The sequence below is a fragment of the Brevibacillus sp. TJ4 genome, from assembly GCF_044627595.2.
Taxonomy (GTDB): domain Bacteria; phylum Bacillota; class Bacilli; order Brevibacillales; family Brevibacillaceae; genus Brevibacillus.
The window spans coordinates 3103393-3218735 of the sequence record NZ_CP185865.1; the positions used below are offsets into that span (position 1 = coordinate 3103393).

The 115343-nt window shown below is 54.2% G+C and carries 109 protein-coding genes, 1 tRNA gene, 3 pseudogenes and 1 other annotated feature (2 of these 114 only partly in view); of the genes and pseudogenes, 43 read left to right on the plus strand and 70 right to left on the minus strand.

All coding sequences use genetic code 11. The features are described from left to right. Together ACAF76_RS15265 and ACAF76_RS15270 are read right to left on the minus strand one after the other, a co-directional pair. Window positions 1-50 carry the 5' portion of a DUF350 domain-containing protein gene (locus tag ACAF76_RS15265; protein WP_400164259.1) on the minus strand. 361 nt of this gene lie to the left of the window's left edge, so the window shows 50 of its 411 coding nt (coding positions 1-50); it begins with the start codon at window positions 48-50; the stop codon falls past the left edge of the window. Window positions 51-65: 15 nt separating this feature from the next. Further along, complete coding sequence (locus ACAF76_RS15270; protein ID WP_400164260.1) at window positions 66-2423, minus strand: endonuclease MutS2; 2358 nt, start codon at window positions 2421-2423, stop codon at window positions 66-68. 200 nt (window positions 2424-2623) lie between these two features. Here ACAF76_RS15270 and ACAF76_RS15275 point away from each other — a divergent pair, with 200 nt between their 5' ends. Continuing rightward, window positions 2624-2992: a phage holin family protein gene (locus ACAF76_RS15275; RefSeq protein ID WP_400164261.1), complete on the plus strand. Its 369-nt coding sequence runs from the start codon at window positions 2624-2626 to the stop codon at window positions 2990-2992. A gap of 138 nt (window positions 2993-3130) precedes the next feature. After that, entirely contained in the window at window positions 3131-3658 is a 528-nt protein-coding gene (locus ACAF76_RS15280; RefSeq protein ID WP_400164262.1) for a DinB family protein, read from the plus strand. Window positions 3659-3718: 60 nt separating this feature from the next. On the opposite strand, the gene zapA is transcribed toward ACAF76_RS15280, so the two are convergent. From zapA to pheS, 3 genes are all read right to left on the minus strand, one after another. Next, on the minus strand, window positions 3719-3988 hold the full coding sequence (zapA, locus tag ACAF76_RS15285; protein ID WP_400164263.1) for a cell division protein ZapA: 270 nt from the start codon (window positions 3986-3988) through the stop codon (window positions 3719-3721). Window positions 3989-4083: 95 nt separating this feature from the next. After that, window positions 4084-6507, minus strand: coding sequence for a phenylalanine--tRNA ligase subunit beta (gene pheT / locus ACAF76_RS15290; protein ID WP_400164264.1), 2424 nt, complete (start codon window positions 6505-6507; stop codon window positions 4084-4086). Window positions 6508-6522: 15 nt separating this feature from the next. Beyond that, the gene (gene pheS / locus ACAF76_RS15295) at window positions 6523-7557 is read right to left on the minus strand and encodes a phenylalanine--tRNA ligase subunit alpha (RefSeq protein WP_400164265.1); all 1035 of its coding nucleotides are present in this window, start codon (window positions 7555-7557) and stop codon (window positions 6523-6525) included. 57 nt (window positions 7558-7614) lie between these two features. Then, window positions 7615-7861, minus strand: a binding site (T-box leader). A gap of 112 nt (window positions 7862-7973) precedes the next feature. On the opposite strand from pheS, the gene ACAF76_RS15300 reads away from it, so the two are divergent. Beyond that, entirely contained in the window at window positions 7974-8699 is a 726-nt protein-coding gene (locus tag ACAF76_RS15300) for a DUF2225 domain-containing protein (RefSeq protein ID WP_400164266.1), read from the plus strand. Here the strand turns inward: ACAF76_RS15300 and ACAF76_RS15305 are convergent. Further along, entirely contained in the window at window positions 8696-9523 is an 828-nt protein-coding gene (locus ACAF76_RS15305; RefSeq protein WP_400164267.1) for a TrmH family RNA methyltransferase, read from the minus strand. The genes ACAF76_RS15300 and ACAF76_RS15305 overlap by 4 nt on opposite strands. 3 nt (window positions 9524-9526) lie before the next feature. Continuing rightward, window positions 9527-10180 (minus strand): potassium channel family protein, encoded by a 654-nt coding sequence (locus ACAF76_RS15310; RefSeq protein ID WP_400164268.1) that lies wholly within the window; start codon window positions 10178-10180, stop codon window positions 9527-9529. A 172-nt stretch (window positions 10181-10352) separates the two neighbouring features. Here ACAF76_RS15310 and sspI point away from each other — a divergent pair, with 172 nt between their 5' ends. After that, window positions 10353-10589 carry a small acid-soluble spore protein SspI gene (gene sspI, locus ACAF76_RS15315; protein ID WP_400164269.1) on the plus strand — a complete coding sequence of 79 codons (237 nt, stop codon included), beginning with the start codon at window positions 10353-10355 and terminating at the stop codon, window positions 10587-10589. Between the two features lie 54 nt (window positions 10590-10643). Here sspI and ACAF76_RS15320 read toward each other — a convergent pair whose 3' ends face one another. The 7 genes from ACAF76_RS15320 to ACAF76_RS15350 form a co-directional block, all read right to left on the minus strand. Next, window positions 10644-11804 (minus strand): Ger(x)C family spore germination protein, encoded by a 1161-nt coding sequence (locus ACAF76_RS15320; protein ID WP_400164270.1) that lies wholly within the window; start codon window positions 11802-11804, stop codon window positions 10644-10646. Continuing rightward, complete coding sequence (locus tag ACAF76_RS15325) at window positions 11797-12957, minus strand: endospore germination permease (protein WP_400164271.1); 1161 nt, start codon at window positions 12955-12957, stop codon at window positions 11797-11799. The genes ACAF76_RS15320 and ACAF76_RS15325 overlap by 8 nt, the downstream gene beginning before the upstream one ends. 3 nt (window positions 12958-12960) lie before the next feature. Next, window positions 12961-14493, minus strand: coding sequence for a spore germination protein (locus ACAF76_RS15330; RefSeq protein ID WP_400164272.1), 1533 nt, complete (start codon window positions 14491-14493; stop codon window positions 12961-12963). Window positions 14494-14643: 150 nt separating this feature from the next. Continuing rightward, a complete protein-coding gene (locus tag ACAF76_RS15335) occupies window positions 14644-15003 on the minus strand; it encodes a DUF1294 domain-containing protein (protein ID WP_400164273.1) in 360 nt (119 codons plus the stop codon). Between the two features lie 6 nt (window positions 15004-15009). Next, the gene (locus ACAF76_RS15340; RefSeq protein ID WP_400164274.1) at window positions 15010-15621 is read right to left on the minus strand and encodes a DedA family protein; all 612 of its coding nucleotides are present in this window, start codon (window positions 15619-15621) and stop codon (window positions 15010-15012) included. 52 nt (window positions 15622-15673) lie between these two features. Then, the gene (locus tag ACAF76_RS15345) at window positions 15674-17452 is read right to left on the minus strand and encodes a B12-binding domain-containing radical SAM protein (protein ID WP_400164275.1); all 1779 of its coding nucleotides are present in this window, start codon (window positions 17450-17452) and stop codon (window positions 15674-15676) included. Between the two features lie 148 nt (window positions 17453-17600). Next, a complete protein-coding gene (locus ACAF76_RS15350) occupies window positions 17601-18113 on the minus strand; it encodes a molybdenum cofactor biosynthesis protein B (RefSeq protein ID WP_400164276.1) in 513 nt (170 codons plus the stop codon). Window positions 18114-18290: 177 nt separating this feature from the next. On the opposite strand from ACAF76_RS15350, the gene ACAF76_RS15355 reads away from it, so the two are divergent. Next, window positions 18291-19733 carry a PLP-dependent aminotransferase family protein gene (locus tag ACAF76_RS15355; protein WP_400164277.1) on the plus strand — a complete coding sequence of 481 codons (1443 nt, stop codon included), beginning with the start codon at window positions 18291-18293 and terminating at the stop codon, window positions 19731-19733. A 208-nt stretch (window positions 19734-19941) separates the two neighbouring features. On the opposite strand, the gene leuB is transcribed toward ACAF76_RS15355, so the two are convergent. The 13 genes from leuB to glp form a co-directional block, all read right to left on the minus strand. Next, the gene (gene leuB / locus ACAF76_RS15360; protein ID WP_400164278.1) at window positions 19942-21033 is read right to left on the minus strand and encodes a 3-isopropylmalate dehydrogenase; all 1092 of its coding nucleotides are present in this window, start codon (window positions 21031-21033) and stop codon (window positions 19942-19944) included. 53 nt (window positions 21034-21086) lie between these two features. Then, window positions 21087-22619, minus strand: a complete 1533-nt coding sequence (locus ACAF76_RS15365; RefSeq protein ID WP_400164279.1) for a 2-isopropylmalate synthase — start codon at window positions 22617-22619, stop codon at window positions 21087-21089. A 63-nt stretch (window positions 22620-22682) separates the two neighbouring features. Then, a complete protein-coding gene (gene ilvC / locus ACAF76_RS15370) occupies window positions 22683-23705 on the minus strand; it encodes a ketol-acid reductoisomerase (protein ID WP_400164280.1) in 1023 nt (340 codons plus the stop codon). Between the two features lie 56 nt (window positions 23706-23761). Beyond that, the gene (gene ilvN / locus ACAF76_RS15375) at window positions 23762-24268 is read right to left on the minus strand and encodes an acetolactate synthase small subunit (protein WP_400164281.1); all 507 of its coding nucleotides are present in this window, start codon (window positions 24266-24268) and stop codon (window positions 23762-23764) included. Next, window positions 24269-26005: a biosynthetic-type acetolactate synthase large subunit gene (gene ilvB / locus ACAF76_RS15380; RefSeq protein ID WP_400164283.1), complete on the minus strand. Its 1737-nt coding sequence runs from the start codon at window positions 26003-26005 to the stop codon at window positions 24269-24271. A 585-nt stretch (window positions 26006-26590) separates the two neighbouring features. Continuing rightward, window positions 26591-27763: a sulfate adenylyltransferase gene (gene sat / locus ACAF76_RS15385; RefSeq protein WP_400164284.1), complete on the minus strand. Its 1173-nt coding sequence runs from the start codon at window positions 27761-27763 to the stop codon at window positions 26591-26593. A 16-nt stretch (window positions 27764-27779) separates the two neighbouring features. Continuing rightward, window positions 27780-28475 (minus strand): phosphoadenylyl-sulfate reductase, encoded by a 696-nt coding sequence (locus ACAF76_RS15390; RefSeq protein ID WP_400164286.1) that lies wholly within the window; start codon window positions 28473-28475, stop codon window positions 27780-27782. 172 nt (window positions 28476-28647) lie between these two features. After that, on the minus strand, window positions 28648-29007 hold the full coding sequence (rplT, locus tag ACAF76_RS15395) for a 50S ribosomal protein L20 (RefSeq protein WP_400164287.1): 360 nt from the start codon (window positions 29005-29007) through the stop codon (window positions 28648-28650). Between the two features lie 91 nt (window positions 29008-29098). Next, window positions 29099-29296 (minus strand): 50S ribosomal protein L35, encoded by a 198-nt coding sequence (gene rpmI / locus ACAF76_RS15400; protein ID WP_400164288.1) that lies wholly within the window; start codon window positions 29294-29296, stop codon window positions 29099-29101. 30 nt (window positions 29297-29326) lie between these two features. Further along, complete coding sequence (infC, locus tag ACAF76_RS15405; RefSeq protein WP_400164289.1) at window positions 29327-29830, minus strand: translation initiation factor IF-3; 504 nt, start codon at window positions 29828-29830, stop codon at window positions 29327-29329. A gap of 333 nt (window positions 29831-30163) precedes the next feature. Continuing rightward, entirely contained in the window at window positions 30164-31183 is a 1020-nt protein-coding gene (gene moaA, locus ACAF76_RS15410; RefSeq protein ID WP_400164290.1) for a GTP 3',8-cyclase MoaA, read from the minus strand. 27 nt (window positions 31184-31210) lie between these two features. Further along, window positions 31211-33139 (minus strand): molybdopterin biosynthesis protein, encoded by a 1929-nt coding sequence (locus ACAF76_RS15415; RefSeq protein ID WP_400164291.1) that lies wholly within the window; start codon window positions 33137-33139, stop codon window positions 31211-31213. 40 nt (window positions 33140-33179) lie between these two features. After that, window positions 33180-34412 carry a gephyrin-like molybdotransferase Glp gene (gene glp / locus ACAF76_RS15420; protein WP_400164292.1) on the minus strand — a complete coding sequence of 411 codons (1233 nt, stop codon included), beginning with the start codon at window positions 34410-34412 and terminating at the stop codon, window positions 33180-33182. 80 nt (window positions 34413-34492) lie between these two features. Here glp and ACAF76_RS15425 point away from each other — a divergent pair, with 80 nt between their 5' ends. After that, on the plus strand, window positions 34493-34768 hold the full coding sequence (locus tag ACAF76_RS15425; protein ID WP_400164293.1) for a ubiquitin-like small modifier protein 1: 276 nt from the start codon (window positions 34493-34495) through the stop codon (window positions 34766-34768). 4 nt (window positions 34769-34772) lie between these two features. After that, window positions 34773-35069 (plus strand): hypothetical protein, encoded by a 297-nt coding sequence (locus ACAF76_RS15430; protein ID WP_400164294.1) that lies wholly within the window; start codon window positions 34773-34775, stop codon window positions 35067-35069. 48 nt (window positions 35070-35117) lie between these two features. On the opposite strand, the gene ACAF76_RS15435 is transcribed toward ACAF76_RS15430, so the two are convergent. Next, the gene (locus tag ACAF76_RS15435) at window positions 35118-36926 is read right to left on the minus strand and encodes an aldehyde ferredoxin oxidoreductase family protein (protein ID WP_400164295.1); all 1809 of its coding nucleotides are present in this window, start codon (window positions 36924-36926) and stop codon (window positions 35118-35120) included. A 254-nt stretch (window positions 36927-37180) separates the two neighbouring features. Here ACAF76_RS15435 and ACAF76_RS15440 point away from each other — a divergent pair, with 254 nt between their 5' ends. From ACAF76_RS15440 to ACAF76_RS15460, 5 genes are read left to right on the plus strand one after another with little or no spacing between them, the layout of a single operon-like run. Next, a complete protein-coding gene (locus ACAF76_RS15440; RefSeq protein ID WP_400164296.1) occupies window positions 37181-38125 on the plus strand; it encodes a substrate-binding domain-containing protein in 945 nt (314 codons plus the stop codon). Window positions 38126-38182: 57 nt separating this feature from the next. Next, window positions 38183-39007: a substrate-binding domain-containing protein gene (locus ACAF76_RS15445; protein ID WP_400164297.1), complete on the plus strand. Its 825-nt coding sequence runs from the start codon at window positions 38183-38185 to the stop codon at window positions 39005-39007. Between the two features lie 12 nt (window positions 39008-39019). After that, window positions 39020-39691 (plus strand): ABC transporter permease, encoded by a 672-nt coding sequence (locus ACAF76_RS15450; protein ID WP_400164298.1) that lies wholly within the window; start codon window positions 39020-39022, stop codon window positions 39689-39691. Further along, a complete protein-coding gene (locus tag ACAF76_RS15455) occupies window positions 39688-40428 on the plus strand; it encodes a phosphate ABC transporter ATP-binding protein (RefSeq protein WP_400164299.1) in 741 nt (246 codons plus the stop codon). The genes ACAF76_RS15450 and ACAF76_RS15455 overlap by 4 nt, the downstream gene beginning before the upstream one ends. Before the next feature lie 13 nt (window positions 40429-40441). Next, window positions 40442-41473, plus strand: a complete 1032-nt coding sequence (locus tag ACAF76_RS15460; RefSeq protein WP_400164300.1) for a ThiF family adenylyltransferase — start codon at window positions 40442-40444, stop codon at window positions 41471-41473. 49 nt (window positions 41474-41522) lie between these two features. On the opposite strand, the gene thrS is transcribed toward ACAF76_RS15460, so the two are convergent. The 5 genes from thrS to ACAF76_RS15485 all read right to left on the minus strand — a co-directional run bounded on the left by thrS (window position 41523) and on the right by ACAF76_RS15485 (window position 47375). Then, the gene (thrS, locus tag ACAF76_RS15465; RefSeq protein WP_400164301.1) at window positions 41523-43436 is read right to left on the minus strand and encodes a threonine--tRNA ligase; all 1914 of its coding nucleotides are present in this window, start codon (window positions 43434-43436) and stop codon (window positions 41523-41525) included. 334 nt (window positions 43437-43770) lie between these two features. After that, window positions 43771-44700 (minus strand): sporulation protein YtxC, encoded by a 930-nt coding sequence (gene ytxC / locus ACAF76_RS15470; protein WP_400164302.1) that lies wholly within the window; start codon window positions 44698-44700, stop codon window positions 43771-43773. A gap of 221 nt (window positions 44701-44921) precedes the next feature. Further along, entirely contained in the window at window positions 44922-46028 is a 1107-nt protein-coding gene (mqnC, locus tag ACAF76_RS15475) for a cyclic dehypoxanthinyl futalosine synthase (RefSeq protein ID WP_400164303.1), read from the minus strand. A gap of 166 nt (window positions 46029-46194) precedes the next feature. After that, on the minus strand, window positions 46195-46413 hold the full coding sequence (locus tag ACAF76_RS15480) for a hypothetical protein (protein WP_400164304.1): 219 nt from the start codon (window positions 46411-46413) through the stop codon (window positions 46195-46197). A gap of 101 nt (window positions 46414-46514) precedes the next feature. Continuing rightward, window positions 46515-47375 (minus strand): spore coat protein, encoded by an 861-nt coding sequence (locus tag ACAF76_RS15485; protein ID WP_400164344.1) that lies wholly within the window; start codon window positions 47373-47375, stop codon window positions 46515-46517. 232 nt (window positions 47376-47607) lie between these two features. Between ACAF76_RS15485 and ACAF76_RS15490 the strand changes: the two genes are divergently transcribed. From ACAF76_RS15490 to gerQ, 3 genes are all read left to right on the plus strand, one after another. Further along, complete coding sequence (locus ACAF76_RS15490; RefSeq protein ID WP_400164305.1) at window positions 47608-48174, plus strand: YqaA family protein; 567 nt, start codon at window positions 47608-47610, stop codon at window positions 48172-48174. 86 nt (window positions 48175-48260) lie between these two features. Continuing rightward, window positions 48261-48683, plus strand: a complete 423-nt coding sequence (locus ACAF76_RS15495) for a cell wall hydrolase (RefSeq protein WP_400164306.1) — start codon at window positions 48261-48263, stop codon at window positions 48681-48683. A gap of 29 nt (window positions 48684-48712) precedes the next feature. After that, a complete protein-coding gene (gene gerQ / locus ACAF76_RS15500; RefSeq protein WP_400164307.1) occupies window positions 48713-49141 on the plus strand; it encodes a spore coat protein GerQ in 429 nt (142 codons plus the stop codon). A 123-nt stretch (window positions 49142-49264) separates the two neighbouring features. On the opposite strand, the gene ACAF76_RS15505 is transcribed toward gerQ, so the two are convergent. The 6 genes from ACAF76_RS15505 to ACAF76_RS15530 all read right to left on the minus strand — a co-directional run bounded on the left by ACAF76_RS15505 (window position 49265) and on the right by ACAF76_RS15530 (window position 54656). After that, entirely contained in the window at window positions 49265-49717 is a 453-nt protein-coding gene (locus ACAF76_RS15505; protein WP_400164308.1) for a PilZ domain-containing protein, read from the minus strand. Between the two features lie 27 nt (window positions 49718-49744). Then, complete coding sequence (locus ACAF76_RS15510) at window positions 49745-49921, minus strand: hypothetical protein (RefSeq protein WP_400164309.1); 177 nt, start codon at window positions 49919-49921, stop codon at window positions 49745-49747. 97 nt (window positions 49922-50018) lie between these two features. After that, window positions 50019-51272 carry an enhanced intracellular survival protein Eis gene (locus tag ACAF76_RS15515; RefSeq protein WP_400164310.1) on the minus strand — a complete coding sequence of 418 codons (1254 nt, stop codon included), beginning with the start codon at window positions 51270-51272 and terminating at the stop codon, window positions 50019-50021. Window positions 51273-51412: 140 nt separating this feature from the next. After that, the gene (locus ACAF76_RS15520; protein WP_400164311.1) at window positions 51413-52486 is read right to left on the minus strand and encodes a branched-chain amino acid aminotransferase; all 1074 of its coding nucleotides are present in this window, start codon (window positions 52484-52486) and stop codon (window positions 51413-51415) included. A gap of 106 nt (window positions 52487-52592) precedes the next feature. Continuing rightward, the gene (locus ACAF76_RS15525; RefSeq protein ID WP_400164312.1) at window positions 52593-53687 is read right to left on the minus strand and encodes a P1 family peptidase; all 1095 of its coding nucleotides are present in this window, start codon (window positions 53685-53687) and stop codon (window positions 52593-52595) included. 42 nt (window positions 53688-53729) lie between these two features. Then, the gene (locus ACAF76_RS15530; protein ID WP_400164313.1) at window positions 53730-54656 is read right to left on the minus strand and encodes a dipeptidase; all 927 of its coding nucleotides are present in this window, start codon (window positions 54654-54656) and stop codon (window positions 53730-53732) included. A gap of 141 nt (window positions 54657-54797) precedes the next feature. On the opposite strand from ACAF76_RS15530, the gene ACAF76_RS15535 reads away from it, so the two are divergent. After that, complete coding sequence (locus tag ACAF76_RS15535; protein WP_400164314.1) at window positions 54798-55697, plus strand: LysR family transcriptional regulator; 900 nt, start codon at window positions 54798-54800, stop codon at window positions 55695-55697. A gap of 111 nt (window positions 55698-55808) precedes the next feature. Here the strand turns inward: ACAF76_RS15535 and ACAF76_RS15540 are convergent, their stop codons facing one another. Both ACAF76_RS15540 and ACAF76_RS15545 read right to left on the minus strand, forming a co-directional pair. Next, window positions 55809-56810, minus strand: a complete 1002-nt coding sequence (locus tag ACAF76_RS15540) for a Gfo/Idh/MocA family protein (protein ID WP_400164315.1) — start codon at window positions 56808-56810, stop codon at window positions 55809-55811. Window positions 56811-56982: 172 nt separating this feature from the next. Next, window positions 56983-58251: a cation:dicarboxylate symporter family transporter gene (locus ACAF76_RS15545; protein ID WP_400164316.1), complete on the minus strand. Its 1269-nt coding sequence runs from the start codon at window positions 58249-58251 to the stop codon at window positions 56983-56985. A 242-nt stretch (window positions 58252-58493) separates the two neighbouring features. Between ACAF76_RS15545 and ACAF76_RS15550 the strand changes: the two are divergent. After that, window positions 58494-59728 (plus strand): annotated as a pseudogene (locus ACAF76_RS15550) (pyridoxal-phosphate-dependent aminotransferase family protein). 285 nt (window positions 59729-60013) lie between these two features. Here ACAF76_RS15550 and ACAF76_RS15555 read toward each other — a convergent pair. From ACAF76_RS15555 to mscL, 11 genes are all read right to left on the minus strand, one after another. Further along, window positions 60014-61330, minus strand: coding sequence for a (Fe-S)-binding protein (locus ACAF76_RS15555; protein WP_400164317.1), 1317 nt, complete (start codon window positions 61328-61330; stop codon window positions 60014-60016). Continuing rightward, window positions 61323-62738: an FAD-binding oxidoreductase gene (locus ACAF76_RS15560; protein WP_400164318.1), complete on the minus strand. Its 1416-nt coding sequence runs from the start codon at window positions 62736-62738 to the stop codon at window positions 61323-61325. The genes ACAF76_RS15555 and ACAF76_RS15560 overlap by 8 nt, the downstream gene beginning before the upstream one ends. A 56-nt stretch (window positions 62739-62794) precedes the next feature. Then, entirely contained in the window at window positions 62795-63703 is a 909-nt protein-coding gene (gene murQ / locus ACAF76_RS15565; RefSeq protein ID WP_400164319.1) for an N-acetylmuramic acid 6-phosphate etherase, read from the minus strand. 40 nt (window positions 63704-63743) lie between these two features. Continuing rightward, window positions 63744-64706: an ABC transporter ATP-binding protein gene (locus tag ACAF76_RS15570; RefSeq protein ID WP_400164320.1), complete on the minus strand. Its 963-nt coding sequence runs from the start codon at window positions 64704-64706 to the stop codon at window positions 63744-63746. After that, complete coding sequence (locus ACAF76_RS15575) at window positions 64707-65678, minus strand: ABC transporter ATP-binding protein (RefSeq protein ID WP_400164321.1); 972 nt, start codon at window positions 65676-65678, stop codon at window positions 64707-64709. Between the two features lie 18 nt (window positions 65679-65696). Further along, window positions 65697-66917, minus strand: a complete 1221-nt coding sequence (locus ACAF76_RS15580; protein ID WP_400164322.1) for a serine hydrolase domain-containing protein — start codon at window positions 66915-66917, stop codon at window positions 65697-65699. Window positions 66918-66931: 14 nt separating this feature from the next. Beyond that, window positions 66932-67765 (minus strand): ABC transporter permease, encoded by an 834-nt coding sequence (locus ACAF76_RS15585; RefSeq protein WP_400164323.1) that lies wholly within the window; start codon window positions 67763-67765, stop codon window positions 66932-66934. A 15-nt stretch (window positions 67766-67780) separates the two neighbouring features. Continuing rightward, on the minus strand, window positions 67781-68722 hold the full coding sequence (locus ACAF76_RS15590; RefSeq protein WP_400164324.1) for an ABC transporter permease: 942 nt from the start codon (window positions 68720-68722) through the stop codon (window positions 67781-67783). Between the two features lie 96 nt (window positions 68723-68818). Next, a complete protein-coding gene (locus ACAF76_RS15595; protein WP_400164325.1) occupies window positions 68819-70372 on the minus strand; it encodes an ABC transporter substrate-binding protein in 1554 nt (517 codons plus the stop codon). A 29-nt stretch (window positions 70373-70401) separates the two neighbouring features. Next, window positions 70402-71622: an anhydro-N-acetylmuramic acid kinase gene (locus tag ACAF76_RS15600; protein WP_400164326.1), complete on the minus strand. Its 1221-nt coding sequence runs from the start codon at window positions 71620-71622 to the stop codon at window positions 70402-70404. Window positions 71623-71816: 194 nt separating this feature from the next. Beyond that, window positions 71817-72269 carry a large-conductance mechanosensitive channel protein MscL gene (gene mscL, locus ACAF76_RS15605; RefSeq protein WP_400164327.1) on the minus strand — a complete coding sequence of 151 codons (453 nt, stop codon included), beginning with the start codon at window positions 72267-72269 and terminating at the stop codon, window positions 71817-71819. 194 nt (window positions 72270-72463) lie between these two features. Between mscL and ACAF76_RS15610 the strand changes: the two genes are divergently transcribed. Then, a complete protein-coding gene (locus tag ACAF76_RS15610; RefSeq protein ID WP_400164328.1) occupies window positions 72464-72790 on the plus strand; it encodes a hypothetical protein in 327 nt (108 codons plus the stop codon). Window positions 72791-73171: 381 nt separating this feature from the next. On the opposite strand, the gene ACAF76_RS15615 is transcribed toward ACAF76_RS15610, so the two are convergent. From ACAF76_RS15615 to ACAF76_RS15640, 6 genes are all read right to left on the minus strand, one after another. After that, a complete protein-coding gene (locus ACAF76_RS15615; protein ID WP_400164329.1) occupies window positions 73172-73366 on the minus strand; it encodes a hypothetical protein in 195 nt (64 codons plus the stop codon). A 164-nt stretch (window positions 73367-73530) separates the two neighbouring features. Continuing rightward, entirely contained in the window at window positions 73531-74742 is a 1212-nt protein-coding gene (locus tag ACAF76_RS15620) for an ABC transporter permease (RefSeq protein WP_400164330.1), read from the minus strand. Further along, window positions 74739-75461, minus strand: a complete 723-nt coding sequence (locus tag ACAF76_RS15625) for an ABC transporter ATP-binding protein (protein ID WP_400164331.1) — start codon at window positions 75459-75461, stop codon at window positions 74739-74741. The genes ACAF76_RS15620 and ACAF76_RS15625 overlap by 4 nt, the downstream gene beginning before the upstream one ends. Then, complete coding sequence (locus ACAF76_RS15630; RefSeq protein ID WP_400164332.1) at window positions 75458-77134, minus strand: efflux RND transporter periplasmic adaptor subunit; 1677 nt, start codon at window positions 77132-77134, stop codon at window positions 75458-75460. The genes ACAF76_RS15625 and ACAF76_RS15630 overlap by 4 nt, the downstream gene beginning before the upstream one ends. Before the next feature lie 197 nt (window positions 77135-77331). Beyond that, window positions 77332-78750 carry a sensor histidine kinase gene (locus ACAF76_RS15635; protein ID WP_400164333.1) on the minus strand — a complete coding sequence of 473 codons (1419 nt, stop codon included), beginning with the start codon at window positions 78748-78750 and terminating at the stop codon, window positions 77332-77334. Continuing rightward, window positions 78743-79426, minus strand: coding sequence for a response regulator transcription factor (locus tag ACAF76_RS15640; RefSeq protein ID WP_400164334.1), 684 nt, complete (start codon window positions 79424-79426; stop codon window positions 78743-78745). Before ACAF76_RS15640 ends, ACAF76_RS15635 begins: the two co-directional genes overlap by 8 nt. 332 nt (window positions 79427-79758) lie before the next feature. Here ACAF76_RS15640 and ACAF76_RS15645 point away from each other — a divergent pair, with 332 nt between their 5' ends. Further along, window positions 79759-80580 carry an MBL fold metallo-hydrolase gene (locus ACAF76_RS15645; RefSeq protein WP_400164335.1) on the plus strand — a complete coding sequence of 274 codons (822 nt, stop codon included), beginning with the start codon at window positions 79759-79761 and terminating at the stop codon, window positions 80578-80580. A 64-nt stretch (window positions 80581-80644) separates the two neighbouring features. Here the strand turns inward: ACAF76_RS15645 and ACAF76_RS15650 are convergent, their stop codons facing one another. Together ACAF76_RS15650 and ACAF76_RS15655 are read right to left on the minus strand one after the other, a co-directional pair. Then, window positions 80645-82483, minus strand: a complete 1839-nt coding sequence (locus ACAF76_RS15650; protein ID WP_400164336.1) for an ABC transporter ATP-binding protein — start codon at window positions 82481-82483, stop codon at window positions 80645-80647. Window position 82484: 1 nt separating this feature from the next. Then, the gene (locus tag ACAF76_RS15655; RefSeq protein ID WP_400164337.1) at window positions 82485-84215 is read right to left on the minus strand and encodes an ABC transporter ATP-binding protein; all 1731 of its coding nucleotides are present in this window, start codon (window positions 84213-84215) and stop codon (window positions 82485-82487) included. A gap of 299 nt (window positions 84216-84514) precedes the next feature. Between ACAF76_RS15655 and ACAF76_RS15660 the strand changes: the two genes are divergently transcribed. From ACAF76_RS15660 to ACAF76_RS15700, 9 genes and pseudogenes are all read left to right on the plus strand, one after another. Continuing rightward, a tRNA-Ala gene (locus tag ACAF76_RS15660) sits at window positions 84515-84590 on the plus strand. A gap of 224 nt (window positions 84591-84814) precedes the next feature. Then, window positions 84815-85069 (plus strand): TetR/AcrR family transcriptional regulator, encoded by a 255-nt coding sequence (locus ACAF76_RS15665; protein WP_400164338.1) that lies wholly within the window; start codon window positions 84815-84817, stop codon window positions 85067-85069. 279 nt (window positions 85070-85348) lie between these two features. Next, the gene (locus ACAF76_RS15670) at window positions 85349-85909 is read left to right on the plus strand and encodes a M57 family metalloprotease (RefSeq protein WP_400164339.1); all 561 of its coding nucleotides are present in this window, start codon (window positions 85349-85351) and stop codon (window positions 85907-85909) included. A 16-nt stretch (window positions 85910-85925) separates the two neighbouring features. Further along, window positions 85926-86534, plus strand: coding sequence for a hypothetical protein (locus ACAF76_RS15675; protein WP_400164340.1), 609 nt, complete (start codon window positions 85926-85928; stop codon window positions 86532-86534). 79 nt (window positions 86535-86613) lie between these two features. Next, window positions 86614-87030, plus strand: coding sequence for a hypothetical protein (locus ACAF76_RS15680; protein ID WP_400164341.1), 417 nt, complete (start codon window positions 86614-86616; stop codon window positions 87028-87030). Window positions 87031-87295: 265 nt separating this feature from the next. Continuing rightward, the gene (istA, locus tag ACAF76_RS15685) at window positions 87296-88804 is read left to right on the plus strand and encodes an IS21 family transposase (RefSeq protein WP_024985261.1); all 1509 of its coding nucleotides are present in this window, start codon (window positions 87296-87298) and stop codon (window positions 88802-88804) included. After that, window positions 88801-89544, plus strand: coding sequence for an IS21-like element helper ATPase IstB (gene istB, locus ACAF76_RS15690; protein WP_227278642.1), 744 nt, complete (start codon window positions 88801-88803; stop codon window positions 89542-89544). The genes istA and istB overlap by 4 nt, the downstream gene beginning before the upstream one ends. 172 nt (window positions 89545-89716) lie before the next feature. Beyond that, window positions 89717-89884 (plus strand): annotated as a pseudogene (locus ACAF76_RS15695) (helix-turn-helix domain-containing protein); the annotation flags it as partial. A 50-nt stretch (window positions 89885-89934) separates the two neighbouring features. After that, window positions 89935-90693, plus strand: a pseudogene (locus tag ACAF76_RS15700) (IS256 family transposase); the annotation flags it as partial. 227 nt (window positions 90694-90920) lie between these two features. On the opposite strand, the gene ACAF76_RS15705 reads toward ACAF76_RS15700, so the two are convergent. From ACAF76_RS15705 to ACAF76_RS15715, 3 genes are all read right to left on the minus strand, one after another. Then, entirely contained in the window at window positions 90921-91445 is a 525-nt protein-coding gene (locus tag ACAF76_RS15705) for an ECF transporter S component (RefSeq protein WP_421616918.1), read from the minus strand. 100 nt (window positions 91446-91545) lie between these two features. After that, window positions 91546-92430: an alpha/beta fold hydrolase gene (locus tag ACAF76_RS15710; RefSeq protein WP_421616919.1), complete on the minus strand. Its 885-nt coding sequence runs from the start codon at window positions 92428-92430 to the stop codon at window positions 91546-91548. 357 nt (window positions 92431-92787) lie between these two features. After that, window positions 92788-92895: a putative holin-like toxin gene (locus ACAF76_RS15715; RefSeq protein ID WP_421616920.1), complete on the minus strand. Its 108-nt coding sequence runs from the start codon at window positions 92893-92895 to the stop codon at window positions 92788-92790. Window positions 92896-93543: 648 nt separating this feature from the next. Here ACAF76_RS15715 and ACAF76_RS15720 point away from each other — a divergent pair. From ACAF76_RS15720 to ACAF76_RS15730, 3 genes are read left to right on the plus strand one after another with little or no spacing between them, the layout of a single operon-like run. Continuing rightward, the gene (locus tag ACAF76_RS15720; protein WP_421616921.1) at window positions 93544-93924 is read left to right on the plus strand and encodes a GntR family transcriptional regulator; all 381 of its coding nucleotides are present in this window, start codon (window positions 93544-93546) and stop codon (window positions 93922-93924) included. Next, entirely contained in the window at window positions 93921-94769 is an 849-nt protein-coding gene (locus ACAF76_RS15725) for an ABC transporter ATP-binding protein (protein WP_421616922.1), read from the plus strand. Before ACAF76_RS15720 ends, ACAF76_RS15725 begins: the two co-directional genes overlap by 4 nt. 5 nt (window positions 94770-94774) lie before the next feature. Beyond that, complete coding sequence (locus tag ACAF76_RS15730) at window positions 94775-95422, plus strand: ABC-2 transporter permease (RefSeq protein WP_421616923.1); 648 nt, start codon at window positions 94775-94777, stop codon at window positions 95420-95422. Between the two features lie 117 nt (window positions 95423-95539). On the opposite strand, the gene ACAF76_RS15735 is transcribed toward ACAF76_RS15730, so the two are convergent. Continuing rightward, a complete protein-coding gene (locus ACAF76_RS15735; RefSeq protein WP_421616924.1) occupies window positions 95540-96478 on the minus strand; it encodes a DUF4367 domain-containing protein in 939 nt (312 codons plus the stop codon). Next, the gene (locus ACAF76_RS15740) at window positions 96435-97037 is read right to left on the minus strand and encodes an RNA polymerase sigma factor (protein WP_421616925.1); all 603 of its coding nucleotides are present in this window, start codon (window positions 97035-97037) and stop codon (window positions 96435-96437) included. Before ACAF76_RS15740 ends, ACAF76_RS15735 begins: the two co-directional genes overlap by 44 nt. Before the next feature lie 351 nt (window positions 97038-97388). Between ACAF76_RS15740 and ACAF76_RS15745 the strand changes: the two genes are divergently transcribed. From ACAF76_RS15745 to ACAF76_RS15785, 9 genes are all read left to right on the plus strand, one after another. Continuing rightward, a complete protein-coding gene (locus ACAF76_RS15745) occupies window positions 97389-98564 on the plus strand; it encodes a CdaR family transcriptional regulator (protein ID WP_421616926.1) in 1176 nt (391 codons plus the stop codon). Between the two features lie 97 nt (window positions 98565-98661). Next, window positions 98662-99531 carry a sugar diacid recognition domain-containing protein gene (locus ACAF76_RS15750; protein WP_421616927.1) on the plus strand — a complete coding sequence of 290 codons (870 nt, stop codon included), beginning with the start codon at window positions 98662-98664 and terminating at the stop codon, window positions 99529-99531. After that, complete coding sequence (locus ACAF76_RS15755; RefSeq protein ID WP_421616928.1) at window positions 99528-100670, plus strand: glycerate kinase; 1143 nt, start codon at window positions 99528-99530, stop codon at window positions 100668-100670. The genes ACAF76_RS15750 and ACAF76_RS15755 overlap by 4 nt, the downstream gene beginning before the upstream one ends. Before the next feature lie 26 nt (window positions 100671-100696). Beyond that, window positions 100697-102124, plus strand: a complete 1428-nt coding sequence (locus ACAF76_RS15760) for a GntP family permease (RefSeq protein WP_421617922.1) — start codon at window positions 100697-100699, stop codon at window positions 102122-102124. 188 nt (window positions 102125-102312) lie between these two features. Further along, on the plus strand, window positions 102313-103089 hold the full coding sequence (locus ACAF76_RS15765) for an IclR family transcriptional regulator (protein ID WP_421616929.1): 777 nt from the start codon (window positions 102313-102315) through the stop codon (window positions 103087-103089). Continuing rightward, window positions 103089-103832, plus strand: coding sequence for a 5-oxoprolinase subunit PxpB (gene pxpB, locus ACAF76_RS15770; protein WP_421616930.1), 744 nt, complete (start codon window positions 103089-103091; stop codon window positions 103830-103832). The genes ACAF76_RS15765 and pxpB overlap by 1 nt, the downstream gene beginning before the upstream one ends. Continuing rightward, window positions 103829-104839, plus strand: a complete 1011-nt coding sequence (locus ACAF76_RS15775) for a biotin-dependent carboxyltransferase family protein (protein ID WP_421616931.1) — start codon at window positions 103829-103831, stop codon at window positions 104837-104839. Before pxpB ends, ACAF76_RS15775 begins: the two co-directional genes overlap by 4 nt. 4 nt (window positions 104840-104843) lie before the next feature. Continuing rightward, window positions 104844-105608, plus strand: a complete 765-nt coding sequence (locus tag ACAF76_RS15780; RefSeq protein ID WP_421616932.1) for a 5-oxoprolinase subunit PxpA — start codon at window positions 104844-104846, stop codon at window positions 105606-105608. A gap of 27 nt (window positions 105609-105635) precedes the next feature. Continuing rightward, complete coding sequence (locus tag ACAF76_RS15785) at window positions 105636-106823, plus strand: NRAMP family divalent metal transporter (RefSeq protein WP_421616933.1); 1188 nt, start codon at window positions 105636-105638, stop codon at window positions 106821-106823. A 7-nt stretch (window positions 106824-106830) separates the two neighbouring features. Here the strand turns inward: ACAF76_RS15785 and ACAF76_RS15790 are convergent, their stop codons facing one another. Continuing rightward, window positions 106831-107406 (minus strand): NAD(P)H-dependent oxidoreductase, encoded by a 576-nt coding sequence (locus tag ACAF76_RS15790; protein WP_421616934.1) that lies wholly within the window; start codon window positions 107404-107406, stop codon window positions 106831-106833. Between the two features lie 119 nt (window positions 107407-107525). Between ACAF76_RS15790 and ACAF76_RS15795 the strand changes: the two genes are divergently transcribed. Further along, window positions 107526-108548 (plus strand): AraC family transcriptional regulator, encoded by a 1023-nt coding sequence (locus ACAF76_RS15795; protein WP_421616935.1) that lies wholly within the window; start codon window positions 107526-107528, stop codon window positions 108546-108548. A gap of 106 nt (window positions 108549-108654) precedes the next feature. On the opposite strand, the gene ACAF76_RS15800 is transcribed toward ACAF76_RS15795, so the two are convergent. Further along, a complete protein-coding gene (locus ACAF76_RS15800; protein WP_421616936.1) occupies window positions 108655-109392 on the minus strand; it encodes a cyclase family protein in 738 nt (245 codons plus the stop codon). Between the two features lie 250 nt (window positions 109393-109642). Between ACAF76_RS15800 and ACAF76_RS15805 the strand changes: the two genes are divergently transcribed. Both ACAF76_RS15805 and ACAF76_RS15810 read left to right on the plus strand, forming a co-directional pair. Next, complete coding sequence (locus tag ACAF76_RS15805; RefSeq protein ID WP_421616937.1) at window positions 109643-111328, plus strand: methyl-accepting chemotaxis protein; 1686 nt, start codon at window positions 109643-109645, stop codon at window positions 111326-111328. Between the two features lie 131 nt (window positions 111329-111459). Continuing rightward, a complete protein-coding gene (locus ACAF76_RS15810; RefSeq protein ID WP_421616938.1) occupies window positions 111460-112629 on the plus strand; it encodes a PstS family phosphate ABC transporter substrate-binding protein in 1170 nt (389 codons plus the stop codon). Window positions 112630-112691: 62 nt separating this feature from the next. Here ACAF76_RS15810 and ACAF76_RS15815 read toward each other — a convergent pair whose 3' ends face one another. The 3 genes in view from ACAF76_RS15815 to ACAF76_RS15825 are tightly spaced (at most 3 nt apart) and all read right to left on the minus strand, a layout consistent with a single transcriptional unit that may run on beyond the window. Then, window positions 112692-113657: an ABC transporter permease gene (locus tag ACAF76_RS15815; protein WP_421616939.1), complete on the minus strand. Its 966-nt coding sequence runs from the start codon at window positions 113655-113657 to the stop codon at window positions 112692-112694. Next, complete coding sequence (locus ACAF76_RS15820; RefSeq protein ID WP_421616940.1) at window positions 113654-114598, minus strand: ABC transporter ATP-binding protein; 945 nt, start codon at window positions 114596-114598, stop codon at window positions 113654-113656. The genes ACAF76_RS15815 and ACAF76_RS15820 overlap by 4 nt, the downstream gene beginning before the upstream one ends. Window positions 114599-114601: 3 nt before the next feature. After that, window positions 114602-115343, minus strand: partial view of an NEW3 domain-containing protein gene (locus ACAF76_RS15825; protein ID WP_421616941.1) — the 3' portion only. Its footprint extends 413 nt past the window's final position; the window shows 742 of its 1155 coding nt (coding positions 414-1155); its start codon lies off the right edge, out of view; it ends in the stop codon at window positions 114602-114604.

Genomic DNA, 115343 nt, shown 5'->3' on the forward strand with positions numbered 1-115343 from the left:
GCAAAAAAGGCTGCCGTCGCAAAGTACGGATTGTGTAGAAGCCCCTCCATGTTTTTTCCCCCTGCTTATTTCAATTCTGCAATCGTCGCGCCGACGCCGCCTTCTCCCTGGCCGCCGAGACGGAACGACTTGACGTTGCGGTGCTGGCGCAAGTATTCATGCACGCCTTTGCGCAACATTCCCGTTCCATGCCCGTGGATGATCGAGACGGAATTCAGTCCGGCCAGCAAGGCGTCGTCGAGGAACTGCTCGATCTCCCGGATTCCGTCCTCCACGTTGTAGCCCCGCAAATCGAGGCTCATTTTGATGTCCTGGCTTCTCCGCTTGACAGAGGTGTACGCTGCCGCCTGCTGCTGTGCCGGAGGGGATTTGAGGACATTCATGTCGTCCCGCTTGACTTTCATTTTCATAATGCCGATCTGCACCAGGAACTCTTCGCTGTTTACTTTCTCCAGCACCGTTCCTTTTTGGCCAAAGCTCGTCACCATCACTTCGTCTCCGACCTTGATCTGCGTCGCCCGGACTGCTTTTGCCGGCTTTTTCACCTTTTCCTTGTCCAGCTCCAGCACGGCATTGCCCAGCCGCTTTTTCGCTTCGATCAGGCGGTGCTCCTTGATGTCTACGCCTTCGTCGCGCATCTGGCGCAATTCCCGGATGATCGCTTCGGCCTCTTCCTTGGCCAGTTGGACGGCGATGCGGGCCTCGTCTTCGGCCTGTTCCATCCGCTTGTTTTTCTCTTCGGCAAAGCGGTTGCGCTCCTCTTCCAACTGGCGGCGCAGCTCTTCTGCTTCCCGGCGAAGCGCCTCTGCTGCCTGCCGCTCCGCTTCTGCGCTCTTCTTGTTGCGCTCCAGCGAGGCGATCATGCTCTCGACCTGGTTATCCTCTTCACTGATCGAGCCGCGGGCGACATCGATGATTTCCTGGGGAAGTCCCAGCCTGCCTGCGATGGCAAACGCGTTGGAGCGGCCTGGCACGCCGATCAGCAAGCGATAGGTAGGACGCAGCGTCTCGACGTCAAATTCCACGCTGGCGTTGACCACTTCCGGACGGTCGTAGGCATACGCTTTCAGCTCGCTGTAGTGCGTGGTGGCAACCAATCTGGCACCGGACGAAAGGACGTGGTCGATGATCGCCATCGCCAACGCTGCCCCTTCTGTCGGGTCTGTTCCGGCTCCCAGCTCGTCAAACAGCACCAGACTGTTTCGGTCCATTTTTTCCAAAATATGGATAATATTTGTCATATGGCTGGAAAACGTAGACAGGCTCTGCTCAATCGACTGCTCATCGCCAATGTCGGCAAAGACAGAGGAAAAGACGGTCACTTCGCTTTCTTCCTCAGCGGGAATGTGCAAGCCTGACATCGCCATCAGCGAGAGCAGACCAATCGTTTTCAGCGAGACCGTTTTTCCGCCCGTATTCGGACCGGTAATGACAATCGCCTGATACTCCCCGCCTAGTTCTACGTCCAAAGGTACGACTACGTCACGCGAAATGAGCGGATGACGCGCTTTTTTCAGCCGGACGTACCCCTGATCGTTGAGCTTCGGGCATACTGCCTTCATGCTCCAGGCCAATTGCGCCTTGGCAAACATGAAATCGAGCTCGGTCAGAGCCGCCACGTTCTCCATCAGCGCTTCTACGGCGAAGGAGACCTGTTCGGTCAAAAGAAAGAGGATTCGCTCTACTTCCCGCTCCTCGCGCAAGCGTGCTTCGCGCAGCTTGTTGTTCATGCTGACGATCACTTCCGGCTCGATAAACAGCGTCGCTCCAGACGCAGACTGGTCGTGGACGATTCCGCCGAACACATGCCGATATTCCTGCTTGACCGGAATGACGAAGCGATCGCCACGGATCGTGACGATATTTTCCATCAGCATCTTCTGGTAGGAGGACGAGCGGGTCATCTGATCGAGCCGTTCGCGAATCCGCGCTTCTGATTGCCGGATTTCCTGCCGAACCTGGCGCAGCTCCTGGCTGGCGCTGTCCATCACGTCACCGTTCTCATCAATGCAGCGGCGAATTTCGCTTTCCAGCTCGCGCAAGCCTTCGATCCGCTCGGCCTGTTCACGCAACAGCGGCAGCTCCACGTCCTCTGCCATGTCCAGCAAAAAGTTTTTCAGTCTGCGGCCAGACGCGATCGTACTTGCTATGTCAAGCAGTTCGCTCGGCGCGAGCATCGCGTTGAGCCTCGCACGCTGTACAGCCCCGCGGATGTCGCGTATTCCGCCAAGCGGCACGCTTCCTTTCAAGCGCAGGACATTGGCTGCTTCCGCCGTCCCCCGCTGGGCAGCCGAGACTTTCTCCAGCGCCGTAAACGGCTGCAGCTCTGCCGCTCTTTCCTTTCCATATGTGCACGTCGCCCGTTCGACCAAAAGAGCGACGATTTTGTCGTATTCCAACGTTTTTAACACCCGTTGTTCCACTCTGATCCTCCTTACTGATTCCCGCTGGCGACGCGGATCACCGGTCGCTCCCGCAGAGAGTGGCCGATTCGCAAGCCAGCCATTCCTGCCCATTATATCACGTCCGCCAAGCCAAGGATATTTTTACACTCCAGTTGTGGAATAAACAGCGTGCAAGTAAGAAAAAATGTAAACGAACACTTCGCAAAGGAGGAGTAAACTTGACGTTTCTTCGCCACGTTGTCCGATTTATTGTTGCAGCCATCGTGCTGATGTTCGTCGGATTTCTCGTACCCGGCTTTACTGTAAATAGCTTTTGGACTGCGATTATGGCTGCGATCGTAATCGCCATCATCGGCTGGATCGTGGAAGCCATGTTCGGTGATCGAATTTCCCCGTACAATCGCGGAATTGTCGGCTTTCTCGTGAGTGCGGTCGTCATTTACGTTACCCAGTTTTTCGTAACAGGCTTTCGCGTCACGATTTTAGGTGCCTTGCTTGCCTCCTTGGTGATCGGCATTATTGACCTGTTTATCCCGATCAAAAGTTCGTTTAGCGACGGAGACAAACAAAACAAGCAACAGACCTAGACACTCCAAACCGTATAGACAAAATGGGTAGAGCCAACGCTCTATCCATTTTTTTGTTTCGGGCACACAGCAGGGGAATACATGCGGGCAGGTCGAATACAGTACCTGTAAACCAATGTATGGGACGGAGGGATTGGCATGCATTTTCGCCTGGAGGAAGCGATCGAGATTTTGGAGCGTACACCGCGCACACTGGCGGCGGCGTTGTCCGGTTTATCAGAGGAGTGGCTGCGGTGCAATGAAGGGGATGGCACCTGGAATGCCAGCGAAGTCGTCGACCACCTGATCGAGGCCGAGAAAACCAACTGGCTGCCCCGGCTGGAAACGATCTTGCGGGAAGGAGAGAGCCGGCCGTTTCCCCCGTTCGACCGTTATGCCCATTTACAGGAAAAGGCTGCAACAACGATCGAAGAGAAGCTGCAGGCCTTTGCCGCAATCCGCACGGAAAACCTGCACAAGCTGCGCAGCCTAGTCGACCCGGCACGGCACCTCGAGCAGACCGGTATCCATCCCGAATTCGGCGTCGTCAAGCTGCGGGAGTTGATCTCTACGTGGGTCGTCCATGATCTTACGCACATCGCGCAAATCGTCCGCGTGATGGCTGTCCGCTACAAGGCGGATGTCGGGCCGTGGGAGGCGTATCTGGGAATTCTGAAGAAGCGCTGAAACACGAAAAGAGCAATACAACGGGGAGCTCCCATTGCATTGCTCTTTTTTCACTTGGGTTTATAAACCTTCGTTTGCATCTTCCTGTAGGATCTTGAGCAGTTCTTCGTACTCTTGGCGCAGGCGGAAGTATTCGTCCGCAATATTGACAGCAGTAAGCACGGCAATTTTTGCTGTGTCCAGCCGCTGATTGCCATTTGCAATTTCGTTCATTTTATCGTCCACGAAACCGGCTACCATACGGATATGATTGACACTCGCCTTGCCACTCAGTCTATATTGTTGGCCAAAGATGTCCACCGTCAAACGATTTTTCCCATCACCTTGCACGAAGGGTTCCTCCCAACTGCGACCTTTGCTCTACTGTATCCTTTTTAGGTTACTGAAAATGTCATATTTCGTCAAGCCGTGTTGTTTGTTGGCAGCTACATCCGCAGCTCGGCACCTGTTTTTTCTTTCAGCGCCTCGACCACCGCATTTGTCAATTGCTGGATCTCCTCATCCTGCAAGGTGCGCTCCGGATCGCGGAACACGAGCGAGAACGCCATGCTCTTCTTGTCTTGTGCGATGCGCTCGCCTGTGTAGACGTCAAACAGCGTGAGCGATTCCAGCAATGCTCCTGCCGCCTCGCGGATCGTCGACTGCAGCGCTTCTGCTGTGACGTCGCGGTTGACGACAAGCGCCAGGTCGCGTGTGATCGCCGGGAATTTCGGCAGCGGATTGTAGTAGCCGATGTCGCTCGCCACTTTCTCGAGAGTGGCAACATCCAGTTGGAACACGTACGTTTCCGTCAGATCGTACGCTTTTTCCGTAGCCGGATGAATCTGGCCGAGGTAGCCCAGCCGCTCATCGCCTGCCCATACTTCTGCTGTTCTGCCCGGATGCATGCCAGCCAGTTCGGAAGTCGCCTTGTAGACCGCATCCCGGATGCCGATACGCGCCAGCAGCGATTCGACGATGCCTTTGAGCTGGTAAAAATCGACCGGCTGCTTGGTGCCCATCCAGTTTTGCGGATACCATTGGCCCGACAGTGCTCCTGCCACGTACGTACGCTCTTCCGGCAGCTCCGTCAACTCTTCTTTCGTATGCAGAAATACGCGGCCCAGTTCAAACAGGGCGACGTCGTGGTTTTGCCGCTTTTTGTTGTAGGAGACCGTCTCCAGCAAGCTGGGGATCAGACTCGTGCGCAAGGTGCTGTGCTCTTCGCTCATCGGCATGAGCAGCGAGACCGGATTCGTCTTCTCCCGGTGCAAACCGGCGACTTCCTCCACCCGCTCCGGATGGACGAGCGCATAGGAGATCGCTTCATTCAATCCTGCTCCGATCAGGTGGTGGCGAATGTCGCGGCGCAGTTGCTGATCCGGTGTCAGACCGCCCTGGGTCGTCTCCCCGACCGGCAGGCTGGTCGGAATGTTGTCGTATCCGTACAGACGGGCGACTTCCTCGACCAAATCCTCGGGCAGCGTGATGTCTCCGCGTCTCGTCGGCACGGTCACGCTCCACGCTTCGCCGTTTTGCTCGTACGGAAACTGCAGGCGCTCAAAGATCGGCGACACATCGGCAACCGTCAGGGCGGTTCCGAGATGCTGATTGATTTTTTCCAGGGTAACGGTTACGACGACCGGCTCGGCATGTTTGACCACTACGGACGTCACGCCCTTGGAAACTTTTGCCCCGGAAAGCTGCTGGATCAGGGCAGCCGCACGCTCTCCCGCTTCCTTGACGCGAAGCTGGTCGACTCCCTTTTCCCAGCGTACGCAGCCTTCTGTACGCATGCCCAGCTTGCGCGCTGTACGGCGAACAGTCTGCGGCGTAAACCAGGCTGCCTCGAGGACAATCTCCTGTGTCTCGTCTGTAATCTCCGAGTTGGCACCACCCATTACGCCCGCGATCGCCAGTGCTTTTTCCGGGTCTGCAATCAACAGCGTCTGGTCGTCCAATGTCCGCTGTTGCTCATCCAGCGTGACGATTTCTTCGCCTTCCTTCGCGAGGCGGACGACGATGGAGCGATTGGCGACCTTTCCGCCGTCAAAGGCGTGCAGCGGCTGACCGTACTCCAGAAGCACGTAGTTGGTCACGTCGACGACGTTGTTAATCGGGCGCATACCGGCGGCCATCAGTCTGTTTTTCATCCACTGGGGCGAGCTTGTGATCCGCGCTCCGGTAAAATGGCGGCCGTGGTACTGGTAGCACTCCTGCTGTGCCTCGATCGTCACCTGTACCGGGTTGGCATCGCCTTCTTCCGCCAGGTCGACAGACGGCAGCTTCACCTCTCTGCCCAAAATCGCTGCTACTTCATAGGCGACGCCGAGCATGCTCAGACAGTCGGAACGGTTCGGGGTAAGTCCCAGCTCCAGTACAGTGTCGTCCATTCCCAGATAAGTGACGGCATCGGTGCCGACTGCAGCGTCTTCCGGCAGGACCATGATGCCCTCCTGCTGATCTTTGGCCAGCAGCTTGTCGTTCAAGCCCAATTCCTTGGCGGAGCAGATCATCCCCTGGGATTCCACGCCGCGCAGCTTGGAACGCTTGATTTTCAAACCGCCAGGCAGATGGGCGCCAGGCAGCGCGACGACCACTTTTTGCCCTTGGGCCACATTCGCCGCTCCACAGACGATTTGCAAATCCTCTTCCTGCCCGACATCGACGATGCAGACATTCAAGCGGTCCGCGTCCGGGTGTTTGCTGCGTTCTTTTACATAACCGATCACCGCACCGGATACTCCGGCGTTGCGCGACTCCACCGCGTCTACCTCGACGCCGCTTGCAGTCAGCTTTTCCGCCAGCTCCTGGGGCGTGACGTCATGCAGATCGACATATTCTGATAACCATTGGTACGATACTTTCATCTTCGCTCTCCTCTCTTACGCTCGGTTGAACTGACGCAGGAAACGAACGTCATTGGTATAAAAATGGCGGATGTCCTCCACCCCGTATTTCAGCATGGCAATCCGTTCTACACCCATGCCAAAGGCAAAACCGCTGACTTCCTGCGGATCGTAGCCAGCCATTTCCAGCACGCGCGGATGGACCATTCCGGAGCCGAGAATTTCGATCCAGCCCGTCTGCTTGCAGACGCGGCATCCTTCACCGCCGCACTTGAAGCACTGCAGGTCAACCTCGGCGCTCGGTTCGGTGAACGGGAAGAAGCTGGGGCGCAGCCTTACTTGCTGGTTGGGTCCGAACATTTTCCGGGCGAAGGTGAGCAAGGTGCCTTTCAGGTCGCTCATGCCGATTCCTTTTGCGACGACCAGCCCTTCAATCTGGGTAAATTGGTGGGAGTGTGTAGCGTCGTCGTCATCGCGGCGGTATACTTTCCCCGGGCAGATGATTTTCACAGGCGTCTTGCCTTCCTTTTTCAGCATGGTGCGCGCCTGTACAGGAGACGTGTGGGTGCGCAGCAAAATTTCATCCGTGATGTAAAAGGAGTCTTGCATGTCGCGTGCCGGATGATCCTTCGGCAGATTGAGCATTTCAAAGTTGAAGTGATCGAGTTCCACCTCAGGCCCTTCGGCAATCTCAAAGCCCATCCCGATGAAGATGTCTTCGATCTCCTCGATGATGCGCGAGAGCGGATGCATCGTCCCGGCCGGCACCGGTCTGCCTGGCAGGGTGACATCGATCGTCTGCGACGCCAGCTTGGCGTTCAAGACAGCTTGTTCGAGGTCTTGTTGTTTACTGGCAAACGCTTTTTCCAGCGCTTCCCGCACCTCGTTTACGAGTTGTCCGACAAGTGGACGCTCTTCCGGCGAGAGGCTGCCCATTCCCCGCAAAAGCTCGGTCAACTCCCCTTTTTTGCCCAGGTACTTGACGCGCAAGTCCTGGAGTTGTGCCGAATCCGTCACCTGGTCCATTTGGCCGAGTGCCGCATTCTTCATTTCTTGCAACCTTGTTTGCACGCTGAATCGCTCCTTTTTGGTGATTGTCTTGCCTTAAAAAAAAGAAAAACCCGCCCCAGAAGGGACGAGTTACTTTTTCTCGCGGTACCACCCTTGTTAGGCAAAAAAACGGATTTCTTGCCTCACTTCAGACATTGGTAACGGGAATGACCCGGCTGCTCCTACTGCGTCCAAACAGAACGGTTCAGAGTGCTGCTCAGGAGTGAATTCGGCAGCTACTGTGCTTGAAGATGCTTTCAGTCTGTGGCATCTTCTCCCTGAAAAGCCGTAGTTCCTGCTTACTAGTCTCCGTCATCGCTTTACGTTATAATTAGAACCGATTATAGCGCAACCAGAATCAACTTTCAATTCTTCTCCCGCAAATATGTGTCCCATCGCAGTACATCGAACCGACATCCAGAAAGGGGATTTTTCGAATGATTGAAAAAGCATCCGCGCTGTACGATAAAACCGTCACATGCCCCCATTGCGAAACGCCTTTTACGACCAAGCGAATCCGCAGCGGCAGTTTGACAGTGGCACACCGCGACAGCGACTTCTGTACCCATTTCAAGGAACAGGCACTCAATCCGATTCTCTACTCTGTCAGTGTATGTCCCCAATGCGGCTTTGCCTTTAACGACCAGTTTCAGAAAACATTGACTCTTTCACAGGCGCAGGAAGTCCAGCAGAAAATAACAGCCAAGTGGACGCCCAAAGAATTCGGATCAGTCCGCCAACGGATCGAGGCGATCGTCAGCTACAAGCTGGCCATCTTCGCCGCGGAGTTGACGAATCAGCCTCATTCCGTCAAAGCAGGGCTGTACCTGCGACTCGCCTGGCTCTACCGCTTCGAAGCGAACGAAGCCGAAGAAATCCGCTTTATCCGCATGGCTGCTGCGGAATACGAAGAGTCCTACATACATTCGGATTACATGCGCACGGACAAGGAAATGTCGGAAGTCAGACTGATGTACCTGCTTGGCGAACTGTACCGCCGTCTGGGTGAATTCGATCAGGCCATCCGCTATTTCGGCAAGGCACTGTCATTTCGCAACCAGACGATTGAAAGCGGTATTTTGCGAATGGCACAGGACCAGTGGCAAATCGCTCGCGAAGAGTACAAGCAAAAGACGGGAATGGAAAGTCCGCAGCTCGACTAGATCGTCCGGTCTGTCTGCTTTCTCCGCGCTTCATAGATCAATATGCCAGCCGCAACTGCTGCATTGAGCGACTCTGCGCGACCGTAGATCGGGATGTACAGCTTTTCGTCAGCACGATCCATCATTGCTTTGGATACGCCTCTGCCCTCGTTGCCGATGACGATGGCCGTCTTGCCTGAATAGGTAGCCATATCATAGGGAGAGCTGCCTTCGCTGATGGCAGTGACGAGCAGTTTTCCCCCCAGCGACTTCCACTGGTCGGCCAATTCCGGCAGTGACATGGAGAAAATAGGCAGTCGGAATATGGCTCCCATCGTGGAACGAATCACTTTTCCGTTGTACAAGTCGACGCTGCCTTTGCCCAAAACAACAGCGTCTACTCCCGCCGCCTCGGCAGTCCTGAGGATTGTTCCGAGGTTTCCCGGGTCCTGGATTTCATCGAGCAGCAGCAAAAGCAGCTGGTCCCCTTCGGCAAGACGCTGGGTCAGCCAGGAGTCCCAGTCACCGTCTCTTCGCTTTACCTCAGCCACGATGCCTTGCGGTGACTTCGTCTCGGAGAGCTTGGCGAGCACAGCCTCCGATGCCGTCAGGATTTGCAGCCCACCCTCGTGTTCGGCCATGGCGCGCTGGCAAGCCGGATCGATAGCGCGCTGCGGATCGTACAGCACCGTCACCACTTTGGCTCCGCTGTTGAACGCCTCTTCGACCAGGTGCGCACCTTCGACGAGATAGCGCTTTTGCGCTTCTCTCCCCTTTTTCTCCAATAGCTGATGCAGCCTTTTGACCAGCGGATTTTGTACAGACGTTATCATTTCGTGCACCATAGGTTATGCCTTCTCCTCGAAATTTTGCAGGTGTTTGTTATTGCCGACTACAACCAATACGTCCCCTTGCTGAATGACATCGTCCGGGTTGGGGGTAATGTTGAACTCGTCGCCGCTTTTGATCGCGATGACGTTGACCTCGTACCTTGCGCGAATATCGAGCTGACGCAGCGTTTTCCCTACCATGTTGGACGAGACGATGACCTCGGCGACGCTGTAATCCTCGGCCAGTTCGATAAAGTCGAGCACGTTGGACGAAACCAGATTATGGGCTACGCGAACGCCCATGTCGCGCTCCGGAAAGACGACGCGGTCGGCGCCAACCTTGTACAGCACTTGCCCATGCCGTTCGTTTTGCGCTTTGGCGACAATTTTTTTCACGCCCAGCTCTTTCAATGTCAGTACGGTCAGGATGCTCGCCTGAATATCGACGCCAATCGCAACCACGACGACGTCAAAGTTGCGAATCCCCAGCTCTTTGAGCGCTCGTTCGTCAGTCGTGTCCGCCACGACAGCATGCGTCACAAACTGCAGGTTTTCATTGATGCGCTCCTCGTTTTCGTCGATCCCCATGACCTCGTAATCCATTTCGTACAATGTACGGGCCACACTGGAACCAAAGCGTCCCATCCCGATTATGGCAAATTGTTTTGACACGGTTTCATCTTCTCCTTAACCGGCTCCACGCGTCTAGCCTGGCTTTGTGGTCCCATTTTCTCCAAAGCATTATACCACACCGCTCTTCCCCGCCACAAAGCAGTATGAGCAGGCGTACACGGACAAATACTAAACGGGCAACCAATCCTATACGAGAGGGGGATGTACGTACATGAACATAGCTTCCCTAAATTTGCGCCAGGCGATTATGTACAAAATGCAAGGTTCGGATGCGGGTGACGTTCAGCATACGATCAACGACGCGATTACCAGCGCCCAGGAAAAAACCTTGCCGGGACTGGGTGTCCTGTTTGAAGTCTTGTGGCAGAACAGCGATGCTGCTTCACGGCAAAAAATGGTGCAGACGATCGCCGAACACATACCTGCCCAGACTCAATCTCCCGTGTAAAAACGAATAGGGATGGCAAAGGAGGGGTTACATTTCCCCTCCTTTTTTGCGCTACTACATCGCCATCCCCAGCCGCTGCAGCTTAATCGTGTACACGATGCGGATCGGAAAATCTTTAAAATCCTCGTTCCAGTCGTGATGCTTCCAGTAGTCGTGGTAGTGCTGGGCACGCAGTTTCAACCCGAGCCGCAACACGTCACTGTTGAACTCCTTCTGCACTTTTCCTACGACTTCATGGGCTCTGCGCTCCATTTCCTGCTTGATGATGCCCTCCAACTCCGTGATTTCCCGGCTGTGGGTTAACCCTCCCTTCTGTCCGGTCGATTCAAGCAGATCTCCTTTGACCTCACAGTGAAAGGTTGCCGTAATGTTAGTATCTCCCGGTGCATTGTCATTCTTCTGGAATGTGATTTTCGTTTCCATAAACTTGGGACGAAAAGTGATGAACTCATTTTCCGTTCCCGGAATAGGAACGACCTCCATTCCTCCCCGACGTTTATTGCGCAGTCGCATCAACGTCCAGGTCTCAACCGGGGTAAGCGTCCCGACCATCCGATCCTCCCGAAAAACGGCTACACCTCTCCACTTCAGCTCGTTTTGACTGGCTTCCACGTAGTTTAGAAAGGGCTGGGCAACTTTACTCGCGGAATCATTGAAATACTCCCCTAGCGACTGGTCGGGAATGGTGCCCATCCTGATTCCGTTTTCGATCTGCTCCATTTGGAAGATAACCGGGATCTGGGAAAGCTGCGGTCTGATCTCCAGAAGGGTAGCCGCCCTCCCTTTAACGACAACGGTCCACATCAACCGGCGGATCATCGGGTCTCTGCGAAAAGAGTCCATGATATCGGACAACCCTCTTCTCGCCAACTTTTCACTGACAGCCAAAATCCGTGTATGTCCGACGAAGAGCTGTTGGTTGAGGCGAAGCTGCAAACTGCGGGAGGCTTCCATGACGGTCCTGCCGATGCCGCTCACGATTTTTACGGCATTTTCGTTCCCGCCGCCGCCCTCGCCACTGCTGCCGGCAATCTTGATCGGGATGGGAATCTGTACGGTCATTTTGTATTGTTCTTCCCCGTCTATTTCAACCAGGTCCAGGGCGATGCCAAGAACTGCGTTGCGCTCCTCCAGCTCGCGATTGTCCCAGCAGCCGCTTAACAGAGAAGTAGCGAGGATCAGCAAACAGAGCAGGAGCTTCCATTGTTTACCCATCCACTTTCCTCTCCTCGGGATGAATCCCTTTGCCGCGAAGCAAGACGATCAGCCAGTAGAGGGCAGGTATCCCCAGGTTGATAATCAGGCTGAGCATGCCCATGGCAGCACTCATCTCAAAAATTTCCGCGACGTTTTCCGGCAGCAGCGAAATATAGACCATCAGGAACGCCAGGGGAATCGAGATGATGCGCTGGAACCCGATTCCCTTGTTAAACAGTTGGCGCAACCCGAACACGACTGCGTAAAAGCTGTTCGCAACCGTCGTAAACACGGCGACCACCCAAACTGTCAGAAATGCCGATTCCAGTCTCTCCAATATTTGCCCAGGAACCTGTGTCGTTTTTACCAACTCCAATGTCGGCCATGTCTCAAGCTGCAATTCGTCGTACCCGAAGACAGCAATACCCGCGACGACGATCAGGGTATAGACGATCATCGTGATCAGTATTCCGTAAAATCCGGCCTTGCCTTTGCCCGAATTGCGGTTGGCAAAGGCAAAGAAAATCAGCATGATCTCATATCCCTGGTAGGAGTAGGAGGCCTCGCTCACCCCTTTTAAAATCGCCATCACATCCCCTCGAAACAGCGGGAACAGATACTCCCACTCTGCCTTCTGGAAGGAAGCAAGCGAGATGATCAAGACCGGCAGCACGATGAGCGGAAACAAAAGCTCGTTCACCCGGGCCACGACTTCCACCTCATGCATGCACAAAAATACGGCGAGAAAACACATTGTGACAATAATGACTTCCAGCGGTGTTTCGCGCAGTACGGCGGTGACGACTACAGATCCGAAAATGCGCGCGGTAAAGGCTGTCGTTACGAGCAGAAAGAGAAGGTAGAAAAGAATCCACGGCAAGCTGAGCAGCCGGCCTGCTGCAGCTGTTTTTTTCGTGCCAAAGATGATCGGGCTGTATTCGATAAACGTCATGCCCGGAAAGCGTCGGCTCAGCATCGCAATCATCCAGATCGAGACCAATGCAAACATCGCCCCGAAGACCGGCGACATCCACCCCGCTTCATACAAGTGGGAGGTTGCCGTGCGCGGCAAAGTCAACACCCCTACGCCGATGAGCGTACTTGTAATCAGACATGTCTGCTGCCACAGCGTAATATTCATTGTCTTTTGGTTTGCTTCCGAGCTGCCCATCCTTTACTCCTCCTTCTCTCTTAGCCGTACTTTGTCATGCGGATGAAAGATCGGCGGCCTCTTGGTCAGCAAATGATGAGGTAAACGCAAGAACAAGTCTTTCATCGAGGCCAAATTTAACGGACTGATGGGAGACAGATACGGCACGCCAAACGATTTGATGGAAGACAGGTGAATCATGATGAGAATGAGAAACAGCATGATTCCGTACAGCCCGAACAGCCCTGCCATGACCATTAACGGAAAACGCAGCATGCGAAGCGCGATCGCTGCGCTGTACGTAGGCGATGCAAACGAACCGATCGTGGTGAGCGCCAACACCATGACTTTGATCGGGCTTACGAGCCCTGCGGATACGGCAGCTTGCCCGACGACCAGCGCACCTACGATCCCGATCGTGGGGCCGATGGGACCGGGGAGGCGGATACTCGCTTCACGCAGGATTTCAATCGCGATCTCCATCAAAAACGCCTCCACCAAGGCTGGAAAGGGAACCGTCGAGCGTCCAGCCGTCATCGCGATCATCAGCCGGGACGGAATCATCTCCGGGTGAAAGGAGTTAAACGCGATATACAGCGAAGGCAAGAGCAACGCGATGCCGATGCTGATAATCCGAATCACACGGATCAGCGACGAGATGTAAAAGCGCTCGTAATAATCCTCGGGACTTTGATAGAACTGTCCAAAAATGGCTGGTGCGATCAGGGCGAACGGTGTCCCGTCGACGAGAATCCCCACCTTGCCTTCCAGCAGATTGGCCACGAGCTTGTCAGGCCTTTCGGTGTTTTGAATTTGCGGAAAAGGCGACCATTTGCGATCTTGAATCATTTGTTCGATGTAGCCGCTTTCCAGCACAGAGTCCATCTTGATCTCTTCGATCCGCTTGATGATCTCCGCGACAACCGGCGGGTCTGCCACGTCTTCCAGATACATCACCATCACATCCGTATGGGTGCGTCTGCCTACGACCAAACGACGAACGCGCAGTTTGGGGTCCTTCAACCGATAGCGGACGAGTGCAGAATTGACGTCAAGCGTTTCGGTGAAGCCTTCTCGCGCCCCCCGTACGACCGATTCGCTCTGCGGCGCTTCGACGCTTCGTTTTTCCCAGCCACGCGTATTGGTAATGCAAGCCTCGCTTTTTCCATCGATCAGCAGAGCGGATGATCCGGCCAGAATTTGCTTGATTATGGAGCGCAACCCGTCCGTCATCTCGATCTCGTTTGTGATCGGAGCGAAATAAGTAAGATCGCTGCTATTTAAAGCCTGAATGACGTAATCGCTAATCGCGTTTCGATCCACCAAAGCCTCAAGAAAGACGAGGGCGGCGGCTTCGCCTGTTTTTATTTGAAAGCGGCGAATGATCAGGTCGTCGCTTTTTCCCAGTTCTTCTTCAATAAGCGCAATATTTGCCTCCAGATCTGGCGAGAGAGTTACATCTGCCACGTCTTGCATACTCTTATCAGCATGCTCCCGTAAGACGCGGTCCTGCAGAGCCTGCTTTCTCGCCTTCCACGCACTCCAGAATTGACTCATCCAGCATGCTCTCCCTTCTCGCATATATGGTTCACAAAATAGCAAGTAAGGATAGTGTATCCAAAAGTGGAATGGAAATCCCCGATCCCTTATCTCTTCGCGCATGCAAAAAACCCGCATCGCAACGATGCGGGTACTGTCTACCATTATTCAAATCCAGCCGATCCACCTCAGCAGCAAAAGGAGATGGACAAGACAACAGAGCGGAACGAGCAGTTGAAAGGATACATGTCTCGTCTTGTGTCGGTAGAGCAGCATCGCCAGCAGGACTCCCGCTCCACCGCCCAAAGCGGCAGTCAGCAGCAGGCTTTTTTCGGGAATGCGGAAGCCGCCCTGTTTTGCCGCACTTTTATCCTTGGCCATCACCAGTAATGCGTATCCATTCGCCAGCAGAAACCCGGCCAGAAACAACTCGAAGAAGGCGGTCAAGGCGCCAATCGCCATCACGATCACGCTCGTCGCCAGCACCCCATTCCGCTTGCGCCTGTGAGCGACCAATTGTGTTTGCATGTTCATTCATTCCCCTTTTTGCCTCGAAACCGCAGTAATCCGTTTTCTCACCAACAGAATTGCCGCCAGGATGACGACCAGGCAAAGAAGCGTATACGCCCCGTAGGAACGAATCATTTCCACGATCATCCCGACGTTTTTGCCAAACACGTATCCGAGCAGGTAAAACGCTACCGTCCAGATCAGGCCGATCGGATAGGAAAGCAGTGCGTAGCGCCGGTACGTCATTCCTCCCATCGCCACCAGGTACGGCACGAGATGGCGCACGACGGGAAACAGATAGCTGATGCACAGTGCAGTTGTCCCGTATTTTTCCAATAGTGCAGTGGAACGCTCGACCTTGCTTCTCATCTTCTCCTTTTTGGAAAGCCACCCCAGGATCGGCTTGCCGAAGTATTTCCCCAGCAAAAAGCCGATCGTCAATCCAGATGCCACGCCCAAATAGGAGACCAGCAAGGCGTAATAAGGGTCCAACAGATGGATCGACACCAAAAAGCCTGCCGTCGCCACTACCAGCTCATCCGGGATGGGCAAACCGACGATCCCCAGCCAGAGGAGAAAAAAGATGGCCAGGTATCCGTATTGTTCGATGATTGACATTAGAAGATCGACTTCCATCAGGTACTATCTCCTTCTCTAACGCATCTGTCTACGCAGGCTTGCCCGGTCATCACCGAACGGCAGACAGGTCTTGTTCCACCACGATAAACGAGTTGTTCTTCCCTTCCAGGTACGGGAAGTAGACGACGAGGAGAAACTCCCCTTCGACCACGTCACCCGTCTCCAGCCATGTCTGAATATCAAAGGATGCCTTGGTGGACAACGTATGCTTGTAATACTCTTTTTCCGAGGCGGCATGTCTGGCAAAGTCTGCAGGCAGGCGATCCCGCACTTCATAGACGGCCTCGTATCCCTTCTGCAATTCGGGCTTGTCCATGAGATCGTCCCACCACAGCTTGCGCGGACGGTGCTTTTGATTGTACAGGTAGTCAAATTTCATCAGACTGACGACATGCTCAAGCCGTTCCACCTGATTGTACGCAAGAAAGCTGCGCAGCCGGGTAAACAAATCTTCCAGCTGGTGACCGATGCGGCTCCAGCCTTGCTTTTCCCAGTAATCGCCGAAGGATTGGAAGAAATCAAACGGCGTCTCAAACTGATGGGCCAAAATCCATTCCAGAGTATGATCCATGCGGTGGGCATTCCAGTACTTTTCCAGCACGTCCTCCACCCGCTTGATCTTTTGCATGTCGGCAAAGCTCAAGACGTTGTTGCCGAGTATTTCGTACGGTGCTTCGTCCATGTAGACGTACCCGTGCTGCTCCGCTCGCATCCGCACTCCGGTGCCGCGAAGCATTTTCAAAAAGCCGAGCTGCAACTCCTCCGGCCGCAGCGCGAATACGTCGTTGAACGTCTTGCGGAAAGACTGGTAATCCTCCTCCGGCAATCCGGCAATCAAGTCCAGATGCTGGGCGATTTTGCCCGAATCCTTGATCTGTGTGACCGTTCGCGACAAGCGGTCAAAACGCTGGATTCGCTGAACGAGCCTGTTCGTCTCATCGTTGGTCGACTGGACGCCGATTTCGAAGCGGAAAATACCGGGCGGCGCGTTCTCTGTCAAAAAGTCGAGAACGTCCGCACGCAAAATATCGGCGGTAATTTCAAACTGAAATACGGTTCCGTTGTGGTTGTCGATCAGAAACTGAAAAATCTCCATCGCGTATTTCTTGTTGATGTTGAAGGTTCTGTCCACGAACTTGATCGTCTTGACCCCGTGGTCGATCAGCCTTTTCAAGTCGGACTTTACCCTCTCCAGACTGAAGTAGCGGACGCCGTCCTCAATGGAAGAAAGGCAGTACTGGCATTTGAACGGACAGCCCCGCGACGCTTCGTAATAGACGACACGGTTGTTCAGTTCGTCGAGGTGATCCTCGTATGGCGATGGGATTGAATCCAAGTCCTCGATCTGCGCGCGCGGCATGGAAAAGCGGACCATGTCGCCATCACGGTAAGCGAGGCCGTTTACTTCCTTGAGCCGCGGCGGCTGTCCTGTCCGCGATGCTTCCTCGTACGCCTGCAAAAGCTCGAGAAAGGTCTGTTCACCCTCTCCGATAATGATGGCGTCGATTTGCGGGTGCTGCTTCATCCAGAAGTCCGCATCGTACGTCACTTCCGGTCCGCCCAGGACGACGGGCACGTCGGGGCACACCTTTTTCAGATTGCGTATCACGTCGAGCGTCTCGCGTATATTCCAGATGTAGCAGGAAAAGGCCACGACATCGGGCTGTCGTTTGTAAATGTCAGCTACGATGTTCATCGTCACGTCGTTAATCGTATATTCAACCAGCTCCAGGGCCGGAAAAGCAGCACGCGTGTAGCTGCGCAAATAACGCAAGGCTAGTGATGAATGGATAAACTTGGCGTTTAATGTTGTCAAAACGATCTTCATGGATTTGTCTACTCTCCTTGCACGATCCGGCCAAACAGCCTGCTGTGATTGTTTCTGTCACAGGCTTGTGCCGATCTTCCCTTTCGATACAGTAACACAAACGGGCCAGCAGGAGCAATTGCACCTGTCTGGCCACGTCTGGCTGTCGCTATGCCTTTTTGTTCAGCTCCCGCACAACATGTCCCAATTCGGGTACGATCAGCTTGTTCATCGCCAGCCGGACTGCCCCTGTAGAGCCAGGAGTAGAGAAAATCGCCTTGCCGTTGCGTGTGCCGGCAACAGCGCGGCTCAGTATGGCAGCCGAACCGATGTCCTCGGTGTAGCTGAGCATCCGAAACAGCTCGCCAAATCCGGGAATTTCTTTCTCCAGCAAACTTTTGACCGCCTCGAAGGTATTGTCGCGCGGGGAGATTCCCGTCCCGCCGTTGAGCAAAATAACCTGCACGTCCGGGTCAGCAAGTCCCTTCTCAATCGCTGCGACGACCTGTACAGGCTCGTCCTTGACGATCTCGTAGAGACGGGTGGCGTGACCCGCTTCCTCGAGAAGCTGCTTCATAAGCTGCCCGCTCTTGTCCGTTTCGACTGTACGCGTATCGGATACGGTGATAACCATACAGTTTACCTGCTTCGGTGCCTCCGCCTTATGCTCTTGTGTACTCATACGAACCAACCACCTCTCGCCCTCGTCGATCATCTACCGTCTATCATACCATTATTCCGGGTCTTTTTTCTCTGTGGCTCGAGGCGAATTTTCGTCTTTCTTCTATACTCTTTTCCCGTGCTTTCCGCTATAATGCTCATAGCCCGAAGTTTTCACAAACAAAGGAGGCGTGGCCGCATGGCAAACCGCCCTTTTTTCTCTTTTTACTTTCATAAGCAATCCCATACGCCTATATATGTACAGCTGGCCGAGCAATTGCAGACCGCCATCCTGCGCGGTGCTTTTCTCGTCGACGGACAGCAGTTGATTTCGCTGCGGGAGATGAAGCAAGCCAGTGGCTGCTCGCTGGAAACCGTGAAAAAAGCCTACGACTACCTGGCAGCAGAAGGCTGGCTGGAAGCCGTCCACGGAAAAGGCTACTACCTGACTGTCCAGGCAAAGGAAGCGCGCATGGACAGCCGGCTACCCTTGACCGATATCCCGATCGCGTCTTTTTCCGACTCTTCCCCGCGTCCAGGCGAGGATCTGGTCAAGCGACTGCGGGCTGCCTTCTACGACAGCCTCGCTGTACTCGATGAGCCGTCCGCGAAAAAAAAGCACAGACGCTCGGAGGCGGACACGGTATTTGCCGAGCATCTGGAGCGGCGCGGCTTGCCCCACAGTGCGGATCGCGTACTGCTGTTCAACCGCAGCACCAGCGGCTTTGCCTTTCTCGCCCAACGCGTGATGACGCCGCGCGACGTCGTGTACGTGGAGGAGTACAGCTATCCCGTCTTCCTGCGGCTGCTCAGCCAGTGCGGAGTAACGGTGAGACCGATCCCACTCGACGACGGCGGAATTTCGATCGCCGCTCTGGAAAAGGAGCAGGAACGCTATCCGGCCAACTGGCTGCTGGTCAACCCGCACTACCATTTTCCAACCGGGATCAGCTACACCGAAGAGCGAAAAAGCGAGCTGCTCACCTGGGCAGCCCGGCACAACGTGCGCCTGGTCGAGAACGACCATTACGGCGATCTGTGGTTTGAGCACCCGAGCGAAACGCTGTACCAGATGACCCATGAGCAAAATCGCCCTGTCCATGTCTACTATTTACATTCGCTGTCGAAGACGCTGGCCCGCGATTTGCAACTGGGCGTTCTGCTGCTGCCGTGGGCTCTGGAAGCAGACGAGCTGGAGCGAAACCGGCAGCTTGTGGCGATGACCGGTGCCGAGCCTTCGCTCCTCGTCGTCGAGGCGGCAGTACGGTTGCTGGCAGATCCGTGGTTCTCCGAAGAGTATCTGGCGGACAGAAGGGCACTGTTTGCCTCCCGCTACCACAGCTTGTGGAAGGAAATGCGGCACGCCTTGCCCGAGCACGCCCGGATACTGCCGGTGCATGGCGGCTTGAACACGTGGATCGAGTGGGGTTCCCCCACCGCCAATGCTGCTGCCCTGGAAAACCGGGTCGTCTCCATCCTGCTCGAAGAAGGTCTGGAGCTGACTCCCGGCAGCGCCTTCCGCGTCCCGGACGAGGCAGCCGATACGCTGCGCCGTCCTGCTGTGCGCTTTCCTTTTGGCCATACCGAAGTATCCGAGCTGAAGCATTGGCTTCACCGCCTGGGAGCAGCACTGCTCCGTTGAGCGCACTACACGCAAGCCCCGAATCCAGCCTGCTGGTCAGCGCGATTCGGGGCTTGCGTGCGGCTCAGATGACGGATTGCTCCCCAGTGCGATCAATCACCATACTCGTGATGCCCGCCCAGCTTGCACCACTGTTCCCGGGTCGGTTTCTAACACACAAAAAAATCCTGCTGTTTTCGCTAACGAGAACAACAGGATTTTTGAAGTTTTACTGTTTCAAAATGGCAGCCAGTTCTTTGCGAACCAGTTCGCCCATCTCGACGGTGCCGATTGCCTTGCTGCGGTCCGAAGCGATGTCGCCTGTGCGATGCCCTGCTTCCAGAACCGACCAGACCGCTTTCTCCACAGCGTCTGCTGCCTTATCCATATGCAAGGACAGGCGCAGCATCATCGCGACGGAGAGAATCGTCGCCAACGGATTGGCAATTCCTTTGCCGGCAATGTCAGGCGCCGAGCCGTGAACCGGTTCGTACAGCCCAAAACTTCCTTCGGCCAGGCTTGCCGAGGACAGCATCCCGATCGAACCGGTCAGCATCGCTGCCTGGTCGCTCAAGATGTCGCCAAACATGTTTTCCGTCACGATCACGTCAAACTGCTTTGGCTCGCGAACCAGCTGCATCGCGCAGGAGTCGACCAACTGATGGCTGAGCTCCACATCCGGGTAGTCCGCTGCCACGCGCTCGGCCACCTTACGCCAGAGGCGGGACGTTTCCAGCACGTTGGCCTTGTCGACGGAAACTACTCGTTTTTGGCGCTTGCGTGCGATGTCAAAAGCGACGCGAATGATTCGTTCGATCTCATTTTCGTTGTAGATGCAGTTGTCTTCGGCGACTTCGCCATTGGCTCCCTCGTAGCGTTTTTTCTCGCCGAAGTAGATGCCGCCGGTCAGTTCGCGCACGACGATCAGGTCGACGCCGGACACTACCTCCGGCTTGAGGCTGGACGCCTCGACGAGCGAGCTGTGCATGGTCGCCGGACGGATGTTGGCGAACAGTCCCAGCGCTTTGCGGATGCCCAAAAGCCCTGTCTCCGGCCGCAGATGTCCCGGATTCTGATCCCATTTCGGTCCGCCAACGGCACCCAGGAGGACGCTGTCTGCGGATTTTGCCAGTTCTACTGTTGCTTCCGGCAACGGCGTACCATCCGTATCGATGGCAATACCACCGATACGGCCTTCTTCACATGTAAACGTAACTCCTTCAGCCTCACCAACAAGGGTCAGAACTTTGACTGCCTCCTGCATGATCTCCGGACCAATTCCGTCACCAGGCAGAACAGCGATGCGATAGTTTTTCTTCATCTTCTCTCCCGCTTTTCTATTCCGTAATAGTTATTCTGTAATCAGTGCGTACCCTAGCTGACTGTTGCAGGTACTACCTCCTGGCGACGTTGCAGGATTTTGTTGACGGCATGGACATAGGCGATTGCACTCGCTTCCAGGACGTCCGTGCTGACGCCGCGGCCGGTGACACTCAGCTCTCCTTGCTGCAGACGGACGTAGACTTCGCCGAGCGCGTCCTTGCCGTGTGTCACAGAGAGGATTTTGTAGTCAACCAGCGTGACGTCTTCGCCCGTCGCACGGTCGATCGCCTTGTAGATGGAGTCGACAGAGCCGTTTCCGACGGCTGCCTCTTCGCGTACCGAGCCATCTGCGCAGGCGAGGCGCACACTCGCGGTCGGAACCGAGATGTTGCCGTAGGAAAGCTGAATGGATTCCAGCTTGAACGCTTCCGCTTCGCGCTCCACCTTGTTGTCCACAAGCGCGAGAATGTCGTCGTCGGTGATCTCCTTTTTCTTGTCGCACAGTACCTTGAATGCGGCAAACGCGGTGTTTACCTCTTCCTGCTCCAGGTGATAGCCCAGTTCGATCAGCTTCTCCTTGAACGCGTGGCGGCCGGAGTGCTTGCCGAGCACCAGTTTATTCGACTTGAAGCCGACCGATTCAGGACGGATGATCTCGTAGGTGGTCGCTTCTTTCAGGACACCATCCTGGTGAATGCCGGATTCATGCGCAAAGGCATTGGCCCCGACGATCGCCTTGTTGCCCGGTACAATCATGCCGGTCAGACGGCTGACCAACTGGCTGGTGCGGGCGATTTCCTTGAGGTTCAGCTTGGTCGTCGCCTGATAAAAATCTTTGCGAGTCTCCAAGGCAAGCGCTACTTCTTCCAGGGCTGCGTTACCGGCGCGTTCGCCGATTCCGTTGATCGTGCCTTCGACTTGCGTGGCACCCGCTTCAATCGCGGCGAGGCTGTTGGCGACAGCCATGCCCAGGTCGTCGTGGCAGTGGCAGCTCAGGCGAATTTGATCCGCGCCCGGTACAGTCAACAGCTCTCGGAAAATGTTGCCGTATTCGTAAGGGGTCATGTAACCCACTGTGTCAGGAATGTTTACCGTAGTCGCGCCTGCCTTGATGACAGCCTCTACGACCTGTTTCAAAAAGTCGATTTCCGTGCGGGCAGCGTCTTCTGCGGAGAACTGCACCTCTTTGAAATACTTTTTCGCGTAGGTGACGGCTTCAACCGCACGCTCCAGCACTTGTTCCTTGCTCATGTTCAATTTGTATTGACGGTGGATCGGAGACGTGGCCAGAAAAACGTGGAGGGATGCGTTCTCCGCGTTGCGCAACGCTTCATACGCCTTATCCATGTCAGCTTGGACAGAGCGGGCCAGACTGACAATCGTTGCGTTTTTGACACGTTTCGCCACTTCGGCTACCGATTTTTGGTCACCCGGAGAGGCAGCAGCAAAGCCTGCCTCGATCCGTGTAACACCCAGCTTCTCCAATTGAAGGGCGATCTCCACCTTTTCGTTCGTGCTGATGTTGACGCCCGGAGACTGCTCTCCGTCGCGCAATGTCGTATCAAAAATCTCAATGGTCCGCATGAACTTTCACCTCCACATTTTTCCCAGTCACTTTTTTTGTTTCGATCTCTGTATCAGACAGGCTTACTTGCCAGCCTTGACTTCTTCTTTTTTCTCTTCCTTGTTCAGCCAGGACATCATGCCGCGCAGATCTTTACCGACAACCTCGATGCCATGCTCGGCTTCGATGCGGCGACGGGATGTGAATGCCGGACGGTTTGCCTGGTTTTCCAGGATCCAGTTGCGAGCGAAAGTACCGTCTTGGATCTCGGAGAGCACTTTCTTCATTTCTTTGCGTGTTTCTTCGGTGATGATGCGGCGTCCTACGCTGTAGTCACCGTACTCGGCAGTGTCGCTGATGGAGTAGCGCATGCGTTCCAGACCGCCTTCATACATCAGGTCGACGATCAGTTTCAGCTCGTGCAGGCACTCGAAGTAGGCGATCTCTGGCGCGTAGCCTGCTTCTACGAGTGTGTCAAAGCCCGCTTTTACCAGTTCGCTGGCACCACCGCAAAGTACAGCTTGCTCACCGAACAGGTCTGTTTCGGTCTCTTCACGGAAGGTTGTTTCGATAACGCCTGCTTTCGTGCAGCCGATTCCGCTGGAGTATGCGAGTGCGATGTCTTTCGCATTGCCGGTCGCATCCTGGTAGATCGCGATCAGGCCAGGTACGCCGAAGCCTTCTTGGTATACGCGGCGCACGAGGTGACCCGGGCTTTTTGGCGCGGACATGATCACGTCTACGTCAGCTGGCGGCACGATTTGCGCATAGTGGATGTTAAAGCCGTGGGAGAAGCAGAGCGCTGCGCCCGACTTCAGGTTTGGTGCGATCTCATCGCGGTACACTTGCGCCTGGCGCTCATCCGGCATCAGGATTTGCACAACGTCTGCGCGTTTTGTTGCTTCTGCTACAGTCAGCACTTCGAAACCGTCTTGCTCTGCCTGATCCCAGGACTTCCCTTTACGAAGACCAACTACTACTTTATAGCCGCTGTCGCGCAGGTTTTGCGCTTGCGCATGTCCTTGGCTGCCATATCCGATGATCGCGATCGTTTTTCCGCGCAATACCTCTTTGTTAACGTCTGCTTCATAGTACATTTTTACCATTGTGTGTAGCCTCCTTAAAAATGTTTAGGTCGAGTTTCAATTCTGAATTTTTTGGATTATACCGTTTCTGCTGCTGTCGCGGGAACGATACTGCGGGCCATCGCGACCGACCCGGTACGGGTCAATTCGACTACCCCGTAGCTTTGCAACAAGATGAGCAATGCGTCGATCTTTTCGGTGTCGCCCGTCACCTGGATGATCAGCGATTCCGGTCCGACATCGACAATCGCTGCGCGAAACGGTTCGACGATTCCGTTCAGCTCTGCCAACTGGCTCGGAGTCGCGCTTACCTTGATCAGGGCAAGCTCTCTGGAAACGTACGGGTTGGCGCTGAGATTGGTGACGGAGATGATGTCGATCAGCTTGTGAAGCTGCTTCATCAACTGATTGATCTGGTGGTCATCGCCGCCCGTACTGATTACCATGCGGGACAAACCTTGCTCCTCTGTGCCGCCAACGGTAATGCTGTCGATGTTGAAGCCCCTCTGACCAAACAGCGTTGCCACGCGGGTCAAAACGCCGGGCTGATCATTTACCAGAATGGCAATCGTGTGTCGCTGCATCTAGTCTTCCCCCAATTCCATCTGATCCAAGGTGTTGCCGGCTGCTACCATCGGATACACGTTTTCTTCCTGTTCGACACGGAAGTCTACTACGACAGGACCGTCATGTTCCAGCGCTTCGGCCCATACCTTTTCCGCTTCTTCCGGCGTGCTGGCGCGCAATCCTTTTACGCCGTAGGCTTCCGCCAGCTTCACGAAGTCAGGGCTGCAGCTCAGGTCGATCTGGCTGTAGCGGTTGTCATAGAAGAGCTCCTGCCATTGTCGCACCATTCCCAGGCATTGATTGTTCAGGATGACGACTTTGACGGGAATCTTGTACTGGGAGACAATTGCCAGCTCCTGGTTGGTCATTTGGAACCCGCCATCCCCGACTACGGCGATTACCGTGCGATCCGGGTTGGCAATTTGCGCCCCTACCGCGGAAGGAAAGCCAAAGCCCATGGTGCCAAGACCACCGGAGGAGATGAAGGAACGGGCGTACTTGAACTTGTAGTATTGCGCTGTCCACATCTGGTGCTGTCCGACGTCAGTGGTGACGATCGCTTCACCATTCGTGCTGCGGTACAACAGTTCAATGACTGCTTGCGGCTTGAGCACGTCTCCGTTTGTCTTGTACCTGTACGGATATTGCTTTTGCCACTCCTTCAACTGCCCGATCCACGCTTCGGAATCACAAGCAGTGACCAGCGGCAACACTTTTTGCAGCGTGCTCTTGACATCGCCTGCCACAGCGACGGCCGTCGAGACGTTTTTCCCGAGCTCAGCCGGGTCGATGTCGACGTGGACGATGCGGGCATTCGGAGCAAACTCCTTGGTGCGTCCCATCGTAATCCGGTCGTCGAACCTCGCGCCCAGACCGATGACACAGTCTGCTTGCAGCAGCGCCTGGTTTGCCGTGTAGTTGCCGTGCATCCCCGGCATTCCCAGCGACAGCTCGTGTACGCCCGGGAAGCCGCCCAGACCCATGAAGGTGTTGATCACAGGGATGCGCGCCTTTTCGGCAAATGCGAGCAGCTCTTTGTCTGCCCCTGCGGCGATGATGCCGCCCCCTGCAAGGATGACCGGCTTTTTCGCGGACCGGATCGCGGAGACGAACGCATTGACGTCATCGTCGCTGGGAACCAGTGTCGCGCGGTAGCCGCGAATCTCCACTTTGTCCGGGTAGTAGAACGGCGCCTTGGCATTGGCTACGTCTTTCGGGATGTCGATGAGGACAGGTCCCGGACGCCCGGTGGTGGCGATGTAGAATGCTTCCTTGACGATCCGCGGCAGATCGCGGATGTCGCGTACGAAATAGTTGTGCTTCGTGATCGGAATGGTGATACCCGTGATGTTCGCCTCCTGGAAGGCGTCGGTTCCGATCAGGTTTTGCGCGACGTTGCCCGTGATGCAGACAAGCGGCACGGAGTCCATCTGCGCGGTGGCGATTCCCGTTACCAGGTTGGTCGCCCCCGGACCGGATGTTGCGATGCAGACACCCGGTTTGCCAGTAGCGCGGGCGTAGCCGTCGGCGGCGTGAATCGCTCCTTGCTCGTGTCGGGTCAAAATGTGCTTGAAGTAGCTCCCGTACAGCGAGTCGTAGATGGGCAGAACAGCACCACCAGGATAACCGAAGATGTGTTCTACCTCTTCCAGAAGCAGACAGCGCAGAAGCGTCTCTGCTCCTGTCAATTCCTCACCGAACTGAATAGGCGGCATGCTCTCTCTTTTCTGTAATTCGGCGATTTCAACACTCATGTTCTCTCCCCTCCCACTTTTCATAAATGTTATTGATAATACCTATAACCACATAGAAAAACCCTTTCGCCCCGACACGGTTCATGTTCCATGTCATTTGGGGCGAAAGGGTTCGCGGTACCACCCAACTTCATCGGCGCCTCACGGTCGGCCGATCTCAGCCAGTCTCTACAAATAGCGGACTGTAACACGCTAACGGGTGTCAATCGGTTTTACCTACTACCTCGACGGTTTCAGCAAAACGGCTCGGAGGTGAGCAATGCCTCGCACTCTTTACCCGGTTCGCAGCATCCCGGGCTCTCTGGAAAAGAGATAACGCGCACTATCCTCGTCATAGCCTGCTTCTATTGCAATTTTTCCAAAATTGTCGTTGTCAGAAAATAAAGTGTTACGTTGATTATAGCCACGGGCTACAGGGGTGTCAACGTATTCTGCCAAGATTTCTCCCCACTTTCGCCCGAACGAATGCTCAGAAAAAGCAGACAACGACAGGCGCAACATAAGTGAAAGCGCATACATCCAGACCCTTTTTTCCAACAAAAAAGGAACGATCCATTTCGTTCCCTTCGATCATGTCATGTTTTCTCACTTTCCGATTCCCAGTTGCTCGCGCATTCCCTCGATCAGAACTTTGGCTACTTCCGGTCTGCTGAATTCAGGCGGCGGCGTCTGGCCGTTGCGCAGCATTTCCCGCACTTTTGTTCCCGACAGAGTCAAATGGGCGCTGCTGTCGTGCGGGCATGTTTTCGTCGTGGCCATGCCCTGGCAGGACTTGCAGTAAAAGCTGTGCTCAAAAAACAGCAACTGGATGCCCAATTCTTCCGGCTCGAACTCGGAAAAAATGCGCTGGGCGTCGTATGTCCCGTAGTAATCGCCTACCCCTGCGTGGTCGCGCCCGACGATAAAGTGCGTGCATCCGTAGTTTTTGCGCACCAAAGCGTGAAAGACCGCCTCGCGCGGACCGGCATAGCGCATCGCGGCAGGAAAGGCTGCGAGCAGGACGCGATCCTTGGGGTAGTAGTTTTCCAGCAGGACGAGGTAGCTTTTCATTCGTACCTGTGCCGGAACGTCATCGCTTTTCGTCTGCCCCATCAACGGATTGAGAAAAAGGCCGTCGACGATCTCCAGCGCTGCCTTCTGGATGTACTCGTGACCGCGGTGCACCGGGTTGCGGGTCTGAAAACCGACTACGCTCTTCCAGCCTTTTTTCGCCATTGTCTCTCTCGTCTGGGCCGGGGTCAGGTAATATTCGGCGAACAATTCCGGCTTTGGTCTGCGCCATACTTCGACGGGACCGCCGATGTACACGTTTGGCTTCTTGAACAGCTGTTTCACGCCAGGATGCGCCTCATCGGTCGTGCGAAACACGTGCAGCGCTTCTTTTTGCTTGTCTGGAACATAGCAGCTTCTCACGTGCAAAACCGCGTATTCTTCCCCGTCCTCTCCGCGCAGCAGCACCGTATCTCCCGGCTTGATCCGGCTCGCCTTGTGCTCATCTACAGCAAGCGTGACAGGCAGGGGCCATACCGTGCCATCTGTCAGTCGCATCGTTTCCACGACGGAATGGTAATCGTCTTCTTCGAGAAATCCGCCAAGCGGTGAAAATGCGCCGATCGCCAGGCAATCGAGATCGGACAGCGTCCATCTGTCTACTGTAATTTCCTTGTCAGGCCGGACGCCACGACTTTTTGCATCCGGCGGGAGAAGCCGCTCGACGAGAGTTCCTCCGTGCGGCAGATTGTCCTTTGTCACCAACATTCTCGTCCCCTTTTTGTTATTTGTGCAAACCGCATTCCGTCTTTTCAAAGCCGGACCAACGGCCGGCCCGCTGGTCTTCTCCCGGCATCACCTGACGCGTGCAGACACTGCAGCCGATGCTCGGATAGAAGTTGTCGTGCAGCGGATTGTAGGGGACATCATAGGTGTGAATGTACTCCCACACCTGTTCATACGTCCAGTCTGCGAGCGGATTGAACTTGACGAGGTTGAATTTCTGATCCCACTCCACCTTTTTCGCGCCTGCACGTGTTGGAGACTGCTCCCGACGGATGCCGGTAATCCACGCCTTGTAGCCGGACAGGACCCGCTGCAGCGGTTCCACCTTGCGAATCTGACAGCAAAGATTGGGGTTTCGCTCCCATAGACGCTCCCCGTGCTGCCGGGCTTGCTCTTCCAGGGTGAGGGAGGGCAATACCTGGATAAAGGATGCGCCGTACCGCTCCTGCAAACGGTCGCGCGTCTCATATGTCTCCGGAAAGTGCTTGTTGGTATCCAAATAAAACACGGGAATTGTAGGGGCAAGTTTGTGCAGCATGTCAGTCAGCACCACGTCTTCCGCGCCAAAGCTGGAGGCCAGAACCAGACTGGAACCGTACTGCTCAATCGCCCACACCAGTACATCCTGAGGGGCTTTTGATTCCAAACGGTAGGCCATGATCTGCAATTCTTCATCCATCTTTACGTTACTCATCTGCGAAGCTCCTCTCTTGCCTCTTGCTATCTTTCCTCCCTCATCCTATGTGGTGGAAACAAAAGTTGAGATTCGTCCCGCGAAAAGAATCCGTCAGCGAAAGCGCAAAACAGCAGCGCAACACAAAAAAACCGACCTCTCCCAGTCGGGATGGTCGGTTTGCTTTTGGCAATTACGCGTTCAGTTTGCCTTTTGCGACAGCAGCCAGTTCGTTGAAAGCAGCTTTGTCGTTTACAGCAAGGTCAGCCAGCATTTTGCGGTTTACTTCGATGCCAGCTACTTTCAGACCGTGCATCAGACGGCTGTAGGACAGACCGTTCATGCGAGCTTGCGCGTTGATCCGTGTGATCCACAGTTTGCGGAAGTCGCGTTTCTTTTGGCGACGGTCACGGTATGCGTACATCAGGGATTTCATTACCTGAGCATTCGCGGATTTAAACAGGCGATGTTTGGAACCGAAGTATCCTTTCGCCAGCTTCAAAATTTTCTTATGACGACGGCGTGATACAATGCCACCTTTTACTCTTGGCATACTAACTCCTCCTGGTCTTTCCAGCATGGCGGCCAGCTAGTCGGCGCTTAGGGAGCTCATGCTGCGTAATGGTGTGTAAAGAAATCAGATCTTACAAGTACGTGATCATTTGTTCGATACGTTTTTGATCCCCTTTGGAAACGAGGGCAGCTTTGCGCAGATGGCGCTTTTGCTTGGTTGATTTGTTGGCAAACAAGTGGCTGCCAAACGCGCGGTCGCGCTTCAGTTGGCCGCTTCCGGTCTTTTTGAAGCGCTTAGCTGCGCCTTTATGGGTCTTCATTTTAGGCATCTGAAAGTCCTCCTGTCTAAACTACGATACTTACTTTTCCGATTTCGGAGCCAGAATCATGATCATGCTGCGCCCTTCGATTTTCGGCTTGCGCTCAGCGGCGGCGATATCTTCGCATTGGGCAGCGACGCGCTCCATAACTGCAAGCCCGATCTCGGAGTGGGTGATTTCACGTCCACGGAAACGGATCGTGCACTTCACCTTGTGCTGATCCTCCAAAAACTTGCGGACGTTTCGAAGCTTCGTCTGGAAATCGTGTTCTTCGATGTTCGAAGAAAAACGCACTTCTTTCAGCTCAATAATCTTCTGGTTCTTGCGTGCTTCCTTCTCCTTCTTCGCCTGCTCGTACTTGAACTTTCCGTAGTCCATAATACGGCATACAGGCGGCTTGGCTGTAGGAGCAACATTTACCAGATCCAAATCGGCTTCCTGGGCAATGCGCAGTGCTTCTCTGAAGGGCACGACTCCCAATTGACTCCCGTCAGGTCCAATCAGACGAACCTCGCGGGCACGGATCGCTTCGTTCACTAACATTTGATCCTTGCTAATACTTGCCACCCCCGTCTATTTCGAGAAGGAACAAAACGGTCGGGACCGTTTTCGGTCACATTCTCATTTCGTGAAAAACGCTGATACGTCTTTCACAAAAAATGTGCGAACGCATTCCGCGCCCGCACATATCTCACCTAGCAAAAAAACAGATCAATCAAGATGATCTTTGCCTGAAAAGTGACCTGTCAACAGTCTGTTAGGACGTCGACCCAGGTGAGAAGCTGGGCGCCTCTGCTTGTTCTCGAAGTATGAAGTGTTTTTACACATACTTAATCATACAGGGTGCTCCTGTATTTGTCAAGACTTGCTTGTCGCTTATCCGCCGATATGGGACATTTCCACCTTTTCGCGCGGTTCCAGCCCCGGCGTCTGATTCAGGCGCTCTTCGGAGTAGCGGTCATCCCGCTTCTCCCAGACGCCGCGAATCAACTCGCTGATCTCTTTCTCCGATTTCCCGGTGCGCAGCGGGTCGCGCAAATCGGTCCCGTTGGAGGCGAACAGGCAGTTGTACATCTTGCCCTCCGCAGAAAGGCGCGCGCGGGTACACGTGGAACAGAACGCCTGGGTGACAGACGAGATCAGGCCGATCTCCTGTTCATCGCCGACGTAGCGATAGCGCGAGGCGACCTCGCCGAAGTAATTGGGGTCGACCGGCGCAAGCGGCATCTCCTGGCTGATCATCTCCACGATTTCGCGCGAAGGTACGACCTGGTCCAGTCGCCAGCCGTTGGTGTTGCCCACGTCCATGTACTCGATAAAACGCAGGATGTGTCCTTTTTCGCGGAAGAAACGGGCCATTGGCAAGATTTCGCCGTCATTGACGCCGCGCTGCACGACCATATTGATCTTGATTCCGAGACCGGCTGCCTTGGCCGCCTCGATTCCCTTCAGCACATCCTCGACCTTGTAGCCCCGGCCGTTGATCTTTCCAAACAACTCGTCATCCAGACTGTCCAGACTGACGGTGACGCGATCCAGTCCCGCCGCCTTCAACGCTTCCGCGTGCTTGGGCAGCAGCGATCCGTTGGTAGTCATGGCGATGTCCTCGACACCCTCCACCTGGCGGATCATCCGGATCAATTCGGGCAAATCCCGGCGCATCAACGGCTCTCCGCCGGTTATGCGGATCTTCTGTACGCCGAGTGATGTAAAAATTTGTGTCAGGCGGGTAATTTCCTCAAAAGTAAGCAATTTGCTCTGCGGCAAAAACGGGTAATCCGGTCCGAAAATCTCTGCCGGCATGCAATACTGGCAGCGAAAATTGCACTTGTCAGTAACGGAAATGCGCAAATCACGGAGAGGACGCTTTCGTTTATCTAGCATGTGATTGGACATCGAAGACCACTCTCCTTTCTTTATCTGCTAGGTTTGGCTCGTACAGCCGGAGAAAGACTGGTACAGGATCGTGCCGGAATCGCGGCAACTGTACCCTCCGAGAGCCTCCACCTCTTGTGCGAACAATGGCGAACGAATACATGCCAGCAGTTCACGGCCTTCCTCGCTGCGGAAAAAAGAGCCGCTGAACAGCAGGTCGTACCGCTCCTCTGCTACTGGAACAAAATCGAGGTCCATCGCAGCGGCGGCTGAGAAAATGCCAAGTCCTGCATCAGCCGTTCCCCCGGCGACGGCGGCTGCCACGCTCAAATGGGAAACTGCCTCACGCGTATATCCGTAAATCTGCTCCCGCTGCAGGCCTTCCTGGGCGAGCAGATAATCAAAAAGCAGTCGGGTTCCCGCTCCTCTTTGGCGGTTCATGTAGGTTATTCCTGGCTTCGTCAAATCGCGCACGGATTGGATTCCCTGCGGATTTCCCTTTGGCACCAGCCATCCTTGCTGACGGTACACGAGCTGAACGAGAACGTAATCCTGATCCCGCAAATACTTTTCCAGATAAGGCAGGTTGTACGTCCCTGTATCCGGATCAAACAGGTGAACCCCGGCCACATGCGCCTCGCCTTTTTGGATCGCGAGGATTCCTCCCATGCTGCCGACATGCGACGAGACGAGGAAACGCCCGGGATTGGCTTTGCGAAGCAGCGAATGGAGTACGTCCATCGCCAGGTCGTGGCTCCCGGTCGCGACGATCGTACGGCGAATCTCTTCCGGTGAGCGGAACAGCTCCACTTCTGCCGTCTCCCCTTGTTCATAGCCGAGATGGCCAGGGGGGATGCGCAACAGTCCGTCCGCCCGCACCATCGACATCGTCACTCCGGCAGAGCGTGTCAAAGGATTGGCGATGTAGGTCCCGTCGATGCATCCGACCGTCAGCCGGATAAAATCTTCCGCACCCATGACGGAGACGATGCGTCTGCCCATCGTCACGCTCAGACGCTGCCGCTCTGGTTCCACTAGACCATAGTAATGGTTTACGAGCAAACGGGCAAACCATTCCATATTCAGGTATGCAGAAACCGGGTAGCCCGGCAGTCCAATTACCGGTTTTTCCTCCACAACTCCGACTACAACCGGTTTTCCCGGGCGCGTAGCCACACCGTGGGTCAGCACTTCTCCCAGTTCTTCCACGACGTGAACGGTAAAATCTTCCCGTCCGGCAGAAGATCCTGCATTTAAGAGTACCATATCTGCGTCCTGTACGGCGGCTTTCAGTGCATCCCTGATTTTGCCATAGTCGTCCTCGACGATGCCAAGGTACACCGGCTCGGCTCCCCACTCTTGCAGGTAGGCGGCAAACACCGTCCCGTTAAACTCAATAATTTCCCCTTCCGCCACCTGTTCACGGGGTTCGATCAGTTCCGTACCGGTCGGAATGATGGCGACGCGCGGCTTGCGCAGGACGGGTACCGTGACGTTTCCTCCCGCCAATAGCGCTCCTAAGTCCACGGGCCGCAGCCTGTGCCGATCAGGTACAATCACCTCGCCTGCCACCACGTCCTCGCCGATTGGCCGGATGTGCTGCCAGGGGGCGACCGACTCCAGTATTTCCACGGTCTTCTCATCCACCTGATGGATGTGTTCCACCATGATCACAGCGTCATAGCCAGCGGGTATCGGATCGCCCGTATCTACCTCTACATAATCGCTGTCCCGCTTGAGCCGCACTGGATGCTGCTCGTCAGCTCCGTACGTCGCTTCCGCCCTGACGGCGATGCCATCCATCGCCGAGGCGTGGAAATTGGGCATGGATACTTTGGCGTAAATCGGCTCTGCCGTGACTCGCCCCAGCGCCTCGCGCGTCGGAATCCATTCCACCTGCGGCGAAAAGTGAATGCGCTGTTTGATCTGCTCCTGCGCTTCCTGCAGCGGCGTGTCTTCCAAGTAGATTTTCCGCATGCTACTCCTCCTGCATCACTTCTGTCTTCAATGTACCAGACTACGTAAACAAATGTACACGGACAAACTCGCCCTCAAGTATACCTTCCTTGTTGGCTTCGATCTCCACCATGCCGTCGCTTTTGACCAGTGTGGAGATCAGCCCTGATTTGCCAAAGACGGGTATCGCCCACAAGCCGTCGCTGCGCTCCTCGAGCTGCACGCGGATGTAATCGGAACGGCCTACTGCACTGGCGATATTGCGTGCGATTCGGGCTGTCACTCGCTTATCCGCCTGCTCTGCCCGCTGTCCTTGCAGTCTGGCCAACAGCGGGACAGCGAACAGATGGAAGACGATCAGCGCAGAGACCGGATGACCCGGCAGTCCAAGCACCGGTTTTCCCGCTGCCTTGGCGAGAATCGTCGGTTTGCCCGGCTTGATCGAAACACCGTGGACCAATACGCCAGGATCGCCAAGCGATGTCATCACCTGTTCTGTATAGTCGCGAGTGCCGACCGAACTGCCGCCAGACAAAATCAGCAAATCAGCCTGCTGAAACAGCTCGTGCGCCCGCGCAGCAAAGCGCTCGTACTCGTCTTGCACAATTCCTCCCTCGATGACCTCGGCGCCGCACGCCCGGGCTGCCGCCGCGATCGTCATGCTGTTCACGTCGCGCACTTCCCCCGGCGCAAGCTCGGCCTTGTCGGCAGGAACGATTTCGTCGCCTGTGGACAAAATCGCCACGACCGGACGCGGATAGACATGTACCTTCGTCCTGCCGATCGCGGCAAGCACGCCCAGGTCTTGCGGACGCAGCTTCTGTCCCGCTGTCATCACGACTTCCCCTTGGGCTACATCGTCGCCGGCGCGGATCACGTTTTCCCCGGGCGCAACCTGGCGAAATACATTGAGCAAATCGCCTATTTCCTCGACATGCTCAATCATCACTACGCTGTCTGCTCCAACAGGCAACATTCCGCCTGTAGGAATCGCCTGAGCCTGTCCTTCGCCAAGCGGGATGTCCGCAGCCTTGCCCATCTCGATTTTGCCCTGGATATCGAGGAAAGCAGGCAGCGAGTCGGAAGCGCCGTACGTATCCTGCGCACGAACTGCGTATCCGTCCACTGTCGAACGGGCAAAATGGGGCACCTCTTCGCCGGAACGAACATCCTCCGCCAGTACCATCCCCAACGCTTCGGCCAAGGGAAGTTCGAACGGCTCGCGGATGGGCCTGTATTCGTTTGCGATCAGTTCCAAAGTTTGTGCTACCGTTTTAACATTGAAGAACTTCATAACGGCCTCCCACCATATCCGTGATTTCGATTCTTCTCGTGATCGTTTATAATGTTGGGAAAAAGGAGACTTTTCCGAAAATGAAAGTAAAAGTGTTTGCCAACTTTCGTGAAATCTGTCAGGGAAAAACGGTGGAAGTCCCTCTCGACAACGGAAATCGGGTCATCGACGTAATGGAGACCCTGATTCAGATGTACCCCGCTCTGGAGGAGGAGGTCTTCACACCGGAGCGCACATTCAAGCCTTTTGTGCACGTGTTTTTAAACGGTCAAAACATCATCCACCTGGAAGGGCTGCAAACCCGCGTCAAGGAAGAGGACCAGTTTGCGCTCTTCCCGCCAGTAGCGGGGGGCTGACGCAATGGTCGAGCAGACATTGGAGCTGCGCGGCATCTCGCTGACCCAACTGGCCACCTACCTGCGGGAATGTGCAGGGCAGACCGATGCGGATGCCGGCAGCGCCAGCGAAAAGATCACACTGCCCCTGTGCGTCAACAGCGGTGAGTGGCAGGCGGAAATGCTGCGGGAGGAGGTCGTGACGATTACCTCCCGCTTTCATGTCAACGCTGTCTTCATCCGTTTTACCGCTGCCGATGAAGCCATTCTCTCCCGCGTGCTGGACCGTTTTCGCATCAAGGTACTGCGAGTAGGCGGGTAGCACAACAAGTCAAGAAAAAGGTGGAGGAACATCCACCTTTTTCTGCTTTCAGACGATGTTCAATTCCTTCAGCTTGGCTTCCGGAACGACGCCATCCACCCAGCCGCGGACCTGGTAGTATTCGTCCAGCATGAGATCGAGCTGGCTGACATGGCCCGCACTGTTGCCCGTGGCAGGCTCCTCCGTGAAGCGCTTGGGCAGGTAGTCGTCCTCCCGCTTGTTGAAGCCGGCGAGGTTGTTGTAGTGGCGCTCCAGATTGTAGATACGCTCCCCGATCTTCATCACGTCGTCAGCCGTCACCTGTACGCCTGTCATCGCCGAATACTGCTCCGCGTAATTTTCTGCGTTCTCCGAGAAAGAAGAGAATTTGCAGATGTTCATCGAGTCGGAGAATGCCAGCATATCCTGGAACACCTTCAGCAGCTCGCCTTTGCCCTCCGGCTTGAGACGGTCCGTCGGCATCGGGATGCCGGCGATTTCGCTCGCTACCGTGTAGCCGCGCAGGTGGCAGGCGCCGCGGTTGCTGGTCGCGTAGCCGAGGCCGATTCCCTGGATGCCGCGCGGGTCGTATGCAGGAATTGCCTGCCCTTTGACGCACATCGCCAGATTTTCATCGCCGAAGTATTTTGCCGCACGCGTCGTTCCTTCTGCCAGCACGTCGCCGATGCCTTTGCGGAAGACCAGCATTTCTGCCAGCTCGATCATCCGGTCGGCGTCGCCCCAGTCGATTCTCTCTTCCGTCAAGCCGCGCTCGTACGCCTCCATCATACAGGAGAGCGTATTGCCCAGCTCAATCGTATCCATGCCGTACTCATTGCACATGTTGATCAGATAGGAAATCGGCGCCGCATCGCTCACGCCGCAGTTGGCACCCAGTGCCCAGCCCGACTCGTACTCGAAGCTCTCCACGCGCGTTTTATACTTGCCTTCCTTGACTTCGACCTCTTTTTTGCAGGCGACCGGACAAGCGTGGCAGGTGTTGTCCGCGACTAACAGTGTGGCATTGACCGTCTCGCCGCTGTGCCCTTCCGCCCCGGCAAAATGGGTGACTTTGGAGTTCATCGTTGGAAGCGCTCCCACTTCGTTGATGATGTTGGTCAGGACGTTGGTGCCATACACGGACAGGCCGCCTTTTTTCGGCGCGGTCAAACCGCCCTCCATGATCGCCTTGAGCGCCTTCTGGTTGGCTTTTTTGTAATCTTCGTCCAGAGCCGGGACCGGCATGTTGCCTTTTTGCGCTCCCTTGATGACGATCGCTTTCAGCTTTTTGTACCCGGCAACGGCTCCCGTGCCGCCGCGCCCTGCCGCACGGTCATGCTCGTTCATAAAGCCGGCGTAGCGAATCAGATTTTCTCCCGCTTGTCCGATGCAGATCACACTCAAGTCTTCCTTGCCGTAGCGATCTTGCATCGCCTTCACTGTCGCTCGCGTTCCCGAACCCCACAGATCGCTCGCATCGCGAAGCTCTCCCTGGCCGTTCTCGATGTAGAGGTAGACGGGCTTGTCGCTCGCTCCCTTGATAATGACGTTGTCGATGCCAGCCCATTTCAGACGCGCCGCAGACCATCCGCCCATGTGCGAATCAGTGACCGTTCCCGTCAGCGGGGATTTGGTCACCATGCAGAGACGACCGCTCATCGCAGAGCGGGAACCCGTAACCGGCCCTGTCATCATGCAAAGGATGTTTTCCTCGGAAAAAGGCTCCACCTGCGGACCGTTGTCATAGACGTACTTTACGCCAAGACCGCGGCCTCCGACAAACTTGCGTGCAAGTTCTTCGTTGATTTCCCGGTAGTCGACTGATTTCGCGGAGAGGTCAACCACCATTTCACGGTTTTTGAATCCACCCAATTTCACGGTTCATGCCCCCTTCTTAATCCATCGTGGAAACGTATTTGGCAACACAAAGCAGTTGCTAACAAAGTTCGACTTTTCCCTTGATTTTCCCTGCAAAAAAAGCGCTTTAAATTAGAAAATATGGAATTTTGGAAATATAATCTTGCGTCGTGTCCACTGGTACAGTATGTTGGTTACAAGTAAAAACTTCCCAACCAAAACAGACCAAATGCAACCAAACAAAACCAACATGACGGAGCAAGGGGGAAACTTTTATGGAGCAAGAATACCTGACTCCCGACGAGGTGGCCTCCGAACTAAAACTGACTCGCTATACCGTCTACGAAATGATCAAGCGCGGAGAATTGCCAGCCTCGAAAATCGGTCGGACGCTGCGCATCGCTCGCAGCGATCTCGGTCAGTTCATGCAGCGCAACAGATCACGTGATGAGCATCTCCCTCCTTTCGCCGTCCCGACTGCCATAAGCCAAGTGGAGGCTGGGGATATCGCTTTTGCCGGCAGCCACGACCTGGCCGTCGATCTTCTGGCTCGCATGCTCTCCGGGAGAGGCGTCACGTTGCTCCCCGCCTATTGCGGCAGCCTCGACGGGTTGATCGAGCTGTACAAGGGACGGGTGCAGATAGCAGGCTGCCACTTGCTGGACCCGCTGACAGGCGAGTATAACCTGTCGCACATCCGCTGCCTCCTGCCCTATGAAGATGTGCGCGTGATCAACCTGGTCAGCCGCTGGCAGGGCTTCGTCGTTCCCAAAGGAAACCCTCGGATGATTACGAGCTGGCAGGAGCTTTTGAGCGGCAGCCATCGAATCGCCAACAGACAGCGAGGCTCCGGCACGAGGATGCTGCTGGACTACCAGCTCAATCACGCGGGTATTTCCCCGGAGCACATCCCCGGCTACGAGCAAGAGCTGACCACGCATTATGCGACGGCAGCCGCAATCCTGCAAGGTCAAGCCGACGTCGCACTGGGAATTGAAAGCGTCGCCAATGGGCTCGGACTTGATTTTTTCCCCATTCACGAGGAACGCTACGACCTCGTCATCCCCGCCCGTTACGTACAGCAGGAACGCTTCCAAACCTTGCTCGACGTCCTGCATGACCCTTCATTCAGACAAGCTGTAGTGGCCCAGGGCGGATACAGCATCGCCCGCACCGGCTCGGTCATCAGGCTGGATGATGCCGCCAATGCCAGGCCCTAGACACCTGCTGCCACATGACTGATGTTGCTATGATTTTATTCCAGGGAGCTGAAAAAGATGAAACGCGTTCGCACATTCTCCTTTCTACTGCTAATAATGACGTCCTTGCTTCTCGCGGCCTGTTCGACCAGCCCGACTGCTGCCGGACCCGCAGAGGAGGTCACGCTGGCCACGACGACGAGCACAGAGGATTCCGGTCTGCTCGACGCACTTCTTCCCGTCTTCGAGGAACAGAGCGGGATCAAGGTAAAGGTAGTCGCAGTCGGCACCGGGCAGGCGATCAAGCTGGCCGAGGACGGGAATGCCGATGTGCTGCTTGTTCATTCCCGGCCTGCGGAAGACGAATTTGTGGAAAAAGGCTTCGGGATCAATGCCTACGATGTGATGTACAACCAGTTTTACATCGTCGGACCGGCGGAAGATCCGGCTGGCATCAAACAGCTTTCTTCGGCTACGGAAGCGTTCGCACAAATTGCCGACAAAAAGGCTTCGTTTATTTCCCGCGGGGATGATTCCGGTACGGACAAAAAGGAGAAAAGCATCTGGCAGGAAGCAGGGATTGCCCCAGAAGGCGACTGGTATCTCTCATCGGGCCAGGGCATGGGCGAAACGCTCCAGATGGCGGACGAAAAACGTGCCTACACCCTGACGGACGAAGCCACCTTCCTCTCGCGCGACCTGAACCTGGAAGTGCTGCTTGAAGGAGACGAGGCGCTGTTCAACCCGTACGGGATCATCCAGGTGAAATCGTCGCAAAAGCAGGAAGCAGGGCTGAAGCTGATCGAGTTTTTCACCGGAGAGCAAGGCCAGAAGCTGATCGGTGAATTCGGACAGGAGACATACGGGAAAGGACTGTTCGTCCCTGACGCCCGACCCAGGTAGGAGCCTGCAGCCATGTATATGTCAGCAGATGTAGGAGAGATCATCTGGCTCTCCCTGCAGGTAACTACAACTTCGGTCTTAATCGGCATGCTGATCGGCATCCCGCTCGGAGCATTCCTAGGACTGTCCACTTTTCCCGGAAAGCAAATCGTCATCGCGATCGTCTACACCTGTATGGGACTGCCGCCGGTACTCGTCGGTGTGCTCGTCTACCTGCTGCTCTCCCGCTACGGACCGCTTGGCTTTCTGGACTTGCTGTTCAGCCCGGAGGCGATGATTATCGCCCAGGTCGTACTGGTCACCCCGATACTCACCGGATTGTCGATGGCCGCCGTCCACGCCAAGGAAAGCAGCTACTGGGAGACAGCGAAAAGCCTGGGGGCAAGCCGCTTGCAGCTGATGCTGACGATCATCCGGGAGGCCAAAGGGGGCATCTGGGCAGGTGTGGCGACAGCGTACGGGAGAGCGATCTCCGAAGTAGGAGCGGTCATGCTGGTCGGCGGAAATATCGAGCATCACACGCGGGTGATGACGACTGCGATCATTTTGGAAACGCGGACTGGCAACTTTGCCGCGGGCTTGCAGCTCGGGCTCGTGCTGATGGCAATCAGCTTTGCGTTTAACAGCTTCCTGCTCGTCGGGGTACTCAATCAAATGAAAAAGGGACGGCGACACACCACATGAAGCGACTGGAATTGCATAATCTGAAAGTGAGCTACGGACAGCGCACCGTTTTGCAGGCGGAGCGGATTGCCTTTGAGCGCGGCCGCTTCTACGGCGTGGTCGGTCCCAGCGGTTCAGGAAAAAGCACGCTTTTGCGCATCATCAACCTGCTGGAAAAGCCGCAGACAGGGACGCTGCACTTTTTTGGCACGGAGCTGGACCTCGCCTCGCTAAGCTACCAGAAAGGGCTGCCGATCCAGCGGCAGATGGGCTACGTGGCGCAAAAACCGGCGATGTTCCAGGCGACCGTGTTCGACAATGTCGCCTTGGGGCTGCGCTACCGCAAACGGGACAAGAAAGCGATCCGCCCGCTGGTCATGGATGCATTGGAGCTGGTGGAAATGGCTTCCCTCGCCAACCAGCGTGCGGATACCTTGTCAGGGGGCGAAGCGCAGCGAGTCGCTCTCGCCCGCGCGCTCGTCTTCGAGCCTGCCCTGCTTCTGCTCGATGAGCCTACTGCCAGCCTCGATCCGTACAACATTTCCATTTTTGAACGGGTGATCCAAACGATTCATCAAGAACGACAGACGACGATTTTGATGATTACGCACAATTTGCCGCAGGCCAGGCGTTTGGCCGAGTCGTGCCTGTTCGTCTACCAGGGGGAGATTGTCGAGCAAGCAGAGACAGAATCGTTTTTCAACCGTCCTGCTTCGCCGATGCTGCAGGATTTTGTCTTGGGCAGGATGATCTGTTGAGGGGGGATTCGGGATGGACAACCGCTCGCGTTATTCCAGACAAGTATTGTTTGCGCCGATCGGAGCGAAAGGACAGGAGCTGCTCGGGCAAAAAAAGGTTGCCGTCGTCGGCATGGGCGCGCTGGGCACCGTTCTCGCCAACCATATGGTCAGAGCCGGCGTCGGGCATGTGCGTCTGATCGACCGGGATTTTGTCGAGCCAAGCAACCTGCAGCGACAGATGCTGTACGACGAGCAGGACGCTGCCGGGCATCTGCCCAAGGCAGTAGCTGCCGCCAGCAAGCTGAGAGCCATCAACTCACTGGTGCAGGTGGAAGAAATCGTAGCCGACCTGCACGCGGGCAACGCGGAAAGTCTCCTCGCCGATGCCGACCTCATTCTCGATGGGACGGACAATTTTCAGGTGCGCTATTTGCTCAATGATGTCGCCGTCAAACACCACATTCCCTGGGTGTACGGCGGTGCCGTCCAAGCAAGAGGGATGTACGCAGTGATCAGACCGGGTGAGACGCCGTGCTTTCGCTGTCTGTTCCCCCATCCGCCTGCCGGACAGGGCGAGACATGCGATACAGTAGGAGTCATCGGTCCGATTATTCACGTCATCGCCTCGTACCAGGCGACGGAGGGACTGAAGCTGTTGACGGGGGCATACGACGTCCTCAATCCCAATCTGGAACAACTCGATCTGTGGGACAACGACTCGCTGTCCATCCCGCTGGCCAACGGGCGCAGCCCTGACTGTCCCGCCTGTGGAAATGGGAAGTTTGACTACCTGGAGATCGGCGGCGCACAAAGTGATGAGTTTGCCAGCTTATGCGGGCGGGATACGGTACAGATTCGTCCGGCGGCTCCACACAAGACCGATTTTCAGAAGCTGGCCGTGCGCCTGGAAAAGCTCGGTCGGATCGAGCAAAATCGCTTTTTGCTGCGGTTTGAAGTGGACGGCCACACGCTCGTCTTCTTTGCCGACGGACGCGTGCTGGTGCAAGGCACCGATGACATTGCCACTGCGCGCACCTTGTACGCCAAATACGTAGGGCACTAAAAAAGGAACTGCTCTCTTCTGTGAGGAGCAGTTCCTTTTTTCGATGTTGCTATTTCAGTTCCTTGATCTCGGTCGTGATTTTTTCGATAAAGGCATCCACGGTCATCGAGCCTTCGTCCCCTACACCGCGGCGGCGTACGGACAGGGCACCTTCTGCCACTTCTTTTTCCCCGATGACGAGCATGTACGGGATTTTTTGCACCTGGGCTTCGCGGATTTTGTAGCCGATTTTCTCATTGCGCGCATCCAGTTCCACGCGAATACCAGCCTGCTGCATTTTTTCCTTCACCTGCTCGGCGTACGCCACATGCGCCTCGTTGATCGTCATCAGACGCGCCTGTACCGGTGTCAGCCAGGTCGGGAAAGCACCCGCATAGTGCTCGATCAGGATGCCGATGAAGCGTTCCATCGAGCCGTACATCGCGCGGTGAAGAACGACCGGACGATGCTTTTCGTTGTCCTGTCCGACGTAGGTCAGGTCGAATTTCTCCGGCATCTGGAAGTCGAGCTGGATCGTTCCGCACTGGTGGCGGCGCTTCAGGGCGTCGGTGATCTGGAAGTCGATCTTCGGACCGTAGAAAGCACCGTCGCCTTCCTTGATCTCATACGGCATGCCCGCTTCCTCCAACACGCGCTTCAGCGAGCTTTCCGCGATTTCCCACAGTTCATCGGAGCCCATGGAATCCTCTGGACGAGTGGACAGGGCGACGCTGTATTCGAAGCCAAACACTTTGTAAATGCTGTCGATCAGCTTGATCATGGACTTGATTTCGCTTTCGATCTGGTCAGGACGGACGAAGACGTGAGCGTCATCCTGGCAGAACGTGCGCACCCGCAAAAGCCCGTTCAGCGCACCGGAGTACTCGTGGCGGTGCACCTGTCCGAACTCGGAAAAACGAATCGGCAGGTCGCGGTAGGAGTGCATCGTGTTTTTGTAGATCAGCATGTGTCCCGGACAGTTCATCGGCTTCAAGGCGTATTTCGTATCGTCCACCTCGGAGAAGTACATATTCTCGTGATAGTGGTCCCAGTGACCGGATTGATGCCAGAGACGTTCGTTCATAATAAACGGAGTGCGAACCTCTGTGTATTGCGCCAACTGCTGCAAGCGGCGGGAGAATTGTTCCAGCTCGTTGCGGACGATAAAGCCGTTTGGCAGGTAGAACGGCATGCCCGGCGCTTCCTCGGAGAACATGAACAGTTCCAGCTCTTTGCCCAGCTTGCGGTGATCGCGTTTTTTCGCTTCTTCGATGAAGTGCAGGTATTCGTCCATCTCCGCTTTTTTCGGCCAGGCTGTCCCGTATACGCGCTGCAGCACCTGGTTATCGGATTTGCCGCGCCAGTAGGCGCCTGCTACGCTCATCAGCTTGAATGCCTTGATGTAGCCGGTAGAAGGCAAATGCGGACCACGGCACAGGTCGAAAAACTCGCCTTGCTCGTAAATCGTGATCGTCGCATCTTCCGGCAGGTCGCGGATCAGCTCGAGCTTCAGGTGATCGTCGATGCCCTCGAAAATCTTGATCGCTTCTTCGCGGCTGACGACTTTGCGCTGGATCGGCAAGTCTTCCTTGATGATTTTTTCCATTTGCGCTTCGATCTTGGCAAGGTCCTCTGGTGTCAGCGAAACGGGGATGTCCATGTCGTAGTAAAATCCATCCTCGATAACCGGACCGATGCCGAGCTTGACCTCTTTGCCGTAAATTCGCTTGACAGCCTGCGCCAGCAAGTGGGCAGTGCTGTGGCGATACACTTCCAGCCCTTCCGGTGAATCGAGCGTGACGATTTCAATCGCCGCATCTTCTTCCAATGTCGTGTTAAGATCGACGACCTTGCCGTCTTTTTTGCCTGCTACCGCCTTTTTCTTCAGGCTGGCGCTGATTGCGCCCGCGATGTCGGCGATGCTGACCCCTGCTTCAAACTGACGTACTGCTCCATCTGGAAACGTAATGTTGATTTGTGCCACTTGTTTTCTTCCTTCCTTTTTCCTGCGTAATTGTAGTGAGAAAATAAAAAAACACCCATCCCACAAAGGGACGAGTGTTGTCTCGCGGTACCACCCTGATTCAAGCTTGTCTGCGACATAGGCAAACAAACTTCTTCATTGGCATAACGGCTTGTCACCGGCGTGCCGTTACTGAAAGCATGAAATGCTTCGTTCCCGGCAGCAACTCGAAGGGGGTAGATCCAGATGCGTTCGCAGCGGGCTTCCAGCCAATGTCCCGCCTCTCTGAAAGCGACTTGGCACAAGGTCCATGTCCTTCTCATCGTATTTTGCGTACTGTGCAGTTGTTAACTCATTATAGTTTAGTCGGATTGTGCGCGTCAAGTAGGCGTCTGCCCGCACGGCAAAGCTGACACGAATGGCAGGTGGTCAAGCGATTGTCAAAAATGCTGCGGATCATCGGGACCAGCGCCGGTTTGTCCGAAGCCATGTGCAGCACGATGCTTTTCGGTGCCAATGTGACGAGCGCACTGACGAGATAATCCTCGTCCCGGTATTTTTGCTCTTCCAGGCTCAACACGGCATCCAGCTGCTCCAGCCACAGGCGGTTTCCTTTTTTATCATAAAGGTGGAAAGGTTTGTCCACACTAGGAACGACGTGTACGACCTCCTGCTTGATGTCCTGCACGGAGATGAAATAGCGCAGCAGTTCGACGAATTCGTGGTACTGCTTATCCTCGAGATAGTCGTCAATAGCTGTCTCGATCGATTCGTACAATTCCTGCCAATGCTCCTGCAAGCGAAAACGGACGAAGCCGGACAGATTGACTGACCTTTCCTCTTCGAGATAATCAAACGCTTTTCGATATACTTTTGCCTTTCGCGTCGTCGCGGTAAACAGCTCGTGCGCGAGCCCGTCAGCCAGATCGCTTTCCTGGCAAATGCGATTGACGTAGGGGATGATTTCCGGCCATTCCTCTTCCAACTGCTCTGCTTCCAGCAATTGCGCCGCGATTTCGTCCATGACCTGCGGCTCTTTTTCCTCCAGAACCCACTCGGCAATGGTCAGGGCTACGAATGCTCTCGCCCACTCGATGGTTTGGGCGTCATACTCCCGTTCGCACCAGCTTTGAAAGTGAAACAGGACGTACTCCCCCTGCTCCAGCTCCTTGTATGTAATGCGCACTGGTGCGGTGTTGACCCGTTCTGTCATCTTGTTTACGATACTGCGATACGTGTCGCGAAGCGCAGGGACCTTTTCCACCCATACACGGAATGACTGCATGCCCATCCCCCCAACCGCAAATTGTAGTTACAGTATATGTCCCGCAGTAGGCGATATACTTTTAAACGGTTGGAAACAGCGAACGGGTGCATGCCATGCTGCTAGAGCGGAAGCTGTAAAAGAGTGGGAGGAGTATCAGTAGGCGGACAACAAAAACACGCTTCCCAGTTCGTTCCACCTGACATAACAGGGAAACCGGGAAGCGCGTTGCGTATTGCTTTTTAGTTTTGCATCACAAAATCGCGTTCGGCTGTCTCGCCTTCCTTGAAGATGCGCAAGATGTTGTACTGGGTGTCGCGTTGTGCGGGGATTTTGCCTGTACCGCGAATCAACTCCAAAATCTGGTTGGTGTTGACCTTGTATGTACACGCAGCGGCAGAGACGACGTTTTCCTCCATCATCGTCTGACCGAAGTCATTCGCCCCGTAGCGCAGGGAAAGCTGTCCGTATTCCGGTCCCATCGTCACCCAGGAGGCTTGCAGGTTCTCCACATTATCGAGCATCAGTCGGCTGATCGCCAGCGTTTTCAGATATTCCTCCGGCGTGTTGTTGACGGCTTTCATGTTGGTGTTATCCGGCTGGAACGTCCAGACGATAAACGCCTTGAAGCCGCCAGTCTCGTCCTGTGCCTCGCGGATGCGCATCAGGGAGAGGACGCGCTCCTCCATCTCTTCGCCAAAGCCGATGACCATCGTCGCCGTTCCAGGCAGTCCGGCGCGATGAGCCGCCTTTTGCGTCTCGATCCAGTCTTTCCAGGAGCCTTTGAGACGGGAAATTTTGCGGCGCGTGCGATCGTCCAAAATCTCTCCACCTGCTCCCGGCAAGGAATCGAGTCCGGCCGCTTTCAGCTCGCGCAGCACATCCTCCACGCTCATGTTGGAAACTTCGGCGATTTTCAACACTTCTGCCACTGACAGAGAGTGCATCGTGATGTTCGGGAAACGCTGCTTGATGGCGCGCAGCAAATCGGTGTAATACTCCAGCTTCAGGTCGGGATTGGTCCCGCCTTGCATGAGAATTTCCGTGCCGCCGACGTCGACGGTTTCCTGAATTTTTTGGAAAATCGTCTCTCTGGGGAGAACGTATCCTTCTGCGGATCCCGGCGGGCGGTAAAAGGCGCAGAAACGGCAGTACGTGTCGCAAACATTGGTATAGTTGATATTGCGGCTAATGACAAAAGTAGCAATTGGGTCCGGATGCCATTTTTCCATGACCAGATTGGCGTAATGGCCTATTTTTTCGATCTCGTCACTCGCGAACAGTGCCAGACCGTCTTCCAGGCCCAGACGTTCTCCTGCGAGCGCCCTTTCCAGGATGCTGTCGATCATCAGGATCACTCCTTGATTCCTATACGTTGTTCCATATCACAACACATCATACCATATGACAATCCCCCCGGCTATAGCTGGGGGGTAAGCACCTTCCGACAGGAAAAAACAGACAGCCCCGCGTCGTATACCGTGCGGGGCTGTCTTGTCAGCTAGATGGACAGCGTTATTCAAAACCGATTTCTTCGTATACTTCTGCTTCCCAGTAAATGACCGAGCCTGCCAAAGGCACATTCGTCTCGCGAGCGCCATTTGGTTTGCCGTTAAAATAAATGATCTCCGTGACAGAGATACGGTCGTTGCGGACATCGATTTCACCAGATAGCTGCAAATTGGTACCATCCGGTGCGTAGTAGACGACTTTCCCCGAACCTAGCGTTTTCATGGCTCCTCCTGCTGGTTTGTCTTTTCTTTCTATAGTAATGGATATTCTTTCCTATCGTCAATGACAACCGCAGCTGTTTTTAATCCGTACTTCCCAGTTGTTCACGTCGTTTTTTTGCGTCCGCGAGGCTGTTTTCCTTCTGTTTGCTGGGTCAATACACCTATCTGGTCTTCCGCTTCGTTGTACAGCACTGCTGCGGACAGGGACGCATCATCTGCGGTTACGGACAGGATCGAATTGTCCTGCGTTGCTGCAGGTACGTACGGATAGTTGGCATTGACCGCGCTGTATGGCTGTTCCCCGCCGATCACAGCCCCGTTATTGCTATTAGGCGACTGTGTAGCTGGCACCTGGTAAGGGGCAGTGTTTGACGGGACAGACGTAGCAGCCGGATTCGGCTTGTCGAGCGGCTGGTACCCGCGAAGGAGCTGCGCGTTTGCCTCGACAGGGAGAACGGCCAGTGGGTACAAGCCTTTTCGCTGCATGTAGCCCCACACTTCGTACGCCTGATGCGAGCAGTTGACTGCACCGTTCACGAGCATCTCGCGAATGTGCGGATGTGCCGTCTCCAGCGCTGCTGCCATTTTTCCTTTTGCCCCTGCCTTGTGCATCCCGAGCAGGGCTGACGCGATGTCCCGGTTGTCGACTGGCGCTGTCTGCACGGGTGCAGACTGCTGGGTCGCAGACTGGTGCAAGCCGGACATCATGCCCGCTCCCGTGTACGGCTGTGTGCGTGGCCGATACGGCACGCTTTCCCCTGCTCCCAAGCCGTTCACCATATGGACCATGGCATTGTACTCCTGCAGCATGAAATTCATCTGATGGTTCACAAGCTGGACCAGTTCCGGGTCCGTCGCATAAGGCGCGTATAGCTGCACCGTATTCAGTGCGTCAAGGGCGTTGTTCAATACTTCGTGCAGCTCGATCACTTCATGGGCTCCATACCGCTGATGTCCGTTCATCACATCGGTAACCTCCTTCTAGGCTGTGGTGGTTCGCTTTCCTATTTTCTGGACGAAGCGAAAATCTTTAACAGTATGTCCAACCGGACTGCAGCCTAGAAGCGTGACGGGGAAGTGCAAAAAGCGAACCGGTCTTTGTCTTTGGACAACTTCATATTATAGTAGTGAGGTACCGATGCGCCGGGTGCGCGCAAGTAGTAAAGAGAAAAGTCGATACTCGAAGGAGAAACCGATGTTTGCACAACTTTCGCAGTTTTTCATGGATTACGGAAATTGGGGGCTGTTTATTGTCTCCCTGCTGGATTCGTTTTTGCTCCCCCTGCCGCCTTTTTTTCTGCAAATCGGACTCAGTCTGATTCAGCCGACGGAGGCGCTCTGGATTGCCCTGATCGCCTTTACCGGTTCCTTGCTGGGAGCACCTGTCGGATACGTGATGGGCAAATGGCTGGGACAACCCATCCTGAACCGGCTGCTGCCGGAAAAGTGGACGCTTCTGGCGACCAAGCAGTTCGAAAAAAACGGGGATGCCGCCGTACTGGTCGGCTCATTTACTCCGATTCCATTCAAGGTGTTCACCATCTTGTGCGGCGTTTTCAACTATTCGCTGACAAAACTGATGCTCTTTGCCATTCTCGGGCGGGGAATGAAGTTTTTTTTGATCGGATTTTTGTTCTATTTTTACGGGAAGCATGCCAAGGAGCTATTGGATACATACATGGAAGCCAGCCTTTTGGCTGCAGCCGCAGCAGTGGCGATCATCTGGATCGTCGTGAAGCAGCTCGCAAAAAAGCGGCGGTAGAGCGGCAGGAAATCTCGCCATTGTCATTCACCCATCACAGTACCACCCATATATTGATACTGTGAGTTTTCGAGGAGGTGAAGCACTTGGCGGTCATCAAAGCAAACAGCAGCGATGTGGATATGCTGGCAAGGCTGATGCGCGCAGAGGCGGAAGGAGAAGGCCAGCTCGGCATGCTGATGGTGGGCAATGTCGGGGTCAACCGCATTCGTGGCAACTGCCTTGATTTTCGAAATATCCGCAGCGTTCGGCAGATGGTCTATCAATCCCCCGGCGGCTTCGAAGCAGTCCAGAAATCGTATTTCTATCAGCCTGCCCGAGACAAGGATAGACGTCTGGCGAGACGTGTCATTAAAGGCGAGCGGCAGCATCCGGCATCCAATGCGCTCTGGTTTTACCGTCCGACAGGAAACTGCCCGCCTACCTGGTGGAACCAGCAAAATTCTGGCCGCTTCAAGGCACACTGCTTTTTCGTCCCATCACGTGAGGATTGTCCAGAAGTGTTTTGAGAACAGACAGAAAAAGGAGCGAGTACATCATGAGTCAACAAATGCCCTATCCTTCGTTCGGGTATGAAATGTATCCTTCTGCCCAGTATCCATACGGCTTTGCCCCACAACCGCAAATGCAGCAGCCGCAAATGGTGCCGATGCAGCCAAGCGGCCAGATGATCCCCGGCCTCCCGCTGGCACCCGGACAGCAGCCGTTCGTCGAAGAGTCCTACATCGAGAACATCTTGCGCCTCAACCGCGGAAAAGTCATTACAGTCTACCAAACATTTGAAAACAATACCCAATGGAACGCCAAAATTTTCCGCGGCGTACTGGAGACCGCAGGCCGCGACCACATCATCCTCAGCGATCCGCAAACGGGCAGACGCTACCTGCTTTTGATGGTCCATACCGACTACATTACCGCTGATGAAGAGCTGAACTACTTCGCGCAGCAAGCGCAGCCAATGCGGTAAACAATCGTACAACAACAATCGTTCCCACAAAAAAAACAGTCCCTCGCTGGCGGCAGGGGCTGTTTGGTTTTCATTTGAGAACGCCTCATCCTCCATAGGAGCGTACAGAGTGCAAAATGCGTCCTATGTGTTTTTTCGCTGTTCCAGCAAAAATTCCCGGCGATCGCCAGAATACGTCCGTCCTTCGTAAGCGACACGCCGGTTTCGGAAGCGAATCGCAATTTGATTGACCAGCCGGTTGATTTCCAAATGCTGTGACTCGTCCATCGTGAAGCGGACCGCGTATTCGTAAAATTCATTTTCCCATGGAATACTGCGAACGACGTGTCCATACATGGAAATCTTTTTCCCGCACAGCTCCGTATCGAATTGCAGGACAAGCTGATCGCTGGCAGGCATTTTCAGATGGGACAGAAAGCGCAGTCCGCCCGCCCCCAGGTCTTCGATCAATACCCGAGTGCTGCCAGTTTCCAGCGTTTTGCCTTTCACGAGAACGATTGTCATATCCGCGCACAAGGGAGGATCCAGATTCAGCCGAAAGAATTCACGCTTATGTCCCACTGTAATGCCATTCATTGCGTTCACCTCTTTCGAACAGGGCTGTTACGTTTTCGGCGGTCCCGGGGGATACATATCCTTTTTGTTGATGTTATGGGTCTCCCACACATGCTGACGGTCGAAATGAAACGAGTCCTGACGATTCAATTTGAACAAAAGTTTCACCACTACCCAGATGACCAACAAAAAGCCGAAGAAAACAACCAGTGTAAGATAAATCATCGGCAAAGCCCCCTCCCTTTTTACCATCATATGGGGGAGGGCCGCCGAACTTGCTGGCTGAACCTGAAATTATGTCATTTTCGTGACGATTCGATTGTCAAAAAGCCGTCATACAGGTCGGTTTGGACAAGCCGGCGAACAGATGCTGCACGAGCGGCAGCTTGCTCTCATCGTCCAGCTCTGCCAACCCGTACAAATACAGCTTCTCAAAGCTGACGACTCCCATCGCCAAAGAAGAGAAGTCCGAGATGTCCATGGTCACCTCTGCGTCGGCCTGTCCGCCATCCACTACCTGCGGCAGCCCTTCCTCGAACTGGATGAGCCAGGAGCCGTCGTTTTCCGGTATAAACGTGTCGCGGAGCGTAAAGCGGACGAGACAGCTTTGCGTGCCAAAGCGATTGCGGGACAACTGATGGAAAAACAGTGGAACGTCGATAATCCGGTACATCAACCCGACCCCTGAAGCGTTGCTCTCGTGATAGATGCTGGGCAGCATCCGGTTCGAGCCGTTGCCGGGATCAGACAGCAGGTGCTGGAAGTGCTCGTCCTGCGTCGAGAGCAGGATGCGCTGGACCTGATCGGCCTGGCTATGCAGGAAAGAGAGAAGCTGCGCAAAGGCCTCCCGCGTCTCGTAGATGAATTCATCTACCGCGATGTTATTGTATCCTCTGTTTTCCGGATGGGCTCGTTCGAAACGGAAAGCGAGATAACCGCCAAGTCCGCCTTCGCGATCGCGGCTGCCCACGACGATCCGCTGCGGCTGCTCCAGAAACTGCCTGACTTGCGTCTCGTTGCGGCTAATCATGCCATGCGTCTTTCGCACCACCCGGTTGTAACAGGCAAGCACATCCTCCTTGTCCGCGATCCCCAGATAGGCAATCTCGCCCTTGTTGCGATACGGCAGACTGGACGGTTTGATTTTGTACTGATTGATTTTTGAGCCGATGCCAAAGCCCATCTGTTTGTAAAAGTCGACGCGAAACGGATAGAGGGATACGAGACTGATCCCGCGCTCGCGATACGAATACAGGAAGCTGTGCAGCATCTGCTTGGCGATCTTTTCCTTTTTGTACAAAAGATCGACCGCGACGGAGCCGATCCCGCCCGTCAGCATTTTGGTGCCGTGGACATTCATGGAAAAGTCAAACCATTTCATGGTCCCGACCAGTTTCTCGCCACGGTAGCATCCGTGAAAACTGGCATGTGTATCGTTTTCGATCGTATCTTTGACTCTTGCGGTATAGAGCTGTCTGTTTGCTTCGGTCAACAGCTCGTTCCCCGGGTAGGCCATCCCGATGATTCTTACAGCTTCCTCAAGGTCTGCCAGCGTGACAGGACGAATCTCTTCCACGATCGTATCAACACCTCCATCGTTCTACTTCTATATCATTCTATTCCTTCACAGAAAATGGTAAAGCAAGATTCCAGATTATTCAAGATAAAGTAAAAATCCCACCTGCCCGAAACAGGCAGATGAGATTTCGTACTAGCTTACTCTTCTACTTTGACAGACCAGCCAAAAGGATCTTCTGCCAAACCATACTGAATGCCGGTAATGCTGTCATATATCTTTTGCGTCAGGCTTCCGGTCTCGCCACCGTTGATTTTCATAATGTTGTCGTTCCAGCACATCTCGCCGACGGGAGAGATAACCGCAGCCGTACCTGTACCGAACGCTTCTTCCAACTGGCCGTTTTGATGGGCTTGCAGCAGTTCTTCGATGGAAATGCGCTTCTCGATGACAGGCATTCCCCAATGTTTCAGCAGTTGGATGGTGGAGTCGCGGGTGATCCCCTCGAGGATGCTGCCGTTGAGCGCCGGAGTCCAGATTTCGCCGTTCACTTTGAAAAAGACGTTCATGCTGCCTACTTCTTCGATGTATTTGGTTTCAATAGCGTCCAGCCACAGAACCTGCTCGTAGCCCTTGGCATGCGCTTCGGTCTGGGCTTTCAGGCTGCCCGCGTAATTGCCTGCGACCTTGGCATTTCCGGTACCGCCGCGCACGGCACGGACAAAGCTGTTTTCCACGTAAATTTTGACAGGCTTCATCCCGCTCGCGTAGTACGCTCCTACCGGGGACAGGAGAATCAACAGCTTGTAGCTGTGGGCGGCACGTACGCCGATGTACGGCTCCGTGGCGATAACGAACGGACGAATGTACAGCGAAGTCGATTCTTCTGTCGGAATCCACTCTTTTTCGATGCTGACCAGCTTTTGCAACGCCTCCAGCATGAGCGCTTCGTCCACTTGCGGCATATCCAGTCGAGCAAGCGAGCGGTTCAGCCGTTTGAAATTCTGGTCAGGACGGAACAAGCGGACTTCCCCGTTCTGGTTGCGATACGCCTTCAGTCCCTCAAACACAGCTTGGCCGTAGTGAAACACCATCGCCGCAGGATCGAGCACCAGCGGAGCGTACGGGACGATTTGCGGATCGTGCCAACCTTTTCCTTCGGTGTATTCCATGCTAAACATGTGGTCGGTAAAGTGAATGCCAAATCCAAGCTTGTCGCTGGCAGGCTTCTCTTTTTTCTGTTCGGTCAGTTGAATGCGTAGCTGACTCCCCATCTTTCTCCATCTCCCTTATCGTAATCCTACTCTCTTTCTAGTACGCCATAATGTCGTCAAAATAGCAACAATTTTGGCGGATTTCCAGTGAAAGTTTCTCCGTCTGCTAGGCTTTCTCAGCGTCTGCTGCGAGTTGGCCGATATCCAGCGCATGGACGATGCGGCCTTTTCTGCCGGTCGTCGTCTCCGCCTGCGAAAGCGCGTTGTAGATCGCTTCTTCGGTAGCCTCAGCACAGGCTGCAAACAGGTCGTTCATCACCGGATGGTCTTCGCGAAGCTGCCGGCGCGTCTCCTGCCAGCTGTCCGACTGGTGGGATATCTTGTGCGCAGTGGAAAAGGCGATGACGATGTCGCCGCTGCCGTGGCCAAAATGGCTGCCCGTCCGTCCCAGGCCAATGCCCGTCCGCTTGGCGAGGCGAAGCAGTTGGCGGTCACTGCAAGGGGCGTCTGTCGCCAGCACGATGATGATCGAGCCGTCGGCAGGATTTGGCAGGGCGGGTATTCCTGCTTTTTGGGCTGCAATCAACTGCGGCAGGCGCAGCTCTTCCCGCTTGCCGAAATTGGACAGCACCAGTGCGCCAACCGTAAACGATTGGTCATCGTCAACACGCACAACCCGCGAAGATGAACCGATCCCGCCTTTGTAGCCAAACGTGATCATGCCCTTGCCGGCACCGACCGCTCCTTCGGCTACAGGGTCTGTCGACGCGCTGCGGATGGCCTCGATCGCATGCTCCGGCTTTACCGGACAGTCGCGAATCGAATTGAGATAACTGTCGTTGCACTCGCCTACGACGATGTTGATCGTCCCTGTCGTCTCCCCGATCTCCTCGTGCTCCTGCAGCATGTACTGCAAGGTGCCTTGCGTGACAGCGGGGACGGAAAACGTGTTGGTCAGCATGATCGGCGATTCCAATACCCCCAGCTCGTTTACCTGTACGAGCCCGGTCGTCTTGCCAAAGCCATTCAGAACGTAGCTGGCCGCTGTCACCTTTTCCCGAAACAGGCTGCCGCCATGAGGCAGGATGGCGGTAACTCCGGTGCAGGCATACTCCTGCTGCTCCTCGTCGAGCGGATAGTCGAGCGTCACATGCCCCACGCGCACGTCTGCCACATCGGTAATGTCGTTCTTCTCGCCTGTCGGCAGCCCTCCGACGGTAATGCCGTATGCGCGAATTTTCTGATTTCCTGAATAGGCCATGATGCCGTTCCCTTCCTTTTCTTCACAGGTCTTTGTCTTCGTTTAGGACGGGCGGTTGCGCAAGAAATTTTCCCCGGCAAAACCGCGCACTTCTTCCTCGGAATAATGCTTGAGCAGTTCATTGATCAGGTTGTAGCTGACCCCGGCGTGCTCCAGTCCCACGATCTTTGTATTGATCCCGTCGAAATCAGAGCCAAGCCCGATGTTGCGGACGCCGCCCAGTGAGCAGAAATGGTCGATATGCTTGATGAGATCGGGAATCGTCACCGTCTCCTGATCGTTGATAAACCATGTGCAGTAGACGACATGCAGGGTACCGCCTTTTTCAAACAGCGCCTTTGCCTGTTCATCCCGCAGATTGCGCTGGTGATCGAGCAGCGCTCTGGCATTGGAGTGGCTGGCGACCGGGTACTTGGCCAGTTCAATGACATCCCAGAAGCTGCCTTCGCACAGATGCGAGACATCTGTCAGAATTTTGTGTTCATTGTGAAACTTTACGACCTCCCTGCCGAACAGCGAGAGCCCTCCGTTACGCGGCTCGTCGGCACCATCCGCAGCCAGGTTGGCGTAGTTCCAGGTCAGGCCGACAGCGCGCACGCCCAGCTCGTAAAAGAGCTGCAGCTTTTTCAGGTCGTTGCCAATCGGCTCGACGCCCTCCAGCGTGAGCATCGCTCCCACTTCGCCGTCCTGCAGCTTGTCAAAGTCGCTCCAATCCTTGATCTGTTTCATTTCCGGGTTCTTTGCCAGCACTTCTGTCTGGAAGTAGTAAATCTGGTCGAGCGCGGCCTGGAAGCGATGCTCTGCCTTCAGACTCGGAGGCGTGAAAATAGCAAAGCTCTGGACCTTGACACCGCCCTCGAGGAGGCGCTGCTTGTTCGTGTCCAGCTCCGGCGAATCGGCAAAAGACAGTTTTCCCTCTGCGAGCCACAATTTGTACAGCACGTCGCAGTGCAGATCAATGATACCCATCATGTGTCATCCCAACCTTTTTTTGTGACTTATTTGAATTATTGCACCTCATTCAGTTGTAAGGTAATGTATTTCTAATAGGAAAGCAAATAAAAGATTGCCATTTCGCTCATCAAAATTTCGCATAATGGAGCAATTGCTATGAACATGGAGCAGATAGAAGCGTTTATTTTTGTCTCGTTGACCGGAAGTTTTAGCAAGACAGCCGACCTTTTGTACCTCTCCCAGCCTACCGTAAGCATGCGGATCAAGGCGCTGGAAGCATACCTGGACTGCAAACTGTTCCGTCGGACGGGCCATACGATCAGCCTGACTCGCGAAGGAGAGCTGTTCCTGCCGTACGCCAAAAGCATTTTACATTCGCTGCAGGAGGGACAGATGGCGCTGAAGCGCTCTGCCGGAGAGGTGGAGGGCGAGCTGGCCGTCTCCTCTGTCTTTATCGCTGCCTTTTACATCCTTCCTGACCTGGTAGAGCAATTCCAGAAGATGTATCCGAAAATCAAGCTGACCATCCTGACGGGACACTCGCATCAGGTGCTGGAGATGGTGCTCAATCACGAGGTGGCCTTTGGCATCGCGCGCGCCGTGACCCATCCCCAGATCAACCAGATTCAGTTGATGTCGGACCAGATGGTGCTGGCGATCTATCCCGGACACGCCTTTACCGAGCGGCGGCAGGTGACGATCGAGGAGGTGGCGCAGGAGCCGCTGATCTTGTTCAACCGCGGCTCGTTGGACTGGAAGCTGATCGACAGCGCCTTTACCCATCACCAGTTGAAGAACAAAGTGGTGATGGAGGTAGACAATATCGAAGTAGTCAAGCGGATGGTCAAGCAGAAGCTCGGCATCGCCTTTGTTCCCCGCTTTTCGATCCTGAAAGATTTGGAAAAGGGAGAACTGCATGAAGTCGAGGTTCTCAACCTGCCGCAAATTCAACGCAACTTCGAGTTGATCTACCTGAAGGAGACACCGTTTCAGGGAATCATGCGCACGTTTGTCGACTTTTTGATGCAAAGCAAGCTGCGGGAGGATCGAACCTAGCGGATGCCTTTGCGGTCAAATTCGTGCCCGCTGATCCTCCAATCTTACCAGCTCCTGTCCGATCGATGCTAAAAGGCGTCCCTTCGTGCATCGCCTGTCGGGACACCTTTTTTATCCTCGCAAATCTTCCAGTATGCGCTGCACCTTTACCCCGACCTCGAAAGGAACGAGTCTGGCTTTTTTTCCTTCCATCGCCAGGGCGAACTCATCCAGCAACTGGATCAGGCGCTCATGCAGCGGAATTTCCAGTCGCTGCGGCGCTTCATTCTGCCCGCCCATGTGCAGATTGGTCCAATTGACCAGACTGAATGTGCCCTCAGTCCCGTAAACGCGATAGTCGAGATGCTCCTGGTGCGCGATGTTGGCCAGGCCGTTCACCGTCACAGGTGTTCCGTCTGCCAGCTCGAGGTAGGCGCTGATGCCCGTTTCGCAAGCCAGCGGGTCTGGCGGGTACTGGACGTGGGAGCGGATGACTTGCAGGTCGCCAAACAATGCGTAGGTCAAATGGATGAAGTGCGGCAGGACCTCGCGGATAAATCCGCCCTGTTCGCGTCCGGCCAGCCACGGTACCTGCTGCCAGGGGCGCGGCCATTGGTGGAAGTGGGTGAGAATGTCGATCCGGCGAATCTCGCCCAGCTCGCGCAGACGTTCCTGCATGACAGGCAGCAAACTTTGATAGTAGATCGGAAAGTGCATGGCGTGAATGACACCTGCCGCTTTTGCTGCCGCCAGCATGTCTTCCGCTTCCTCGATCGAGTTGGCCAGCGGCTTTTCACAGAGCAGATGCTTGTTGCGCGACAGTGCCGCGAGCGCGATCGGATGGTGGAACTTGGGCGGGACAGCCAGATAGATTAGATCCACGTCCTCGTTGTCGAGGAGTCGTATGGCATCGGTGTACCAGGCGGCATTTCCCGCACGTTCGGCTGTCTCTTGCGCACGTGACTCTGAGGCATCACAGATGGCAGCTACATCGTATTGAGGGTGCTTGGCAATCGCCTCGATCATTCGCTGCCCCATGACGCCGGCACCGATGATGGCGACCCGATAGTGGTTTTGGCTCATCGTAATTTCCTTTCGCTTGGTGGATTCGTTCTGTCCTTCTCTTTTCGTCATCGCGCCTGTCAAATCCTCTCCCTTGTGCAAACATCCCGAATTGTGTGAACGCTCAGGTTAGATCCGACTGCATCTATGCTCAAAATGCGTGAAAAGGAGCTTTTTCGTCCGCCTGTGCAAGACGGAGGAAAAAGCTCCTTTTTCGTGACATCCGTACCACACTATCAGCCGATCAGGCTGCTTTCGTGGAGATGTCCCGGATATACTGCTTTGCTTTCTGGTCATCAAACTGCCCTTCCCAACGCGAGATGACGACTGCGGCGAGCGAGTTGCCGATGACGTTGACGACGGTGCGCATCATGTCCATCAAGCGGTCGACTCCGGCGATAAAGGCAAGTCCCTCGAGCGGGATGCCCACCGAACCGAGGGTAGCCAGCAGGACGACGAAGGAGACGCCCGGAACACCGGCGATGCCCTTGGACGTCACCATCAAGACGAGCATCAACGTAATCTGTGCGCTGATCGGCATGTCGATTCCGTACATCTGCGCGATAAAGAGCGCGGCAATGGCCTGATAGAGCGTGGAACCGTCCAGGTTGAACGAATAGCCGGTCGGAATGACAAACGACGTAATCGCTTTTGGACAGCCGAGGCGCTCCATTTTTTCCATGATTCTCGGCAATACAGTCTCCGAACTGGACGTGGAGTACGCCAGCAAAAGCTCGTCCTTGAGAATACGAATGATCGTCCAGATGCCGATTTTGCTGACCCGCGCAACGATGCCCAGCACTACGAGCACGAAGAAGATCATGGCAGCATGAACGAGAATCAGCAGTTTGCCCAGCGGAATCAGCGAAGCCAGCCCAAATTTGGACACCGTCACCCCGATCAGGGCGAAGACGCCAAACGGCGCAAATTTCATAACTGCGTTTACGACCCAGAACATCGCATCCGCTACACCCTGAAAGAAGCTCAGGACAGGCTTTCCTCTCTCCCCGACTGCTGCCACCCCGAGACCGAACATGACAGAGAAGAAAATAATCGCCAGCATGTCACCTCTGGCAATGGCGTCAAACACATTGGTCGGAACAATGTGCACAAAGGTTTCGATCAACCCGCTTTTTTGCGTCGACTCTGCCGTATCGACGTAGGAATGGATGTCCGTCTTTTGCAGGGCAGACATATCTACGCCCACACCGGGCTGGAACAGGTTTGCCGCCAGCAAGCCGACGACGATGGCAATTGTGGTAACGATTTCAAAATACAAAATCGTCTTGCCGCCAATTTTCCCCAGCTTCTTGACATCTCCGACTCCGGCGACGCCGACGATCAGCGTGGCAACGACGATCGGAACGACGATCATTTTGATCAAACGCAGGAATATATCCCCGACTGGCTGCAAATACGTAGCGATGGCCGGGTTGCCGTAAAAAATAGCCCCGACGACAATACCTAAAATTAGACCGACGAGAATTTGGATCGCTAAACCATACTTTTTCATCCTCGCACCTCACTCCGGATTTTCTAAAACCAAACATGATGTATAAGTGTGGTGACATCTCTTTTATGTAGTTATAGTAGCATATATTTTAGCACGATTAAATTTTTAGTTTTTTATTAAATATTGCAGTAAATCAAAAAGATTGTCACTCTTCCGACAGGAGTTTCTAGCAATGCGGCGTAGATCATAGGGAGATGAGCAGACATCGCTGTGCGAGCGAATGAGACGAGGAGGATGCAGGCATGTACAAGGAGTTGAACCCTTCCCTGCGCACGATTATGACACCCGGTCCGGTCGAGGTCGAACCGCGCGTGCTGCGGGCGATGAGCACCCCGATCCTGGGACAATTCGACCCGGAGTTTACCGCCATGATGAACGAGACGATGGAGATGCTGCGGCGGCTGTTTCAGACCGACACAAGTGGTGCTTTCCTGTGGACGGGACGTCGCGGGCCGGGATTGAAGCGGTGCTGTGCAGCATCATTGAGCCGGAAGAGCGGGTGCTTGTCCCGATCTACGGCCGCTTTGGCCATCTGCTCGCCGAAATCGCAGAGCGCTGCGGGGCAGAAGTAGTGACGATCGAGACGCAGTGGGGCGATGTGTTCGACCCGCAAGCTGTCATTGCCCAAATCAAAAGCGTGAAGCCTGGCATCGTCGCGATGGTGCACGGAGAAACCTCGACAGGACGGATTCAGCCTTTGCAGGAAATCGGTGCAGCCTGCCGCGAACTGGGCGTGTTGTTCGTCGTGGATGCGGTCGCCACGATCGGAGGTGTTGAGGTAAAGGTCGACGAGTGGAACATCGACGCCTGCATCGGTGGTACGCAAAAATGCCTGTCCGTTCCGTCCGGGATGGCGCCGGTCACGTTTAACTCCCGGGTCGAGGCGCGGCTGCTGCAACGAAAAAAAATCGAACGCGGACTAACCGATCCCGATGACTTGTCACTCTCCCACACCCGTACCATACAGAGCAACTATTTCGACCTCAGCCAACTGATCGATTACTGGAGTCCCACCCGGCTCAATCACCACACGGAGGCGACGACGATGCTGTACGCCTTGCGCGAGGGACTGCGCATCGTGCTCGAAGAGGGATTGGAAGCCCGCTTCGCCCGGCACCGCCTGCATGAGCACGCACTCGTAGACGGACTTGCCGCGATGGGTCTGGAATTATACGGTGATCCTGCCTGCAAGCTCCCCGTCGTCACTTGTGTCCTGATCCCGGACGGCATCGACGGCGAATCGGTACGAGCGATGCTGCTGGAAGATTTTCACCTGGAAATCGCCAGTTCGTTTGGTCCGCTGAAAGGGAAAATATGGCGAATTGGCACCATGGGCTACAGTTGCCGCAAGAAAAATGTACTCTACCTGCTGGGCGCATTGGAGGCTGTGCTGCTGCGCCACGGCGCGCTAATCGCGGCAGGGCGGGCGGTGCAAGCTGCGCTCGATGTTTACCACAATGTTCACGAGAATATGTAGGGCAGATCAGGGAAAAAGTCTCAAAGTGAGGGAAATGCGCAGGGGAAACATAGCGGTCGCATGAGTGGAGATACAAATAGAGAAGGAGTTAGGGGCAACGCTACTCTCCCTAACTCCTTTATCTATACAATCAAGATTTCCTTCAGAAAGCCCTACCTCTCTTTCACCTTACGGCTCCGTAGACCGTGCCAGGGGAAATCCCTCTATGGGGAGTTGTGAAAGGATCGGGTGAAGTTGTAACTTTCCTATCTTACCAAATATCAGAGCAAAAGACAAGAATAAATATTAGCCAACCTCGATGTCACCCTCCGTTTTTTTCACGCGGGCCAGCAAATCGACCAGGTGGACGGCTTCCATTTTGTCTTCGAGTCCCGCCTTGCGGATCCCTGCTTTCATCTGCAACAGGCAGCCGGGGTTGGAGGTGACGAGAATATCCGCCTGGGTCGCTGCCACATGGCCCATCTTCTCGTCCAAAATGCTGCCTGCCATCTCCGGCTGCACGAGGTTGTAAATACCCGCCGAACCACAGCAGCGATCTGATTCCCGAAGCTGGACGTAGGTCGCATTCGGGATCGATTGCAGCAGGCTGACAGGCTGTGTCGTCACCTTCATGCCGTTGCGCAGGTGACAGGAGCTTTGGTACGTCACTCGTATGGGCTGTTCGTTGCAGGCTTGCGGCTTGGCGACTGGCTCCAGTATTTCACTGACATCGCGGACCCGCTCCGCAAACCATTTTGCCTGTTCACGCCATTGCGGATCGTCATGCAGCAAGTGATCGTACTCCTGCAGCAAAGCGCCACAGCCGCCAGCGTTGGAGACGATTACGTCCACATCCGCCTCCTGGAAGGCAGCGATGTTCTGGCGCGCCAGCTCACGTGCCGTCTCCCGCTCCCCGCTGTGGGCGTGCAGGGCTCCACAGCATACCTGGCCGGGCGCGATGACAACTTCGCAGCCCGCATCTGCCAGCAGGCGCACAGTGTTGACATTCGTCTCCTGAAACAGCACATCCATGATACATCCGTGAAACATGCCTACCCGCATCTTCCGCTCTCCTGCCGGAGGAATCACTGTCGCCCCGAGCACATCCGACAACGCAGCGGACGAGGCTTTCGGCATGATCGCCTCCATTTCCCGCATATGACTCGGCAGTATCTTCAGCAGCCCGAGCTTGCGCACTGCCGTCTGCAGGCCAGAGCGCTGGTACAGGCGCAGCAACCCGCCGAGCCGGTACAGGCGATTTTGATGGGGAAACAGATGGGTAAACGCCACTTTTCGCGCAAAGCGCACCAGCCAGGGATGATCGGCTTCCTGTTCGATCGCTTCCCGCGTCTGCTCGATCAGTTGGCCGTAAGGAACGCCAGCTGGACAGACAGGCTCACAGGCACGGCAGCCCAAACACAAGTTCATCTGGTCGACGAAGTCCTGATCCGGCTCCATGACACCATCCGCTACCGCTTTCATCAGGGCGATGCGCCCGCGCGGCGAAGCAGCCTCGTAGCCCGTCTCGCGAAAGGTAGGACAGGCAGGCTGACAAAAGCCGCAGCGCATGCAGTTGGACAGCTCGTCGTAATCCAGTTTTTCTCGCAACGCTTCTTTAAGCACGGCTGACCACCACTCTGTTCCGGGATTCCTTGGCGAACATCTTGCCGGGATTGAGCAGATTGTGCGGATCAAACGCCATCTTGATCCCCTTCATCACTTCAATTCCGGCCGCTCCCACCTTCCACTCCAGGTACGGAGCCTTGACGATGCCGACGCCATGCTCGCCTGTAATTGTTCCGCCCATGTCGATGGCGGCGGCAAATATTTCTTCAAACGCTGCTTCCACCCGATGGATTTCCTCTTCGTTGCGGGCGTCGGTCATGCAGGTGGGATGCAGGTTGCCGTCTCCGGCGTGGCCGAAGGTGCAGATGTTGAGGTCGTAGCGGCTGGCAATCTCCTGAATCGCCGCGACCATCGGCGCAATCTGGGCGCGCGGCACAGTCGCATCCTCGAGAATCGTCGTCGGCCGCATCCGCGACAGAGCAGCAAGCGCGCTTCTTCGCGCCGTCATCACATCGTCAGCTTCTTCCGGAGTCGTCGCCACCTTGATTTGCACCGCCTGATTCTTTTGGCAAATCGCCGCGATTTTTTCCATATCGCGATCGACGATTTCTGCTTCGCCATCCTGACCGATCAAGAGGATCGCCGCTACATCGGTAGGCAATCCGATCTGCTTGAAGTCCTCGACGACGCGAATCGTCCCCTGATCCAAAAATTCCAGCGTACCGGGAATGATCCGGTTGGCGATGATGTCGGACACAGACCTTGCCGCCTGCTCCATATCCGCGTACATGGCCAGCATGACGCGCTGGGTGGCTGGCTTGGGGATCAGCTTGAGGATCGCCTGGGTGATAATTGCCAGGGTGCCTTCGCTGCCGACCAATAGCTTCGTCAGATCGTAGCCGGCCACGTCCTTCATCAGCTTCCCGCCCGTGCGGATCACTTCGCCGTTGGGCAGCACTGCTTCCAGTCCGAGGACGTAATCCTTGGTCGTCCCGTACTTCAAGCCGCGCAGTCCGCCAGAGTTGAGAGCTATGTTGCCGCCGATGGTGGAAATCACCATGCTGCCCGGGTCAGGTGGATAAAACAAACCGCGCGCCTCCACGGCCTGGTGAATATCGACCGTGCGTACGCCTGGCTGTACGGTAATCGTCAAGTTTTGCTCGTCGATTTCCACAATCTGATTCATCCGATGAAGCGACAGTACGATCCCTCCTGTAATGGGAATCGTCCCGCCGCACAGGTTGGAGCCTGCGCCACGGGTCACGATCGGGATGTGGTGACGTGCAGCCAGCTTCATCACCTGCTGCACCTCTTCTGTACTGGCGGGCATGACGACCGCATCCGGCAGCGATTGCTGCATCGGCGTGGCATCGTACGAATATGCGACCAGCGCTTCCTGCCTGGACAGGCAGTTCTTCTCTCCTACAATCGAGCGCAATTCGGAGATAATCGTCTCATTTACCATGGGGAAACCATCCTCCTGTTGAAATCAATCTCCGGTTCCCTGCAAGCGATTCCTGATTAGCCGAACTGCTGAATCGCTTCACGAATTCTTCCCTTTGTTACATTCAACAGACGGGTCGCTTCTTCCTTGCTCGTCCCGGTCAGCCTCATCAAAATTGCTGTTTTTGCGTCTCCGTCCGCGAGTTTCGCCAGCTTCTCCGCTTCCGCATAGTTGACACCTGTTACTTCCATGATGATGCGCTTTACCCGCTCCTGCAGCTTCTGGTTGGTCGCCTGGACGTTGACCATCAGGTTGCCGTACACCTTGCCCAAGCGGATCATCGCAGCCGTCGTCAGCATATTCAGCACCAGCTTCTGCGCCGTTCCTGCCTTGAGTCGGGTGGAGCCGGTCAGCACTTCCGGACCGACCACGACGTTGATCGCCACATCGACGCCTTCGCTGATCAGCGCATTGGCGTTGCAGGACAGCGAAATCGTCTTCGCTCCGACATTCCGCGCCTCGCGCAATGCCCCGATCACATACGGCGTGCGTCCGCTGGCGGCGATACCGACGACTACGTCCTTATTCGTCACTCCATACGTACGTACGTCCTCTTGTCCCAGCTCCTGCGAATCCTCCGCGCCCTCGACCGCCTTGACTACTGCCGAAGGCCCGCCGGCGATCACGCCTTGCACGAGCTCCGGGTCGGTACCAAAGGTAGGCGGGCACTCGGAAGCGTCGAGAATACCCAGTCGGCCACTCGTCCCCGCTCCAAAGTAGAACAGCCGTCCGTTGTTTTCCAGTGCAGCGACGATCACCTCGATCGCTGCTGCAATCTGATCCAGCTCGCGTTCAACGGCAAACGGCACCTTTTTGTCCTCGTCATTCATCATCTGTACGATGTCTCTCGCGCTCAGCCGATCCAGGTCGCGCGAACTCTCATTTTTTTCTTCTGTCGTCAACTGCTCCAAGTTATCCAGCTTCATTTCACTCCAACCTCCCGATGTTTCGTCTCTCTGATGAACATTACTCCAGATGGCAGGAGACCAAATGGCCATCTGCGCGCTCTTTCCATGCCGGAGCAGTCGTCTTGCAAATGTCCATGCAGTGGCGGCAGCGCGGGTGGAAGGTGCATCCGGACGGAGGGTTGGCCGGGCTCGGCATGTCTCCCTCCAAAATGATCCGCTGTGCCGTGTGATGCGGATCAGGCACCGGCACTGCCGACAGCAATGCCTGTGTATACGGGTGGGTCGGTTGCTCATACAGCTTCTTTTTGTCTGCTACTTCCACCACTTTGCCCAGGTACATGACAGCGACCCGGTCTGATATATGGCGCACCACGCTCAAATCGTGGGAAATGAACAAATAGGTGAGCGAGAATTCCTTTTGCAAATCTTGCATCAAATTGAGAATTTGCGCCTGGATCGAGACGTCGAGCGCAGATACCGGCTCGTCGGCTACGATCAGCTTGGGGCGCAGGATCAAAGCGCGGGCAATCCCGATTCGCTGCCGCTGTCCGCCGGAAAATTCGTGGGGGAAGCGGTCCAACTGCTGCTTGGACAAGCCGACGATCTCAATCATCTCTTCCACTTTATTGCGGCGCTCGGCGGGAGTGCCGATCCCGTGCACAATCAGCGGATCTTCGAGAATTTGCCCCACCGACTTGCGCGGATTCAACGAGGCAAACGGGTCCTGGAAGACGAGCTGCATATCGCGTCGCGCCTTGCGCAACTCCTCCCCGCTCAGCCGGCGGATATCTTTTCCCTCAAACAGGACTTGACCGTCTGTCGGTTCGATCAGGCGCAAGATACAGCGCCCGGTCGTGGATTTGCCACAGCCTGACTCTCCGACGATACTGACCGTCTCTCCGGGGTAGATGACAAGGTCGACGCCATCTACGGCGCGGACAACCTTTTCTTTTCGGAACAACCCCTGCTTGCTCGTAAAATGCTTGGTTAATCCTTTCACTTCCAACAGTGGTTGTGTCACTTACGCTTCCTCCTCGCTGTACAGCCAACACCGGCATCTTTGCTTCTCGGAGATATTGAGCAGTTCGGGATTCTTCTCTTTGCAAATGTCCATGACTAGTGAGCAACGCGGCGCAAAACGGCAGCCTTTCGGCATATCGGAAAGCATCGGCACCGATCCGGGAATCGCATTCAGCCGCTCCTGATTGGAACTCAGGCTAGGCATCGACTGCAACAGCCCTCTCGTGTACGGATGCTTCGGATCATCAAACAGCTGGGCGACGTCCGCTTCTTCGACAATCTGGCCCGCGTACATGACGATGACACGGTGGCACATCTCCGCCACTACACCGAGGTCGTGAGTGATCAGGAGAATCGATGTGCCATGCTCCTGGCGCACCTTTTTCATCAGCTCCAGAATCTGTGCCTGAATCGTCACGTCGAGAGCAGTCGTCGGCTCGTCGGCAATCAACAGCTTGGGCGTACACGCCATCGCCATGGCGATCATTACCCGCTGTCTCATCCCGCCGGACAATTGGTGCGGGTACTCGTTGACGATGTCCTCCGCCCGCGGAATGCCTACTTCCTTCAAAAGCTCGATCGTCCGTTCCTTCGCTTCCTGCTTGGACATCCCGAAATGGCGGCGAAGCGGTTCGCCAATCTGCTTTCCGATCGTGTGCAACGGATTGAGCGACGTCATCGGTTCCTGAAAAATCATCGCGATCTGGTTGCCGCGTATTTTTTCCATCTGTTTTTCGGTCAGGGAGAGCAAATCCGTCTCCTGGAAGCGAATGCTGCCGCTCATTATCGCATTTTTGCTCAATAGCTGCATGACGGACAGGCTGGTCACGCTTTTGCCGCATCCCGACTCCCCGACGACGCCTACGGTTTCACCCGGCTCTACCGTCAGGCTGACGCCTTCGATGACAGTCAGCTTCTCCCCCGACTGGACGAAGGATGTCCGTAAATCCTTGATCTCTAGCATTGCTGGCAAGATGACCTCCCCCTTTCTTTAAAAAGTGCCCACTGGCGGTATAGCGCTGAACAACTGGTTGTGATGCCCTCGCCGCCATCTGTTCATCTCCGTGCTGACCACGGGATGGACGCGGTTGGTCAAGGTAATCAGCGTGGCCCCCCGCATCGGGTCGGACCAGATCGATGTCCCGGTAAACCCCGTATGCCCAAAGGCAAGCTCGGAAATCGCGTCTCCTCCTGTGCAGCCGTGCGCCGCTTGCTTCAAATTCCCGCCGGTAGCGGATGCTTCCCATCCCGCCGCTCTGCGCGGCGCGTGCGGGTCTGTCAGGGAACGCGTAGAAAAGGCTCGCAAAAGGGGATCGATCCGCACCGGTGCATCCGCTGTCGTCCAGATCGCCATGTAGCGGGCTGTGTCTTCCAAGGTGGAAAAGAGCCCGGCATGGCCGCTCGCGCCTTGCAAGCCGTAGTAGGCGTTGCAGTCGTGAACATCGCCGCGGATGACCTCCTGGCGCCAGGCAAAGCTCTCCAGCGCTTCCTTCCATACTGCGGCGCGCGGGTCGCCCGCTACCTCAAGCTGGATCACGTACTGGCGGGCCATGTCGTACTCGAAGCGATTCCCCTCTTCTGTCGGAGCGATGCAGCGCTCCTGGCAAGCCAGCTCTTGAAGCGGCGCATAACCGGTCTGATGCATGCCGCTCGGCAAAAACAGTATCCGCTTTGCCAGGGAGGCAAGCTCCTCTTCCCAGACGCGCTCGAGCAAAAAGCCCAGCAGCATGAAGCCCAAGTCACTGTATACGACCTGTTCACCCGGCTGCCCGATCAACGGCTCTGCGGCGATAAAGCGCATGTACTCTTCCCGGCTGCTCGCCCGCAAAAAATAGGGGCGCCATGCCGGAAGACCGGACGAATGGGTAAGCAGGTGAATCACCTTGATCTTTTCCTTGAACGACTTGTCGGGTCCCTCGCCGAGCTCAGGCAGGTAGTCGATCACCGACTCGGACAGGGATAACTTGCCGCTTTGCACACTGAGGAGAACGAGCGGCAACGTCACCATGACCTTGGTCAAGGAAGCCATGTCGTATAGCGTGCCGGCGGCCGCAAGCGGTTCACCGTCAGCCGTGCCAATCCTTCCCCGGGCTGCGGTAACCGTCGTGTTGCCACCCTGCATCAGACATGCAACACCGCCAGGAAAGATCCCTTTTGCAATGCCTGCGTCCAAGCTGTTTTGCATCTTTTCCATGAGCGCTATCTGATCCATGTCCTCTCCTCCGCTTACTTCCCGCGATGGCGCGGGTCCAGAATATCGCGAACAGCGTCCCCGAACATGTTGCAGGCGAGGATCGTGATCGTCATCGCCACGCACGGCCAGATGATCATGCCCGGAGCAAGCTCCATGTAGCGACGCGCTTCAGCAATCATCCCGCCCCAGGACGGGTCTGGCGGCTGAATCCCCAAGCCGAGGAAGCTAAGCGCCGATTCGGTCAGGATCGCACCGGAGATCGCCAGCGAGGATTGCACCAACAGAGGCGCGGTCACGTTGGGGAAAATCTCGCGGAACAAAATGCGCGGTGTGCTGGCGCCAATCGCCCGGGCGCTTTCCACATACTCGAGGTTCTTGATGGAAAGCACGGCACCTCTCACTGTCCGGGTAAAGACAGGAATGTTGACTATTCCGATCGCCAAAATCGTATTGAACGTCCCCGGCCCCAATGCCGCGACGATCGCCAAGGCGAGCAAAATATCCGGAAAGGCAAACAGCACATCCATCACGCGCATGATAAAGCCGTCAATCCAGCGGCCAAAGTAGCCGGCAATCAGCCCGAACAGCGTGCCAAATGCGACGCTGATCAATACCGCCGAAAAACCCACCCACAAGGAGACGCGCGCTCCGTAGATGACCCGGCTGAACAAATCCCGTCCGAACTGGTCCGTTCCCATCAGAAACTCGGAGGAGCTCCCTTCCATCCGATGGTCGTGAAACATTTCGGTTGGATTGTGGGGTGCCAACTGCGGGGCAAGCAGCGCGACCAGGCACAGGATCGCCAGCAGAACAGAACAACATACGGCCGTTTTATTTGCCAAAAATCGTTTGCGAAATGTGTTCATGTCGGATTCCCCTTGTCAGTACTTGATGCGCGGATCAATCCAGGTATAGATCAGGTCGATGAGCAGGTTGACCAGGACAAATACCAGGGCGACAAAGAGTACGCCTCCTTGTACCACCGGATAATCACGCTGATTGATGGCTTCCAGAATGTATTGGCCCAAGCCGGGAATGGAGAAGAGCTGCTCGACGATGACAGAGCCGCCCAGCAAGGAACCGATTTGCATGCCTGCGATGGTTACAATCGGTATGGACGAGTTGCGGAAAGCGTGTCCCATTACCACTGTCCACTTGTTGTTGCCTTTGGCCCGCGCTGTGCGGATAAAGTCTTTCTCCATCGTTTCCAGGAAAGCGGAGCGCGTCATGCGCATCACTCCGGCTGCGACGACAATGCCCATCGTCGTGGCGGGCAGGATGAACACCTTGAAGGCCTCCACCGGATCTTCCCAGAAGCTGACGACATCGATCGGCGGGAACCAGCCGAAGTACAGCGACATCCCCAGCAACAAGAGCGTACCGACCGCGAAGTTCGGCACGGAAATGCCCAAGAGCGTGGCGATGCGGACTGTGATGTCAGTCTTGGATTGAGCGCGAATGGCGGAAATGATGCCAAACGGGATGGCAATCGTCCACCCGATCAATACTGCGAACAGTGTCACTTGCAATGTTATGGAAAAGCGTTTCAAAATTTCCGGCAAAATCTCCTGGCCGGAGTGTACCGATACGCCGAAATCCCCTTGAAGCAATCCCCCTGCCCACGTCAGGTATTGGGTCAGTAAAGGCTGATCCAGCCCCATGCTTTTTCGCAAGGCTGCAATGGATTCCTCCGTGGCATTTGTGCCCAGCATGATGGAGGCGGGATCACCCGGTACCAGATGCAAGATGGTAAACACCAATACGGAGATGCCAAACAAAATCGGGATCAGGCTGACGACGCGTTTGAGCAAATAGGCTCCCACAAGGCTTCCCCCTCTTTCCAAACCTCCGGCTGGCGGAGGTAGTGCGTACAAACATGGCTCCGCCGTTCCATGGGCGGAGCCACTCGTTTGCATATCTTACTTGACTGCGGCTCGAACCAGCGAGTAGCCTTCTCCTGCTGCAGATGGGTTGAACTCGATATTGTCTCGGACTGCGTAGAAGTTCTTCGGAGACGCCAGGAACAGGTTCGGAACATCTTCATTTACCAGCAGTTGCTGTGCTTGTTCGTATACTTTTTTGCGCTCTTCCACATCCACTGTCACCAGCGCTTGCTCCACGAGCTGGTCGTACGCAGGGTTGGAGTAGTTCCACACGTTGGCGGAGCCTTCCGAATGGAAGAAGAAGCGCATCGAGCGGTCTGCATCGACGCCGGAAGTATTGCGTCCGACCATCAATGTCGTATCCTTGGAAGACCATGTATCGACGTAGTTGCCCCACTCCAGCTGGTTGATCTTGGCGTTGATGCCGATAGCCAAAAGCTGCTGCTGGATTACCTGTGCAGACTCGATCATGTCCGGATACGTGGAAGCTGTGTCAATTTGCGTTTCAAAGCCGTCCGGGTAGCCCGCTTCGGCCAGCAGCGCTTTTGCTTTTTCGATATTTGGCGTGTAGGAATCGTAGTTGGACGGATCAAGTGCCCAGCTCTTCGCGGCCGGAGCGATCGGACCAGTCAGTGCCGCTTCGCCTTTCCACACCGTTTGCACGATCTGGTTGCGGTCTACAGCATAGCTGATCGCCTGGCGTACACGCGGGTCGTCAAAAGGCTTCTTGGCGACGTTGATGCCGAGGTAGCTGTATTCCAGCGACTGGTAGTTTTTCACTTCTACGCCCTGGCTGTTTTGCAGCAGGGTCGCAGAATCGGCAGAAACCATCGTGATGTCGATTTTGCCGGCGCGAATTGCTGCCAGACGCTCTGCTTCATCCTTCATAATCTGGAACTTGATCGTCTCGAATTGGCCCAGTTCCGGCTTGAAGTAGTTCGGGTTTTTCTTCAGCAGCACGTATTGGCCGGATTCGTATTTCTCCAGCATGTACGGACCGCTGCCCGCTGGCTCTGTCGTCAGGTCGCCAGCGCCGACTGGCACGATCGCCGTGGAGGCGCTGCTCGTATTCGCCATGAAGGCGGCATCCGGGTTTTTCAGATGGAACACGACTGTTGTCGGATCTTTTACCTCGATAGACTCTAGGCTGGAAAAGTACGATTTGGAGATGGAGCCAACTTCAGGATCGAGAATGCGTTCAAAGGTGAACTTCACATCTTCTGCTGTCAAGTCTTTTCCGTCATGGAACTTGACTCCCTGTGCCAGCGTAACGGTAATCGTCTTGCCGTCCTCGCTCGTCTCCCATTTCTCGGCGAGGTGCGGAACCAAATCGAGATTCTCGTCCAGCTTGGTCAAGCTGTCGTAGACCAGGCCGTAAATACGGGCACTGGACGCTGCCGGAACCTTGTGCGGGTCAAGCCCGACCGGCTCCTGGTCGGCTGCCACGATCAACTCCGTCTTCGCGGCTGTTTCCTGCTGCTGTTCACTTCCCTGCTGTCCTTGTTCGGCCGGCGCATTGCCTCCTTGCGAACATGCAGAAAGAACAAGCGTCAAAGATAGAAAAAACCCTGCCAGCATTCGTTTCTTCACGATGAACTACCCCCCTGTGTTTACATGTCTTACCAACAAATATTTCCTAACGGCACTGCCCGCTTGGCTCCTGTAACAGAAGGTACATTGGATGGGCGGCCCATTAGTGTCTCATGTCCCAAAATCGCAAAGGCGACGGCTTCCTTGGCATCGTCCGGCACTCCGAACTGCTGCGTCGTGGTCACAGTCATGCCATCCGGCAGTCGGCTGCGCAGCATCTGCAGCAAAGTAGCGTTGTGCGCTCCGCCTCCGGAGACGATCACTTCCTCCACCCTGGTGGATGGAAAGACGAATCGCTTGTACGCATCAGCAATCGTAGCAGCAGTCAGCGCGGTGGCAGTCGCGATCAGGTCAGCCCCGCCGATTCCCTGTCTCTGCGCTTCGGCCGCAAGCTCCTGGGCGAATGCTTTGCCATATACTTCCCGACCGGTGCTCTTTGGCGGTGTGAGCTGGTAGTACGGGTCTGCCAGCAACTTCTCCAGCAGCGGCGTATGGACGCTGCCGCCAGCGGCCAGTCTGCCACCCTCGTCGTAGCGCAGCTTGCCTTCGCTGACGTGCTGGACGATCTGGTCGATGATCATGTTGCCCGGTCCGGTGTCGAATGCCACCACCTGTTCGATGCCAGCCCCTGCCGGCAGTACCGTGACATTGGCGATTCCGCCGATGTTTTGCAGCAGTCTGCCTTTTTTCGCGTCGCGGAACAGGATGTAATCGGCGTACGGCACGAGCGGTGCCCCCTCGCCGTCAGCAGCCAGATCGCGGGCCCGGAAGTTGCCGACGACGGCAATCCCCGTCCGCTCCGCCAACGTCGACAATTCGCCGATTTGCAGCGAAGCGCGGACTTCACCTGGCCCCGTCGGACCGGGAAACGCGGCACGTCCTGCGATATGCCATACGGTCTGTCCATGCATACAGACAGCATCTACCTGGTCAGCCTCAACTTTTGCCTTGTCCAGCACAGCCCGGACTGCATGTGCGTACCACTCCGACAATCCGTAATGGGCAACCGTAAGCTGATCGAGACGAGCCGTCTCTACACTGCACAAATTCATCAGCCAGTCGCGCAGCTCATCCGAATACGGCACATAGACGAACTCTCGTAGCGACACGCGCTCGATCTCGCCCTGGGCATCGGTCTGCACAGCGACCAATGCGGCGTCAATCCCGTCCAGCGACGTCCCCGACATCAGTCCTACGAGCAAATGCTCGTGTTTGGCGCGGTATTGCAGCAATTTCGCTGATCGATCCAATGGATACACCCCTCTATTCGGGATACTTTGAATTGCGAAAGAATTCATACTTGATTGCGGTTTCATTATATGAAATAAAATTACTATGGTCAATTAGTTTTCAGTAAATAATATTTCAGGTTGAGAGAAAAATAAAGAGAGAAGCGGCATCATTTTTGCCCTGTCTCTCTTTTTTCTTTCTACTATATACCATTTCAGTGCTGCTCAGCCGTCTCCAAAACCGAAGTGCAATGCGGGCAGCGCGTCGCCCGAATCGGGATCTTGGAGATGCAGTGCGGGCACTCCTTGTTTTCTTCCGGCGGTTTTACTTCTTCCTGCTTTTTCTTAAAGCGGTTGAGTTGTTTGATCACGAAGAAAATGGAAAAAGATATAATCAGAAAGTCGATCACGGAATTGAGGAACAATCCGTAGTTGAGCGTAACAGCCCCTGCTTCCTTGGCTGCGTCCAGCGTCGCGTACGAAACGTCACTGAAATTGAGGAACAGGTTGGCAAAATCGACTTTTCCTAAGAGAAGCCCGACCAGAGGCATAATTATATCATTTACCAGCGAAGTGACGATTTTCCCAAAGGCGGTACCGATCACAACCCCGATCGCCAGGTCCACAATATTTCCTTTCAGGGCAAATTCTTTAAATTCCTTCAGCAACGAAAACACCCTCTCAAAGAGATTATCCTACTTCTCTCCTATTGCCAGCTATAATTCGCTATTTTAGACTGGTACAGTAAATTCGACAAGATTCTACATACCCATTGTTGGGACTCATCTCTCTCCTGCCACCAGACTACAGTCCCGATTTCCTTTCCTATACAGACTACAAAAAAAGGAGGATGAAAGGCGCGATGCTTTTGTCGGAAAAACAACCTGTCCATCAGCTCGCCCTGGCGAAAGAGCAATTGCTTTCAGCCTTGCACCAATACAAAACAAAACCGTATTTGCCGATCTGGGGTGAATTGTTTACCGCGCTTCGCGAATTTGCCAAGCAGGGAGAACGCCTCCAGGAAAACGTCCTGATTTACTCCGTCCATCCGTGCGGCACCTTGTCGTATATGTACCGGGAAAAGCAGTTTTTCATCGATCTGCCGGAACCGGGAATCACGATCACACTGACCCTGGAGCAGCTGATCGATGCCTTGCTTCAAGGCTCCTTCCCGCCCTCCCCCTCGTAGGCAGGCCGCCTGGAGAAGATACGGTTTTTTCCGAGCAATACTCAAAAAAAAAATCCCAGGCTCTGCAACCTGGGTAGAGGGTAGTACTGAATGATTCACGTGAATGAGTCTATTCTACCTATAGCTCACGAGAACTTCCACCTGTATTTTTAGGTACTTATACCTACTTTTGCTAATCGTTAAAAAAAGGGCGGCCCTACTGCTCAGTTTGGGACCGCCAGTCCGAACTTCCCCAAGTTCGTTCATACAGGCATTGTACTATGAATCTCTTCTATCGAAAAGTGTCATCATTTGTTTTTTTGGAAAAATGTAAAAAAATATTGAAAAAAGAGCAAGGAATCCTGGAAAAGTACGCCCTTCCCATGCATGGAAAAGCAGGTTTTATCCCCCCGCCTTCGTTCCGAACAACAAATACAGGTAAATATACTGGCTGACGCTTACTTTGGGGAAGACGAACAGCAAGGTGGACTTCCCGCTTACTTGCCGGATGGTGTAGTTGATCTGGCTCGATTTGATCCTGCGCGCCACGCCGGAGGCATCTTTCCACGAGACGAAAAACTGTACATTCTTCTCCATTTCCACTTATCACCTCATGTGGAATAGGATGTCCAACTTTTTCACGCCCATGAGCGCCGCCCAACAAAACGAAACGAAACCAACCCAGCCCTCTCCCCACAGTGGCTCACGATCCGCCAACAGAAGGGAAGTGGCTGGTTTTTTGGTTTTGTCCGTTTGCTTGTTTACTCGTAGCGCAGAGCGTCGATCGGTTTGAGCCGCGCTGCTTTTTGTGCCGGGTAGACGCCGAATATGACACCGACGAGGGTAGAGGTGAGGAAAGCGTAGCCGATTGGTGTCCAGGTTACCACCGCAGCCATCCCTCCCAGCTTGCTGACGGATAGCGCAGCCCCCACGCCCAGCAAAATCCCGATCAGGCCGCCGATCAGACTGAGGGTGACGGCTTCGATCAAAAACTGGCGGAGGATGTCTTTGCGCTTGGCTCCAATCGCCTTGCGAATCCCGATCTCGCGCGTCCGTTCGGTGACCGATACGAGCATGATGTTCATCACGCCAATCCCTCCGACGATCAGCGAGATGGCAGCAATCCCGGAGAGCAGCGCTGTCATCGAGCCTGATATTTCTTGTGCCGTGCTGAGAATATCCGACTGCGACGTGATGCGGAAATCATCCGCCTCGCTGCCTCGCAAACTGTGCTGTGAGCGCAAGGTGCGCTGCACGTCCAGCATCGCCTGGTTCATCTCGTCAGCCGAGCTCGCCGAGACGTAGATCGTTCCTACATGTTGTCCTCCGGTCAGACGGCTTAAGGCAGTGGTTACGGGGATAATCACCCGGTCGTCATTGTTGGTCATGCCGGAGCTTCCCTGGCTTTTCAGCACGCCGATGACTTCAAAGGGAATCTGGTTGATCTGTATGATCTGGCCGAGCGGATTTTGGTTTTCAAACAAATTTTCGACGACCTCTGTTCCGATCACTGCCACGTTGAACTTTTGCTTGACTTCAAAATTGGTAAAAAAGCGTCCCTGTTCCACGGAAACATTGCGCACCTGCGGGAACGCTTCGGTCGTCCCCTCCAGCTGTGTGGAGTAGTTGTTGCTGCCCCAGACAAGCTGGGCGCGCCCGTTCACGCTGGGGGCGACACCCGAGACAGACTCGTTTTGGGCTATCGCTTCGGCGTCAGCCAGTGTCAGCGTATTGAGCGAGCCTGCACCCAGACTCACCCTGCCTTGGGTAGCCTGGCCGGGCGAGACGATCAGCAGGTTGCTGCCCAGTCCGTTAATTTGCGAAGCGACGCTGGCGGAGGTCCCTTCGCCGATGGCTACCATGGCGATGACTGCCGCCACCCCGATAATGATGCCGAGCATCGTCAAGATCGAACGCAGTCCGTTCGCGCGTATACTGCGAAACGAGACGCGCACACATTCCAGCAAACTCATCTGATCACTTCCTCTGGCATCGCTCTTCTGCGTTCTTCTACCACTTCGTTGGAGACGATCTGTCCGTCGCGGAAGCGGACTACACGCTTGGCATACTCGGCGATGTCCGGTTCATGCGTCACCAGAATGACGGTCTTGCCCGCGTCGTTCAACTGCTGGAAGATGCCCATAATTTCCACGCTCGTCTTCGTATCCAAAGCGCCTGTCGGCTCGTCCGCGAGCAGAATCACCGGGTTGTTGACAAGCGCTCTGGCAATGGAGACGCGCTGCTGCTGCCCGCCCGACAGCTCGTTTGGCTTGTTGTTGAGCCGCTGCTCCAGTCCGACGCTGACCAGGGAGCGAATCGCCCGCTCGCGCCTTTCTTTGGGCGGGACGCCTGCGTACAGCAAAGGCAGCTCGACATTGTCCACTGCGGTCGTACGCGGCAGCAGGTTAAAATTTTGAAAGACAAAGCCGATCTTTTCGTTGCGAATCACGGCCAAATCATCATCATGCGCATCAATGATCGGGTAGCCGTCGAGGTAAAACTCGCCGGAGGTCGGCTTGTCCAGACATCCGATCACATTCATCATCGACGACTTTCCCGAACCGGAAGGACCCATAATCGCGACGAAATCTCCTTCTTCGATCGACAGGCTGACCCCTCGCAGGGCGTGGATCTCCTGGTCTCCGATGGTGTATATTTTGCGCAGCTCTTTCATGTGGATGACTGGCTTCATCTCGTTATCACCCTCATTCCGCCTCCGCCGCCGGCCGGAAATGCTCCCATGCCGCCGACAGCGCCTGCACCCCGCATCTGGTTCATGCCACCCGAGCTTTGCGTGACTGTGTTCAAAATGACGACCTGGTCTCCCTCCGCCAAGCCTTCGAGGATCTCCACCCGATCCGAGGAAAACAAGCCGATTTTTACTGGCTGGAAGCGGTACGGCAGGCTGCTTCTGCCCGCTTCGCCCGCGATGCGTCTGACGCCTTCCTGACGCTGCGCTTGCTCGCCTTCTTGCCCCTGGTGCTGCCCCTCCTGCATTTGGCCTGACTGCCGTTGTCCTGTTTGTGCCGGCCCGCCTGCACTGTCTGTCGCGGCATCAGCAGAGGAGCCTCTATTCAACAGGAAGACACCGTCGCTGCCGTTTACGCTTTGCAAGGCGATGGCGGGAATCACCAGCGCATTTGTACTGGTCCCGACTTCAATCGTGACATTTGTCGTCATGCCGATTTTCAGCATGCCTTCCGCATTGTTTACAGAGAGCAGCACGTCATAAGAGGTGACTCCGGAATTCGTTGTCGCTTCCGGGTAGACCAGTTTGACCTCTCCGGTAAACGCCTTGTCGCTGTATGTACTGGTCGTAAACGTGACGGGCAGACCCTTTTTCACCTTGCCGATGTCGCTTTCGCTGATTTGCGCCAGCACTTCCAATTCTCCCGAGTTGGAATTGTCCATGATGATAAAGTCATCGCCCGGGACTTCGCCGACGTTGCCGTTCACCTGGACAATGACGCCATCCATTGGCGCACGCAGGGTAACAGCCTGCAGTGCCGCCTGTGCCTCCTGCAACTCCGCTCTGGCCTGCTCGACCTCTGCTCGCGCCGAAAGCACGGTCGCAGAATCTGGTCCTTTTTGCGCCTCTTGCAACTCTTCCTGAGCCGTCTGGTAGACCGCCTCCGCTTGCTGGATCAGCACGTCTGCCTGCGCTTCCGCCTGCTGCAGGGCGAGGGCGGCAGTCTGGTAATCGCGCCGGGCTTTCTCCAAATCGATTTGTGCCTGCTCGTACTCGGTCTGGGAGATCGCCCCCAGCCCGTACATCTCCTTTTGCGCATTGTACGTCTTTTCGGCTTGCTGCAAGGTCGTCTTCGCCTGCGCTTCCGTATTGCGCGCCTGTTCCAGATCCATTTTCTGCTTGGCATTGTCGTACTCTGTCTTGGCTTTATTCAGGTTGGCATGCAGCGTGACCAATTGTGCGGAGGTCAGGCTTTTTTCTGCTTCCTCCAGCTTGGCTTGCGCCGACATCAAATTGGCTTTTGCCTTGGTCACATTCATCTGAGCTACACTGTCATCCATCGTCGCCAGCACCTGGCCTTCTTTCACCTCGTCTCCTACCTGTACGTTGATCGAGGAAACGACATCTTTTGCCGACTCGGCATCGGAGAACGACAGGGAGGTTCTTTTCGACGCCTGGACCGTACCAGATGCCAGCACCGTCTCCGTCACATCACCTCTGCCGACTCTGACCACCTGGTACGTCGTTTCTGCCTGGGTCGGCGTCAGCAAGGTCTGGTAGGCAAACACCCCACCCCCTCCGAGAACTGCGACAGCCACCCCTGCTATGATGACGCGTTTTTTGAGGCTGCCAGCTTTGGCAAACCCGAATCGTTTCTTGCTACTTGTCTCAGACACCAGGAAACTCCTCCTACTTCTGGTAGATTGCTGCAAGATGTATCCTGCTTTTTCCTAACTATACGAGCCAATTGCGTCAGCATCATGTCAGATTGCTGTCTGTTTTGTACGGCTTCACATGGCTGATTCTCCCGCTTGCGCACATGGTCTGACCATAAAAAAAAGCAGCCTCGCCACATTGCGAAGCTGCCTGCTCGTCAATCGTTTTGTTTTTGCAAAAACAGGGTAAACACGGAGCCTTCCGGACTGCTTTGGCTCAAGATCAGACTGCCGCCAAGCGCCTGGGCAATCATCCGGCTAAACGACAATCCCAAGCCGAGCCCCCGCCTGGTCTGCTTTTTCTCTTCTCCCCGGTAAAAGCGCTCGAAAATCAACGGCTGTTCCGCTTCGGGAATCCCGCGTCCATTGTCGATCACGTCGATGGCAATCTGTTCGCCCGCATCGCGCAGCCGGACCTCAATGCGCCCGTCCTCGACGATGGCTTGCGCTGCGTTGTTCAGCAGATTGTAGAGAATTTGCTGCACGCGAAGCGGATCAGTCTGCATCAGAACCGGAACATCCGGCTGCTCCATCTCGACGGTGATCGATTCATCCTCATGGGCGATCCGCCACTGGTGAATGATTTCGCGGACGAGCTCGTTCAGGTTTTGCTGCTCCCAACGGATACGGATGTCCCCGACTGCAAACGAGTTGAAGTCGAGCAAATCCTCTACCATCTTTTGCAGCCGGACGGTTTCCTTGGCGCATATCTCCAGAAATTCTTTCGACTCGTCGCCAGTGACGACCTCGTCCTTGACTGCTTGGACCAGTCCGCTGATCGAGGTAACCGGCGTTTTCAGCTCATGCGTGACTCCGGCGAGCAGCTCGGTTCGCATGATCTCCAACTGGCGCAAGCGATCCGCCATCTCGATAAAAGAATGGTTCAGTTCGTACAACTCCTGCTCCGGCCGATTCTTGTCCAGATGTACGTCGTAGTCTCCCTGCACGATTTGCTTGGCTGCATCTGCGACGTTTTTGATCGGCTGCGCCAGCCGTTTGGTCAACAGGTAAATGACCAGCCAGCCCAGCAGCCCCAGGCTGCCCAGCATGATCAGCAAAAGCTGCATTTGGGTGGCGTTGCGGCCGAACTCATTGTCCCGAGAGAAGATCAGCACAGTCCCTTTTTCTTCCCCTTCTACCTCAATCGGTCGTCTGACGACGAGCATCCGCTCGCCATGGGCAATGCGCAACCGCGTAATTTCATCCTCGCTATGCGCCAGCTCAGCAGCCTTCTGCTCAAAGCCTGGTGGCAAGGCAGGAGTCGCCGTGCCAAACAACGGTCTGTCGTGTTCGTCCAAGATCAGCATGTACGGTTTGTAGTTGAGCCGCAGCGATTCCTGTCTGCTGTCGACGATTCGCGTCAAAAACGGCTTTACTCTGATCGTGCCATCGGTGTCGACGACCCGCTCGGCAATCTCCGCTCCCATCAGCCGCATTATATCCAGACGGTTTTGCTCCTCAATGTAGCGAATCCAGATGGTGGTGGCGATGCCGATGACCACAAGCCCGATCAGCAAGGTCAACAAATAACGGGTTGTCCAGTAGCGAAACAACGAAGGGCGATTTTGTCTACTCATAGACACACAGCTTATAGCCCAGTCCGCGATAGGTGCGAATTTCCCCTTCGGTGACAGGCCAGTTCTCCAGTGTTCTTCTGATACGCTTGATTGCCAGATCGACAGCGCGATCGCTGCCCTCGTAGTCGATTCCCCACACCTGTTGGATCAGTTGCTCCCGTGTAAACGCCTGGTTGGGATGCTGCGCCAAAAACAAAAACAGGGACAGATCGCGCGGCGTAAAGACCAGCTCGATACCGTGCAGGGTGACGGAGAGTGCTTTGAAATCCACTTTCAGGCTCCCGAATTGCTTGCATTCGTCTTCGGCGATAATTTGCGTGGAGCGCCGCAACACCGCCTGGACCCGTGCTACTACCTCGTCGGCGATAAACGGTTTGGTGATGTAATCGTCTGCTCCCTGGCGCAATCCGGCCAGCTTGTTGTCGATCTGCCCGAGTGCCGTCAGCATGATTACTGGGCAGGAGCTTTTTGCCCGTATATACTCCAGGATGCTCCACCCGCTTCGACCGGGGAGCATCACGTCCAGCAAGACGAGCGCCGGATGCAAGGCATCGAATTTTTGCTGCGCCTCATCTCCGGTAAACGCCTGTTCAACCTGGTAGTTGTGTTTTTCCAGGTACGCTTTTAGGACTCTCGAAATCGGTAGTTCATCCTCTACCACCAGGATGCTTTTCATGCCTGTTTCATTCCCTTCCTGAAATCCGATAGGCTTTCTGATAGCGTATGAAACAATTATGTCAAACAAATGTCCGAATATCTCTTCTTTTTCGTCGAGCGGGCATACATAGAAAGAGGCTGCCCGGTCGCGAACGATCAGGCAGCCATCAATCTGAGGGGGTACGTGAATAAAACGGCAGTACCCTTCTGACCGCCGAACATGCAGAAAAGGTTTCACAAATCGGCTCACTCGCGAACATGGAACTAGCAAATTGGGTATGAACACCCATCCAGCCCGATGGACAGATGTATAATGGAACTACATCCATTTTTGCACATGGAGGTGACGCCATGCTTTCCATTACCACGCATGAAGATGTAGTCTGCGTCAAAGTGACGCTGAAACCGAATGGCCCTGCCTCCGTCGTCCACGTCTACCTGACGGACGGCATGCTCGTCGACACGGGACCACAGATTGCGGAAGCGGAGTTGACGGCTTTTTACCCTACAGTCTCCTTTGATTCCGTCGTATTGACTCATAGCCATGAAGATCACGTCGGGACTGCCGCCTGGATCAGCAGCCACCTTCACGTTCCGCTCTACATTCACCCGAAAGGAATCCCACTGTGCACGGCTCCCGCCGAATATCCCAAGTACCGACAGGACGCCTGGGGGGTGAGGGAGGCATTCTCTGCGCTGCCTTTGGGAGAGACGTTCAGTTCGCGCTCGTCCAGATGGAAGGTGCTGGAGACACCGGGGCATGCCGAGGATCACATCGCCCTGCTCGACGAAGAGACGGGCCGCCTGTTTGCCGGCGATTTGTTTCTCGGTCCCAAAACAGCCGTCATCCTCCGCTCGGAATCGATCCCGCAGCAAATTGCCTCGTTGCGCGCTGTTCTGGCCTGCCCGTTTCAGTCGGTCTACTGCGGACACGCAGGCTACCTCGCCCAAGGCAGGGAGCGGCTGAGCGAAAAGCTGGCGTATCTGGAGCATGTGTCCGGCGAAATACTCCGCCTGCACCAGATGGGGTGCCAGCCCGTCGAGATCAACCACCGGCTGTTCGAACGCGTTCATCCGCTGACGGTGATTTCCGAGGGGGAGTTTGACTCGCTTCACATCGTTCGTTCGGTAGTGGAGTCGATGGAGGGAACCGGGGGATACCTTCCTTCCTGACTCGATAACTCGACAAGACAAAAAGCTGTCCCAACGCTTATTTGAGCGCCGGGACAGCTTTTTCCTACTGTGCCACTTCTGCGTGTTTGAACTGACTGGAAAACATCTGGTAGTACATCCCCCGTTTGGCCATCAGCTCGTCATGGCTGCCGCACTCCGCGATCCGCCCGCCGTCCACGACCATGATCGTATCGGCATCCCGGATCGTATTCAGACGGTGGGCGATGACGAAGCTGGTCCGCCCTGCCATCAGCTTCAGCAATGCCTCCTGGATATGGATCTCCGTCCGGGTATCAATGCTGCTCGTCGCCTCGTCGAGAATCAGCAGAGCCGGTTTGGCCAGGATCACCCGGGCAATCGCTAAAAGCTGGCGCTGGCCCTGGCTCAGATTGCCCCCATTTTCGCTTAAAAGCGTGTCGTAGCCTTTGGGCAGCCGCCTGATAAACACGTCGGCATTTGCCATCCGGGCAGCTTCCTCCACCTCGGCATCGGTCGCATCCGGTTTGCCGTACTTGATATTCTCCTTGATCGTGCCGGAGAACAGGTACGTGTCCTGGAGCACAAAGCCAAAGCTGCTGCGCAGGCTGTCTCGCGTGTAGTCGCGAATATCTCTGCCATCCAGGTAGATCGCACCTTCCGTCACGTCGTAAAAACGCGTCAGCAGATTGACAATTGTCGTCTTGCCCGCCCCTGTCGGACCGACCAGCGCCGTAGTGCTGCCGGCCTTCGCCTCAAAGCTGACATCCTGCAAAATCGGCTGATCCGCCCGATAGCCAAAGCTGACCCGGTCAAAGACGACATGGCCCTGGGGATGGCGCAGTGTAGCCGCATTTGGCGCATCCGCTTTTTCCTCCTGTTCGTCCAGCACCTCGAAGACGCGCTCCGCTCCGGCTACGCCCGACTGCAGGATGTTGAAGATATTGGCCAGCTCATTGAGCGGCCGGACAAACTGCCGGGAGTAGCTGAGAAAGCTGGCGATCACGCCGACGGTAATCATCTCCTGAATAGCCAAAACCCCGCCGATGATCGCAACCAGGGCAAAGCCGAGGTTGTTGATGACGTTCATCATCGGCATGAGAAAGCCGGACAAAATCTGTGCCTTCAATCCGACGCGCAGCAGGTTGTCATTGATCTCGTCAAATTGACGGGTGACGCTTTGCTCCTGGTTGAACGCCTTGACCACGTGAATTCCGGAGATCGTCTCCTCGATGTGGCCATTCAGCCTGCCAAGCTGCATCTGCTGGTTTTTGAACAAGACACTGGTACGCTTGGCGATGCTTTTCGTCAACAGCCAGACGAGCGGCACGGTCACCAGGCAGGCGAGTGTGAGGATCGGGCTCATCACCAGCATCAGCACGAGCGAGCCGACAATCATCAGTCCGCCGGAGATCAGTTGGGTCGTCGACTGCGAGATCGAGTTGGAGACGTTGTCGATATCGTTTGTCAAACGACTCATCAGTTCGCCATGCGTACGTGAGTCAAAAAAGGAGACAGGCAGCTTTTGCAGCTTGTCAAACAAGGAAGTGCGCAACCCTTTGACCACGCGCTGGGCTACTCCCGCCATAATCCAGCCTTGCATCATGGTAAGCGCGCCGTCTGCGAGGTAGGCGATCAGCAGGGCGAGAATCAGAATACCGAGCATCCCCGTCATGCCCTGGCCTTCCGCCATCGCGTCGACCGCTTTTCCGATCAGATACGGAGCGGCCAGCATCAGCAACACATCGATCAACAGAATCAGGCAGACGACGGGCAGGACGCGCTTTTCCCTGCCAAAGGAATGCCACAGCCGCCTGATCGTCACCTTGAAGTTTTTCGGCTTGCTTACCGCCATTCGCCCCGCCATCCCGAAGCGGTGCCCTGGTCTGGTCTGGCCGAACCGCGGTTGTTCTTGCTGCTGCGACATGTCAGCTCACCTCCCGTCCCATTTGCGACTGGTAAATTTCCTGGTACACGCTGCAGCTTGCCAGCAGCGTCTCATGCGTCCCGAGACCGACCAGCTCGCCGTTGTCCAGCACGACGATCTTGTCTGCGTCCATTACGGAGGTGATGCGCTGGGCGATCAGGATGCAGGTCAATCCTTTGGCATACGTGCGCAGCGCTTCCTTGATCCGCGCTTCTGTCGCCACGTCGACAGCGCTCGTGCTGTCATCGAGAATCAGGATTTCCGGCTGGCGGACCAGCGCTCTGGCAATCGACAGGCGCTGCTTTTGTCCACCGGAAAAATTGACTCCGCCCTGGCCGACACGCGATTCGTAGCCGTCTGGCGTCGCCATGACGAACGAATGTGCCTCCGCGATCCGCATCGCCTGCTCGACTTCCTCCTCAGTCGCCTGCTCTTTGCCCCAGCGGATGTTTTCCAGCACCGTACCGGTAAAAAGCACCGTCTTTTGCGGTACGACGGCAATTCGCTCACGCAGCCTGGCTGGATCGATCTGCCGCACATCGATTCCGTCGATGCGCACCTCTCCCGCAGTCGCGTCGTAAAAGCGGGGGATCAGGTTGACCAGGCTGCTTTTTCCGGAACCGGTCGACCCGATGATCCCTACCGTCTCACCCGGCATGCAGGTGAAGCTGATGTTTTTTAAGACGAGCTCTCCCCCTTCTCCTTCATAAGAAAAGCTCACCTGTTCAAAATCAATCCGCCCGGTGCTCTCGGTCGTTGTTTGCGGTTGTTCTTCCTGCCAGTGCATCAGCGGCTCTTCGGCAAACACTTCGCCGATCCGGCTGGCGGAGGCTTTGGCCCGGACGAACAGGTTGAAGACCATGGAAATCATCATCAGCGAGAACAAAATCTGCGTCATGTAGTTGGTAAAGGCGATGACGTGCCCGACCTGGATCTCGCCTCGCTCCACCCCGTATCCGCCGAGCCAGAGAACGGCGACGATCCCCAGGTTGACCGTGAGCATAATGACCGGTCCCAACACCGACATGAGCCGGATCGCCGAGATCGATTGGTCCTGCAGTTTTTCATTGGCCTGCTCGAATTTTCCCGTCTCGTGGTCGTAGCGATGGAATGCCTTGACGACCCGCACCCCGGACAAGTATTCGCGCATGATCCCGTTTACCCGGTCCAATGCTTGCTGCACCTTGGTGAACATCGGAAAGCCGAGCTTCATGTTCAGCACGATAAACAAGCAGACGATCGGGACTACCACGGCCAGTACGACAGACAAATGCAGATTGAGATGTACGGCCATGATCAGGCTGCCGATACAGAGCAGCGGCGCTTTGACGAACATCCGCATGACACTGTTGACGAACATTTGCACCTGGTTTACATCGTTGGTCAGGCGCGTCACCATCGACGCACGGTCAAATCGGTCTACATTGGCAAACGGAAGCGACTGAATTTTCCGAAACAAATCAGAACGCAGCAAAGCTCCGAAATTTTGCGAGACGTAACTGGCCAAAATATTGCGCATCGAAGCCGCGACTGCACCCAAGGCCGTAATCAGCAGCATTACGCCGCCCATTTTCATCACGTAATCGATGTCCCGATTCGCCACGCCTTCGTCGATAATCATTGCCATAATCGTCGGCTGAAGCAGGTCACTGACCGCCTCCAGCGAAAGAAAAACAAACGAAACAAGAAAAGGAACCCAATATTTTTTCACATACTTGTAGTAATGCTTCATCGCCTCACCCCATCCAGGACATCGACCATGCTGAATTGAAACCACAACCATTCCTGTCAGGATATTGGATAGTTAGCTTCCTAATCATAGTATACCTTCTCCCCGCAAAATAAAAGACCTCAACTCGCGAGGCCTGTATTGCAATGCCGGGGAGTGGCAGGAATGGTGCTGGCTTTTGCCGAAATGCTGCGTGTCAGACGGGTAAATATACATCTGTGCATGCTGCTCTTTTCAGAGCGTTCTTTTTCCAAAAATCTGTTGACATTAAATTTCTTCCATGCTAGAATAAATTTCGTTACGGGGCATTAGCTCAGCTGGGAGAGCGCTACACTGGCAGTGTAGAGGTCAGCGGTTCGATCCCGCTATGCTCCACCATATGATTCACGAAAGAAGCGACAGGGTATGTCGCTTTTTTTTATTGCAAAAACCGGCAATGTTGGCAATCTGCGACGCATTTGAAACGATACGCAACCTGACGTGGGTTGTGTTTTTTACGATAGCGGGGTTGGCTCAGAAGAATTATTGGCAACGATGCGAGTTGGCATTACGATTTGCTAAGTAAGTACTCAATAAACAAACTGATGAATGGTGGATACCCTATGAAGCCTCGGCAGAAGCAAGCAGAACAAACAAAAGCAAATTTGATCGACTCCGTTTTGAAGATGTTTTCCACGAAAGGATTCTCTGCGAGTACAACAAAAGATATAGCCAAACAAGCTGGAGTAACAGATGGTCTCATTTATCATTACTTTACCTCGAAGCAGGAGCTTTTATGGGCGGTGTTGGAGCGGCATACGTTAATCAACCAAATCCAGGTAATGCTCTCCGGCTTGCGAGGATATGGATTTGAATAAGATTGTCCATTGTTACATTAGGTCCTTATTTCACTTATTGTAGGGAAAATAACGATTTGATCGTAATGATTTTTGGCGAAGCACAGAGGGATACGGCCATACAAAAATACAAGTATTTACATAAATTTGGATTTGATGTAATATATGGAAGAATTTTATCTTTTTATGTAATTAATAGGGAGGTGCGTTATAAATTCCCTCTAATGTAATTATTTTACAACTTTTTTCGCGTAGAATAGTTTGTATTTTTTATTTTGGGTAAAAGGAGCGATCTATCCAATGAACATGCGAAGTTTAGCCAAAAAAGCCATGTGGTCTATCCCAGCGGTGTTGTCATTTACAATTGGGGTAAGCCTAGCGCATGCAGCCGACGTCTGGGAAGGTCGTTGGAAGAACCCTGATAAAGTACCTTACATTAACAACGTATCCGGAAATAGCACTTTGAAAAGTCTTGTCAACGACGCAGCGTTAGACAACTGGAATAATAATCAGGATGTAGTTACTTTTAAGAAAATTACAGATACTACCGTGCGTCATATTCACGTAAAAAACGTAGATTTATCCTCTGTTACATGGAGTGGAATAGCCGAAGGAGCATCCTACAATTGGGATTCAAAAGGTTATTACAAAGGAGTCGAAATTAAAATAAACGAGTACTATACGGATAACTATAGTAAATCTACAATACGTGGAGTAATTGCACACGAATTTGGACACGCTGTCGGATTACAACATCAGAGTTCTTCAAAAAAGTATTTAATGTATCCATCTGACGCTAGAACAACAGAAATCATATCAACTAAAGAAGAGAAAATATTGAAGGAACATTATGATGATTGAGAGGAGTAAGAGTGACATGACAAACACAATAAAAATAGTTTTACTGTCTTCTATCCTACTATCTGGAGCAGCAGGATACACTCTTTCGACGCCTAAAGAAAGCAATATCATCACAATGCATGCAAGTTGGGCGGAAGAGCAGCCATCCGTTGAATCATTAATAGACGTATCAGACTTAGTTATATTAGGGACATTAAAAGAAGAGCTTAAATCGTACCAACCATATGACGGCCATGAATTTACATTTACTGACGGTATTGTTGAGGTGAAACGTGTATTAAAGGGCCCATCCCTTGATGAAGTTGTTTTATCTCAATACGGTGGAGTCCGAAAAGACGGCAAAGTAGAAGTATTTGACGACCTACCATTACTAGAGAAATCCAAGACATATCTGTTATTTTTAACAAAAATCAAAGATGACACGGAACGGAATGGAAAATATCAAGTTATTGGAGGCCCACAGGGGTTATATGAGTTAAACGGAAATGTAAAAAAACTAATGAAAGCTCGTGACTCTGGATTAAATGACTTCTCCATTTCCTCGTTTTCAGATGTGGAAATCAATCAAAAGGTTATCGAAGCAGGATTAGATACGATTGCTGAATTAGCCAAGAAAGCAAAATGATGAATACTCACCAAATGGAATGTAGGTGGTACTATAAAATTACCTACATTCCATTTTTAAGTATAGGAGGGATTAAGAAATGAGAAAAGTTCGGTTCACAGTAAAGTTAATCCTTGCAGCTTTACTGCTTACATCATGTGCTACAAACTCCCCATCGACAAGTACACAAAAAACAATAAACGAGGAAGCAAGCTGGGCCTACTTTTATGTGAAAATCGAAAACCGTGTTTATATCATTAGTGAAGACGCAGATAACCTAGTAGAAAAAGAAAATATCGGAGAGCAAATTGGAACAGTGCAAGAGAAGTACGATCATGAAGAGGAGGAACAACAATCAACATTAACTATTGTCTCTAATTATCTGGAAGAAGGGACTAAACTATTTGCAATCAAAGACGTTGATCCGAGTATTCATATTGCAATTGAAAAAGACGAAGGTATATTCATCAAGGCTACAGAAAAAAATTCAGTTCCAAAAAAACAAAAGACGAACTAAAAACTTGATATGCTCCCCATTAAGTAGACAGGTGAAATAATAAAACCTGTTTCGTAAGGGGAGCTTTTTCATGTCCAAAGTACAATATAGTGCATCGATGAAATTTGCCGTCCTACAAGAAATTGAAATCGGACAGATTGGCGTGTGAATGCTAATCTAATAATTGACCACCTAGTGGTACATTGCTCATAAAAAAGTTGACCACCTGAGCACCTCTTTCCTGTATCTTGAAGTTGTCGGACCACAAGATATAGGAGGAAAGGAAATGCTTCAGATGGCTAATTACGAGTTTATCAGGAAACAACACATTCTGCTAGGAAAGTCGATTCGCCAAATTTCTCGAGAGACCGGCTATTCCCGTCAAGTGATACGAAAGGCTTTGAAATCCTCTGAGATTCCTGTGTATCAGCTTTCAAAACCGAAGCCAAAGCCAGTCATTGATTCTGTCAAGCCCATCATCTTGGAGTGGCTGCATCAAGATGAACAAGCTCCCCCGAAGCAGCGTCATACTGCCAAACGCATTTACCAGAGACTCGTTGACGAACATGGATTCACCGGCGGTGAATCTACTGTACGACGCTACGTCAGAGAGTTGCGGGTTTCTCCCCCTAAAGCATTTGTCCCTCTCGATTTCCCGCCAGGGCGCTTTGCTCAATTTGACTGGGGTGAGGTTACGGTTCATTTACAAGGGAAACAAGTAAAGGTTCAAGTCTTTTGTATGCGTTGCACATACAGCAGAAAGATTTTTATCAAAACATTTGCTCATCAGAAGCAAGAGGCTCTTCTCCAAGGTCATGTAGATGCTTTTGAATTTTTCGGTGCTGTTCCCCAAGTCATCACATACGACAACCTGACAACAGCCGTTAAGAAGGTATTGGAGGGTAAAAATCGCGAGGAACAAGAGCGATTTACTCAGCTACGTGCCCACTACCTGTTTGAAAGCTATTTCTGTGATCCCGGAAAAGGGCATCAAAAAGGCCAGGTGGAAAACCTCGTACAGTTTGCTCAGAGGCAATTTTTTACCCCTGTACCCAGTGTTTCTTCTCTGGAGGAGCTCAATCAAATCCTCCTCGAAAAATGTATCTCTTACGAGAATACAACCGTTCCAAGGTCTTCACTAACGGTTGGAGAAGCATTTGCTCAAGAGTTGCCTATCATGCTTCCATTGCCTCCACGGCCATTGGATTGTTTCCGTGTTGTACCCGTGAAAAGCAATACGCTATCCATGATCCACATTGAGAAAAATGCCTATTCCGTCCCCGTTTCCTATGCATCGACCCAGCTTACTTGCCGAGTGTTTGCTGAAAAAGTTGAGGTGTATCACGGAAAAAGCCTGATTGCGACGCATGAGCGGTGTTTGGAAAAGGGAAAGGAGATTTTGCAATACGATCATTATCTGGATTTACTTCTTATTCGTCCAGGAGCAGTTCTTTATGCTAGACCATTGCATCAGGCAGGATTACCCGCCATTTACCAAAAGTTCTTGGACAAGTGCCGCAACCGACCAGGAGGGATGAAGGAGTTCGTTCGACTCTTGCTTTTGCACCGTGAATTCGATACTTCTCTTGTCGAAGAAGCACTGGAGGAGGCCTGCCAAAAAGGGATGTTCCAATATGATGCCGTAAGGCAATTATTGTTTCAGCGAACATTGCCGGAACACCGTCTACCCCAACTCTCGTTGGTGGAGGATAGCTCTGTTCCACGTATTCAGGTAAAGGCCCCAGATCTTAGCCAGTACAATCGTTTGTTACAGAAAAGGAGTGTGGTTCATTGAGTACGAGTTTCTTGCTTGAAACCTATGCGAAACGCCTTCGCTTACCTGCGATTAAACGTGTCTATAAGGAAATTGCCCATGATGCTGCTGAACGGCAAATTCCCTACGAGGAGTTCCTCTTAGCCCTACTAGAGCAAGAAGTTCAGCAAAGGGATGCTAACCAAATCGCCAGTCGCATCAAGCATGCCAAATTCCCTTCTATGAAAACGATCGATCAATTTGAATTCTCAGCCATTCCGTCTCTCAACAAGCCCAAATTGCTTCAACTGGCTCGCTGTGAGTACATCGAAAAGACAGAGAACATCATGTTTATCGGAAACTCTGGCACTGGCAAAACTCATCTCTCCATTGCACTCGGGAAGGAAGCTTGCCATCATGGCTATTCCGTCCAGTTTTGGACTGCCGCTAAAATATGCAATGAGCTTATGGAAGCTCAGTCCCAAAAGCGAATTCTCCAGCTAGAGAGGCAATGGTTGAAAACAGATTTGATTATTTTGGATGAAGTCGGGTTTGTCCCTCTCAGTCGGACCGGGGCGGAGTTATTATTCCAATTTTGTGCGGCCCGCTATGAGAAAGGAAGCATGATCATTACCAGTAATCTGGAATTTACGGAATGGACACAGATTTTCAAAGATGAGCAAATGACGTCAGCCCTGGTTGATCGGCTTACCCATCGTGCCCACATCTTTGCAATGAATGGGGACAGTTATCGCTTTAAACAGAGCATTCAAAGATCGTGATCATGAAAAAGTTACCCACCCGACGGGTGGATTGATTTTTGCCATGGTGGTCAATTTTTTGATGAGCACTGTGGTCAACATTTTGGTTGACATTCACATTGGCGTTATGGACGCAGCGAAAAAATACGGGATTAACAAATCTACATTAACGGTATGGCGAGGTCGTTATGAGATGTACGGATACGAAGGATTAGAGATTCGAACTCACAATAGATGTAATTCTGCAGAGCTGAAGTTTCAAGCCGTTCAAGATTATCTGTCTGGTCAATTCTCTCAAAATGAAATTATCGATAAATATAAAATCGCCAGCCGCACTCAACTCAGAAGTTGGGTGGACAAGTATAATAGTCATAGCAGCTTAAAAGGGGCCGGACCACAACATGGCAGGAGAGAATTGAGATTGTTCACTACTGCCGTGCACATGAACATGACTATCAGAAGACAGCGAGCCATTATCAAGTGTCTTATCAACAAGTGTACCAATGGGTCAAGAAATACGAAGCAGGCGGGCAGGATGCCCTACAGGATCGTCGAGGTCGGAATAAGTCAGCCGAAGAGCTAACCGAAGCAGATCAACAAAGGCTGGCAATGAAAAATCGTGGAGTCCAGGATATTCTCATTACAAGCGTCGATAATCTTCGTGGCTTTACAGAAGCCATCACTGCATGTTATCCGAAGACGGAGATTCAGAAATGTGTCATTCATCAAATCCGAAATTCCATCAAGTATGTTTCCTATAAGGATCTTAAAAAAATTACGTCCGAGCTAAAACCTATCTATAAAGCTCCAACGGAGCAAGCCGCGTTGGAAGAACTCGATCAGTTTGAACAAACCTGGGGCGGTAAATATCCCTTGATGGTTCGTTCCTGGCGGAATAACTGGGACGAGATTGCCACTTTCTTTAAATATCCTCCAGAAATTCGAAAGCTGATTTATACAACGAACGTGATCGAGAATTATCATCGACAGCTTCGAAAGGTGACAAAAGGAAAAGCCATGTTTCCCACAGATGATGCCCTTTTGAAGATGTTATATCTCGTAACCATGGATGTTCTGCGAAAGTGGACGGGACGAGTTCAGAACTGGGGCCAGATTCTCTTACAGCTATCCGTTTTCTTTGAAGAGCGGGTACAGCCGTACATCCGCTAACAAATGAACGGCTTCATCCCCGAAGGGATTAGCTTTCTCTCCACCAATGCGTCAAGGGTTCGCTTTGCCTTATGCCCTTGACTCTATTGGTTTCGAAAAAGATGTCCCAATTAGGGAGATGAAACCTTTTCATATATCGGTTGATTGAGTTTACACAAAAATCTTGACAGACCCGAAAAAAACGCTCAAGGGACTGTCTCCCCTGAGCGTTTTCCACTGGTCAGCGCCTAGTGCTGCCCGACAATCTTTTTCAACCGTCCAACGAGCGGTATGACAATGACAGCAGCTACGACGACTTGCAGCACATTTCCGGGAATCGAGCCGAATGGCTGAATCCAGTTTCCGTAGAGGATCACTTCCACAAAGTAGTAGCCGACCACTTTCAACACGAGTGCCACGACAACTGCCAGCCCGTATGCGAGTACGCGTTTGCCCGGCATTTTTTCTGCGATCAGTCCGGCTGCATAGCCCATCGCGCCGACGATGACGAAGGTAAATGGCGCCCATGCTGTCCAGCCGGAGAACAGATCAAACAGAGCCATCCCGAAAGCGCCTGCGATCGCCCCTGTTTTGCGGCCGTACACAAAGGCTGCGATCAAAAGCGGTACATTGCCCAGGTGAATGAGTCCGCCATTGCCCATAATCGGCAGCCGGATGTTAATAAACATCGTCGCTGCCAGGGTAAATGCGATAAACAGGGCGTTGATTACAAGCATTTTCGTGTCTGTCTTTCTTGATGAGGAAGAATCCATATGATAGCCTCTTTCTTTTTTACCTCCTATCATACTCGTAAACTGTCACTACATACATACACAATTCCCCTAACATATGCTGGACGAGTGATCCGTTGCGTTACGCTTGGAAAAAAGAGGCCATGCGCTTGTTCACCTCATCTGATTTTTCCATGGTAAGAACGTGCCCCGCTCCCTCCACCATCTCGACTCGAATGGACCGGATGAGCTTCGTCGCTCGTTCCGCTGCCTCAAACGGGTTGTACATGACCTCTTCCTGGCCAAGCAGAAGAAGCATCGGTACACTCACTTTGCGTAATTCCTCGTCCGTAAATACATAAGGGAACCCGTCCTTGTGCAATGGAGCTGGTGGACTGGAAGTTTGCCAGTCGACAGCGGCGCGATATTGCGAATCAAAGCTTGGGGGCAAAACGTAGCGATCTCCCATCATCCAATTCAACATGTTTTCGTATCCATTGGGCTGGGTCAAGCCGTATGCATAGTGATAAAAATCGGGATGGAATGGGACGAGTCCTTCCGCCGGGCTCATCAAAACCGCTTTTTCGACTCGATTCGGGAAGTAGTGGATAAAATTCATGATTTGTGCCGCACCGTAAGAAAGGCCGGCAAAATTGGCTTGCTCAATGCCTAATGCATGCAGGATATCGAATAGCCAATTGGCAAAGTCCGCGCGCGTAACGCATGATTTGCTTGCCTCTGTTTTGTTTTTGTCATTGATGATGTCAATCGCGTACACGCGGTGTGAACCAGCCAACTCGGCTACGTTGGGAAACCACATGGTGGAACTGAATAAATACCCGTGAAGCAGGACAAGCGGCGGGGCTTCTTTCGGCCCGCTGGCGAGAACGTGTGCCGCTCCGAAGCGGGTTGAAATATACAGACTCTCGTAGGAAACAGGCCACAGCGAGAGGCTTTGATCGTATGTTTCCATGTAGCGCAACTCTTTCTCATGCAAAGATGGACCGGAAGACGAATGATGTGCCATAATTTTTTCCCTCCTAGTAGAAACAGCGTTCACAGAAAACTATAACAACATTCACTTTAAAAGTACAACAGTTTTATAAATTGGATATTTAACTATATTTTAATGGTATTATTTCGGTGTTACAGACTTGAACGAAACAATATAACAACAATCAAAGATATGCTCCCAAGCTTACCCTATCCGTTCCCGGATGTATGGGCTTCCCGCCTTCTTGCACGTATGAACCGGAAACCATATAATAAAACTAAAGAAGGAGCCGTGCGCCAACACGACTCCTCGGCACAGTAGACCGCTTCCAGGCGGTCGGCTTCGGGTATGACGATCAGGAAATAGACCGTTCACCTTGTCGAGGGCGGTCTATTTCTTTTGGTTAATCGCAGCAATGATGGCGACAATCAGGGAAAGCAGTGCAATCAGCAGCGCACCAAAACCGATCATCAGCGTCAAAGCGTCCTTAACCTCCATAGGCATCCCTCCCTTCATCCGAGAGGTAGCCGACCGCCCTTGCAAGCCATTCTACGTGCCAGTCCCATTATAGCACAATTTTCCAGCAACTCGTTTGGGAAAATCGGCCGTGAAACGCTTTGGAAAGAAGTTCGAAGAGGGCGGCCAACATTTCCCAAAAGCGCCGTCAGCCATGAATAAACCTCCCTGTGGCATGCAGGGAGGTTATTCGAATTACAGCCTAAAATCAAAAAGAGAGGGGCTGTTTAGCAGACGATAGGCGCCCCAATCAGCGGGATAGCCAAAGTTCAATTGAGGCGAATGGCCGTGCCAGGCATTCCCGAACAATACCATACGCAGTGGATCGTAGCCCCAGCTATTCTGGCTTCCATACAGCGCCGGCATGGAAAAGGATGAGCGGGCTAAACCTGCTTGCGAAACACCGTAGAACGGCATCAAGTCTAGGGAGCTTTTGTCGTACGTGTAGCTTCCCAGATACGGAGCCAGGTATTGATGAAAGGACTCTTTCCCCTTCCCTTCCTTCGGCTTTCCAGTGCCCGTTTGCCTTTTCATACAGGTTGTGGAACAACCAGGATCGTTGACAATCGTGTGCATGCTGTTTATACTGTGCATGTATGACATACACAGTTGACCGTTCATGGAGGCCACATGAAAATTATCATTTCCAATACGTCGGACCCGCCGATCTACCAGCAGATCAAAAACCAGATCAGGGATGCCATTCTTCGCGGCGAAGTCAAAGCGGGCGAAATGCTCCCCTCGATACGGGCTTTGGCCAGCGATCTGCGCGTCAGCGTGCTGACCACCCGGCGCGTATACGACGAACTCGAAGCAGAAGGGTTCATCACCACCAAAGCGGGCAAAGGCTCTTTCGTCGCTGAGGAAAATTACGAGCTGCTGCTTGAATCGAAGCGGCACATGGTCGAAGCGAAGCTGAGCGAAGCCTGGGAAACCGCCCGTTCGCTGGGCATCAGCAAAAGCGAATTGTACGCGATGATGGATCTACTGTTTGAGGAGGACGAAGAATGAAACCCATTTTAGAGGTAAAAGGATTGCGGAAAGAACTGGGCACCTTTCGCCTGCAAGACCTACACTTTTCCTTGCTGGAAGGCTGCATCACCGGTTTTATCGGCGTAAACGGCGCGGGAAAAACGACTACGATCAAATTACTGCTCGGATTGATGAATAAAGACGCTGGCGAGATTGCCTTTCGTGGCGAGAATATTGACAAAAACGAGCGGGAGTTCAAAAACCGCATCGGCGTCGTGCTAGACGACGGGTGCTTCTATGACGACCTCACTTTGCTGCAAATGAAAAACATTGTCGCCCCTGCCTACTCGAATTGGGACGACACGTTATTCCATGATTACATGAAGCGTTTTGACCTGCCCGTACAGCAAAAAATCGGCACGCTGTCCAAAGGCATGCGGATGAAGTACGCGATCGCTCTGGCGCTTTCCCACCATGCCGATTTGCTCATTATGGACGAGCCGACGAGCGGACTGGACCCGCAGGTCAGGTTGGAACTGATGGACATCTTGCTGGACTACGTACGGGACGGGAACAGCGTCTTCCTGTCCTCGCACATCACGTCCGACCTGGATAAGGTAGCCGATGTGCTCGTTCTCATTGACGACGGCCACATCGTGTTCAGCGAGGAAAAAGACCTCCTGCTCGACAGTCACGGATTGGTTAAAGGAGACAAACAAGAACTGAACGAGTTCACTCGCTCTCTGTTTGTATCGTTGCACGAAACCGGGTACGGGTTTTCCGGTCTGACTGCTGACAAGGCAGCCGTCCGCGAACAGATGAAAAACGTGCTGATCGAACGGCCGACTGTCGAAGACATTCTGGTAAGCTACATCAGGAGGTAACGCCGATGCTTGTTCATCTCGTGAAAAAGGATTTTATGCTTGCGAAAAAATACTGGCTCATCATGCTGATTGCCGCCATCGCGGTGCCGTTTTTTCTTCATACCAGGACGGGTCCGGCAGCAGGTGGGTCCCTCTCCTTTTTTCTCAGCACCCTGTATATCGCTTTCCTGCTGTTCAACGCCGTTTCCATGATGGATTACAAATACAGAGGGGCTGCGCTGCTTTGCACTACTCCGTACACGCGGAGCGCCATCGTCCAGGCGAGATATTTGTTTGTATTGGCCGTTTTTCTCGGTTGTTACGTCTTGTACACACTGACGATTTTGCTTAGTCCCGTACAAGCGGACACATTGGGAATCTCCGACACGGTCCGGGCATTCTTTGCCATCACGCTGATTTTTGCCGTGATGATCCCGATCCAGTACCGCTTTGGCTATGAAAAATCGAGGTTGATCTTCTTCCTGCTGGTATTCCTGTTGCCATTCGGTCTGTCTACGCTCCGGGAGTCCGTGCAAGTCCCTGACATGCTGGCGGCTGTCCCGCTTCCGCTTCCGCCATTCGCGCTCGATCTGTTGCTCGTTTTGCTTGCCCTGCTGATCGCAGGATTGTCGATGCGAATTTCTGTTCGGATTTTTTCCAAGATATCATTCTGACTGCCAGGTACCTGAATCGGGCCATCTTCCGGCAGGCACATGTGCCGCTGCCCGAAAAAAAATAGTCCCCTCCACGAAAAAAATGGAGGAGGACTTTTTTGGCTTGTTTGCAAGTTTTTACTGCTGCAGGTAAGGTTTGGCCATTTGAATCAATTCTTCCTTGCTGACCGGATTGCCGGTTTCGATATGGTAGCGGATCGTTTGCTCGGTGTCGGGTACGTCGTAGATCCACATCACGTTTTTCCCTGTGCCAAAGTCTGTGTACCAAATATCGACACCGTCTACGACCAGTTTTTCCCGCTGAACGTCCCCGGCTGTGCTGGAGATGAGCGTCTCTTTGCCGCTCGTGCGCAGCATCGAAACGCGAACTTCCTTTCCGTCTTTTGCATACGTGCTGTTGATCCGCCAATGATCTTTCGACAGCTCCACAGGCTGCATCGCGTAGTCCTGCTTCGATTCCTCCGCCTGCTTCTTCAGCTTTGCCGCCAAAGCCGCCTCTTCTTCCGGAGAAAGTGGGTTCACGTATGGCATCGGAGTGAACGTGACAGCGGCGTCCTTGAACGCGTACCCCCCGTCCAGGCTGTCCATAATGGCCACGGATTGCCCTTCCATCTTGGCCTTAAGCGCAGCGGAATCGGTATAGTGCGCGGACTTCTCCTGCGTGTACAGCTTCATATCCGGCAAGTCGGTAACGATGTAAAAGATGCCAGCCGTCCCTTCTGCCAACAGCTTTTCCGCATAATCCCGGCTTTTTCCCTCGCGTTTGATCTCTTCCATCGTAGGCGGCGTGTAGTTTGCCTGTTCCAGCGATTTTTCCTCAAACACGACTCTGCCTTCCTTGTCCGTCAGAGTAAAGTTCATCGCCGCAAACGCGCTGGATACTGTCAAAAGCATGCCCACTGCTGCCAACACGGTTACTTTGGATTTCACGAAAAATCGCTCCTTTTTGTTCTGTTCTGCGTACAGTTGCTTCATTACGGTTCCGGTCACGTCGACCTCGGGAATCCGCGGGTCATGAAAAAGTTTTTTCAAATTCCGGTCCTTGTCCGTTGTCATACTCCCCCACTCCCTTCACTTGCGCGTAGTGGTTGCGGAATTTTGCCGCCGAACGCTCGTATTTTTTCCGCAGAGTGGCGCTGCTTTGGTTGAGGATCTGGCTGATTTCCTGATAGCCCTTTTCCTCTACACAACGCAAAAGCAACAAAGTCCGCTCTTCCACAGACAATCTCGACATGGCCTGATGTACGAATTCATCGAAATAATTGGCTTCAATCTGCAAATCTACGGGTTTGTGCTCCCTCTCATCACGGTAAAAGAAAGGCAAATATCGCGCCAGTTTTCGCTTACGAATCATGTCGATACAGTGGTTGTAGGCAATTTTGTACAACCAGGCGCCAAACGGAATGTCTTGTTTGTACTTGCCTACATTGCGATATGCCTTCAAAAACACCTCTTGTGCGCTGTCCTCAGCTTCGGCGTGATGGCCCAGCATGTGGTAGCAATAGAGAAAGATCGATTTCTGAAAATGTTTCATAATCGATTCGAATTTCTCGATGTCGCCTTTCAATACGTCAGCAACTGCCTGACGTAGATCAGCCTCTTCCAAGCTCCTCACCCCTTTCACCCTATACAACGAACCAGCCCCTGCAAAACGTGACAGAAAAAAAAGAATCGTACAATACGCCAATAAAGCAAAAAGACGGCATAAACACTACCGTCTTTTTCGCTCGTTTTTTTCGCTGACAAGCGCATATAGACACGAACGGATTCTAGTCTACCACTTCTCCCGTCACAGCGTCGATGGACGCATTTTGTTTCAAAGGGGCATGAAAAATTTCTTAGTACATCAAGCTGTTCTTTTAAAAAGATATCATTACAAATTTTCACTTTATTTACAAATCAGATCCAATTTATATTCCGATATATCATATAGATGATGACAACAACACCTGAAGGAGCAACCGCGATGAAACTGAACAAAACGCTAGCCGACACGATCGTCAAACGAACCAGGGAGGTGACGCAACTCAACATCAATGTGATGGACAAGAACGGAATGATCATCAGCTCAAGCGATGCCAGCCGGATCAATACGTTTCACGCCGCGGCGCTGCACGTGGTCGCGTCCGGGCAGGACTTTCTGCTCTCCCCGCAGGAGTCCCGCAAATGGACAGGGACCCGGCCCGGGATCAACATGCCGATCTGCTTTCAGAATGAAATTGTCGGCGTTATCGGCATCTCCGGTTCTCCGCGCGAGGTAGTTCCGTTTGGCAAAGCGGTCCGGATGATGACGGAGATGATGCTCCAGCAAGCGTACCTGACCGAGCAGATGGCGATGGCAGAACGCTCCCTCAATTTTTTGATCCAGGACATCATCTCCGGCTCGCTCAACGATGCGCCTGATGTCATCCGCTCCCGGGCGGAACTGCTCGGCATCCAGTTCCGAGGCCCCCGCTCAATCATCCTCGTGCAGTTTGCCGACGTCGCCGAGGGTGCCGACGGACAGTCGCACCGCTATTTGCAGCAAAAAATGGCGTCATGCTTTTCGCACCCTGAGCAGGTCTTTCTGTCGGCGATCAAACACAATCTATGGATCATCCTCACCGATCTGTCCGGCATCGGCGGACATGATGAGAGCAAGCGCTACTTGTACGCATCGGCAGAAAAACTGCGCAACCTGTTGACGCCTGTCGTCGGCTGCGACCTGCTGATCACGATGGGCAACGGCTACGAGGACGTACGCGAGCTGGAGCTGTCGTTTCGCGAGGCGCAAAAAACATTGGATGTGCTGGAGCGTTTTCCGGAAAAAGGCCGCATTTGCCACATCGAGGACGCAGCAATCGAGGTGCTGCTGCTGGAAACGCCTGCTGCCTCGCGGGAGCTGGTCATTCAGGAGACAATCGGTCCTCTGTTGAAGCACAGCGAGTTGATGCAGACGTTGCAGACGCTCTTTTCCTCGGATCTGAATCTGTCACTGGCTGCCCAGAGGCTGAACCTCCACCGCAATACACTCTTGTACCGGCTCGACCGGATCGAGGACATACTTGGACGCAATCCGCGCAATTTTGCGGACGCGGTCAGGATTCAGCTCGCCTTGGAATTGTACAGAATGCAAAAATTGGATAAATCATACAAAAAATAGTCTCCATTGCGCACCGATTTTTGTTCGTTTTACAAAATGCTTTCCTAAAGCGCTTTCCGTTATAGTGAAGATATTAACAGCTACAGGGTGATAATCCATGAATGAGTCCTTTTCCAGTTTGCAGGGCGGGTTCTTCGACGAAATCGTACAAATGCTGCACGAAGAAACCAAGCAACACATCAATATCATGGGCGAAGGCGGGGTCATCCTCGCATCTACCCGACCGGAGAGAATCGGGACGGTCCATGAGGCGGCCAAACAAATCATGCTCGGAATCATCGATCAGGCGCTGGTCACCGAAGAAGAGGCGCAAAAGCTGGAAGGGGTGCGTCCCGGTTCCAATCTGCCCATCACGCATGAAGGAAAACGCGTTGGCGTCCTCGGGATGTCCGGCGACCCCGACACGCTCCTGCCGATCGTCCGTGTCGCCGTCCGTACCGTCGAGCTGTGGATTCGCAACCGCGAGCATCTGCAAAAGCGGCAGGAAGCCTCTCACCACATCTACGGGCAGTTGCACAACATGGCTGCGACCATCGAGGAGATTGCCGCAAGCTCGGAAGATTTTGCTGGCACAAGCCGCGAAGCCGTGCAGGTCGTAGCCGCAGGCGAAGAGCAGATTCAGCAAATTACCGAAGCCCTGAAAATGATCAAGCAGATCGCAGACCACAGCAATCTGATCGGCTTGAATGCGGCGATCGAGGCTGCACGGGCAGGTGAAGCCGGGCGCGGTTTCCAGGTCGTTGCCGCGGAGGTGCGCAAGCTGGCTACCGTCTGCCAAGCGACGGTGAAGCAAATCCAGGACATCCTGCATGAAGTCCATGTGACATTTGGACAAATCTCCGAGCAGGCCAAAGGAAACAGCGAAAAAGCCCATGAACAGTCCACTGCTCTACAGTCGCTGGTGCAATACGTGGACGAAATCGAGCAAAAAATCGAGACATTGGCTACAGGAGGAACGTCAGCATGAAAATCGTTATCGCACCAGATTCCTTTAAGGGGAGCCTGACCGCCCTGCAAGTGGGCGAGGCCGTCGCTGCCGGCGTGAAAAAGGTGCTTCCCGAAAGTGAAGTCGTCATCAAACCAATGGCAGACGGAGGCGAAGGCACCTTGCAATGCCTCGTGGACGCTACGGATGGAAAATTGCTGCAGGCGACTGTTACCAATCCGCTAGGTCAGGAAATCCCAGCCTCATTCGGAGTGCTGGGAGACGGGGTGACCTGTGTCATCGAAATGGCAGCGGCTTCCGGCCTGTATTTGATCGACACACACGAACGCAATCCCCTGTTGACCACGACCTACGGATTCGGGGAATTGATCCGCGCCGGACTCGATCATGGGTGCCGGCGATTTATCCTCGGTCTCGGTGGAAGCGCCACCAACGACGGGGGTGCAGGCATGCTGCAAGCATTGGGATTCGGGCTGTTTGACCGAGATGGAAACCCACTCGCTTTTGGAGGAGGTGAGCTTGAAAAGCTGGCACGCATCGACACCAGCCAAAAAGACCCGCGGCTGGACGACTGTCAATTTATCATTGCGTGCGACGTAACCAACCCGTTTGTCGGTCCCAATGGCGCATCTCACGTGTTCGGACCGCAAAAGGGAGCGACGCCTGAGCTCGTCCGGCAGCTTGATGCCAACCTGCACCATTTTGCCGACCTGATCGAAACCAACCAGGGCATCTCCATCCATGATTTGCCGGGAACAGGTGCTGCCGGCGGTGTAGCGGGAGCCTTGCTTGCCTTTTTGGATGGACATCTGCAATCCGGCATCGAGATCGTCCTGGAGACGACCCGGCTCGCCCAAGCCTTGGAGGGCGCCGATCTCGTCTTTACCGGCGAAGGACAGGTTGACTTTCAGACAGCACAGGGAAAAACTCCGTGTGGCGTCGCCCGGCTGGCCAAGCAATACGACATTCCCGTCATTGTCCTGGCCGGTTCCGTAGGGACAGGCATCGAGGCGCTGTACCACGAAGGGGTAACGGCAGTCATGGGCATTGCCAACAAGCCGCTCTCCCTGGAAGAATCGATGACACGCGCTGCCGAACTGCTGGAGCAGACGGCCGAGCAAGTAATGCGTATCTATACGATCAAAGGAGGTTTGCCATGAGTCCCGAAGTCGTAGCACTAGGTCCGATTGTCTTATTTCTGCTTCTTCTTTCGATTATTTTTATTGTGTACGCGACTGCAAAATGGAAGCTCCACCCGTTCTTATCGATTATATCCAGCACCTACATCTTTGCCCTGCTGACCAATCTGGCCGGTAAATTCAGCGGCCTGGAAGCTCCGATCATCGGCGATATCGCCAAGGAAATCACGGGCGGATTCGGTTCCATTATCACCAGCATCGGCTTGGTCATCATTTTCGGAACGATCATCGGAAAAATCCTGGAGAAATCCGGAGCTGCCGTGAAGATGGCAGAAGTCGTGCTGAACCTGCTGGGCGACCGCCATCCGGCTCTGGCTATGACGATCATCGGCTGGGTCGTCTCGATCCCTGTTTTCTGCGATTCCGGTTACGTCATTTTGTCATCGCTGAAAAAATCGCTGGCCAAAAAAACCGGCGTGAGCATGATTACGTTGGCCGTCGCCCTCTCCACCGGGCTGTATGCGACCCACACGCTGGTTCCGCCGACTCCGGGGCCGATCGCGGCTGCAACCAATGTCGGAATCGGACCAGACGGCCTGTTCTGGGTAATCGTCGTCGGGATCGTCGTCTCCATTCCCGTCGCACTGGCTGGTCATGTATGGGCACGCAGAGTTGCTGACAAGCTCCCCGCGGATTTGGATGAGGCCGTGGAAACATTCGAAGAGTACAAAGCGCGATTCGGCAAGCTGCCGTCCGGTTTTGCCGCTTTCGCTCCGATCATCATCCCGATTGTGCTGATGGCGATCGGTTCGTTCGCCAACTTTCCGGTAGGTGTTGACGCCCAGGGAGAAAAAGTGCTTTTGGCAAGCGGCTTCACCCATACGCTGTTGACCTTCCTGGGTGCGCCCGTAAACGCCTTGTTCGTCGGTCTGCTGTTCGCGATTTTTGGACTATTGCCACAGCGCAATGAAGAAACATTGACGAAATGGGTAGGCGAAGGCTTGATCGATTCTGCCATCATCATCCTGATTACAGGTGCCGGGGGAGCGCTTGGCGCTGTGATCCGGGCCACACCGATCGCGGATTACGTCACGTCACTCCTGAACGGAAACGCCGCTTTGGTCGGAGTCGGCGGCCTGGTCGTCATCTTCCTGATCGCCGCCGTGCTCAAGACAGCACAAGGAAGCTCCACTACAGCACTGGTCGTTACCTCTACGATCGTCATGCCGCTCTTGCCTTCGCTCGGACTCGACGCGATGATGGGCACGGTGCCGATCGGTCAAATCCTGACCGTGATGGCGATCGGTTGCGGCGCGATGGTCGTCAGCCATGTGAACGACTCCTACTTCTGGGTCGTCTCCCAGTTCTCCAAGATGAGCCTGACTACCGCCTACCGCGCGCAGACATTGGCGACGCTGGTGCAAGGTGTCACCGGGATTATCGTCGTCTCCATCCTGGCTTTGTTCCTGCTGTAACGCTATCAGCTGGATGCATACAAAAAAGCACGCCGCAACTGGCGTGCTTTTTTGATGTATTCCGGGACGTCTGACAGAAATTGAAAGAAAATTTCGTATTGGCAAGCGATTGGTGAAATCCGTATAATCATGGAAAAGACTACGAAATCGGAACAACTGTTCCGAAATTCGGAACGGAGGGATGTACATTGGCTGACACCAATCAAACCGTGATCAAAGCTGCAGAATTGCTGCGCCTGTTTCTAACCCATCACCAGCTTTCCTTGCCGCAAGCGGTCAAGCTGTCCGGGCAGCCGAAAACATCGGTGCATCGCATGCTCTCTTCGCTGGAAGAGACCGGATTCCTCCGGCGTACGGATGACGGCGTGTACGAGCTAGGTTTCGTCTTTTTGCAATTTGGACATGCTGTTGCTGACCGATTGGATATTCGCCAACTCTCGCTGCCCGTCATGCAGAAGCTGGTCCGGGAATGCGGGGAAGCTGCCAACCTGATCGTCCGGGACGGCAATGAAGCGATCTACGTCGAAAAAGTCGATACGACCGAACCGATCCGCGTCTATACGGCGATCGGGCGTCGCGCTCCCCTGTACGCCGGCGCATGTCCCCGCGTTTTGCTGACCTTTATGCCAGACGACGAACGGGAAGCCTACCTGCGCGAAGCAACGCTCGAACCGATTGCCGACAACACCTGTACGGACGTAGAGCAATTGCGCGAAAGGATCGCCATCGATCGAGCCAACGGCTACACCGTCAGCCACTCCGAGCTGTACAACTACACCTCGGCAGTCGGCGCCCCCATTTTTGACTATTCGGGAAAGGTCGTCGCCGGACTGAGCATCGTAGGTCCGGAAAATCGCTACCGCGACGATCAACTGCCCTTTTTTATCGAAAAAACAGTAGCAGCAGCCAAAGAAATCTCCTGCCGATTGGGTTGGCATGGTGCGCAGAAAGGAGACATGTGTTGATGGACGCCACGTTTCAACCATTGGGAGAGCATGCGGTCGTCGTACAATTCGGCACATCCATGAACCTGGAGTCCTACGAAAAGGTACAGCGCACCGCCGCGTTATTGGACGAGTCGCCCCTGCCAGCGATGGTAGAATACATCCCTGCCTTCGCCACGATTACGATTTTTTACAACCCGGTGGAGTTGTTCGAATGGCACAAGCGGCGCCATGCCGCAACCGAACGCGAACAGCCTGCGGTCTCCTTGTACGGGCTCTACTGTGACCTCATTTCCGATCTGCTGCGCCAGACCGAGCACACCCGCGAAGCAGCAGGACGAATCGTCGAGGTACCTGTCTGCTACGGGGGAGCGTTCGGGCCTGATCTCGGGGAAGTAGCCAGGCTGAACCAGATGGGCGAACAGGATGTCATCGAGATTCACGCGTCAGGAGACTACCTCGTCTACATGATCGGGTTTGCTCCCGGCTTCCCGTACATCGGCGGCATGTCCGAACGCATCGCTGCGCCGCGTCGGAAATCTCCCCGCCTGTCGATTCCCGCCGGCTCTGTCGGGATCGCCGGTAAGCAGACCGGGATTTACCCGCTGGAGACGCCGGGCGGCTGGCAAATCATCGGAAGGACACCACTTCGCCTCTTCCGTCCCGAGGACAATCCTCCGACTCTTTTGCGAGCGGGAGACCGGATTCGCTTCTCCCCGATCTCGACCGAGGAATACACAGCGTATCAGGAGGGATCAAGATGACGATTCGCGTGATACGTCCGGGAATGTTCACTTCTGTACAGGATATGGGCCGGTTCGGATTTCAAAAGTACGGCGTGATCGTCAGCGGGGCGATGGACACGTTCGCCCACCGGATCGCCAATATGCTCGTCGGCAACAAAGATACGGATGCCTCTCTGGAAATGACGATAAAAGGCCCCACGCTGGAATTTCGGGACGATGCGTTGATCGCGGTATGCGGAGGAGATATGAGCCCGACTGCGGACGGCATTCCGATTCCCTTGTGGAAGCCGGTTTTTCTGCGAAAAGGCAGCGTTCTTGACTTTGGCCATTGCCGCTCTGGCATCCGCGCTTATCTCGCCGTCGCTGGAGGCTGGAGTGTGCCTCGCGTGATGCAAAGCCGCTCTACGTATTTGCGTGCCGGAATCGGCGGCTTTTATGGAAGAGCGCTGCAAGCCGGTGACGAACTCGCCTATGGGGAGCCCGCTGCGCTGGCGAGACGGATTGCCGACCGCCTGGCGCTTGATGCCAAAGACGTGTTCGCCGCCACAGACTGGGGCATAGCACAAGAGCTTCTCCCCCGTTACGGCGGGCAACGACCGATTCGCGCCATCCGCGGCAATCAAGCAGACTGGTTTGCATCTGACAGCGTACGGCACTTCTTTTCCGAACCATTCCGCGTCACGCCGCAGTCTGATCGCATGGGCTACCGGCTCGATGGACCGATTCTGGAATTGAACGAGCAAACGGAGCTTCTCTCCGAAGCTGTCGCCTTTGGAACAGTGCAAGTACCGGCAGAAGGAAAGCCGATCGTGCTTCTCGCAGACCGGCAAACGACCGGCGGCTATCCCAAAATCGCCCAGATCGCGGCTGTCGATTTGCCTGTCATCGCACAGATGAAGCCGGGAGACACGCTCCGCTTTGTGGAAATCAAGCGCGACGAAGCGGAAAGACTATTGCTGATGCGGGAAAATGAAATGCGCCAGCTCAAAACCGGAATCTCGCTCAAATATTCAATGGGGGGCTGAAACCATGTATTACGTAGATTTGAATTGCGACATGGGAGAAAGTTTTGGTGCCTATCGGATGGGAAATGACGAAGCCATCCTGGCATATGTCACGTCCGCCAATATCGCCTGTGGTTTTCACGCCGGCGACCCGGCGACGATGCGCAGAACCGTGCAGTTGGCACTGCGCAACGATGTCAGGATCGGGGCACATCCCGGACTGCCCGACCTGCAGGGCTTCGGCAGACGCAACATCGCGGTCTCTGCCGAGGAGGCATACGAGATGGTCGTGTACCAGGTCGGAGCACTGCAAGGTTTTGTCCAGTCCGAGGGGGGCGTCATGCAGCATGTAAAACCGCATGGTGCCTTGTACAATATGGCAGCCACCAATCCTGACCTGGCCCGCGCCATCTCCGAAGCTGTCTACCGGGTCAATCCCGCGCTGTACCTTGTCGGGCTGGCGGGCAGCCAACTGATCGAACAGGCCGAAAAGATCGGGCTTCGCACGAAAAGCGAAGTATTCGCCGACCGCACGTATCAGCACGATGGCACGCTCACGCCGCGAACCCGGCCGGATGCACTCATTGAAAGCGATGAAGACGCCGTCGCACAAGTCATCCGCATGGTCAAGGAAAGCAAGGTGCGTACCCGCCAAGGAAGCGACTTTACGATCAAAGCCGAGACTGTCTGCATCCACGGCGATGGAGCGCACGCCCTCTCCTTTGCCAAAAGCATCCGAGAAGAACTGGAAATGTCAGGAATTACTGTAAAGGCTATGTCACTTTCATAAAGAGAGAGAACAATTGGAGGAAACCATATGAAACAATCGAAATGGAGCCTGCTGTTGGGCGCCGCTTTCCTGATGGCGACCTCGGCAATCGGTCCGGGCTTTCTCACCCAGACGACCGTTTTTACCCAACAATTGGCCGCCAGCTTCGGCTTCGTCATCCTGATGTCGATTCTCCTCGACATCGGGGCGCAGATGAATGTGTGGCGGATTATCGCTGTATCGGAAAAACGCGCCCAGGACATTGCCAATCTGGTTTTGCCCGGTTTGGGCTATCTCGTCGCACTCCTGATCGTCATGGGCGGGCTTGCCTTCAACATCGGAAATCTGGGGGGAGCCGGTCTGGGAATGAATGTGCTGTTCGGAATCACGCCAGAGATAGGCGCACTTGCCAGCGGACTGATTGCCATCGGCATTTTTCTCGTCCGCGAAGCCGGCAAGCTGATGGACCGTGTTGCCCAGATCGCCGGTTTTGTAATGATCCTCCTCACCCTGTACGTCGCCATCACCTCCTCTCCCCCGGTCGGGGAAGCCGTGATCAAATCATTCGCTCCAGACACGATCGACGTCTTGGCGATTGTCACCCTGGTCGGCGGGACAGTAGGCGGGTACATTACGTTTGCAGGCGGCCACAGGCTTTTGGATGCAGGCGTCAAGGGCGTCTCCTCGCTTGGAGAAGTGACCAAAAGCTCGGTCTCCGGAATTGCTGTCGCCTCGGTTATGCGCATCTTTTTGTTCCTGGCCGCGCTCGGTGTCATCTCGCAAGGCCTTGTGCTCAATCCCGACAACCCGCCCGCCTCTGTCTTTCAGTTGGCTGCCGGAGACATCGGCTACAAAATTTTCGGGATCGTCATGTGGGCGGCGGCGCTTACCTCTGTCGTCGGGTGCGCCTACACGTCCGTCTCGTTTATCCGTACGTTCCACCCGAAAATCGAGTATGCCCACAAGTGGATAATCATCGCGTTTATCGCCATCTCTACGCTCGTCTTCGTCCTCATCGGCCGTCCGGTGAAGGTTCTCGTCCTCGTCGGCGCCCTCAATGGGCTGATTTTGCCGCTTACGCTGGGTGTCATGCTGTTCGCTGCCTATAACAAAAAGATCGTCGGAGACTACAAGCACCCTCTCTGGATGACAGTATTCGGCGGTATCGTCGTCGTCAGCATGGCGTTCATGGGCATTTATACGATGATCAACGAATTGCCCAAACTGATGCAGTAGTCCCTTCTCAACCCAGCCTGCTCCCGAGCGCCCTGATTTTTTGCAGCCACCCCGCACGTTTGGACTCCGTAGAGGAGTTGATCGGACCAATCTCGGTTATATGCACGGGCTTAATGCCGCAAAAATGCAGGATGTTTCGCTTCATCACCAGATGCCCTGCACGCCAGTACACCAGGCGGTTATACCAGGATGGCGTATCCATCGTGACGATCACGCGGGCTGATTTTCCGGCCAACAGCTTATCCCACAGCGGGGAGTTCTCTCGGTATTGGTAAGCGAATCCGGGCAGAAAGACACGATCAAAAAAGCCTTTGAGGACTGCGGGCATCGTGCCCCACCACGTAGGATAGATGATGACGAGATGCTCGGCCCAGCGAATTGATTCCTGGGCCTCTTTGAGTGCGTCTTCGAGCTCTGTCCGCTTGCGATACCCGTACCGCAAATTCGGCTCAAAGGCAATCTGGCCAAGGTCAATTGTCCGAATCTGTGCTGATGCGCTGGCTGCTCCTTCGATATAGGACTGGGCCAAAGCTGAACAATAGCTCTTTGGGTCGGGATGACCGATGATGACAAGAATATTCAATGTTTTGTCTCTCCTTTTGGTAAACTGGACTATATTCAGTTTACCGCCATGCCTGAATAGGCTGAAATGATAGAACGCGTAGCAATCTTGATGTTTTGCGCAAAAGGAGGATGCCAGCATTGCCTACTGATCAGGGATTTGCTGTTTCCATGCTCTACCCGATCATAAAGACGATCGAACAAAAGGGGCTTGGATTTGAGGGGTTTTGCCGCCAGAGTTCATTTGATCCGGCATTGCTGCAAGATGTCGAAGCGCGTATCGAAGAACGGGAACTCGAGCGGCTCATGTACGAAGCTGCCGCTTACACACAAGACGAATACTTCGGTTTGCATCAGGGTCAGTTGACGGATGTGGCCGATCTGGGGATTCTCGGGTACGTGATGATTCATTCCGGCACGATTGCCGACGCACTGGCAGCATACGAGCGGTATCATGTAATTCTTTGCAGCGGGTACAGCCTGCGCTGGGAGGAACGCGGAAATGGCGTAGCTATCCTCATTTGCAAAGGGGATTCCAGCCCCATGTCCCGTCATTGCTGCGAAGATATGGTCAGCTCCTTGTACCATTTGATGATGCGCATGAGCAACCGCCCGATCCCGGTACTGGAGCTTCAGTTCGCACACGCCGCTACGTCCGACCTCACCCCTTACCTGTCCCTGTTCGGGGTCGAGCCGCGCTTCAACGGGAATGAGACGTACCTGTTGGTAGACAGGGACGTGTTGCACTACCCGATCCTGTACTCGGACCCAAGGCTGCTCAGCGCGTTTGTGCCAATCGCTGAGCAAACCAGGGACAAACTGATGAAAGGAAGCGTCGTCTCCGACCGCGTATACCGATGGATGACGGCGTGCTTGCCTGCCAGTTTCCCGACCCTGCGGCAGACGGCAGAGGCATTTGCGATGAGTCCGCGATCGTTGCAGGCAAAGCTCAAGGATGAGGGCACTTCCTACAACGAACTGGCGGCCAGCGTGCGCAAGGAAATGGCGATGGCGTACTTGACCAAGCAGGAATATTCCATTGCCGAGATCGCCTACTTGCTGCATTTCTCCGAACCAAGCGCCTTTCAGAATGCATTCAAAAAGTGGACGGGAGCGACTCCTGGACAATATCGGGCGAATGCCTGGACGACGTACTCCCGCTAATTGCCCGGCTACCCCGGGCTGTGTCCGGACGTTCACGATGCCAAAAAGGGCTGCCCCTTTGTCTCATTCAGACAAGGGACAGCCCTCTTTTTCCAGATGGTCGCACTTACGGCAGGATCGCAAACGAGCGCACCGGGAAGCCGGATGCGTTTTCCGGTTTGGCGACAATATTGACGATGACCGCGCCTTTTGCCGGGAGCTTGTCCAGATTGGTCAACAGCTCGACCTGGTACGTGTCCTGTTCGAGCACGTAGTACTCGCCCAACAGCGCCCCGTTTTTGCGGTAGTCTACGCTCGCGTCGGTATCGAAGGTTTCATGTCCGACCGCTTTGATGTTGCGTTCCGCAAACAAAAATTTCAGTGCTTCCAGCGACCAGCCTGGTGCGTGGTTGTTTCCTTCTGCGTCCTTGTTGTTGAACGCCTCCACATCCGGCCAACGCTTGCTCCAATCGGTGCGAAGCGCGACGAATGTCCCTTCTTCAATCCGTCCGTGCTCGCGTTCAAATGCAAGAATGTCTTCTACGCTCAAGGAGTAGTCGTTGTTTTCCGCAGCCTCTTTTGATTTATCGATGACGACCAGTGGCAGAACGAGCTCCTTCAGCTCGATTTCATGCAGGTACCGCTTGTTGCGGACAAAATGGATCGGCGCATCGATATGCGTCCCGTATTGTCCGGCAAATGAAAATTTTTGCGCAAAAAAGCCGTCGTCATGCGTAAACAACGTCGTGAACTCGGCATCGTCAAATGCAAAAAAATGCGGAGAATTCGGACCGAATGTATGCGTCAGGTCCACCCATTCTTTTCCCTTCAAAAACTGCAACGCTTGAATCAGATCGTTTGCCATCTGCTCACCCCATTTTTCTATTAGAAAATTCATACGAATAGCTGTCATAAAATTACTTTATCGATTCCAATTCCGAGTGTCAAGTAGGGAATTGATCTGCAGATAATAGAGCATCTTCACACTTGGCAAATTACGTACAATATTGCAAAAAAATCTCTTCTCTTTCATACCGTTTTTGTTTATTCTTCAATAGAAACGGGTAAAGGTATTTTTGGGGCATTATTCCAATTCGTAGGAGGAGATTATCTACATGTCATTAGGGAAAAAAATTATTTCCAGCTACATTGTCATTTGGGTGTTGCTAGCTGGAATCGCCGCTTCCAATTTTTATGGACTAAACCAATTAAAGAAAGAGACAGATGCCATCGTACAGGATTTTGTTCCGCTGGGCGATGCCACTCAAGCTATCCTGACCGCGCTGATCTACGAAGAATCAGGCGTGCGCGGCTATCTGGTAACAGGTGCAGAAGATTATCTCGATGCTTATAACGCCGGACGCGAGCAAGTTCAACAACAGTTGGCAATCATTGATTCTCTTAACATCAACAACCCGCAAATCGTCCAATTGATTGAAAGCGTCAAGCCCCAGATCGTTGCCATTGAAGTATATTACGAATCAATGGTAACGCTTGGAAAAGATGGACACCTGGAATTGGCACGCCTGAAGGTCGGGGAAGGAAAGGTTCTGTTTGATACGTATCTTGAGATCAACAGTGCCATTGAACAAGAAGTTGAAAACATGAATCAGCAAGCTCTTCAAAATTTTGAAAATGCCGCATTGCAATCCCGTATCGTCATTGTTGCAGTAAGTGTCGTCGCACTGATCGCTACACTCGGCATGGCCTACATGTTTGTGAAACAGATTTCACTGCCTGTCCAAAATGTCTCAAAGGTTCTGCAAAGCGTAGCGAATGGCGATCTTTCGATAGAAGAAGTGAAAGTAAAAAACAAGGACGAAATTGGCGTACTCGTCCAATCCGTGAATAAAATGGTCAAGGATTTGCGCGGCATCATGTCGCAAATCAGCGATACCTCTACCCAACTGGCAGCTTCCTCGGAGGAGTTGACTGCCAGCGCCGAACAAAGCAGCAAAGTGTCTGAGCAAATCGCGTCCACGACCGAACAGGTGGCATCCGGTGCCGAAGAGCAGTTGAGCAGCGTACGCAATTCCGCAACCACAGTCAACCAGATGTCCGTCGGTATCCAACAGGTAGCGATGAGCAGCGATGAAGTCGCGAAAATGGCAGAACAAGCACTGGAAATCTCCAAGCAAGGCATTGGCTCTGTCCATGATGTCATCGACCAAATGCGTGAAATCCAGGGTACCGTACAGGAAACCTCGGCAATGATCTATGGTCTCGGTGAGCGTTCCAAGCAAATCGGCAACATCGTTCAACTGATTACCGATATCGCCAACCAAACCAACCTGCTCGCCCTCAACGCAGCGATTGAAGCGGCACGTGCCGGCGAGAGCGGCCGCGGATTTGCCGTCGTCGCCGATGAAGTACGGAAATTGGCAGAACAGTCTTCCGAATCTGCACAGCAAATTTCCGATCTGATTGCACATATTCAACGGGAAACTGACCAGGCAATCGCCTCCATGACAGAAGGCACCGATAAAGTGGCAAACGGCGTGGAAAAAACGGAACAAGTCGGCTCCTCCTTTGAGGTCATCGACCAGGCCGTTACGCACGTCGCCGAGAAAATCAGCGAAGTGGCATCCTCGATCGAACAAATCGCAGAAGGCAGCCAGCACATCGTGCAGTCGATTGAAGTCATCTCCAAAGTGGCGCAAGAAAGTGCGAGCGCAGCCCAGGAAAACGCTGCCGCAAGCGAAGAACAGCTCGCCACAATGGAGGAAATCGCCTCTTCTGCCCAAACCTTGTCCGTCCTGGCCGAAGATATGCAGACATTGGTCTCCCGCTTCAAGCTGTAAAAACGAAAAACTCGACAGAAGACTGTCCTCCGGCAGAAATCATACTGCCAAAGGACAGTTTTTTTCTGTAAAAACCCAACACCCGCATCATTTTCTGTATAATGAAAAAATATGGAAAACAGGAGGTTGCTATGGTCTGGAAATGGCTTGGCAAAATTTTCGCTTGTCTCTTATTTGCTGCCCTGATCGGACTGGTCGGGTTGATTGCTGCGTTTTTTATCTCCTTCTCTTCTGTCTCGCAGCGTTTCTATATCCCGCTCATTATCGTCACCGGCGCGGCTCTCGTTCTTTGGAACGCGTTGCGCGTACTGAGCAGCATCAACCCGCGCATTCTCAATCGCTCGCTGTACGCCGTACTGGCTCTGATCGCCGTCACGCTTGGCGGCTACGAGATCAACAAGGCTTATGAACGCAGCGTTCCTGTCGTGAGCGAGCAGGACGTGGACGTCTGGGAGTACATGCCGTTTGCCCAGCAGTCAAAAGTCGTCTCGCTCGAGGAGCCGGCTGCCCTTTCCATCGATTCCGACCTGCCGATTCTCGATGGTGCGACCGCACTCTATCCGCTGTATGCCGCTTTCGCTCAAGCCGTCTATCCCGAAAAGGAATATCCGCCCCACGACAGTGAGGTCATGGTCAATACCACCCCGGAGGCGTACAACAACCTGTTAAAAGGTACGGTCGACATCATCTTCGTCGCAGAGCCATCCATTCGCCAGCGTGGTGAGGCACAGCAAATGGGGAAAGAGCTGAAGCTGACCCCGATCGGGCGGGAAGCGTTCGTCTTTTTCGTCAATGCCGACAACCCGGTAACAGGATTGACCACCGAGCAGATTCAGGATATATACGCTGGTAAGATTACCAACTGGCGGGAAGTCGGCGGTCGTGACGAGCCGATCCAGGCCTTTCAGCGTCCCGAAGATAGCGGGAGCCAGACGATGCTCGAAAAGATAATGGAAGGAAAAGAGCTGATGACGCCGCCCCAGGAGGATGTACTGCGGGGCATGGGAGGGATTATCGAGCAGACTGCCGATTACCGGAACCACAAAAACGCAATCGGCTACTCGTTCCTGTTTTTCTCCAGCGAAATGGTACGCAACGGCAATATCCGTCTGCTGGCTGTCGACGGCGTACTGCCAGACAAAACGACGATCGCAGATGGCTCGTACCCGCTCGCAGCCGAATTCTACGCCGTCACGGCTGGCAGTGACAACCCCCATGTCGAAGCGCTGATCGAATGGATTTTGTCGCCACAAGGGCAATGGCTCGTCGAACGGACCGGATACAGCCCGGTCAATCCATAAAAAAGTCCGTAGCCCCTTTCCTCCATCCAGGTGAAAGGAAGGCTGCGGACTTTTGGTTTCCATCAGCGAGAGCGGATTTCCTGGCGCATGAACAGCATGTACGCCAATCCGAAGCACCCCGCCGTTCCTGCGATCAGACCTGTCAGATGCGGCCAGATCAAGAGCATGCTTTGTCCCAGCGGCAACGGACTGGGGATCGCACCGTACACTTGCTCCATTGTCAGAGGCCCGAGACTGCGAACCGAAGGCGTAAGCATGGTCGTCGTGGCTTCGCTAAAGAGCTGGCTCGGTGACAGCCGCTGCATGTACGTGACGAACTGCTGATGGCTGAGCAAGCTGCCCACGTCTGCCGCCTGGCTGGGAAACGTCGCATTGGCGATCAGGCCGACGATCATCGCAAAGAAAACGCTGAAAAAAATCCAGACGGCAATGCTCGCCAGCGCCGAGGTGGACGGCTGCCGAAAGCGAACCGAGAACAAGATGGCCAGGTTCAGCCAGAATGCCACGTAGAAAATGCTGAGCAGCAAAAAGACGACCATCCGCCAAAACTCTTCCGGCGTCGGCGGAATGCCGATCACGAGCAGCCCCAGTCCCATGACGAGAAAGCCAAGCGCCAAAAACATCACGCTGATCACCAGCAGGGCGGCGACAAACTTGGCGTTCAACACGTAGTCGCGGTGTATCGGCTGCGACAGCAAGCGGCTCAACGTCCCCTTGTTGCGCTCCGAGTTGATCGCATCAAACCCGAGCCCGATCCCAAGCAGCGGCCCGAGAAAGCCGACAAACGTGTAAAACGCGGGCAAAGTCCCGTCGGATACAGTAAACAACTTGAGAAACAGATGGGAATTCAGCGAATCGTTGGATGGCACCGCATCGCGAATCGACATCATCGCCGTGTACAGCGAACCGAAGCAGGTCAGCACCAGCAGCAACAGGAGAATGTGAAAGCGCCAACTATGCAGATGATCCGCCACTTCCTTTTGGACGATCACCCAAAAAGGATGGGACTGTCTATCGTTCTCTCTCATCTCGCTTCCCTCCCTTCGAAGTACCGGTGGTAAATTTCATCGAGGCCGTACTCTTTCTGTGCCAATTGCAGCAGCGCGCAGCCCTGGTTGACGATCGTGCGGGAGATCTGCGTCGTCACGTCTTTCGTGCAGGAGATGACAAAACGCCGTTCGTCTCCCTCGATCCGACCTACCCCTTCTATCTGACGCAGGCTTTCCATGAGCTGCTCTGTGACCGGCTCCGCTTCCACCTCGATGACGATCGCTTCTTCCTGAAAAAGCTGCTGAGACAGGCTGTGAATATCGCCTTCAGCCAGCAGTCGCCCGGCGACAAACAGCCCGACGCGATCACAAATTTGCTGGACCTGGTGCAGGTGATGGGAAGAGAGCAGCACGGTGATGCCCTCATCGCGGCTTAGCTGCTGAATCAACTGCAAAAACTCGCGCACGCCCTCCGGGTCGATTCCCAGCGTCGGCTCGTCGAGAATGATCACTTCGGGCTGCTTGATCAGCACTTCGCCGAGCCCCAGCCGCTGCCGCATGCCGCGCGAGTACGTACCTGCCTTTTTCTCTGCCGCATCAGAAAGCCCTACCCTCTCGAGCAAACGCTTGGCCCGATCCATCGCCTCCTGGCGGGACAGGCCGTTCAAGCGCCCTGTGTAGAGCAAGTTTTCCAGCCCGGTCATATCCTCGTAAAATCCCACGTCGTCCGGCATGTAGCCGACTTTTCGCTTGACCTGAATCGGGTCCCGCGTCGAATTGGCCCCGCACACGGTCACTGTACCCGACGTCGGCTCGGCGAGTCCTAGCATCATCAGGATCGTCGTCGATTTGCCCGCTCCATTGGGACCGAGCAGACCGTACACTTCCCCCGGGTAGATCGACAGATTCAGCCTGTCTACAGCGGTCTGTTCCCCGTATTGTTTGGTCAAGTCAACCAGTTGGATGATCGGCTCGCTCATCGGTTACCTCCTCCCGTACGTGCGGAACAGGTAGTACACGCCCGCTATCACGGCGAGGATGACCAGAACGCCGATCCACCCCCACAGTACCGAGGTTTTCACCGCAACACGGAACTGCGCCTCAGATGTAGCCTCCGGTGCGCTCGCCGTCATATTGACGACGTAGTCGCCGGCAATCGCCTGTTTATCCGCCTTGATTGTCGCGGTCACCTCTGTCGTACCGCCCGCTTCCAGCTTGGTGATCTGTTCGGGCTCAAATGTCACTTCCCAGTTGAGTGGCGTATTGGCGCGCAGCCGGATATCGCGCAAATCGGCGGACCCGGTATTGTTCACCGTCAAGGTCAGCTTCCTCTCCCCGCCAGCGGTCACATCGGTACTCAACAGCCCTGTTGGCGTGCTCAATTCCACGGCATACGTACCCGTAATGACGACTTCCAATGTCGTTTCGGCGGATGTGGCATTGGTCGACGCCTTTACCGGAATGGAATAGCTGCCTTGCTTTACGCCTTGGGGCGGTTTGACCTGGATCTGGATTTCCTTGGTGGCATTTTCATCGACATTGACCGAGGTTACGGCTTTGCCATCGACCATAAACTGGACATCCCAGCCCTGGGCGACATCGGCCGTCAGCGCGTACAGTTGTTTTTCTGCTGTCCGGTTGCGCAAATTGGCTTCAAAGGTAAAAGACGAACTGGCGCTTCCCTCCATATTCGGCTGGTCGGACGTCAATTCGGTCTTGAACGTG

Coding starts and splice junctions, on each gene's coding strand:
- ACAF76_RS15280 (WP_400164262.1), top strand. CDS start 3,131: ATGCATTTTCGCCTGGAGGAAGCGATCGAGATTTTGGAGCGTACACCG.
- pheT (WP_400164264.1), bottom strand. CDS start 6,507: ATGAAAGTATCGTACCAATGGTTATCAGAATATGTCGATCTGCATGAC.
- ACAF76_RS15300 (WP_400164266.1), top strand. CDS start 7,974: ATGATTGAAAAAGCATCCGCGCTGTACGATAAAACCGTCACATGCCCC.
- ACAF76_RS15305 (WP_400164267.1), bottom strand. CDS start 9,523: ATGGTGCACGAAATGATAACGTCTGTACAAAATCCGCTGGTCAAAAGG.
- sspI (WP_400164269.1), top strand. CDS start 10,353: ATGAACATAGCTTCCCTAAATTTGCGCCAGGCGATTATGTACAAAATG.
- ACAF76_RS15320 (WP_400164270.1), bottom strand. CDS start 11,804: ATGGGTAAACAATGGAAGCTCCTGCTCTGTTTGCTGATCCTCGCTACT.
- ACAF76_RS15325 (WP_400164271.1), bottom strand. CDS start 12,957: ATGGGCAGCTCGGAAGCAAACCAAAAGACAATGAATATTACGCTGTGG.
- ACAF76_RS15330 (WP_400164272.1), bottom strand. CDS start 14,493: ATGAGTCAATTCTGGAGTGCGTGGAAGGCGAGAAAGCAGGCTCTGCAG.
- ACAF76_RS15335 (WP_400164273.1), bottom strand. CDS start 15,003: ATGCAAACACAATTGGTCGCTCACAGGCGCAAGCGGAATGGGGTGCTG.
- ACAF76_RS15340 (WP_400164274.1), bottom strand. CDS start 15,621: ATGGAAGTCGATCTTCTAATGTCAATCATCGAACAATACGGATACCTG.
- ACAF76_RS15345 (WP_400164275.1), bottom strand. CDS start 17,452: ATGAAGATCGTTTTGACAACATTAAACGCCAAGTTTATCCATTCATCA.
- ACAF76_RS15350 (WP_400164276.1), bottom strand. CDS start 18,113: ATGAGTACACAAGAGCATAAGGCGGAGGCACCGAAGCAGGTAAACTGT.
- ACAF76_RS15355 (WP_400164277.1), top strand. CDS start 18,291: ATGGCAAACCGCCCTTTTTTCTCTTTTTACTTTCATAAGCAATCCCAT.
- leuB (WP_400164278.1), bottom strand. CDS start 21,033: ATGAAGAAAAACTATCGCATCGCTGTTCTGCCTGGTGACGGAATTGGT.
- ACAF76_RS15365 (WP_400164279.1), bottom strand. CDS start 22,619: ATGCGGACCATTGAGATTTTTGATACGACATTGCGCGACGGAGAGCAG.
- ilvC (WP_400164280.1), bottom strand. CDS start 23,705: ATGGTAAAAATGTACTATGAAGCAGACGTTAACAAAGAGGTATTGCGC.
- ilvN (WP_400164281.1), bottom strand. CDS start 24,268: ATGCAGCGACACACGATTGCCATTCTGGTAAATGATCAGCCCGGCGTT.
- ilvB (WP_400164283.1), bottom strand. CDS start 26,005: ATGAGTGTTGAAATCGCCGAATTACAGAAAAGAGAGAGCATGCCGCCT.
- sat (WP_400164284.1), bottom strand. CDS start 27,763: ATGTTGGTGACAAAGGACAATCTGCCGCACGGAGGAACTCTCGTCGAG.
- ACAF76_RS15390 (WP_400164286.1), bottom strand. CDS start 28,475: ATGAGTAACGTAAAGATGGATGAAGAATTGCAGATCATGGCCTACCGT.
- rplT (WP_400164287.1), bottom strand. CDS start 29,007: ATGCCAAGAGTAAAAGGTGGCATTGTATCACGCCGTCGTCATAAGAAA.
- rpmI (WP_400164288.1), bottom strand. CDS start 29,296: ATGCCTAAAATGAAGACCCATAAAGGCGCAGCTAAGCGCTTCAAAAAG.
- infC (WP_400164289.1), bottom strand. CDS start 29,830: ATGTTAGTGAACGAAGCGATCCGTGCCCGCGAGGTTCGTCTGATTGGA.
- moaA (WP_400164290.1), bottom strand. CDS start 31,183: ATGTCCAATCACATGCTAGATAAACGAAAGCGTCCTCTCCGTGATTTG.
- ACAF76_RS15415 (WP_400164291.1), bottom strand. CDS start 33,139: ATGCGGAAAATCTACTTGGAAGACACGCCGCTGCAGGAAGCGCAGGAG.
- glp (WP_400164292.1), bottom strand. CDS start 34,412: ATGAAGTTCTTCAATGTTAAAACGGTAGCACAAACTTTGGAACTGATC.
- ACAF76_RS15425 (WP_400164293.1), top strand. CDS start 34,493: ATGAAAGTAAAAGTGTTTGCCAACTTTCGTGAAATCTGTCAGGGAAAA.
- ACAF76_RS15430 (WP_400164294.1), top strand. CDS start 34,773: ATGGTCGAGCAGACATTGGAGCTGCGCGGCATCTCGCTGACCCAACTG.
- ACAF76_RS15440 (WP_400164296.1), top strand. CDS start 37,181: ATGGAGCAAGAATACCTGACTCCCGACGAGGTGGCCTCCGAACTAAAA.
- ACAF76_RS15445 (WP_400164297.1), top strand. CDS start 38,183: ATGAAACGCGTTCGCACATTCTCCTTTCTACTGCTAATAATGACGTCC.
- ACAF76_RS15450 (WP_400164298.1), top strand. CDS start 39,020: ATGTATATGTCAGCAGATGTAGGAGAGATCATCTGGCTCTCCCTGCAG.
- ACAF76_RS15455 (WP_400164299.1), top strand. CDS start 39,688: ATGAAGCGACTGGAATTGCATAATCTGAAAGTGAGCTACGGACAGCGC.
- ACAF76_RS15460 (WP_400164300.1), top strand. CDS start 40,442: ATGGACAACCGCTCGCGTTATTCCAGACAAGTATTGTTTGCGCCGATC.
- ytxC (WP_400164302.1), bottom strand. CDS start 44,700: ATGCAGTCATTCCGTGTATGGGTGGAAAAGGTCCCTGCGCTTCGCGAC.
- mqnC (WP_400164303.1), bottom strand. CDS start 46,028: ATGATCGACAGCATCCTGGAAAGGGCGCTCGCAGGAGAACGTCTGGGC.
- ACAF76_RS15480 (WP_400164304.1), bottom strand. CDS start 46,413: ATGAAAACGCTAGGTTCGGGGAAAGTCGTCTACTACGCACCGGATGGT.
- ACAF76_RS15485 (WP_400164344.1), bottom strand. CDS start 47,375: ATGAACGGACATCAGCGGTATGGAGCCCATGAAGTGATCGAGCTGCAC.
- ACAF76_RS15490 (WP_400164305.1), top strand. CDS start 47,608: ATGTTTGCACAACTTTCGCAGTTTTTCATGGATTACGGAAATTGGGGG.
- gerQ (WP_400164307.1), top strand. CDS start 48,713: ATGAGTCAACAAATGCCCTATCCTTCGTTCGGGTATGAAATGTATCCT.
- ACAF76_RS15505 (WP_400164308.1), bottom strand. CDS start 49,717: ATGAATGGCATTACAGTGGGACATAAGCGTGAATTCTTTCGGCTGAAT.
- ACAF76_RS15510 (WP_400164309.1), bottom strand. CDS start 49,921: ATGATTTATCTTACACTGGTTGTTTTCTTCGGCTTTTTGTTGGTCATC.
- ACAF76_RS15520 (WP_400164311.1), bottom strand. CDS start 52,486: ATGGGGAGTCAGCTACGCATTCAACTGACCGAACAGAAAAAAGAGAAG.
- ACAF76_RS15525 (WP_400164312.1), bottom strand. CDS start 53,687: ATGGCCTATTCAGGAAATCAGAAAATTCGCGCATACGGCATTACCGTC.
- ACAF76_RS15530 (WP_400164313.1), bottom strand. CDS start 54,656: ATGGGTATCATTGATCTGCACTGCGACGTGCTGTACAAATTGTGGCTC.
- ACAF76_RS15535 (WP_400164314.1), top strand. CDS start 54,798: ATGAACATGGAGCAGATAGAAGCGTTTATTTTTGTCTCGTTGACCGGA.
- ACAF76_RS15540 (WP_400164315.1), bottom strand. CDS start 56,810: ATGACGAAAAGAGAAGGACAGAACGAATCCACCAAGCGAAAGGAAATT.
- ACAF76_RS15545 (WP_400164316.1), bottom strand. CDS start 58,251: ATGAAAAAGTATGGTTTAGCGATCCAAATTCTCGTCGGTCTAATTTTA.
- ACAF76_RS15560 (WP_400164318.1), bottom strand. CDS start 62,738: ATGGTAAATGAGACGATTATCTCCGAATTGCGCTCGATTGTAGGAGAG.
- murQ (WP_400164319.1), bottom strand. CDS start 63,703: ATGAAGCTGGATAACTTGGAGCAGTTGACGACAGAAGAAAAAAATGAG.
- ACAF76_RS15580 (WP_400164322.1), bottom strand. CDS start 66,917: ATGGATCAGATAGCGCTCATGGAAAAGATGCAAAACAGCTTGGACGCA.
- ACAF76_RS15585 (WP_400164323.1), bottom strand. CDS start 67,765: ATGAACACATTTCGCAAACGATTTTTGGCAAATAAAACGGCCGTATGT.
- ACAF76_RS15610 (WP_400164328.1), top strand. CDS start 72,464: ATGCTTTTGTCGGAAAAACAACCTGTCCATCAGCTCGCCCTGGCGAAA.
- ACAF76_RS15615 (WP_400164329.1), bottom strand. CDS start 73,366: ATGGAGAAGAATGTACAGTTTTTCGTCTCGTGGAAAGATGCCTCCGGC.
- ACAF76_RS15620 (WP_400164330.1), bottom strand. CDS start 74,742: ATGAGTTTGCTGGAATGTGTGCGCGTCTCGTTTCGCAGTATACGCGCG.
- ACAF76_RS15625 (WP_400164331.1), bottom strand. CDS start 75,461: ATGAAGCCAGTCATCCACATGAAAGAGCTGCGCAAAATATACACCATC.
- ACAF76_RS15635 (WP_400164333.1), bottom strand. CDS start 78,750: ATGAGTAGACAAAATCGCCCTTCGTTGTTTCGCTACTGGACAACCCGT.
- ACAF76_RS15640 (WP_400164334.1), bottom strand. CDS start 79,426: ATGAAAAGCATCCTGGTGGTAGAGGATGAACTACCGATTTCGAGAGTC.
- ACAF76_RS15645 (WP_400164335.1), top strand. CDS start 79,759: ATGCTTTCCATTACCACGCATGAAGATGTAGTCTGCGTCAAAGTGACG.
- ACAF76_RS15650 (WP_400164336.1), bottom strand. CDS start 82,483: ATGTCGCAGCAGCAAGAACAACCGCGGTTCGGCCAGACCAGACCAGGG.
- ACAF76_RS15655 (WP_400164337.1), bottom strand. CDS start 84,215: ATGAAGCATTACTACAAGTATGTGAAAAAATATTGGGTTCCTTTTCTT.
- ACAF76_RS15665 (WP_400164338.1), top strand. CDS start 84,815: ATGAAGCCTCGGCAGAAGCAAGCAGAACAAACAAAAGCAAATTTGATC.
- ACAF76_RS15670 (WP_400164339.1), top strand. CDS start 85,349: ATGAACATGCGAAGTTTAGCCAAAAAAGCCATGTGGTCTATCCCAGCG.
- ACAF76_RS15675 (WP_400164340.1), top strand. CDS start 85,926: ATGACAAACACAATAAAAATAGTTTTACTGTCTTCTATCCTACTATCT.
- ACAF76_RS15680 (WP_400164341.1), top strand. CDS start 86,614: ATGAGAAAAGTTCGGTTCACAGTAAAGTTAATCCTTGCAGCTTTACTG.
- istA (WP_024985261.1), top strand. CDS start 87,296: ATGCTTCAGATGGCTAATTACGAGTTTATCAGGAAACAACACATTCTG.
- ACAF76_RS15705 (WP_421616918.1), bottom strand. CDS start 91,445: ATGGATTCTTCCTCATCAAGAAAGACAGACACGAAAATGCTTGTAATC.
- ACAF76_RS15710 (WP_421616919.1), bottom strand. CDS start 92,430: ATGGCACATCATTCGTCTTCCGGTCCATCTTTGCATGAGAAAGAGTTG.
- ACAF76_RS15715 (WP_421616920.1), bottom strand. CDS start 92,895: ATGGAGGTTAAGGACGCTTTGACGCTGATGATCGGTTTTGGTGCGCTG.
- ACAF76_RS15720 (WP_421616921.1), top strand. CDS start 93,544: ATGAAAATTATCATTTCCAATACGTCGGACCCGCCGATCTACCAGCAG.
- ACAF76_RS15725 (WP_421616922.1), top strand. CDS start 93,921: ATGAAACCCATTTTAGAGGTAAAAGGATTGCGGAAAGAACTGGGCACC.
- ACAF76_RS15730 (WP_421616923.1), top strand. CDS start 94,775: ATGCTTGTTCATCTCGTGAAAAAGGATTTTATGCTTGCGAAAAAATAC.
- ACAF76_RS15735 (WP_421616924.1), bottom strand. CDS start 96,478: ATGACAACGGACAAGGACCGGAATTTGAAAAAACTTTTTCATGACCCG.
- ACAF76_RS15745 (WP_421616926.1), top strand. CDS start 97,389: ATGAAACTGAACAAAACGCTAGCCGACACGATCGTCAAACGAACCAGG.
- ACAF76_RS15750 (WP_421616927.1), top strand. CDS start 98,662: ATGAATGAGTCCTTTTCCAGTTTGCAGGGCGGGTTCTTCGACGAAATC.
- ACAF76_RS15755 (WP_421616928.1), top strand. CDS start 99,528: ATGAAAATCGTTATCGCACCAGATTCCTTTAAGGGGAGCCTGACCGCC.
- pxpB (WP_421616930.1), top strand. CDS start 103,089: ATGGACGCCACGTTTCAACCATTGGGAGAGCATGCGGTCGTCGTACAA.
- ACAF76_RS15775 (WP_421616931.1), top strand. CDS start 103,829: ATGACGATTCGCGTGATACGTCCGGGAATGTTCACTTCTGTACAGGAT.
- ACAF76_RS15780 (WP_421616932.1), top strand. CDS start 104,844: ATGTATTACGTAGATTTGAATTGCGACATGGGAGAAAGTTTTGGTGCC.
- ACAF76_RS15785 (WP_421616933.1), top strand. CDS start 105,636: ATGAAACAATCGAAATGGAGCCTGCTGTTGGGCGCCGCTTTCCTGATG.
- ACAF76_RS15800 (WP_421616936.1), bottom strand. CDS start 109,392: ATGGCAAACGATCTGATTCAAGCGTTGCAGTTTTTGAAGGGAAAAGAA.
- ACAF76_RS15805 (WP_421616937.1), top strand. CDS start 109,643: ATGTCATTAGGGAAAAAAATTATTTCCAGCTACATTGTCATTTGGGTG.
- ACAF76_RS15810 (WP_421616938.1), top strand. CDS start 111,460: ATGGTCTGGAAATGGCTTGGCAAAATTTTCGCTTGTCTCTTATTTGCT.
- ACAF76_RS15815 (WP_421616939.1), bottom strand. CDS start 113,657: ATGAGAGAGAACGATAGACAGTCCCATCCTTTTTGGGTGATCGTCCAA.
- ACAF76_RS15820 (WP_421616940.1), bottom strand. CDS start 114,598: ATGAGCGAGCCGATCATCCAACTGGTTGACTTGACCAAACAATACGGG.